Origin of the sequence: Bacillus mesophilum (assembly GCF_008923265.1) — a bacterium.
GTDB lineage: Bacteria > Bacillota > Bacilli > Bacillales > Cytobacillaceae > Cytobacillus > Cytobacillus mesophilum.
This window is the reverse complement of record NZ_WBOT01000002.1, coordinates 632,479-747,821: the sequence shown is the minus strand read 5'-3', so window position 1 is coordinate 747,821 and position 115,343 is coordinate 632,479. Positions and strand designations below refer to the sequence as shown.

Annotated in this window: 107 protein-coding genes, 1 tRNA gene and 4 other annotated features (2 of these 112 only partly in view); of the genes, 96 read left to right on the top strand and 12 right to left on the bottom strand. The window is 40.1% G+C overall.

The features are described from left to right. From F7732_RS08655 to F7732_RS08625, 7 genes are all read left to right on the top strand, one after another. Positions 1–459 carry the 3' portion of a recombinase family protein gene (locus F7732_RS08655; RefSeq protein WP_102230759.1) on the top strand. The gene continues 123 nt to the left of window position 1, outside the view, so only the last 459 of its 582 coding nucleotides appear in the window; its start codon lies off the left edge, out of view; it ends in the stop codon at positions 457–459. A 651-nt stretch (positions 460–1,110) separates the two neighbouring features. After that, positions 1,111–1,653 (top strand): helix-turn-helix domain-containing protein, encoded by a 543-nt coding sequence (locus F7732_RS08650; protein ID WP_102230760.1) that lies wholly within the window; start codon positions 1,111–1,113, stop codon positions 1,651–1,653. 23 nt (positions 1,654–1,676) lie between these two features. Continuing rightward, the gene (locus tag F7732_RS08645) at positions 1,677–2,318 is read left to right on the top strand and encodes a hypothetical protein (protein ID WP_151573468.1); all 642 of its coding nucleotides are present in this window, start codon (positions 1,677–1,679) and stop codon (positions 2,316–2,318) included. 16 nt (positions 2,319–2,334) lie between these two features. Continuing rightward, entirely contained in the window at positions 2,335–2,667 is a 333-nt protein-coding gene (locus tag F7732_RS08640) for a hypothetical protein (protein WP_142385618.1), read from the top strand. 31 nt (positions 2,668–2,698) lie between these two features. Continuing rightward, on the top strand, positions 2,699–3,028 hold the full coding sequence (locus F7732_RS08635; protein ID WP_102230838.1) for a hypothetical protein: 330 nt from the start codon (positions 2,699–2,701) through the stop codon (positions 3,026–3,028). A gap of 197 nt (positions 3,029–3,225) precedes the next feature. Continuing rightward, entirely contained in the window at positions 3,226–3,642 is a 417-nt protein-coding gene (locus F7732_RS08630; protein ID WP_151573467.1) for a hypothetical protein, read from the top strand. A gap of 411 nt (positions 3,643–4,053) precedes the next feature. Next, positions 4,054–4,126: transfer RNA gene (locus tag F7732_RS08625), tRNA-Arg, on the top strand. Positions 4,127–4,252: 126 nt separating this feature from the next. Here the strand turns inward: F7732_RS08625 and F7732_RS08620 are convergent. Beyond that, the gene (locus tag F7732_RS08620) at positions 4,253–5,074 is read right to left on the bottom strand and encodes an STAS domain-containing protein (protein WP_420837675.1); all 822 of its coding nucleotides are present in this window, start codon (positions 5,072–5,074) and stop codon (positions 4,253–4,255) included. Between the two features lie 467 nt (positions 5,075–5,541). On the opposite strand from F7732_RS08620, the gene F7732_RS08615 reads away from it, so the two are divergent. Further along, positions 5,542–6,114 carry a nucleotidyltransferase family protein gene (locus F7732_RS08615; RefSeq protein WP_066443110.1) on the top strand — a complete coding sequence of 191 codons (573 nt, stop codon included), beginning with the start codon at positions 5,542–5,544 and terminating at the stop codon, positions 6,112–6,114. After that, the gene (locus tag F7732_RS08610) at positions 6,095–7,315 is read left to right on the top strand and encodes a hypothetical protein (protein ID WP_161598850.1); all 1,221 of its coding nucleotides are present in this window, start codon (positions 6,095–6,097) and stop codon (positions 7,313–7,315) included. Before F7732_RS08615 ends, F7732_RS08610 begins: the two co-directional genes overlap by 20 nt. A 230-nt stretch (positions 7,316–7,545) precedes the next feature. Here F7732_RS08610 and F7732_RS08605 read toward each other — a convergent pair whose 3' ends face one another. Beyond that, on the bottom strand, positions 7,546–8,301 hold the full coding sequence (locus F7732_RS08605) for a hypothetical protein (RefSeq protein WP_151573465.1): 756 nt from the start codon (positions 8,299–8,301) through the stop codon (positions 7,546–7,548). Between the two features lie 375 nt (positions 8,302–8,676). Then, positions 8,677–8,909, top strand: a binding site (T-box leader). A 66-nt stretch (positions 8,910–8,975) separates the two neighbouring features. Here F7732_RS08605 and ilvB point away from each other — a divergent pair. The 17 genes from ilvB (at position 8,976) to F7732_RS08520 (ending at position 29,694) form a co-directional block, all read left to right on the top strand. Then, complete coding sequence (ilvB, locus tag F7732_RS08600; protein ID WP_151573464.1) at positions 8,976–10,697, top strand: acetolactate synthase large subunit; 1,722 nt, start codon at positions 8,976–8,978, stop codon at positions 10,695–10,697. Then, entirely contained in the window at positions 10,694–11,209 is a 516-nt protein-coding gene (ilvN, locus tag F7732_RS08595) for an acetolactate synthase small subunit (protein ID WP_151573463.1), read from the top strand. The genes ilvB and ilvN overlap by 4 nt, the downstream gene beginning before the upstream one ends. Positions 11,210–11,271: 62 nt before the next feature. After that, a complete protein-coding gene (gene ilvC, locus F7732_RS08590) occupies positions 11,272–12,297 on the top strand; it encodes a ketol-acid reductoisomerase (protein WP_151573462.1) in 1,026 nt (341 codons plus the stop codon). After that, entirely contained in the window at positions 12,284–13,822 is a 1,539-nt protein-coding gene (locus F7732_RS08585) for a 2-isopropylmalate synthase (protein ID WP_151573461.1), read from the top strand. The genes ilvC and F7732_RS08585 overlap by 14 nt, the downstream gene beginning before the upstream one ends. Before the next feature lie 201 nt (positions 13,823–14,023). Continuing rightward, a complete protein-coding gene (leuB, locus tag F7732_RS08580) occupies positions 14,024–15,136 on the top strand; it encodes a 3-isopropylmalate dehydrogenase (RefSeq protein ID WP_151573460.1) in 1,113 nt (370 codons plus the stop codon). 58 nt (positions 15,137–15,194) lie between these two features. Next, a complete protein-coding gene (gene leuC, locus F7732_RS08575) occupies positions 15,195–16,610 on the top strand; it encodes a 3-isopropylmalate dehydratase large subunit (protein ID WP_151573459.1) in 1,416 nt (471 codons plus the stop codon). 11 nt (positions 16,611–16,621) lie between these two features. Then, positions 16,622–17,203 (top strand): 3-isopropylmalate dehydratase small subunit, encoded by a 582-nt coding sequence (gene leuD / locus F7732_RS08570; RefSeq protein ID WP_151573458.1) that lies wholly within the window; start codon positions 16,622–16,624, stop codon positions 17,201–17,203. Between the two features lie 96 nt (positions 17,204–17,299). Then, on the top strand, positions 17,300–18,310 hold the full coding sequence (locus tag F7732_RS08565) for a tetratricopeptide repeat protein (RefSeq protein ID WP_151573457.1): 1,011 nt from the start codon (positions 17,300–17,302) through the stop codon (positions 18,308–18,310). Between the two features lie 180 nt (positions 18,311–18,490). After that, positions 18,491–19,777, top strand: coding sequence for a trigger factor (gene tig, locus F7732_RS08560; protein ID WP_151573456.1), 1,287 nt, complete (start codon positions 18,491–18,493; stop codon positions 19,775–19,777). Between the two features lie 775 nt (positions 19,778–20,552). After that, positions 20,553–21,818 carry an ATP-dependent protease ATP-binding subunit ClpX gene (gene clpX, locus F7732_RS08555; RefSeq protein WP_066443121.1) on the top strand — a complete coding sequence of 422 codons (1,266 nt, stop codon included), beginning with the start codon at positions 20,553–20,555 and terminating at the stop codon, positions 21,816–21,818. A gap of 185 nt (positions 21,819–22,003) precedes the next feature. Then, the gene (gene lonB / locus F7732_RS08550; RefSeq protein WP_151573455.1) at positions 22,004–23,671 is read left to right on the top strand and encodes an ATP-dependent protease LonB; all 1,668 of its coding nucleotides are present in this window, start codon (positions 22,004–22,006) and stop codon (positions 23,669–23,671) included. Between the two features lie 259 nt (positions 23,672–23,930). Continuing rightward, positions 23,931–26,258 (top strand): endopeptidase La, encoded by a 2,328-nt coding sequence (gene lon / locus F7732_RS08545; RefSeq protein ID WP_151573454.1) that lies wholly within the window; start codon positions 23,931–23,933, stop codon positions 26,256–26,258. Next, on the top strand, positions 26,255–26,845 hold the full coding sequence (gene yihA / locus F7732_RS08540; protein ID WP_066443124.1) for a ribosome biogenesis GTP-binding protein YihA/YsxC: 591 nt from the start codon (positions 26,255–26,257) through the stop codon (positions 26,843–26,845). Before lon ends, yihA begins: the two co-directional genes overlap by 4 nt. Positions 26,846–26,962: 117 nt before the next feature. Beyond that, a complete protein-coding gene (locus tag F7732_RS08535; RefSeq protein WP_151573453.1) occupies positions 26,963–27,253 on the top strand; it encodes a hypothetical protein in 291 nt (96 codons plus the stop codon). A gap of 198 nt (positions 27,254–27,451) precedes the next feature. Then, on the top strand, positions 27,452–28,234 hold the full coding sequence (locus F7732_RS08530; RefSeq protein ID WP_151573452.1) for a transporter substrate-binding domain-containing protein: 783 nt from the start codon (positions 27,452–27,454) through the stop codon (positions 28,232–28,234). A gap of 61 nt (positions 28,235–28,295) precedes the next feature. After that, positions 28,296–28,943 carry an amino acid ABC transporter permease gene (locus tag F7732_RS08525; protein ID WP_151573451.1) on the top strand — a complete coding sequence of 216 codons (648 nt, stop codon included), beginning with the start codon at positions 28,296–28,298 and terminating at the stop codon, positions 28,941–28,943. A gap of 13 nt (positions 28,944–28,956) precedes the next feature. Next, positions 28,957–29,694 carry an amino acid ABC transporter ATP-binding protein gene (locus tag F7732_RS08520; RefSeq protein ID WP_151573450.1) on the top strand — a complete coding sequence of 246 codons (738 nt, stop codon included), beginning with the start codon at positions 28,957–28,959 and terminating at the stop codon, positions 29,692–29,694. 110 nt (positions 29,695–29,804) lie between these two features. Here F7732_RS08520 and F7732_RS08515 read toward each other — a convergent pair whose 3' ends face one another. Beyond that, entirely contained in the window at positions 29,805–30,287 is a 483-nt protein-coding gene (locus tag F7732_RS08515) for a LiaI-LiaF-like domain-containing protein (protein WP_151573449.1), read from the bottom strand. Positions 30,288–30,593: 306 nt separating this feature from the next. Here F7732_RS08515 and hemA point away from each other — a divergent pair, with 306 nt between their 5' ends. The 8 genes from hemA (at position 30,594) to ysxE (ending at position 40,132) form a co-directional block, all read left to right on the top strand. Further along, positions 30,594–31,940, top strand: a complete 1,347-nt coding sequence (gene hemA / locus F7732_RS08510; RefSeq protein ID WP_151573448.1) for a glutamyl-tRNA reductase — start codon at positions 30,594–30,596, stop codon at positions 31,938–31,940. A 12-nt stretch (positions 31,941–31,952) separates the two neighbouring features. Next, positions 31,953–32,786, top strand: coding sequence for a cytochrome C assembly family protein (locus F7732_RS08505; protein ID WP_151573447.1), 834 nt, complete (start codon positions 31,953–31,955; stop codon positions 32,784–32,786). Between the two features lie 35 nt (positions 32,787–32,821). Further along, positions 32,822–33,754 carry a hydroxymethylbilane synthase gene (hemC, locus tag F7732_RS08500; protein ID WP_151573446.1) on the top strand — a complete coding sequence of 311 codons (933 nt, stop codon included), beginning with the start codon at positions 32,822–32,824 and terminating at the stop codon, positions 33,752–33,754. Further along, a complete protein-coding gene (locus F7732_RS08495; RefSeq protein ID WP_151573445.1) occupies positions 33,754–34,536 on the top strand; it encodes a uroporphyrinogen-III synthase in 783 nt (260 codons plus the stop codon). The genes hemC and F7732_RS08495 overlap by 1 nt, the downstream gene beginning before the upstream one ends. 18 nt (positions 34,537–34,554) lie before the next feature. Further along, positions 34,555–35,535 carry a porphobilinogen synthase gene (gene hemB / locus F7732_RS08490; protein ID WP_151573444.1) on the top strand — a complete coding sequence of 327 codons (981 nt, stop codon included), beginning with the start codon at positions 34,555–34,557 and terminating at the stop codon, positions 35,533–35,535. Positions 35,536–35,578: 43 nt separating this feature from the next. Further along, positions 35,579–36,865, top strand: a complete 1,287-nt coding sequence (gene hemL, locus F7732_RS08485) for a glutamate-1-semialdehyde 2,1-aminomutase (RefSeq protein WP_151573443.1) — start codon at positions 35,579–35,581, stop codon at positions 36,863–36,865. A gap of 895 nt (positions 36,866–37,760) precedes the next feature. Beyond that, positions 37,761–38,945 (top strand): stage VI sporulation protein D, encoded by a 1,185-nt coding sequence (spoVID, locus tag F7732_RS08480; RefSeq protein WP_151573442.1) that lies wholly within the window; start codon positions 37,761–37,763, stop codon positions 38,943–38,945. Between the two features lie 119 nt (positions 38,946–39,064). Continuing rightward, complete coding sequence (gene ysxE / locus F7732_RS08475) at positions 39,065–40,132, top strand: spore coat protein YsxE (RefSeq protein WP_151573692.1); 1,068 nt, start codon at positions 39,065–39,067, stop codon at positions 40,130–40,132. A gap of 15 nt (positions 40,133–40,147) precedes the next feature. Here ysxE and F7732_RS08470 read toward each other — a convergent pair whose 3' ends face one another. Continuing rightward, complete coding sequence (locus F7732_RS08470; protein ID WP_151573441.1) at positions 40,148–40,339, bottom strand: hypothetical protein; 192 nt, start codon at positions 40,337–40,339, stop codon at positions 40,148–40,150. 178 nt (positions 40,340–40,517) lie between these two features. After that, positions 40,518–40,756 (top strand) — a binding site (T-box leader). A gap of 63 nt (positions 40,757–40,819) precedes the next feature. On the opposite strand from F7732_RS08470, the gene F7732_RS08465 reads away from it, so the two are divergent. The 4 genes from F7732_RS08465 (at position 40,820) to F7732_RS08450 (ending at position 49,727) form a co-directional block, all read left to right on the top strand. Continuing rightward, positions 40,820–43,468: a valine--tRNA ligase gene (locus tag F7732_RS08465; RefSeq protein WP_151573440.1), complete on the top strand. Its 2,649-nt coding sequence runs from the start codon at positions 40,820–40,822 to the stop codon at positions 43,466–43,468. Positions 43,469–43,549: 81 nt separating this feature from the next. Next, complete coding sequence (locus tag F7732_RS08460; protein ID WP_151573439.1) at positions 43,550–44,881, top strand: bifunctional folylpolyglutamate synthase/dihydrofolate synthase; 1,332 nt, start codon at positions 43,550–43,552, stop codon at positions 44,879–44,881. A gap of 57 nt (positions 44,882–44,938) precedes the next feature. Further along, the gene (locus F7732_RS08455) at positions 44,939–46,657 is read left to right on the top strand and encodes a sensor domain-containing diguanylate cyclase (RefSeq protein WP_338024082.1); all 1,719 of its coding nucleotides are present in this window, start codon (positions 44,939–44,941) and stop codon (positions 46,655–46,657) included. A 169-nt stretch (positions 46,658–46,826) separates the two neighbouring features. Continuing rightward, positions 46,827–49,727, top strand: coding sequence for a VWA domain-containing protein (locus tag F7732_RS08450; protein ID WP_240056569.1), 2,901 nt, complete (start codon positions 46,827–46,829; stop codon positions 49,725–49,727). Positions 49,728–49,857: 130 nt separating this feature from the next. Here F7732_RS08450 and F7732_RS08445 read toward each other — a convergent pair whose 3' ends face one another. Genes F7732_RS08445 through F7732_RS08435 form a run of 3 tightly spaced genes read right to left on the bottom strand, consistent with a single transcriptional unit; the run spans position 49,858 to position 52,956 of the window. Next, positions 49,858–51,876 carry a hypothetical protein gene (locus F7732_RS08445; protein ID WP_151573437.1) on the bottom strand — a complete coding sequence of 673 codons (2,019 nt, stop codon included), beginning with the start codon at positions 51,874–51,876 and terminating at the stop codon, positions 49,858–49,860. An 11-nt stretch (positions 51,877–51,887) separates the two neighbouring features. Continuing rightward, a complete protein-coding gene (locus tag F7732_RS08440) occupies positions 51,888–52,448 on the bottom strand; it encodes a PilW family protein (protein WP_151573436.1) in 561 nt (186 codons plus the stop codon). After that, on the bottom strand, positions 52,432–52,956 hold the full coding sequence (locus tag F7732_RS08435; RefSeq protein WP_151573435.1) for a type IV pilus modification PilV family protein: 525 nt from the start codon (positions 52,954–52,956) through the stop codon (positions 52,432–52,434). Before F7732_RS08435 ends, F7732_RS08440 begins: the two co-directional genes overlap by 17 nt. Before the next feature lie 151 nt (positions 52,957–53,107). Between F7732_RS08435 and F7732_RS08430 the strand changes: the two genes are divergently transcribed. The 30 genes from F7732_RS08430 (at position 53,108) to pheA (ending at position 80,308) form a co-directional block, all read left to right on the top strand. Beyond that, positions 53,108–54,508 carry a hypothetical protein gene (locus tag F7732_RS08430; RefSeq protein WP_151573434.1) on the top strand — a complete coding sequence of 467 codons (1,401 nt, stop codon included), beginning with the start codon at positions 53,108–53,110 and terminating at the stop codon, positions 54,506–54,508. A 329-nt stretch (positions 54,509–54,837) separates the two neighbouring features. Continuing rightward, complete coding sequence (locus F7732_RS08420) at positions 54,838–55,596, top strand: PRC-barrel domain-containing protein (RefSeq protein WP_151573432.1); 759 nt, start codon at positions 54,838–54,840, stop codon at positions 55,594–55,596. 26 nt (positions 55,597–55,622) lie between these two features. Beyond that, positions 55,623–56,999, top strand: coding sequence for a G5 domain-containing protein (locus F7732_RS08415; protein ID WP_161598849.1), 1,377 nt, complete (start codon positions 55,623–55,625; stop codon positions 56,997–56,999). Positions 57,000–57,021: 22 nt separating this feature from the next. After that, on the top strand, positions 57,022–58,686 hold the full coding sequence (locus tag F7732_RS08410; protein WP_151573430.1) for a GspE/PulE family protein: 1,665 nt from the start codon (positions 57,022–57,024) through the stop codon (positions 58,684–58,686). A gap of 12 nt (positions 58,687–58,698) precedes the next feature. After that, a complete protein-coding gene (locus F7732_RS08405) occupies positions 58,699–59,739 on the top strand; it encodes a type IV pilus twitching motility protein PilT (protein WP_151573429.1) in 1,041 nt (346 codons plus the stop codon). Position 59,740: 1 nt separating this feature from the next. Further along, positions 59,741–60,946 (top strand): type II secretion system F family protein, encoded by a 1,206-nt coding sequence (locus F7732_RS08400; RefSeq protein ID WP_151573428.1) that lies wholly within the window; start codon positions 59,741–59,743, stop codon positions 60,944–60,946. Positions 60,947–61,060: 114 nt separating this feature from the next. Then, complete coding sequence (locus tag F7732_RS08395; RefSeq protein WP_151573427.1) at positions 61,061–61,474, top strand: prepilin-type N-terminal cleavage/methylation domain-containing protein; 414 nt, start codon at positions 61,061–61,063, stop codon at positions 61,472–61,474. Positions 61,475–61,478: 4 nt separating this feature from the next. Continuing rightward, on the top strand, positions 61,479–62,222 hold the full coding sequence (locus F7732_RS08390) for a prepilin peptidase (protein WP_151573426.1): 744 nt from the start codon (positions 61,479–61,481) through the stop codon (positions 62,220–62,222). Between the two features lie 12 nt (positions 62,223–62,234). Then, on the top strand, positions 62,235–63,227 hold the full coding sequence (pilM, locus tag F7732_RS08385) for a type IV pilus biogenesis protein PilM (protein ID WP_151573425.1): 993 nt from the start codon (positions 62,235–62,237) through the stop codon (positions 63,225–63,227). A gap of 3 nt (positions 63,228–63,230) precedes the next feature. After that, entirely contained in the window at positions 63,231–63,869 is a 639-nt protein-coding gene (locus tag F7732_RS08380; RefSeq protein WP_151573424.1) for a fimbrial assembly protein, read from the top strand. After that, positions 63,866–64,663 carry a pilus assembly protein PilO gene (locus tag F7732_RS08375; protein ID WP_240056568.1) on the top strand — a complete coding sequence of 266 codons (798 nt, stop codon included), beginning with the start codon at positions 63,866–63,868 and terminating at the stop codon, positions 64,661–64,663. Before F7732_RS08380 ends, F7732_RS08375 begins: the two co-directional genes overlap by 4 nt. A gap of 106 nt (positions 64,664–64,769) precedes the next feature. Then, positions 64,770–65,222, top strand: a complete 453-nt coding sequence (locus F7732_RS08370; protein ID WP_151573423.1) for a type II secretion system protein — start codon at positions 64,770–64,772, stop codon at positions 65,220–65,222. 121 nt (positions 65,223–65,343) lie between these two features. Then, entirely contained in the window at positions 65,344–66,402 is a 1,059-nt protein-coding gene (locus tag F7732_RS08365; protein ID WP_151573422.1) for a hypothetical protein, read from the top strand. Between the two features lie 201 nt (positions 66,403–66,603). Continuing rightward, the gene (locus tag F7732_RS08360; protein ID WP_151573421.1) at positions 66,604–67,176 is read left to right on the top strand and encodes a Maf family protein; all 573 of its coding nucleotides are present in this window, start codon (positions 66,604–66,606) and stop codon (positions 67,174–67,176) included. Positions 67,177–67,219: 43 nt separating this feature from the next. Continuing rightward, a complete protein-coding gene (radC, locus tag F7732_RS08355) occupies positions 67,220–67,909 on the top strand; it encodes a RadC family protein (RefSeq protein WP_151573420.1) in 690 nt (229 codons plus the stop codon). A 145-nt stretch (positions 67,910–68,054) separates the two neighbouring features. Further along, on the top strand, positions 68,055–69,077 hold the full coding sequence (locus F7732_RS08350) for a rod shape-determining protein (RefSeq protein WP_066443160.1): 1,023 nt from the start codon (positions 68,055–68,057) through the stop codon (positions 69,075–69,077). 92 nt (positions 69,078–69,169) lie between these two features. Further along, positions 69,170–70,069: a rod shape-determining protein MreC gene (gene mreC, locus F7732_RS08345; protein ID WP_151573419.1), complete on the top strand. Its 900-nt coding sequence runs from the start codon at positions 69,170–69,172 to the stop codon at positions 70,067–70,069. Then, positions 70,066–70,581: a rod shape-determining protein MreD gene (gene mreD, locus F7732_RS08340; RefSeq protein WP_151573418.1), complete on the top strand. Its 516-nt coding sequence runs from the start codon at positions 70,066–70,068 to the stop codon at positions 70,579–70,581. The genes mreC and mreD overlap by 4 nt, the downstream gene beginning before the upstream one ends. 279 nt (positions 70,582–70,860) lie before the next feature. Then, the gene (gene minC / locus F7732_RS08335; protein ID WP_151573417.1) at positions 70,861–71,538 is read left to right on the top strand and encodes a septum site-determining protein MinC; all 678 of its coding nucleotides are present in this window, start codon (positions 70,861–70,863) and stop codon (positions 71,536–71,538) included. Position 71,539: 1 nt separating this feature from the next. After that, positions 71,540–72,343 carry a septum site-determining protein MinD gene (minD, locus tag F7732_RS08330; RefSeq protein WP_151573416.1) on the top strand — a complete coding sequence of 268 codons (804 nt, stop codon included), beginning with the start codon at positions 71,540–71,542 and terminating at the stop codon, positions 72,341–72,343. Positions 72,344–72,484: 141 nt separating this feature from the next. Further along, the gene (locus F7732_RS08325; RefSeq protein WP_151573415.1) at positions 72,485–73,267 is read left to right on the top strand and encodes a M23 family metallopeptidase; all 783 of its coding nucleotides are present in this window, start codon (positions 72,485–72,487) and stop codon (positions 73,265–73,267) included. Further along, positions 73,260–74,126, top strand: a complete 867-nt coding sequence (locus tag F7732_RS08320) for a M50 family metallopeptidase (RefSeq protein ID WP_151573414.1) — start codon at positions 73,260–73,262, stop codon at positions 74,124–74,126. The genes F7732_RS08325 and F7732_RS08320 overlap by 8 nt, the downstream gene beginning before the upstream one ends. 23 nt (positions 74,127–74,149) lie before the next feature. Continuing rightward, positions 74,150–75,616, top strand: coding sequence for an Rne/Rng family ribonuclease (locus F7732_RS08315; protein ID WP_151573413.1), 1,467 nt, complete (start codon positions 74,150–74,152; stop codon positions 75,614–75,616). Between the two features lie 49 nt (positions 75,617–75,665). Beyond that, positions 75,666–75,746 (top strand) — a sequence feature (ribosomal protein L21 leader region). A 12-nt stretch (positions 75,747–75,758) separates the two neighbouring features. Then, positions 75,759–76,067 (top strand): 50S ribosomal protein L21, encoded by a 309-nt coding sequence (gene rplU / locus F7732_RS08310; protein ID WP_066443168.1) that lies wholly within the window; start codon positions 75,759–75,761, stop codon positions 76,065–76,067. Between the two features lie 12 nt (positions 76,068–76,079). Continuing rightward, positions 76,080–76,424 (top strand): ribosomal-processing cysteine protease Prp, encoded by a 345-nt coding sequence (locus F7732_RS08305; RefSeq protein ID WP_151573412.1) that lies wholly within the window; start codon positions 76,080–76,082, stop codon positions 76,422–76,424. Then, a complete protein-coding gene (gene rpmA, locus F7732_RS08300) occupies positions 76,425–76,718 on the top strand; it encodes a 50S ribosomal protein L27 (protein WP_066443170.1) in 294 nt (97 codons plus the stop codon). Between the two features lie 211 nt (positions 76,719–76,929). Further along, entirely contained in the window at positions 76,930–77,490 is a 561-nt protein-coding gene (locus F7732_RS08295) for a sporulation initiation phosphotransferase B (RefSeq protein WP_151573411.1), read from the top strand. Positions 77,491–77,593: 103 nt separating this feature from the next. Then, positions 77,594–78,886: a GTPase ObgE gene (gene obgE / locus F7732_RS08290; protein ID WP_151573410.1), complete on the top strand. Its 1,293-nt coding sequence runs from the start codon at positions 77,594–77,596 to the stop codon at positions 78,884–78,886. Between the two features lie 28 nt (positions 78,887–78,914). Next, a complete protein-coding gene (locus F7732_RS08285) occupies positions 78,915–79,370 on the top strand; it encodes an ACT domain-containing protein (RefSeq protein ID WP_066443173.1) in 456 nt (151 codons plus the stop codon). Positions 79,371–79,444: 74 nt separating this feature from the next. Continuing rightward, positions 79,445–80,308, top strand: coding sequence for a prephenate dehydratase (gene pheA / locus F7732_RS08280; protein ID WP_151573409.1), 864 nt, complete (start codon positions 79,445–79,447; stop codon positions 80,306–80,308). Between the two features lie 287 nt (positions 80,309–80,595). Here the strand turns inward: pheA and F7732_RS08275 are convergent, their stop codons facing one another. Then, complete coding sequence (locus F7732_RS08275; RefSeq protein ID WP_151573408.1) at positions 80,596–81,132, bottom strand: transcription repressor NadR; 537 nt, start codon at positions 81,130–81,132, stop codon at positions 80,596–80,598. Positions 81,133–81,467: 335 nt separating this feature from the next. Between F7732_RS08275 and safA the strand changes: the two genes are divergently transcribed. From safA to F7732_RS08250, 5 genes are all read left to right on the top strand, one after another. Then, positions 81,468–82,961: a SafA/ExsA family spore coat assembly protein gene (gene safA / locus F7732_RS08270; RefSeq protein ID WP_240056567.1), complete on the top strand. Its 1,494-nt coding sequence runs from the start codon at positions 81,468–81,470 to the stop codon at positions 82,959–82,961. Next, the gene (locus F7732_RS08265) at positions 82,921–83,928 is read left to right on the top strand and encodes a phosphotransferase (RefSeq protein WP_240056566.1); all 1,008 of its coding nucleotides are present in this window, start codon (positions 82,921–82,923) and stop codon (positions 83,926–83,928) included. The genes safA and F7732_RS08265 overlap by 41 nt, the downstream gene beginning before the upstream one ends. Before the next feature lie 97 nt (positions 83,929–84,025). Continuing rightward, positions 84,026–84,682, top strand: a complete 657-nt coding sequence (locus F7732_RS08260) for a YhcN/YlaJ family sporulation lipoprotein (protein WP_151573406.1) — start codon at positions 84,026–84,028, stop codon at positions 84,680–84,682. 156 nt (positions 84,683–84,838) lie between these two features. Continuing rightward, positions 84,839–85,357 carry an intercompartmental signaling factor BofC gene (locus F7732_RS08255; protein WP_151573405.1) on the top strand — a complete coding sequence of 173 codons (519 nt, stop codon included), beginning with the start codon at positions 84,839–84,841 and terminating at the stop codon, positions 85,355–85,357. Positions 85,358–85,496: 139 nt separating this feature from the next. Beyond that, positions 85,497–86,051: a tyrosine-type recombinase/integrase gene (locus F7732_RS08250; RefSeq protein ID WP_151573404.1), complete on the top strand. Its 555-nt coding sequence runs from the start codon at positions 85,497–85,499 to the stop codon at positions 86,049–86,051. A gap of 61 nt (positions 86,052–86,112) precedes the next feature. On the opposite strand, the gene F7732_RS08245 is transcribed toward F7732_RS08250, so the two are convergent. Then, positions 86,113–86,799, bottom strand: a complete 687-nt coding sequence (locus F7732_RS08245; RefSeq protein ID WP_151573403.1) for a universal stress protein — start codon at positions 86,797–86,799, stop codon at positions 86,113–86,115. A gap of 260 nt (positions 86,800–87,059) precedes the next feature. Between F7732_RS08245 and F7732_RS08240 the strand changes: the two genes are divergently transcribed. The 12 genes from F7732_RS08240 to yajC all read left to right on the top strand — a co-directional run bounded on the left by F7732_RS08240 (position 87,060) and on the right by yajC (position 97,172). Beyond that, positions 87,060–89,483, top strand: a complete 2,424-nt coding sequence (locus F7732_RS08240; RefSeq protein ID WP_151573402.1) for a Na+/H+ antiporter subunit A — start codon at positions 87,060–87,062, stop codon at positions 89,481–89,483. Continuing rightward, positions 89,467–89,892: a Na(+)/H(+) antiporter subunit B gene (locus F7732_RS08235; RefSeq protein ID WP_066443181.1), complete on the top strand. Its 426-nt coding sequence runs from the start codon at positions 89,467–89,469 to the stop codon at positions 89,890–89,892. The genes F7732_RS08240 and F7732_RS08235 overlap by 17 nt, the downstream gene beginning before the upstream one ends. A gap of 1 nt (position 89,893) precedes the next feature. Then, complete coding sequence (locus F7732_RS08230) at positions 89,894–90,232, top strand: Na(+)/H(+) antiporter subunit C (protein WP_066443182.1); 339 nt, start codon at positions 89,894–89,896, stop codon at positions 90,230–90,232. After that, positions 90,225–91,703, top strand: a complete 1,479-nt coding sequence (locus tag F7732_RS08225; RefSeq protein ID WP_151573401.1) for a Na+/H+ antiporter subunit D — start codon at positions 90,225–90,227, stop codon at positions 91,701–91,703. Before F7732_RS08230 ends, F7732_RS08225 begins: the two co-directional genes overlap by 8 nt. Positions 91,704–91,734: 31 nt before the next feature. Continuing rightward, a complete protein-coding gene (locus F7732_RS08220; RefSeq protein ID WP_066443184.1) occupies positions 91,735–92,214 on the top strand; it encodes a Na+/H+ antiporter subunit E in 480 nt (159 codons plus the stop codon). Next, the gene (locus F7732_RS08215) at positions 92,211–92,495 is read left to right on the top strand and encodes a Na(+)/H(+) antiporter subunit F1 (protein WP_066443185.1); all 285 of its coding nucleotides are present in this window, start codon (positions 92,211–92,213) and stop codon (positions 92,493–92,495) included. The genes F7732_RS08220 and F7732_RS08215 overlap by 4 nt, the downstream gene beginning before the upstream one ends. Then, positions 92,479–92,838, top strand: coding sequence for a monovalent cation/H(+) antiporter subunit G (mnhG, locus tag F7732_RS08210; RefSeq protein ID WP_306806938.1), 360 nt, complete (start codon positions 92,479–92,481; stop codon positions 92,836–92,838). Before F7732_RS08215 ends, mnhG begins: the two co-directional genes overlap by 17 nt. Before the next feature lie 105 nt (positions 92,839–92,943). Further along, on the top strand, positions 92,944–93,555 hold the full coding sequence (gene ruvA / locus F7732_RS08205) for a Holliday junction branch migration protein RuvA (protein WP_066443187.1): 612 nt from the start codon (positions 92,944–92,946) through the stop codon (positions 93,553–93,555). Positions 93,556–93,630: 75 nt separating this feature from the next. Beyond that, entirely contained in the window at positions 93,631–94,599 is a 969-nt protein-coding gene (ruvB, locus tag F7732_RS08200; protein WP_420837681.1) for a Holliday junction branch migration DNA helicase RuvB, read from the top strand. Positions 94,600–94,632: 33 nt separating this feature from the next. Further along, on the top strand, positions 94,633–95,661 hold the full coding sequence (queA, locus tag F7732_RS08195; protein ID WP_066443189.1) for a tRNA preQ1(34) S-adenosylmethionine ribosyltransferase-isomerase QueA: 1,029 nt from the start codon (positions 94,633–94,635) through the stop codon (positions 95,659–95,661). 62 nt (positions 95,662–95,723) lie between these two features. After that, on the top strand, positions 95,724–96,863 hold the full coding sequence (gene tgt, locus F7732_RS08190; RefSeq protein ID WP_066443190.1) for a tRNA guanosine(34) transglycosylase Tgt: 1,140 nt from the start codon (positions 95,724–95,726) through the stop codon (positions 96,861–96,863). A 24-nt stretch (positions 96,864–96,887) separates the two neighbouring features. Continuing rightward, positions 96,888–97,172, top strand: coding sequence for a preprotein translocase subunit YajC (gene yajC, locus F7732_RS08185; protein ID WP_066443191.1), 285 nt, complete (start codon positions 96,888–96,890; stop codon positions 97,170–97,172). A gap of 37 nt (positions 97,173–97,209) precedes the next feature. Here yajC and F7732_RS08180 read toward each other — a convergent pair whose 3' ends face one another. Continuing rightward, positions 97,210–97,602: a TIGR04086 family membrane protein gene (locus tag F7732_RS08180; RefSeq protein WP_066443192.1), complete on the bottom strand. Its 393-nt coding sequence runs from the start codon at positions 97,600–97,602 to the stop codon at positions 97,210–97,212. A 227-nt stretch (positions 97,603–97,829) separates the two neighbouring features. On the opposite strand from F7732_RS08180, the gene F7732_RS08175 reads away from it, so the two are divergent. Beyond that, a complete protein-coding gene (locus F7732_RS08175) occupies positions 97,830–98,480 on the top strand; it encodes a DUF421 domain-containing protein (RefSeq protein ID WP_066443193.1) in 651 nt (216 codons plus the stop codon). Between the two features lie 417 nt (positions 98,481–98,897). On the opposite strand, the gene spoVB is transcribed toward F7732_RS08175, so the two are convergent. Further along, a complete protein-coding gene (gene spoVB / locus F7732_RS08170) occupies positions 98,898–100,457 on the bottom strand; it encodes a stage V sporulation protein B (protein WP_151573399.1) in 1,560 nt (519 codons plus the stop codon). Positions 100,458–100,641: 184 nt separating this feature from the next. On the opposite strand from spoVB, the gene F7732_RS08165 reads away from it, so the two are divergent. From F7732_RS08165 to dtd, 7 genes are all read left to right on the top strand, one after another. Continuing rightward, complete coding sequence (locus F7732_RS08165) at positions 100,642–100,935, top strand: post-transcriptional regulator (protein ID WP_151573398.1); 294 nt, start codon at positions 100,642–100,644, stop codon at positions 100,933–100,935. 245 nt (positions 100,936–101,180) lie between these two features. Continuing rightward, entirely contained in the window at positions 101,181–103,442 is a 2,262-nt protein-coding gene (gene secDF / locus F7732_RS08160) for a protein translocase subunit SecDF (protein WP_151573397.1), read from the top strand. A gap of 148 nt (positions 103,443–103,590) precedes the next feature. Beyond that, on the top strand, positions 103,591–103,914 hold the full coding sequence (locus F7732_RS08155) for a LapA family protein (protein WP_151573396.1): 324 nt from the start codon (positions 103,591–103,593) through the stop codon (positions 103,912–103,914). An 80-nt stretch (positions 103,915–103,994) separates the two neighbouring features. Then, positions 103,995–106,388, top strand: coding sequence for a single-stranded-DNA-specific exonuclease RecJ (gene recJ / locus F7732_RS08150; protein WP_151573395.1), 2,394 nt, complete (start codon positions 103,995–103,997; stop codon positions 106,386–106,388). Then, on the top strand, positions 106,357–106,869 hold the full coding sequence (locus F7732_RS08145; protein WP_080844720.1) for an adenine phosphoribosyltransferase: 513 nt from the start codon (positions 106,357–106,359) through the stop codon (positions 106,867–106,869). Before recJ ends, F7732_RS08145 begins: the two co-directional genes overlap by 32 nt. A 395-nt stretch (positions 106,870–107,264) precedes the next feature. Further along, on the top strand, positions 107,265–109,460 hold the full coding sequence (locus tag F7732_RS08140) for a RelA/SpoT family protein (RefSeq protein ID WP_151573394.1): 2,196 nt from the start codon (positions 107,265–107,267) through the stop codon (positions 109,458–109,460). 17 nt (positions 109,461–109,477) lie between these two features. Next, positions 109,478–109,918: a D-aminoacyl-tRNA deacylase gene (gene dtd, locus F7732_RS08135; protein WP_151573393.1), complete on the top strand. Its 441-nt coding sequence runs from the start codon at positions 109,478–109,480 to the stop codon at positions 109,916–109,918. Between the two features lie 33 nt (positions 109,919–109,951). Here dtd and F7732_RS08130 read toward each other — a convergent pair whose 3' ends face one another. Continuing rightward, positions 109,952–111,697, bottom strand: coding sequence for an N-acetylmuramoyl-L-alanine amidase family protein (locus F7732_RS08130; RefSeq protein WP_161598848.1), 1,746 nt, complete (start codon positions 111,695–111,697; stop codon positions 109,952–109,954). 263 nt (positions 111,698–111,960) lie between these two features. Here F7732_RS08130 and F7732_RS22835 point away from each other — a divergent pair, with 263 nt between their 5' ends. The 3 genes from F7732_RS22835 to aspS all read left to right on the top strand — a co-directional run. Continuing rightward, positions 111,961–112,137, top strand: a complete 177-nt coding sequence (locus F7732_RS22835; RefSeq protein WP_192913005.1) for a hypothetical protein — start codon at positions 111,961–111,963, stop codon at positions 112,135–112,137. Between the two features lie 81 nt (positions 112,138–112,218). Next, positions 112,219–112,455: a binding site (T-box leader), on the top strand. An 89-nt stretch (positions 112,456–112,544) separates the two neighbouring features. Beyond that, complete coding sequence (gene hisS / locus F7732_RS08125) at positions 112,545–113,819, top strand: histidine--tRNA ligase (protein ID WP_151573391.1); 1,275 nt, start codon at positions 112,545–112,547, stop codon at positions 113,817–113,819. A gap of 11 nt (positions 113,820–113,830) precedes the next feature. Then, a protein-coding gene (aspS, locus tag F7732_RS08120; RefSeq protein ID WP_151573390.1) for an aspartate--tRNA ligase crosses the window boundary here: on the top strand, positions 113,831–115,343 show its 5' portion. The gene runs 263 nt beyond the window's last position; the window shows 1,513 of its 1,776 coding nt (coding positions 1–1,513); it begins with the start codon at positions 113,831–113,833; its stop codon lies beyond the right edge, outside the window.

Genomic DNA, 115,343 nt, shown 5'->3' with positions numbered 1-115,343 from the left:
ACTAAAAGGGATGGCTTACAATCTCTCCTGAGTACTCTAGATGTTGGAGATACCCTTGTAATAACAAAGTTAGATAGGATAGCTAGGAATGTTAAGGAAGGCATACAGCTTATAGATGAATTAGTAGAAAAGGGAATAAAGCTCCATGTACTAAATATGGGATTGTTTGATGGTACAGCTACCTCAAAGCTCCTTAGGAATATACTGCTCTCTGTAGCTGAGTGGGAGAGAGAAATGATACTTGAGAGACAAAGGGAAGGCATTGCAGTAGCTAAGACTCAAGGTAAGTACAAGGGTAAGCCCAAGAAATACACAGATAAAAATCCTGCTCTAGTTCATGCTTTAGAGCTGTTTTCAAACAGAGCAACAAATGGTAAGACTGTAAAAGAAATATGTGAGATAACTAAAATTAGTAGAGCATCTCTGTACAATATAGCAAAAGAGAAGGGGATTATTTAAGGGCATCCATTGTGATTGCTCTTTTTTTGTTTCAATCTTTAAGTGGTTCTTTCTCATGATCTGTGGAAAATACAAACTTTAAATATTTTTATGAATTGAGATACTCTGCATTTCTTGGATGTTACATGGTTAGAAACATTGATATAACAACATTCCTACTTTATAGAAAATCCAAGACCAGCTTATCCACTCCTGTAACATGCCTTATTCAATATTTCATTTTCTTCTCTAGGCATAACATTCCTCTAACATCCTCTTATCTATTTACTCCATACATAAATGAAAAGGGATTCCCAAATTTATTACAATCTGTCACAGTTCTGCATTTATTTCTAATGATAATTTTGTGAGCAGGTTGCTTAGTAAGAAATTATATAGCCTGTCACAGCAAAATTTAATCATCTAAATAAAGGTTGGAGGGAAGGGAATACCTTTTGTCACAGTTTCCATTTCTCATCTAACTATAGTTATGGGCAGTCAATCAATTCTAACTGTCTAACATTTTAAGGGGGAATGTCTACTTAACACTAAAGAACTGAAAGGCATGAAAGTAAAGAAAGATTATTAAGGTTGTAAAGGATGGATAGTACAACTATTCAATACAACTTTGTATCAATATGAGTAACAACAATATTACTAGGAGGTAAGTAAATGAATGTAGTGAATGAAAAAAACTCAAAACATATTCCCAGAGATACCATTCAACAAGGAAAGGCTCTGCTGAGTGAAAGGCTTTCTACTACTGATATAGAACAAGAGCCATTTGTTCATCTGTCAGTAAAAGAATCTTACAATTTTGCTACTGATGAAATAGATAAAAAAGTTTATCTATCATTAGACAAAGATTTTGTTGCTCAAGGGGGACTGTCCAAACTTCATCCATCAGCATTAAAAGTATTGCTTGTTATTGCATCTCATACTGATAAAGATGGTTATGCTTGGATTTCACAGGAGAGCATTGGAAATCTAGTAGGACTTTCAAGACAGCAAGTAGGTGTTGTAATTCATAAGTTTTTGTTAAGCAATGTTTATCTAAATAAAAAGCTCTTGGAGGCTATTAAGCTAAGGAAAAAAGATGGTCAGGAATTTTATCTTTATCATCCAATCAATTGCTATCTGGATTATGAGGTGTACTCAGGAGATGATGAGCTTACTAGGGATTATCAGGAATTAGATGCAATTGAAATTGACTAATAAATTATTTGGAGGATTTTAAAATGAAAACAGAGATTAATAAACAAATTGTAAAAAATAATATGGCTGCTAAACTTTATGAGCTAAAAACTTCAAGACAGGTAATAGAGGCTTATTTAGAGAAGACTGAGGAGCAGGAGAATAAGGACAATGAATATATAAAATCATTAATAGATAGATTGACTGAGGCTGAGGAGGCAAAAGCAACTGCTACTGATAAAGAAACTGTCAAAAAAGCAATCATCACAATTACAGAGCTGACTCAAGAGATTACATTAGAGGATGCATCTGCTGTAGCAATGGCTAATAAGTCTAATCAGGAACTGAGTAACCTAGTAGAAACTTTCTTTGATAAGTATGTTCAGGCTAGGCAGATATTTAATAACTTAAAATATGTTTTCATTGCTGAGACAAGCCCTAAATCAATAGAGGCAGACATAGCAGAGTTAAAAGAAATTATGATGAGTATCAATGGTTCTTTTGCAATGGTAAAGAGTATCATGACTGATAGGAAATTAGTTTCTACAGCAGATAGGTTCTTTAATGCTCCATCAGGAAAGAGAGTTCATCTAAGTCAGATGGGATTAGAAATTAACAAGTTAGAGCATTTAAGGCAAGACATAATGCCTCTTTTAAGAGAATTGAAAAATGAGGGGTTACTCTAATGGGGGAGAAAGTCAAATGAGTATTCATTATTTGTTTAATACTTGGAGAGTCTCAGAAAATCAAGCTTCTGTATTTAGTCAGAAGTCTTATAACCTCCTGAGAATTAATACAGAAAGCAAGGGTTACACAGGAGAAATACTAGGAGCTATTTTGTTTCTCCATTATGTCAAAGGACTCACAGCTTCTGAAATTAGAAAAACTCCAATAGGCTATACTATCCCTTCTGTCCATATAAAGAGCATATTAAAAGGATCATTTAATCCAAAGGCATATAATTTGTTTATGGATTTGCTTGAGACTGAACCTGAGATGTTAGATAATCTTTTTAATACAAATATAAAGTGGTAAACAGATGTTTGGGATGGAGGACTTGTAATTGATGAAATTAAAAGAGACTGTTGACAGTATTTTAGTTAGAATTGGGATTAAACACAAAAATGTTGGATGGACTACTTTTGCTCCTTTGAAAATCCAACCTGAGTATACAAACATTGATTTAGAAAAAGGGCAAGTCACAGGAGTAGTAAAATATAATAACAAGATATATTTGACTGTTATAGTTGATGTTCCTAATAATAAATCTATGGTAAGAGGAAGTCTTAGAGGCATTGGAAAATTAACAAAACCTTTTAAAAAGAAAAACTATATAGAAATCATTAAAGATCAGGCAGAATTTTTTATAGAAAATAAAATACCAAATCCAAAATAATGTTAAGAAAACATTAATGAATACTGTTCCTGCTAAGTTAAAAGCAATAGGAATGTTTTTATATTAATAACCTTACATTCAAGCTCATTTCTGTTTATTTTTAAAAAGTTGCTACAACTTAAGAAGAATTAATTACAGGGCAAAAGAAGTTTAATAATTATTTTGGTTAAACCTGATACTATACTGAGGTGATAATCATGAAAAAACTTCTAATACCCTTAATCTTATTTCTTTTTATATTTCCAACAGTATCCTTAGGGGACATACTGGGTTCAGAATGCCCTAAAACTGAAAATCTTGTGATGACTACTGATAAAGATAAAGATGAACTTGTAAAAGCCTTGAATGAAATTATTCCTAAAGTATATGGTGAAGGTTCTGAACATAAAGAATGGAAAATTGAAATTATTGAACCTATGCCAAGTCTTACAGGTTTTGAGGAGAATTATTACAAAATGGCAATACACTTTTGTGGGAAAGAAGTAGCAGATCACTCATGGTTTGTTAGGTTAAGGTTTCCAAGACTACTTCCTGCTCAAAGTGCATCATTAGGGGAGCTTTATATTGTAAAAGATAAAAACAATAAATGGTTTGCATGGTTTCAATATCATTAATAAAATAATGAAACAGGAGAGGCAACTTAATACCTCTCCTTTTATATTCCTAAAATTTAAATGTATTAATAATCTGATATGCCTTTTAACCATGTTTGTATTTTAGTATGTGCCTTATCTTTGTTAAGGAAAAGGAGTAAGCATACTTTTTTTACTTTGACTATACCTGCTGTATGTCTAGTTAACAGGTTGGAACTGTTTCTCCAATAAGCTATAAATTTGCAACTTGAATTAGAGGATAAACCTTGATATTTAGTCAGGAATTGAGTTATTCTGTTGATATAAGGTAATAGAACTTTGTTAGGGATTTGTACTAATCCCTACTATAATACATTGTAGACAGACAGTGAAAATTTAATCTGTGTTAACCTTTGATATGCCTGTTGTTTGGCTGATAAGGGACAGTATTCCTCCCAGTAGCTCAGCAGGATAGAGCAACGGCCTTCTAAGCCGTCGGTCGGGAGTTCGAATCTCTCCTGGGACGTCATAGAAACTTGCTTATATGCAGGTTAGTAAGAAAAACACTCTAATTGTTGTAAATCAACATAAGAGTGTTTTTTTGTTATCTAAACTGCATAACAAAAGACCGCCTCTCAGCGGTCCAGATTAATTAAATATATTCCCTCAGTGTATCCTGAAGCGTACCTCTTGTATCTGCATCTTTATCAAAGCGGATTCCCGCATGGACCATTCGTCTTACAAGGTCTGGACGTAAACCAGTCAGTACTGCTTTGCATCCCATCATAGAAATGCCTGCTAATATCTTCTCAAATTGATCTATAACATCCATTTCCATCAAAGCAACGCCTGAAAGATCCAAGATCAGAGTCTGGATGCGCGAGTTTGCTATTTCATTTAGAACCTTTTCCTCAATGATCCGTACTCTATAGGAATCAATTGTTCCAATGAGAGGAAGAACAGAAACATGTTCTCTTACAGGAATGATCGGAACTGAAAGATGTTCGACCATATTTCTTTGTTTTTGCAGCATTTCATCTTTGTAGGATGAATAGTTAAGGAAAAAGGTATTGAGGAACTGGTCGATTCGATCGTTTATAAGCTTTTCTAATTCATAGAAATCATCTCGATCTATTGTCATCTGTTTAATAGCGTCCAGTTTGTTTATAGATAGCCATAAGGTCCGTCTTATTGCCTGTACCCATTCTAATTTTAACGAAAGGGTCAAAGAGTGAGATGCCCAAGCGATGCCTTCCTGTTTTGCAAAGGCTGTTAATTCCTTATCTCTTTGTTCAAGGACACAAGTGATGAGCTTCCTTGCATTTTTTAATAAATCGATATTTCCGGTATTTAAGATGTCTTTTATTTTCGTAGACACGTTTACAGCTTCAGATAAAAGCTGCTCCTCAAACTTATTACCATTTCCTTGTATAAATAATTGTACTTCTTTACTGATGTTGGACATTAATTCCACCGAAAGCTCTCCCCCAGTTCTTGTGCATAGAATAATAAAAAATTTAGGAACCTAAATTAGATGAAGTTTTTTGCTAATGTTAGTGTCTTTATAAAAGGATCCAGCCAATGCACTCCATTATGAAGGTAAAATTACTACTGCTTTACTATAAGATTGTTATTAGTTCTTTTCCATTTAATATCATATGTAATTTGCCGGAAGTCCCTGGTTCAGATCCTTAGACAAAGATATAACATTATCTTTTACCCATATTATAAAAGTTAAAACATATTAATAACAATATTACTGTGAAAATGTTAGAAACCTATTCCCTCGCTTTCCAAACTAGCATTTACAATTTGATTATACCAAATATTTGAATTATTAGACAATTATTCACATTCTTTGTTTACTGATTAAACAGGAGCTTGATCAACATAGATAGAATAAGTATAAAGTTGATATTTAGTTGAAAGGGGACACATATCATGAAAACAGAAGAAGACATTCTTGAACTGATCCGGGAAGATCACTGGATGATGAATCTCCTAAAAGCTGTTCAATCCTTACAGTTGCCAGATTGGTGGATTTGTGCTGGATTTGTGCGCTCAAAAATATGGGATACCTTACATACCTACCAAGAGAGAACACCGCTGCCTGATATTGATGTAATCTACTATAATCCATCTAATATAGATGAATCCGAAGAAAAAGAATTGGAGAGAAAGCTAAACCAGCTTGTTGCGGGAATACCTTGGTCTGTTAAGAACCAGGCCAGAATGCATGTGTTAAATGATATGCCGCCCTATACATCATCCACAGATGGCATCTCCAAGTTTCCTGAAACGGTAACAGCTTTAGGCGTTAAGTTAGATGAGAAAGACAATCTAGTATTAACTGCACCTTGGGGGATTGAAGATGTCTTGAACTTAAAAGTAAGGCCAACTCCCTATTATTTGGAGGGGGAAGAGAGGGTGGCCATTTATAATAACCGAATGAGTAAGAAGAAATGGAATTCTATCTGGGAGAAGGTAGAGGTTTGTGCAATTGAATATAAATAAGTCTAATGTTTTTGAAAGAATAGCAGAAAACGCAAATTTATATTGGCCCGAATTTCAATTGGTCGCAGTGGCTTTGTATGATCAGAATGGAGCGTATTTATACAACCATCCCAAATATTTATCTGCAGATAAGCCTTATTGTTTTTTAATATGGAATGAGAAATTTAATGGGGCTAATACATTAATCTTATACGAAGGTTATCCTACTGCAATAGTAAACCTAAATTACTATAAGGAAATGAACAGTGTTTATTCGATTATGGTACACGAGCTATTTCATGGGTTTCAATATCTTAAAGAAGAAAGCCGCTTTCCGGATGAGTTAGCAGGGATGAATTATCCATTGCACAAGGAAAATATTGAATTGCGCAATAGAGAAAGGAGATATCTATATCAAGCAGGTATCTCAACAAGCAGAGAAGAAAAGATCGATAATATGAAGAGATTTGTTGAATTAAGGGAAAGCAGGCGTAAATTTATAGATCATTTTCTAGATTACGAGCTTTTCGTTGAGACAATAGAAGGACCAGCTTTTTATGTTGAATTTCAAGCTAATCTCCATATTAGTAATCATTCATACAGTAAATTATTAGAAACATTCAGCAAAGGATTATTGGAAAATAAGGAATCCTCTCAATTTCTCAGAAGAAGCTGCTATAGTTCTGGATTTGTCATTTGCTGTCTGCTGAATGAGTTTTTTTCTGGTTGGAAAGATAAGTTCTTTACTGGCAATTCGACACTATATGATATTTTAAAGCAAGAAGTTAAGCATGAATTTAAAGAGATTGACCATATCAATATCAGCAGCGAAACTCTTGCTATTATTGAAAATGTTAACAGAGACCGACTAGACATGTTCACACAATTTGAACATAAAGAAGGATATCATTTATACCTGTTTGGCGATATGGAAAGAGAAACATTTGACCCTATGAACACTGTTGTCGGGAAACAGAGGGAACTGCATCAGAACTTTATAAACGTTCTCTTAAACGGAACGGAATATTTAATAAAACAGCCTGTCATTGCATATTATAATTCTTTAAATAAACTTAATAAGCTTAATAAGCTTAATAAGCTTCATATTGTGCTGCCGGATAAACCAGTTAATAGGAATGGGAAAGTTACTATAATTGGTATTGGTGATATAAGAGGCAAATTATCTGAAGAAGATGGATCCTACTATTTTAGGGCAGAATGAGAGTAATTTTGAATGTTCTTGTAGGGAGGTGAAATTAAACGGCTAGTAAGAATTTAATTCATAAGGATACAGTGACTGAAGGTTGCGCGTTAGCTAAGTGCCCGTCGTACCTCAAAAAGGAGCCTGAAGGGAACAAACGCGCCTCCTAAGTGCCCGCCCGCCCCAAAAAGCAGCCTCACACGAATCAACACACCTATATAATAGTCCCTTCACCCTCAAATCTGATTCTTTTACATCTTTTCATACATCTTTAACACATCAGCTAATATTTCACGGTTATATCCCGTCCTCTCAAATATCCTCTCCACCCAATCTTCTATGCGCACTAATGTTGGATCAGGAAACAAACCGTCATTTGTGCTTAAGAAACTCTCCCAATTATAAAACTCCCAATGAGCGATTTCAGAATCATAAGGTACTCTGCATTCTACTAGCGGTTTTGAGCTAATCGTATTCTGGGAAAGTTCAGCAGCTTGTAAAAAGAAATCCATACCCACGGGTTTCGGGTCAAAGACTTGTTTAGACGTTTTTCCATTTGGGCGATGATAGAGGATTTGAAATGTATCATTGGCAGAGTGAACCTGCACTTGTGCGCCAGGAAAGAAACCAGACAGTCTTTCATTTGTAAAATCCTCGTACTCCGAATCTATTAAAATCGGAGTAATCCATTGATCGCCTAAATCACAGTAGTATCTCTTTCCTTCCTCGCACACTGCGATGACAGCTGCATGAGCATCTTCTGTCATGAGCTGATCGCCGATCGGATAGGCTTGTATACCATCTTTTTTAAATTCATCTAAAAGCCAGATTGCAAGATCAAAACAATTCCCTGACATCCCATATTGCTCTCTATGCTCTTTCATAAGAGAAAGTGCTCTTTGTTTTTTGCTGCTTGCACTGTTATAAACCCAAATCTTTGTTAAAGTCTCCATAGGAAAGTCGTTAAATTTTTCCCATGTTGCTAGTATGCTTTGTGCTGCTTTCATACGCTCACCTTCCCTCTTGAAATAACATATCTATATCTAACTAAAGACTACCACCTTGTCATTAGAAATAAAATATATTTTTGGTAATTATTGAGAAAAAGCTATAGCGTTCTGTTCGAAAATATAAAATTTTTTCAAAAAATTTTGTCCAACAAGAATGGGAAGCTAACAACAATGAAAGCGCATCCAATTAAATTGACTAATCAAAATTATCAAATAATTTAAAAAATGCTATTGACGATGCTGGTAAATGCGGGTAAGATAGTCCTCAATAAAACAAATTACACAAATAACACAAACACAGCAAGACGTTTTCACTTTGAAAAACTGTCATTTTTTTAACCTAAAAATTTAACGGTTTAAAGTGTTGAATCGATAAAATCAATGATGAGGACAAGTAATTTTATGAACAGGATTTTACAGAGAGCCGGGGATGCTGAAATCCGGCAATCCAGCATAAAATGAACTCACCTCTGAGTGCGGGTCTGAACCTTTTAGTAAGACCTGCCGGGTAGCTGCACCCGTTATCAAACAAAATGAGAGCACGTTTTTATACGTGAATCAGGGTGGTACCGTGGAACAGGTTTTCAAGCCTTTTCATCCCTTGTTTTCCAGAAATCTGGATTAAGGGATGAGAAGGCTTTTTATTTTTTAAAAGAGGAGGATTTTCATTCATGTTGCAGGGAGCTGCGTTACCCGAGGTTAAAGCGGAGAATACACAGTCAATAACAGGTTCTGATTTGTTATTAGATGCCTTGGAAAAAGAGGGAGTTGAAGTCATTTTTGGCTATCCTGGAGGAGCAGTGCTCCCCATCTATGACAAGATTTATTCGTCAAAGATTCTGCATGTTTTACCGAGGCATGAGCAAGGAGGCATTCATGCAGCAGAAGGCTATGCAAGAATATCCGGCAAACCAGGTGTTGTTATTGCCACTTCTGGACCAGGTGCAACCAATATTGTGACTGGGCTTGCGGATGCCATGATGGATTCACTGCCGCTAGTTGTATTCACCGGCCAGGTTGCTACAGGAGTTATTGGTACAGATGCCTTTCAGGAAGCAGATGTGTTGGGTATTACCACACCCATTACCAAGTATAACTACCAAGTCCGTAAAGCAGAGGATATACCTAAGATTGTAAAGGAAGCCTTTTACATTGCTTCCAGCGGCAGACCTGGTCCGGTTTTAATTGACATACCAAAAGATATCGCAGCTGCTCCAGCCGAAATGCAGGAAGAGGCAGAGATCCATCTTCCGGGTTATCAGCCAACTAAACATCCGAATTATTTGCAGATCAGAAAGCTGATTGAAGCAGTCAGCAAAGCAAAAAAGCCAGTTATATTAGCAGGGGCTGGCGTTCTTCACGCAAAAGCGATGCACGCATTAAAAGCCTACGCAGAGCAGCAGAAGCTTCCGGTTATTCATACTTTGCTTGGCTTAGGCGGATTTCCGGCAGAACATCCTCTATTTATCGGCATGGCAGGCATGCATGGCTGTTATACGGCCAATATGGCACTATCACAATGCGATTTGCTCATTAATATCGGTGCGCGCTTTGATGATCGGCTTACCGGGAATCTGAAGCATTTTGCTCCACATGCATCGGTCGCTCATATTGATATTGATCCTGCTGAGATTGGTAAAAATGTTGAAACGCTTATTCCGATCGTTGCTGATGCAAAAGAAGCACTGCAGGAACTTGTGAATGGAGAAGGCAAACCTCCAGTCCATGATGAATGGATGAAACAGCTGGAGGAGTGGCAAGAAGACTTTCCATACCATTATGACAAAACGTCACTTGAGGTGAAGCCGCAAAAGGCAATGGAGCTTATACACTCTTTTACAAACGGAGAGGCGATTGTTGTTACCGATGTAGGGCAGCATCAAATGTGGGCAGCGCAATATTATCGATTTAACGAAGCGAATCGCTGGGTCACATCTGGAGGATTAGGAACAATGGGCTTTGGTTTGCCAGCAAGCATTGGGGCACAGCTCGCTGATCCAAAGCGGAATGTAATTGCGGTTCTAGGAGATGGCGGCTTTCAGATGTGTACGCAGGAATTAGCCGTTATTCGTGAGATGAACCTGCCAATTAAAATCGTTGTCTTGAATAACCAGGCTCTTGGAATGGTGCGCCAATGGCAGGAAATCTTTTATGATTCGCGTTTTTCTCATAGTAAGTTTTCCTCACAGCCATCATTTGTAAAACTGGCAGAAGCTTATGACATTAAAGGCGTTTTAATTGATACAAAGGAACAAGCGGAAAATGAATTAAAACACCTATTAACATGTAATGAACCAGTATTAATCGATTTGCGGATTGATCCAAATGAAAATGTATTTCCGATGATCGCTCCGGGTAAGGGGCTGCATGAAATGGAAGGTGTTAAACCGTGAGAAGAATCATCTGCCTGACCGTAATGAACCGGCCAGGGGTGCTTAATCGAGTGACCAACTTATTTTCTAAACGAAATTATAATATTGAAAGCATTTCGGTCGGCCACTCTGAACTTGAAGGCATGTCCAGAATCACATGTGTTATCCATGTCGAGGATGAAAAAGCGAGCGAACAGATTACTAAACAGCTAAATAAGCAAATTGATGTGATCAAGGTAACGGATATTACGGACCAGTCTATTGTCGCAAGAGAATTAGCCTTAATAAAAGTGCAGTCAACTCCGCAGACAAGAAATGAACTTTATTCGTTAATAGAACCTTTTAGAGCATCAGTTATTGATGTAAGTAAAGAAAGCATGGTCATTCAAATTACCGGCGAATCTGAAAAAATTGAAGCTTTTATAGAACTAATCAGTCCTTATGGAATTAAAGAGCTTGCAAGAACGGGCACAACCGCTTTCTCTCGAGGGACGCAAAGAAGTGCACCGCAGAAACAGGTATCGATTTTATAAAAATTTTTATGCACTTTCCAAATAATTAAAAACAATAAAACAATAGAAGAGGAGAATGAAAAATGGCGAAAATGTACTATAACGGAGATGCAAATGCAGCATACTTAAACGGGAAAAAGGTTGCAGTAATTGGTTACGGATCACAAGGGCATGCACATTCTTTAAACATGCGTGACAGCGGTGTAGAAGTTGTGATTGGACTGCGAAAAGGAAACTCCTGGAACAAAGCAGAAGCAGATGGATTTGCTGTCTATCCTGTAAGCGAAGCAGTAGCACAAGCTGATGTAGTCATGATCCTGTTGCCTGATGAGCAGCAGACGAGAGTCTATAAAGAAGAAATTGAGCCAAATTTAACAAACCAGGCTTTAATGTTTGCACATGGCTTTAACATTCATTTCAATCAAATTGTTCCACCTGAGGAATGTGATGTGCTATTAGTAGCTCCTAAAGGACCTGGTCATCTTGTGCGCAGAACATACGAAGAAGGCGCAGGGGTGCCAGCTCTATTCGCGATTTATCAGGATGTAACAGGCGAAGCGAGAGAGCTTGCGTTAGCATATGCCAGAGCCATTGGATCTTTGAGAGCGGGAGGATTAGAAACAACCTTTAAAGAAGAAACAGAAACAGACTTATTTGGAGAACAGGCAGTTCTATGCGGAGGACTAACTTCTTTAGTAAAAGCAGGATTTGAAACATTGACAGAGGCAGGATATCAGCCCGAACTAGCTTATTTTGAATGTTTGCATGAGCTGAAGCTGATTGTTGATTTAATGTATGAAGGCGGATTAGAGGGGATGCGCTATTCAATCTCAGACACAGCACAATGGGGTGATTTTGTCAGCGGACCGCGAGTAGTGGATGCAAGGGTAAAAGAAGAAATGAAAAGCATCTTAACGGATATCCAGCAAGGTAAATTTGCAAAAGGCTGGATTCTTGAAAATCAGGCAAATCGCCCAGTGTTTAACGCAATCAATGGAAGCGAAAAACAGCATCAAATTGAAATTGTCGGCAAGGAGTTAAGAAAAATGATGCCATTCGTGCAAAAAAATAAACAAAAGAAAGAAGTGGCTGTCAGTGCGAACCATTAAAATATTCGATACAACTTTGAGAGATGGAGAACAGTCAGCTGGTGTAAACTTGAATTTCTCAGAAAAGCTCGAAATTGCCAAACAGCTTGAAAGATTAAATGTGGATATTATTGAAGCTGGTTTTCCGGCAGCTTCCAAAGGCGACTTTGCTTCTGTTGAGCAAATCGCCAAAACCATCCGCAGTGCTTCTGTAACAGGTTTGGCAAGAGCCGTTAAATCGGATATTGATGCAGCATGGGAATCATTAAAAGAGGGTGCAGAACCGCGTCTTCATACATTCCTGGCAACTTCTCCTATTCATAGAGAATACAAATTGAAAAAATCAAAAGAAGAAGTCATTGCAACAGCTGTCGAAGCAGTACAATATGCCTCCAAAATGTTCCCGATCATTCAATGGTCTGCAGAGGATGCTTCCAGAACAGAGCTTCCTTTTTTAGCAGAAATTATTGAAAAGGTGATTAGGGCGGGAGCGAACATTATAAACATTCCAGATACAGTAGGCTATGGAACTCCAGCTGAGTATGGACGTATCTTTTCTTACTTAAGAGAACATGTTCCTTCTATTGATAAAGTACATCTTTCTGCACATTGCCACGACGATTTAGGGATGGCAATTGCGAATTCCCTTGCCGCTGTTGAAAACGGAGCAACGCAGGTGGAAGGTACGATCAACGGCATTGGTGAACGTGCTGGCAATGCAGCATTAGAGGAATTTGCGGTTGCTCTTCATATTAGAAAGGATTTTTATGGAGCGAGCACTGCAATGAATCTGCAGGAAATTAGCCGCACGAGCAGTCTCGTCAGCAAGCTTACAGGAATGACGGTTCCAGCCAATAAAGCAGTTGTCGGTAAAAATGCATTTGCCCATGAATCAGGCATTCATCAGGATGGCGTGCTTAAAAACAAGTCGACCTATGAAATCATTTCACCAGAACTTGTTGGCTTCCATTCAAATGCGATGGTGCTAGGAAAGCATTCCGGCAAACATGCGTTTAAGAATCGTCTTTCTGAGCTTGGTTTAACTGTACCTGATGAAGAAATTCCAGCTCTTTTCACCATCTTTAAGGATTTGGCAGACCGGAAAAAGGAAATGACCGATGAAGATCTGGCCGCTATCGTTCTTGAAGAAAAGCTCTCTAAAGATCAGCGCTTCTATGAGCTGATGCAAATACAGGTTCAATACGGAACAAATCAAATTCCAACAGCGACTGTCACGTTATCCGGCAAACAAAATGAAATGCTGCAGGAAGCCGCAACAGGTGCCGGCTCGATTGAGGCACTTTATAATACGCTCGAAAAATGTATTACAGGCGAAGTTCATTTACTTGATTATCGTATTCAGTCTGTTGGTGCAGGCAGAGATGCGTTAGCACAAGTATATGTGAGTCTTCAATATGAAGGGCAAGAGTCAAGCGGCAGAGGCTTAGCACAAGATGTTCTTGAAGCTTCGGCCAAAGCCTACTTAAATGCTGTTAATCGTGTCATTTATTTAAAAGAAAGCAAAACAGCTGTACTAAATGTATAAAATTCGCTTTCTAAGTGATTTTTTCTGAAGGATTATGGGGCTCCTGCGGGAGGAGTGGTAAGGTGCGGCCTGCAGGAGCTATGGCGACGAGGATGTCCACCATCGGTTCTCATTAAAACGAGCACCATGAATTGTAAATCACATCGCTATTTTATTTTTCGCATAAAATAGCCAAATTGAACAAAATCGGAGGGGTTAGTGATGGAAAAACGGATCGTTGTTCTTCCGGGAGACGGAATTGGAAAAGAAGTGACAAAAGGAGCTGTTGAAGTTCTTCAGGCAGTTGGTGAACGCTTTGGACACCAGTTTCATTTCACATATGGAAGCATTGGCGGAGAAGCCATTGATACATATGGCACGCCTTTACCGGATGAAACCATACAGCATTGTAAAGACAGCGATGCGGTCTTATTAGGTGCTGTTGGCGGTCCCAAATGGGATACCCAGCCTCCACACCTTCGGCCAGAGCGCGGTTTGCTGAAAATAAGAAAAGAACTGAACCTTTATGCAAATCTAAGACCAACGAGCTATTATGATAGTCTTGCAGAGAATTCTCCATTAAAAAAGGAATATATCGAAAATGTAGATTTGCTTTTTGTTCGAGAGCTGACAGGCGGGCTGTATTTTGGCAAACCAAGTGAACGCGTGGAAAAAGACGGAAAAGAAGCAGTTGTTGATACATTATACTATCAAAAGTCTGAAATGCAGCGTGTCATTAAGCTTGCTTTTGAGCTTGCGGAGAAGCGCGATCAAAAAGTAACGTCAGTAGATAAAGCAAATGTCTTAGAATCAAGCAGAATGTGGAGAGAAGTAGCTAATGAGATTTCTGAGCAGTTTCCGAATGTAGAACTGGAGCATATGCTGGTCGATAACGCAGCGATGCAATTAGTCACAAATCCAAAGAGATTTGATGTTATTGTAACGGAAAATATGTTTGGCGATATTTTAAGTGATGAAGCTTCCGTTCTGACAGGATCATTGGGAATGTCGGCTTCTGCCAGTCTTTCAGAGGATGGTCCTTCTTTATATGAACCGATTCATGGCTCTGCTCCTGATATTGCAGGTCAAAATATTGCCAATCCGCTTGCAGCCATTTTATCAGCAGCGATGATGCTGCGTTTATCTTTTGGAATGCAGGAGGAAGCAAAGGCGGTTGAAACGGCAGTCAACCAAGTGCTTGATGCAGGCTATCGAACGAAAGATATCGGCAGATCTGTCAATAACTATGTATCTACTAGCGAAATGATTAATGAAGTTAAAGCGATGATTTTAGATCATGAAGCGATTATGCATATTATGGAGGCTTACTCTTAATTATAGCCAATGCAGTTGTCAAAAAAATGAAGCACTCGTTTCGATAGGGGGGAACACAATGGGTAAGTCAATTATTGAAAAGATATGGGATAAACATGTTGTATATGAAGAAGAGGGCAAGCCGGATTTATTATATATTGATTTACACCTTGTGCATGAGGTTACTTCACCGCAGGCCTTTTCAGGGCTAAGAATGAAAGGGAGAAAGGTGCGCAGACCGGATAAAACCTTTGCTACCATGGACCATAACGTTCCAACAGACAATCGTTCCGAAATTCAAGATAAAGTAGCGCTGAATCAGATGACGACATTAGAAAAAAACTGTCATGAATTTGGGATTCCGTTAGCAGGCATAGATAGTCCAGATCAGGGGATCGTTCACGTCATTGGTCCGGAGCTTGGACTGACATTGCCAGGCAAAACGATTGTCTGCGGAGACAGCCACACTTCAACACATGGTGCTTTTGGTTCTATTGCTTTTGGTATTGGAACGAGTGAGGTTGAGCATGTACTGGCCACTCAAACCATATGGCGCGCTAAACCGAAAACACTGAAAATTGACATCAGCGGAACTCCTAATAAAGGAGTAACGGCGAAGGACATTATTTTATATATCCTTTCAAAGCATGGCTTTGATTTTGGAACAGGCTATATTATTGAATATTGTGGTGAGGCAATAAGATCCATGTCGATGGATGAAAGAATGACCATTTGTAATATGTCTATTGAAGGCGGGGCCAGGGCTGGCTTAGTGAGTCCTGACGAGACGACTTTCTCCTATATAACAGGCAGAAAGTTTGCTCCCAAAGGCGAGGAATTGGCGAAGGCAGTTGCAGAATGGAGAGAGCTTGCTTCAGATGATGATGCGGTCTATGACAAGACGATTGAAATCCATGCAGAGGAAATTGCTCCAATGGTCAGCTGGGGGACGAATCCTGCAATGACTTCAAGAGTGCATGAAAGAATTCCGTATCTTTCAGACTGCAAAAACGAGATTGAAAGAAAATCTCTGCAAAATGCCCTTTCTTATATGGGATTAACAGAGGGACAAAGAATAGATGATATTCACATACAGCATGTGTTTATCGGTTCTTGTACAAATTCCCGCCTCGAGGATTTAAGGCAGGCAGCTGAAATTGTGAAAGGCAAACAGGTGCATAGCAATGTTAGAGCATTGGTGGTTCCGGGCTCACAGCAGGTGAAGAAGCAAGCAGAAGAGGAAGGCTTGCACCGTATTTTTACGGAGGCAGGCTTCGAGTGGAGAGAATCTGGCTGCAGTATGTGTTTAAGCATGAATAACGACATTGTTCCTGCAGGCGAGCATTGTGCATCAACATCGAACCGGAATTTTGAAGGCAGACAAGGAACAGGTGCAAGAACACATCTTGTCAGCCCAATCATGGCTGCTGCGGCTGCTATTTATGGGAAAATTACCGATGTATCAGCGATGATGCCGGAAGAAGCATTTAAATAGGGGGGAAAAGGATGAGTGCATTCACAAAAATAACAGAAAAGGCGGCAGCTTTTGATCGCGCAAATGTCGACACAGATCAAATCATACCAAAGCAATTTCTTAAAAGAATTGAAAAAACAGGCTTTGGCCGCTTTTTGTTTTATGATTGGAGATATTCACCCGATGGTGAGCCAAACCCTCATTTTGAATTAAATAGACCTGAGAACGCAGGTGCAAAAATATTAATTGCCAATGAAAATTTTGGCTGCGGCTCATCGAGAGAGCACGCGCCATGGGCATTATTAGACTATGGTTTTAAGGCGATCATTGCTCCTTCATTCGCAGATATTTTTTATCAGAACTGCTTAAAAAACGGTTTGCTTCCAGTTACACTGGACGCTGAAAAAGTCGCACAGCTGCTGCAAAAAGCAGAACATGAAAACTATGAACTTACCGTTGATTTAGAAAACGAAAGCATTTCCGACATCACCGGGTTCAAAGCACATTTTTCAATTGATCCTTATTGGAAAAAAATGCTCGTAAATGGCTGGGATGAGATTGAAATTACCATGCAATTAGATGAATACATTACTGTATATGAAAAGGCGCAGTAAATAGAAGGTCCATTACTACGAGGTGATGGATCTTTTTGTTTTTTTATTCTCACCATGCTAAACTAACTGCAAACCAATCATAAGGACGGTATAGATATGAAAAAACGGGAACAGAAAGATTCAGGTGAAAATATTATTCTCTTTCCCGGTCTTGAGAAGCGGCTTATTGAAAAAGGACTGGAGGCAGTCAGACTAAAAGATTTCAAAAATGCGGTACTTTATTTAGAAGACGCCCTCAGCTTGGATCCTGATAATAGTGAAATCCATATTGGTCTGGTCCTTGCCTATTTTGAGTCAGGTAACTTGCACAAATCTAAAAAATTGGCTGAAAAAATGCTGCAGGAAGACATAGGAAATTATATTGATATAATGGAGTTATACTTAATGATTCTCGTTCAGCTGGGGCAGTATGCTGAGATTATTACAGCGATTGAAGGCCTCTTGGAAGAGAAAGAAGTGCCAAAGGATAAATACGAGCATTTTAGCACCATGCTGGCTTTTAGCAGAAAGCATGTCCATTTAGCTCCGATCGAGATAGAAGAACAAGAAGATATCAAGGAACATGAACACATCAACTTTTTTGCTGTGCATGATCAAAATGAGCAAATTCACATAGCCGCTAAATTGGCTCAATCCAACATAAGGAATCAGCTTGAAGGAATTGAAGAGTATTTGAGAGATCAGGACGGCCAGTATTTTTTTAAAACCATCCTGTTAAATGTCTTAGCAGAACATGGCTTTGAGCGTTCTGTGCTGGTTAATAAGGGCGGAAGGAAGAAGCAGGTAATACCAGCCGACATGCATAACTGGGATGATCAAAAGCAATACAACGAGATTATAGGGGTTCTGGAGGCCAGCATTTCTCAGGAAGATCCTATTTTATATGATAATACAAAAGAAATCATAAAGCGCCACTATTTTCTTCTCTATCCTTTTGAGGTTGAATCTATCTCCTCAAATGCGCTGGCGGCTGCTTATCATAGACTAGTCACTAACTACTTTGGATTAGAGATTTCATCAGAAGAATTAGAAGCTTTATATGAAGTGGAAGAGAGAGAGATTCAGGCTGCAAGTGAGCACATCTCTGCACTAGAAGAAATTTCTTAGTGCAAAAATTAGGCTCAATCTTGAAAGCTATGCTCCGTGTGTTATAATATAATGGTTGTATTACGCAGATAAGTAATTTTTAACAGTTACTAGTGAATGAATAGTGGCTTGAAAACAAGACGTATTCATACCATTTCGTGAAAAATGAAATGATCATAGATTTTGGAGGGAACTAATTGTATGTCAGCTAAATTTGAAAAGCTTGAAGGGAACCGTGGGGTTCTTACAATTGAAGTAGATGCAGAGAAAGTAAACGAAGGTTTAGACGCTGCATTTAAGAAAGTCGTTAAACAAATCAATGTACCAGGCTTCCGTAAAGGGAAAATGCCTCGTGGTATGTTTGAAAAGCGATTTGGCGTAGAATCTCTTTATCAAGATGCTGTAGATTATCTATTACCGGATGCATATGCAAATGCAATCGACGAAACTGGAATTGAGCCAGTGGATCGTCCGGAAATCGATGTTGAGCAAATTGAAAAAGGCAAAAACTTAATCTTCAAAGCAACTGTTACAGTTAAGCCAGAAGTAAAATTAGGCGAATACAAAGGAATCGAAGTAGAAAAATTCGAAACTGAAGTGACAGAAGAAGATGTAACAGCTGAACTTACTGCTATGCAGGAAAAACAAGCTGAGCTTGTTGTAAAAGAAGAAGGCAAAGCTGAAAACGGCGATACAGTTGTTATGGACTTCGAAGGCTTCGTTGATGGAGAAGCATTTGAAGGCGGCAAAGCTGAAAACTATTCATTAGAATTAGGTTCAGGCCAATTTATTCCAGGATTTGAAGAGCAATTGGCTGGTGCAGCTTCTGGAGAGTCTAAAGATGTTGAAGTTACTTTCCCTGAAGAATACCATGCAGCTGAACTTGCTGGAAAAAAAGCTACTTTTAAAGTAACTGTTCACGAAATTAAAGGAAAAGAACTTCCTGCTCTAGATGATGAGTTTGCAAAAGATGCAGATGAAGAAGTTGAATCTTTAGATGCACTTAAAGAAAAAATCAAAACTCGTTTAGAAGACAGCAAAAAGCATGAAGCTGAGCACCATGTACGTGACACTGTTGTTGAAAAAGCAGCTGAAAACGCTGAAATCGATGTTCCTTCTGCAATGGTTGACACTGAAGTTGACCGCATGCTTCAAGAATTCGAACAGCGTCTGCAAATGCAAGGCATGAATCTTGAGCTTTACTTCCAGTTCTCTGGTCAAGACGAAAGTGCATTGCGTGAGCAAATGAGCGAAGAAGCTGCAAAACGTGTACGTGTAAACTTAACAGTTGAAGCGATCGCTAAAGCTGAAAACATTGAAGTAACAGAAGAAGAGATTTCTGCTGAGCTTGATAAAATGGCTGAAATGTACAACATGGGCGTAGACGCTATTACACAAGCACTTGGCGGTAACCTTGATGCATTAAAATCTGATCTTCAAATGAAAAAAGCAATCGATTTACTTGTAGAAAACAGCAAAACTGTATAATATAATAGATAAAAATAAGGCGCGATTATGATCGTGCCTTGTTTTGTACTTCAAAGAAATTTACATAACTCTTGTATCTCCTTGCTCTGTGAAAAGACAAAAATGATAACGTATTACATAGAAACCATGTATCTTTGCAAAAGATACACTTATGGAAATCAGACACTATGGATATCCTTAAGAAAGTACATATTTTTTTCGTTTACCGAAAAAGACCCGATTTGACTTACATGATGATAAAGCCAATGCCGATTTTTCTATGACTAAAGCAAGCATTTAACAGCATAAGGTATGCAAAGCCTCTGGCTGTGCGCCTGTCAATCGGCAAGTTTTGTCAATAGCAATCGCTTTATGGCGATCGCTTGTTTTTTCATAACCAGCGAATCATATTTACTGAATGAAGTACATATTCTATTTTCAACCATAAGCGTTATCATTTCCTGTCTGCTCTAAATATGTGTTACAATGCAGTACATACTTGTTTTGGGAAAAATTTAAAGTTACGTTTAAATGCCTAATATGAGAGGGAAAAGTAAGTAACATAAATATTTATGTGCTTATTTTAGATTACTCTTTTTTAGCAGCCGGAAAATTAGTTGGAGTAAGCAACGATGCTGAAATGGTATATATTCTTTGACCATCTAAAGTAAGCAGCATTGCAGTGAGCCTATTCCATACATATATCTACTCTATTTTCGGGTCAGTCAACGGAACGTTCAGTGAAATAGGATTCGCGGTTATATATCTTTTCAGTTTTTTTTGAGGGGTGAAGGAATTGTTTAAATTTAATGATGAAAAAGGACAGCTAAAATGCTCCTTCTGTGGAAAAACACAGGACCAGGTCCGAAAGCTTGTTGCGGGACCAGGTGTTTATATTTGTGACGAGTGTATTGAACTTTGCACGGAAATCGTTGAAGAGGAGTTAGGAACAGAAGAAGAAGTAGAGTTTAAAGATGTTCCAAAGCCTTCTGAGATTCGTGAGATTTTAAATGAATATGTTATTGGGCAGGACCAAGCTAAGAAGTCTCTTGCTGTAGCCGTTTACAATCACTATAAGCGCATCAATTCAAACAGCAAGATTGATGAAGTAGAGCTTGCAAAGAGTAATATTGCAATGATCGGACCGACTGGTAGCGGAAAAACATTGCTTGCACAAACTCTTGCGCGTATTTTGAATGTACCCTTTGCTATTGCAGACGCAACTTCTTTAACGGAGGCAGGTTATGTTGGTGAGGATGTTGAAAACATTCTGCTTAAATTAATTCAATCTGCTGATTATGATGTTGAAAAAGCTGAAAAAGGCATCATTTATATTGATGAGATTGATAAAGTGGCACGTAAATCTGAAAATCCGTCGATTACTCGCGATGTTTCAGGTGAAGGTGTTCAGCAGGCTTTACTGAAAATTCTTGAAGGTACTGTGGCAAGTGTTCCTCCACAAGGTGGAAGAAAGCATCCACACCAGGAATTTATTCAAATCGATACAACAAATATCTTATTCATTTGCGGCGGTGCATTTGATGGCATTGAGCAAATCATTAAACGCCGCTTAGGTCAAAAGGTAATTGGATTCGGTTCTGATAACAAGCAAAACGAGCTAGAGCAAAAAGAACTTCTTTCTAAGGTTCTTCCAGAAGACCTGTTGAAATTTGGACTTATTCCAGAGTTCATCGGCCGTCTGCCGGTTATTGCGAGCTTAACGCAGCTTGATGAAGAAGCACTAATTGAAATCTTAACGAAACCAAAAAATGCTCTTGTAAAACAATATCAAAAAATGCTTGAACTTGATGATGTTGAGCTTGATTTCGAAGATGAAGCTCTGATCGAAATTGCGAAAAAGGCAATCGAACGGAAAACTGGTGCACGTGGTCTTCGTTCCATCATTGAGGGCATTATGCTTGATGTCATGTTTGAACTTCCATCCCGTGATGATATTAAAAAATGCATCATTACGAAAGATACTGTTCTGGACACTGGAGCACCAAAGCTTGTTCTTGAAGATGGAACAATTGTTGAAGAAGAGCGCAAAACTTCTGCATAAGGATATAAATGCAACATTGCTAAGAAAAGTCGACTTCGGTCGGCTTTTCTTTTTTTATAGAACAAATGAATTAATAAGGAACGTATACAAGTCCTTTCAACGGATTTTTCTTTTTCTGTTTATTCCAACCATGTCGGGGAGATACTAGCAGTTAACAGCTAGATTAAAATTCAGGAGGGAACGACATGAGCTGGACGGGGATTGCCTTATTTATTCAATTGTTTTTTGGGATTGTCATCGGGTTGTATTTTTGGAACTTGTTAAAGAGTCAGCGCACTCAAAAAGTATCCATTGATCGTGAATCTAAAAAAGAAATGGATCAGTTAAAGAAAATGAGGTCCATTTCGCTGACTGAGCCTTTAGCAGAAAAAGTGCGGCCTGCTTCATTTGCTGATATTGTTGGCCAGGAGGATGGGATCAAGGCTTTAAAAGCGGCATTATGCGGACCAAACCCTCAGCATGTTATTATCTATGGACCGCCTGGTGTCGGGAAAACAGCAGCTGCAAGGTTGGTCTTAGAGGAAGCAAAGAAGAATAACAAATCACCATTTAAAGCTTCATCCATTTTTATAGAGCTTGATGCAACAACAGCAAGATTTGATGAGCGTGGGATTGCGGATCCATTAATTGGATCTGTCCATGATCCGATTTACCAGGGAGCCGGTGCAATGGGGCAGGCTGGAATACCTCAGCCAAAGCAAGGTGCTGTTACAAATGCTCATGGCGGCGTTCTATTTATTGATGAAATTGGAGAGCTTCATTCCATTCAAATGAATAAGCTCTTGAAGGTCTTGGAAGATCGAAAAGTATTTTTAGAAAGCGCCTATTATAATGAAGAAAATACTCAAATCCCATCGCATATTCACGATATCTTTAAAAATGGGCTTCCTGCTGATTTCCGTTTAATTGGTGCTACAACAAGGACACCGAGTGAAATCCCGGCTGCAATTCGCTCCCGCTGTATGGAAGTATTTTTCCGTGAGTTATCGGAGGAAGAAATTGAGTCAGTGGCGTTAAAGGCTGCAGAAAAAGTGAAGCTGTCGATTAGTAAAAAAGCATTAAACACACTTGCATCTTACGCCAGAAACGGCAGAGAATCTGTCAATATGATTCAAATTTCAGCCGGTTTAGCAATTACAGAAGAAAGAAATTACATAAGAGACGAAGATATCGAATGGGTTGTTCAATCCAGTCAGCTTACCCCAAGGATGGAACGGAAAATTGGCGAAAAAGCGGCAGTTGGGCTTGTAAATGGGCTGGCTGTGCATGGTCCAAATAGCGGGGCACTGCTCGATATTGAGGTCACTGTGATCCCGGCTCATGATAAGGGCAGCATCAATATTACGGGTATTGTTGATGAAGAAAGCATTGGCGGACAAGGGAAATCAATTAGACGCAAAAGTATGGCGCGCGGTTCAATTGAGAATGTCTTAACCGTTTTAAGATCAATGGGTGTACCTGCAGATGAATACGATATTCATGTGAACTTTCCTGGCGGAGTGCCGATTGACGGGCCTTCAGCAGGAATTGCGATGGCAACGGGGATTTATTCGGCGATTTATAAGCTGCCAGTTGATCATACCATCGCAATGACCGGAGAAATTAGTATCCATGGTTTTGTAAAACCTGTTGGAGGAGTGTATCCAAAGGTAAAGGCTGCAAAGAAAGCGGGTGCTTCTACTGTCATTATCCCGCAGGAAAATCAGCAAAGCATACTAAAGGAAATTGACGGCATAACCATTATTCCTGTCAGCCATTTAAGTGAAGTATTTAAAATTGCGATTCAAAAAGACGGCTACAAAGAACAATTATTAACCATGCCAATCGAATTGTCCAAGAAAGAAAGCATGTAATATCCCAGCTTGCAGTGTAAGAACTGCAAGCTGATTTTTTGTCCAATTGCCTTCTATTTCTCCGAATGGAATAGGAAAGAGATGCTTGAGAAAAAATAAAGATATGAGAGGCATAATGAGCCTGTTTATATTTGATACTAAGGCAAGTACGTGAAGAAAGTGGCTAAACAGTCGACACTGCAGGGCAAATAAGATAGAATTGTACAAAGAAATCAGCAATTATTAGGGTTTTAGATTTGCATTTGGAGGTGCATGAGAAATGACGAAAAAGGAAGAAATCATCGTCCCCCTCCTGCCGCTTAGAGGCTTGCTTGTATATCCAACGATGGTGCTTCATTTAGATGTTGGCCGTGAAAAATCAGTACAAGCGCTTGAAAAAGCAATGGTAGATGACCATTTAATCTTCTTAACTACGCAGAAGGATATGTCTATAGATGACCCTTCAGAAGACGATTTGTATCACATGGGTACACTGACAAAAGTGAAGCAGATGCTGAAGCTTCCCAATGGTACGATCCGAGTGTTAGTTGAAGGTCTCAAAAGAGCAGAAGTAATGGAATTTTATGATGAGGATGAATATTACTCCGTTAATGTTGAAGTTCATGAAGATCCCGAATCGAAGGATGTAGAGGATCAGGCATTAATGAGAACTATGCTTGAATATTTCGAGCAATACATAAAGGTATCGAAAAAGGTATCAGCAGAAACGTATTCATCTGTAACAGATATAGAAGAACCAGGCAGGCTGGCAGATATTATTTCTTCGCATTTGCCATTAAAGCTTAAAGAGAAGCAGGATATTCTTGAAACACTTGATGTGAAAGCAAGAATGAATACAGTGATTGAAATTATTCATAATGAAAAAGAAGTCCTTAATCTCGAAAAGAAAATTGGCCAGCGCGTAAAGAAATCAATGGAAAGAACGCAAAAAGAGTATTATCTGCGCGAGCAAATGAAGGCCATTCAAAAAGAACTGGGCGATAAAGAAGGCAAGACAGGCGAAATAGCAGACCTGACTGACAAAATTGAAAAGGCAGGCATGCCGGAGCATATTCAGGAAACAGCACTAAAAGAGCTGGGAAGATACGAAAAAGTACCTTCAAGCTCTGCTGAAAGTGCAGTAATCCGCAATTATATCGAATGGCTTATTTCTCTTCCGTGGACAAACGCTACAAAAGATGATTTAAACATTCAAAAAGCTGAGCGAGTTTTAAACGAAGATCATTATGGCCTGGAAAAGGTAAAAGAGCGTGTCTTAGAATATTTGGCTGTTCAAAAGCTTACCAACTCATTAAAAGGCCCTATTCTTTGTTTAGCCGGACCTCCAGGAGTTGGTAAAACAAGTCTGGCCAAATCAATTGCAAGCTCGTTAAACCGCAATTTTGTGAGAATCTCACTGGGCGGGGTCCGCGATGAATCTGAAATCCGGGGTCATAGACGTACGTACGTTGGAGCCATGCCGGGACGGATTATTCAAGGGATGAAAAAAGCTGGCACCATCAATCCAGTCTTTTTATTAGATGAGATTGATAAAATGTCCAGTGATTTTCGCGGAGATCCATCATCCGCCATGCTTGAAGTATTAGATCCGGAACAAAACCATAATTTCAGCGATCATTATATTGAAGAAACCTATGATTTATCAAAAGTGATGTTTATTGCTACAGCAAATAATTTAAGCACAATTCCTGGTCCGCTCTTAGACCGTATGGAAATCATTACGATTGCCGGATATACGGAACTGGAAAAAATCCATATTGCCAAGGATCACCTTCTTCCGAAACAGGTGAAGGAGCATGGTCTGTCAAAAGGTCAGCTGCAGATTCGCGAAGATGGCATTCAAACGATTGTCAGATACTATACGCGTGAAGCGGGTGTCCGCAGTTTAGAGCGCCAGCTTGCCACAATCGCCAGAAAAACAGCTAAAATCATTGTTTCTGGTGAAAAGAAAAAAGTTATTATCTCAAGCAAAAATGCCGAAGAATTTCTTGGAAAAGCCAAATTCCGTTATGGACAAGCAGAACTTGAGGATCAAGTAGGGGTTGCCACAGGGCTTGCTTACACAACAGTTGGCGGCGACACTCTGCAAATAGAGGTCTCACTTTCTCCTGGAAAAGGAAAACTTGTTTTAACAGGGAAGCTTGGAGACGTTATGAAGGAATCCGCTCAGGCGGCATTCAGCTATGTTCGCTCAAAAGCGGCTGAGCTTGATATTGATGAAAATTTCCATGAAAAGTATGATATTCATATTCATGTTCCAGAAGGTGCTGTTCCTAAGGATGGACCATCTGCTGGGATTACCATCGCGACTGCACTTGTTTCAGCTCTTACTGGGAGATCGATCCGCAAAGAGGTTGGCATGACGGGTGAGATTACGTTAAGGGGCCGTGTGCTTCCAATTGGCGGTTTGAAGGAGAAGTCGCTTAGTGCACATCGGGCGGGCTTAAGAAAGATCATCCTGCCTAAGGATAATGAAAAGGATATTGATGATATCCCTGAAAGTGTGAGAAATGAACTTGATTTTGTGCTTGTTTCTCATTTAGATGAAGTGCTGAAGCACGCATTGAATGGTGGTTTGCATTTATGAAGGTAGTATCATCAGAAATTGTTATCAGTGCCGTTAAGCCCGATCAATATCCTGAAAGCAATCTGCCTGAATTTGCATTGGCAGGCAGATCCAATGTCGGGAAATCATCATTCATTAATAAAATGCTAAACCGTAAAGCACTTGCCCGCATTTCTTCTAAACCTGGAAAGACACAAACATTGAATTTTTATTTAATCAATGAAATTCTTCACTTTGTGGATGTTCCGGGATACGGATACGCAAAAGTTTCCAAGAAAGAGCGGGAAGCTTGGGGCAAAATGATTGAAACATACTTAACATCAAGGGAGCAGCTCAAAGCTGTAGTTCTGATTGTCGATCTGCGCCATCCGCCTACAAACGATGATGTGATGATGTATGAATTTTTAAAGCATTATAATATCCCATGTGTGATCATTGCCACCAAAGCGGATAAAATTCCGAAATCAAAATGGCAAAAGCATTTAAAGGTTACAAAAGAAACATTAGATTTAGACCCGCAGGATTCTGTTGTTCTGTTTTCATCTGAAACCGGTCAAGGAAAAGATGAAGCATGGTCAATCTTAAAAGGGTATATGAGACAGGGTTAGTTGAAATAAAGGAGTATGGCAAATTATTGCCTGCTCTTTTTTTATTTTCAGCAAACATTTTAATGACATAATTGTTCAATCAGCCCGATAAAATTGAAATAAAAGGAGAGATTGTGTATGTGGAAATCATTCTTTATTGGAATTGGATTGGGTTTGGCTTTTATTATATTAGCTTTTTTAACAGATCATTTTATGCTATTTAGCTATATAACAGGCGGTTTAGCTCTTATTGCTCTACTCATTAGCGGAATAGCGACTAATCGCTGGAATACGCTTAAATCAGGTGCAGATTCAACAGATGCTATAAAAATAGATACCGAACCAGTCAGAAACAGCAAAAGTATGTATCGCCTCGCTCTATTCAGTGCCCCGCTTTTAATCACTACATTATTTCTATACTTTACTTAAGAGAATATGAAGTTGATAAGGATAAGGAAGGAAAGTCACTTATATCCATGCATTTGTATCTGTGAAGTTAACAGAAACTGGCATAGAGTTAATTAAGGTGAATTATCACAAAATATGAATTTTGTGATAATTCTGTTTGATTGTTAAGGTTAAGGGGTAAGAATTTTAAGCGGAACAAAAAAAGGGGGAATAAGGAAAATGCAAATCTTTAAAAAAGGCATCTACGGAATATTGCTTGTTATGATTCTTTCAGCATGTGGTGCAGAAGAGGCTTCTTCTGGGGGAAAAGCATTAGTGGATGAAGGGAAATTTACATATGCATCTTCGGGAGAATTTAATCCGTTTTCTGTAACAGAAGCAGATGGAACCATGACTGGGTTTGACATTGAAGTCGGAGAAGCTGTAGCAGAAGAACTTGGACTGGAACCGGTTCAGAAGAAGACGAAATTTGGCGGAATAGTAGAAGGTGTGAAAGCTGGCCGCTATGACGCTGCAGTGGCAAGCCACACGATCACAGAGGAACGGCTAAAAGCAGTGGACTTTTCGATTCCGTATTATTATTCAGGGCCGCAAATCTTTGTGCGTCCAGATAGTTCAGTTGAAACACTTGAGGATTTAGCTGACCTAGAAGTGGCTGTTGCAAAAGGAACGACATATGCTGAAGAAGTTTTGCCGGTAACCGATAATGTTAAATACTATGATAGTGATGTAGTCGCTTTAGAAGCATTGAGTAAAGGGAAGCATGACGCCGTTGTGACAGACTTTATTACCGGCAAGGAAGCGATCGGATCTGGAATGACGATTGATGGACGAGATTTGCTGGGTGTAGGCGAGCAGGCCATTGCGGTCAGCAAGGATAATCCTGAACTGCTGGAAGAAATAAATGCAGCGCTTGAGAAACTGCACGAAAATGGAACATTGAAGGAAATCAGCGAGAAATATATCGGTGAAGATATTACAGTGAATCCTGAAGATGAATAACCATTTGAGGCGGATGTTCGAGAGCATTCGCCTTTTATAATGTTAAGGGAGGGGAAAGTGAATGGATTGGTTTACAACGTTTATTGATACAGCACCGATCTTTTTAAAAGGGATGCTGCTAACGTTTCAGTTGACAGTTGTCTCGGTTATTATTGCCATTGCAGTCGGGCTGCTGTTTGCATTTTTAAAAATCTCCAAGATGAAGATACTTGAAGTAATTGCTGATGTATATATATTTGTCGTGCGCGGAACTCCGCTTGTTGTCCAAATCTTTATCTTTTATTTTGGTTTGACCTCGCTCAATATTTCAGATTTCTGGGCTGTTGTACTCGGACTGGCCTTTCATAACGGTGCTTATATTGCTGAAATTTTTAGAGGAGCTATTCAATCCATTGACAAAGGGCAAATGGAAGCCGGCAGATCACTTGGGATGACAAGGAGCCTGGCTATGCGGAGAATTATTCTGCCGCAGGCAAGCAGAAGGGCACTTCCTCCACTTGGAAACCAGTTTATTATTGCGTTAAAGGATTCTTCACTTGCATCCTTCATAGGAATGTATGAATTATTTAATGTAGCTACAACACAAGGTTCCATTTCCTATGACTATATGACTTATTTATTAATTGTTGCAGTCTATTACTTAGTGCTTGTCTTGTTTTTCTCTATTATTGTCAGCTTAATTGAAAAAAGAATGTCCATAAGTGATTAAGGAGGTGTCTATGATGACTGAGTCAATTATTGTAGAAGTAAACAAGCTGAATAAATCTTTTGGTGATCTCCATGTGTTAAAGGATATCGATTTGACTGTAAAGGAAAGTGATGTCGTTTGTTTAATTGGAGCAAGCGGATCTGGTAAGAGTACCTTGCTGCGCTGTTTAAACTTTCTTGAAATGAAGGACAGCGGCAGTATAAAAATTGAAAGTGAAGAGATTGATCAGCACTCACATGATTTAAATGCAGTAAGACAAAAGGTTGGCATGGTCTTTCAGCATTTTCATCTTTTTCCGCATAAAACGGTTCTGGAGAATGTGATGGAGGCGCCATTACATGTGAAAAAGCAGCCAAAAGAGCAAGTGAAAAAAGAAGCACAGGAATTATTAAAAAAAGTTGGACTTTCAGATAAAGAAAATGTGTATCCATCGAAGCTCTCGGGCGGTCAAAAACAGCGGGTTGCCATTGCCAGGGCTTTAGCAATGAAACCGGATATCATGCTCTTTGATGAACCGACTTCTGCGTTGGATCCAGAGCTGGTCGGTGAGGTTTTAACGACCATGAAAGAGCTGGCGGAAGAAGGAATGACCATGGTCGTGGTCACACATGAAATGGGTTTTGCCAAGGAAGTTGCAGACTGGGCTGTATATATGCATGACGGACGAATTGTAGAAGTGGGCCATCCGGATGAACTTTTTACAGCTCCAAAGGAAGAAAGAACGAAAAACTTTTTAGATTCTGTGTTATAAAAAGTGTTTAGATAAAAAAGGACGGGGAAAGATAACGTAAACTCCCTGTCCTTTTGCCATATAAAAGTGAAGATTACTCGGTTTATAGCCGATGATCACCACAGGTGAAGTTATTTCTTTTTCATTAGGAGAAACAGCCCGGCAACCATTAATAGCAGCGGCCAAAATCTCCAGGCAGTTGAAACGCTGCTTTGTAAAATACCCAGCCATCCCAGTATAGTGTCATAGAAAAGCAGGAGAACAGCAAGAATTAAAAAAAGGAACCCTTGAAAAAGACCTGCACCCGTCTTTAGATAACGCAGCAAAAAGGCTAAAGCGATGATTAAAATAAAGCTTCCAATATGGTCTGGCCAAATTTCCAATCTATTAACGATATGAAAATGCACCCCAAAACCAGTGAGAATGACCCCTGGGAGAATCGCTTCATAATCTTTTGCTCCATAGCCCTGAATTAAAAAAGCAATGCCGACAATGATTAATAATGTTGGCCAAGAGTATAATGGCTGTAATAAAGAGATATTTAATTGCTGCAGAAAAAAATAGGCTCCAAATCCGAGCAGAATCATCCCTGGAAAGAGACGCTGATTTCGCATATATTTTCACCACTTTCGGTCATGTTTACTTGAATATAAGTGTGATATTTGTTACTGTACATAAGGGAGTATTCGATCTATTTATTAAGTAAGTAAGATGCTGTTAATCTTGCTGGAAGCTATATAATTGGCTTCTTTACCATATTATCAGATTTTGCGCTGTTTGCACGGTAAATCTGTAACACTGCAAACATATATAGATAAACTTAAGTTCATAATCTGTTCACATGTTCGTGACGGATTTATGTCTAGAAGTGATATAATTAGAGTAGCGAACTATGTAATCATTCTGGGGGTGTCAATTTCATGCATATTTTAGTTGTTGGTCTTAACTACAGAACTGCCCCTGTAGAGATACGAGAACGTTTAACATTCAATCCTGCGCAGCTTGGGGAAGCCATGCAGGCTTTGCAACAGAAAAAGAGCATTCTTGAAAACGTTGTTATTTCAACATGTAATCGTACGGAAATATATGCGGTTGTCGACCAGATTCATACTGGCCGTTACTATATAAAAGAGTTTTTATCAGAATGGTTCCAAATTGAGCAAAGTGAATTTTCTCCGTTCTTATTCATATATGAGCAAGAAGGGGCAATGGAACACTTATTTAAAGTATCCTGCGGTCTTAATTCTATGGTTCTTGGCGAAACTCAAATTCTTGGACAAGTGCGTTCAAGCTTTTTGCAGGCACAAGAAGAAAAGACGACAGGTACAATCTTTAATCAGCTATTTAAACAGGCCGTCACATTAGGAAAAAGAGCACATTCTGAAACGGATATCGGAGCTAACGCGGTATCTGTCAGCTATGCAGCTGTTGAGCTGGCTAAGAAAATCTTTGGCACGCTTGAAAACAAGCATGTGTTAATTCTTGGTGCCGGTAAAATGGGTGAGCTTGCGATTCAGAACCTGTATTCAAATGGAGCCAAGAAAGTTACGGTTATTAATAGAACATTTGAAAAAGCGCAGAATCTTGCCAGCCGTTATGATGGACAAGCAAAATCACTGCAGGAGCTGCAATGCGCTCTTGTTGAAGCGGATATACTAATTAGCTCTACCGGTGCTAAAGGATTTGTGGTTACGAAAGAGTTAATGGAAACCGTAGAAAGAATGCGCAAAGGCCAGCCTCTATTTATGGTAGATATCGCTGTGCCGCGTGACCTTGATCCTTCTTTAACAGAGCTTGATAGTGTGTTCTTATATGATATCGATGATTTAGAAGGTATTGTTCAGGCTAACTTGGCTGAACGGGAAAAAGCAGCAGAAACGATTCAGCTTATGATTGAAGCTGAAATTGTTGACTTTAAGCAATGGCTAAACATGCTTGGAGTTGTGCCTGTTATTTCTGCTTTAAGAGAAAAGGCGTTAACGATTCAAGCAGAGACAATGATGAGCATCGAGAGAAAGATGCCGCATTTGAGCGATCGTGATAAAAAAGTATTGAATAAGCATACGAAAAGCATTATTAATCAGCTATTAAAAGATCCGATTCTTCAGGCGAAAGAATTAGCTGGACGCAAGGATGCAGAAGAGGCATTAGACCTTTTTGTGAAGATCTTTAATATAGAAGATATTGTTTCAGCCCATGAAAACGTGAAAACGGAACAGGCTAGTCAAACTCGGACTATAGTTCCGCAGCCTTCCTTACAAGTCTAGTGAGGTCTGGCCATGTTTGACATCTATATGACGAGGCTGCATGAATTTACGGTTATTCTGTATGCTTTATGTGTACTCTTATATTTTATTGATTTTCTTCATAATAACCGGAAGGCGAACCGAGCTGCCTTCTGGTTACTTTCATTTGTATGGGTTTTACAAACGCTTTTCTTAATTCTTTATATGTTCGAAACGGGCAGATTTCCTGTGCTGACGATCTTTGAAGGTTTATACTTTTACGCCTGGGTGCTAATTTCGCTGTCACTTGCCATTAATACGTTGCTGCGTGTGGATTTTACTGTGTTTTTTACAAACATCATCGGCTTTATTTTTATGGCGATTCACACGTTTGCACCCGTACAATTTGAGTCAACCGTACTCGCTGGCAGGTTAATGTCAGAGTTATTGTTGATTCACATTACAGTAGCCATACTATCTTATGGAGCATTTGGCTTATCATTTGTGTTTTCGCTCCTTTATTTAATTCAATATGATCTTTTAAAAAGAAAGAAGTGGAATTCCCGCCTTGTGCGGTTATCTGATTTAGCGAAACTGGAACATATGTCATATGTCCTGGCTGTGATTGGGGTACCGTTATTGATGATTAGCCTTATACTTGGTGTACAATGGGCATATATAAAACTTCCCGATATGTCCTGGCTTGATTCGAAGGTAGTTGGTTCGTTTCTAGTGCTGATCTTATATAGCATTTATTTGTACCTTCGAGTAGGCAAGGGCTTCTATGGTAAGAAACTGGCTTATTGGAATACTGCCGCTTTTCTGGTTGTATTAATTAACTTTTTCTTATTTGGGAAATTATCATCTTTCCATTTTTGGGATCAATAACAGTCTAAGTACTATGTAAACATTAGGAGGCCGTCATGAGAAAAATTATCGTGGGTTCGCGAAGAAGTAAGCTGGCACTTACACAAACAAACTGGGTTATTGCTGAGTTGAAAAAATTGAATCCCAGCTTTGAGTTTGAAGTGAAAGAAATCGTGACAAAGGGAGATAAAATCCTTGATGTTACATTATCCAAAGTTGGTGGAAAAGGATTATTTGTAAAAGAAATTGAACAGGCTATGCTTGATAAAGAGATTGATATGGCCGTACATAGTATGAAAGATATGCCTGCTGTTTTGCCTGAAGGGCTTGTCATTGGCTGTATACCAAAACGGGAAGATCACCGTGACGCCTTAATATCAAAAGGACATATCAAGCTTTCAGATTTAAAACCAGGCTCTGTTATCGGCACAAGCAGCTTACGCCGGGGAGCCCAGCTCCTGGCAAGACGTCCGGATTTAGAAATTAAATGGATTAGAGGAAATATCGATACACGTCTTGCGAAGCTGGAAACGGAAGATTATGATGCCATCATTTTGGCTGCTGCTGGACTTGCACGCATGGGGTGGTCACAGGATGTTGTTACAGAGTTCTTAGACCCTGATCTTTGCCTGCCAGCTGTCGGACAAGGCGCATTATCTATTGAATGTCGCGGAGAAGATGAAGAATTATTATCACTGCTTAAGAAGTTTGCGTGTGAGGAGACAACCAAAACGGTTACGGCAGAAAGAGCGTTTCTCCACAAAATGGAAGGCGGGTGCCAGGTTCCGATTGCAGGCTATGCCACACTTAAAAATGATGGAGAAGTGGAGTTAACAGGACTTGTTTGTTCTCCTGATGGCACGACCATGCTGAAGGAAATGTCTGCTGGCTCTGATGCTGAGGCTGTAGGTTTACAAACAGCATCCTCACTGACTGAAATGGGTGCAAAGGACTTAATTGACGAAGTAAAACGGGAGCTTGGAGAGTAATGTCTGCTTCGTCCTCTCTGCTCGGCAAAAGGGTGCTGATTCCTAGAGGAAAGCAGCATGCTAAACCAGTTGCTGAATTGGTAAGAGATCTAGGGGGAATTCCGGTGGAAATTCCTCTCATCTCTTTTAAGCCGACCATAACACAGAAAGAAGCTGCCAGATTAAACGAAACATTACATACATATGACTGGCTAATTTTTACGAGCAATGTAACGGTGGAAACATTTTTTGCACATGTAGATATAAAAAGTGAGTTGCTTCCGAAAATAGCAGTAATCGGTGAAAAGACGAAGGAAGTACTGGAAGCTAAAGGGCTGAACGTTGACTTTGTGCCATCTCAATATGTTGCGGAAGGCTTTATAGAAGAGTTTTTGCCACAAATTCAAAAGGGTGAGCACATTCTCATTCCAAAAGGAAATTTAGCAAGAGATGCGATCGCCTCTGCTTTACGCCAAAAAGAAGTAATAGTGAAAGAAATCATCGTCTATAAAACCCATATGCCAGAAGATAGCAAAGCGCTATTAAAAGAAAAACTGCTGAACCATCAGCTGGATATTATTCTTTTCACAAGTCCATCCACAGTTGATCATTTTATGGAGGTTGTTCTTGAAAACGATCTGGCAGACCAAATAAAACAATGTATAATCGCCTGTATTGGACCGGTATCAAAAGACAGAGCAGAAACACATGGTTTACACGTTCATGCAATCCCGGATCGATATACGGTGAAAGATATGCTGAACCAAATCATTCTGTACTTAAAAGAAATACAAACAACATAAAACGAGGAGGATTCTATTATGGACCTACAATTCAATCGTCACCGCAGACTTCGTAAGACAGCTAATATGAGAGCGCTTGTAAGAGAAAATAGACTGCATACAGATGATCTTATTTATCCAATCTTTGTTGCAGAAGGTCAGGACATTAAAAAAGAAATTACATCCATGCCTGGCATTTATAACTTATCATTGGACCATCTTCATGCTGAACTTGAAGAAGTGGTATCTTTAGGCATAAAATCGGTTCTGCTATTTGGGATTCCTGAAGAAAAGGATGCTTGCGGAACGCAGGCTTATCACGATCATGGCATTGTACAGGAAGCAACAAGATTAATTAAAGAAAGCTTCCCTGAGCTAATTGTTATTGCGGATACTTGCCTATGTGAATTTACAGACCACGGCCATTGCGGTCTCGTTGAAAATGAAGAAGTTTTAAATGATGAGTCACTTGATTTGCTAGTGCAGACGGCTGTCAGTCAAGCAAAAGCAGGAGCAGATATTATTGCTCCGTCCAATATGATGGATGGCTTTACAGCAGCGATTCGTGCTGGATTGGATGAAGCAGGATTCGAAAATGTACCGATTATGTCCTATGCTGTTAAATATGCTTCAGCCTTTTACGGACCGTTCAGAGAAGCGGCTGACAGCACACCGCAATTCGGTGACCGCAAAGCTTATCAAATGGATCCGGCAAACCGCCTTGAAGCAATTAGAGAAGCAGAGTCTGACTTGGTAGAAGGTGCCGACTTCCTTATTGTGAAGCCAGGGATGCCGTACTTGGATATTGTCCGGGATGTAAAGAACCATATCAATCTTCCGCTTGTCATTTATAATGTGAGCGGAGAATACTCCATGGTCAAAGCAGCCTCTCAAAACGGCTGGATTGACGAAGAGCGAATTGTAATGGAAATGCTGACAGGCATGAAGAGAGCCGGCTGTGATCTAATCATTACGTATCATGCAAAAGATGCTGCAAGATGGCTGAAAAAGCAAAACTAATAATAAAAACAATCTTTAACTAAAAAACGAAAAGAGGGATCGTATGCGTTCTTATACTAAATCCATTCAAGCGTTTGAAGAAGCGAAAAAGCTGTTGCCTGGCGGAGTTAACTCCCCTGTTCGTGCATTTAAATCTGTTAATATGGATCCGATCTTCATGGAACGTGGAAAAGGCTCAAAGATTTATGATATTGACGGCAATGAATATATTGATTATGTCCTTTCTTGGGGACCGCTAATTTTAGGTCACAGCAATGACCGAGTGGTTGAAGCAATCAAAAAAGTGGCTGAAAACGGGACGAGCTTTGGGGCTCCAACAGAAATTGAAAATGAGCTTGCCAAGCTTGTCATCGAGCGTGTGCCATCGATTGAAATCGTGCGGATGGTTTCTTCTGGAACAGAAGCAACAATGAGTGCCCTTCGCCTGGCAAGAGGCTATACTGGCCGCAACATGATTATGAAATTTGAAGGCTGCTACCACGGTCATGGTGATTCCTTGCTTATCAAGGCTGGTTCTGGTGTTGCCACATTAGGACTTCCAGATAGTCCTGGTGTGCCTGAGGGTGTGGCTAAAAATACAATCACAGTTCCTTACAATGACCTTGAGAGCGTGAAGCTGGCATTTAATCAATATGGAGATGATATTGCTGGTGTAATTGTTGAACCAGTTGCCGGCAATATGGGGGTTGTGCCGCCAATGCCAGGATTCCTTGAAGGACTGCGTGAGATCACAGAGCAAAATGGCACACTGCTTATCTTTGATGAAGTGATGACAGGCTTCCGCGTGGATTATCAATGTGCACAAGGCTATTTTAACGTTACTCCTGATATTACATGTTTAGGAAAAGTCATCGGCGGTGGACTGCCAGTTGGTGCATACGGCGGGAAAGCTGAAATTATGGAAAGAATTGCACCGAGCGGACCAATCTATCAGGCAGGTACCTTATCAGGAAATCCACTTGCCATGACGGCAGGGCTTGAAACATTAAGTCAGCTGACACCAGAAACTTATAAAGAATTTGGACGCAAAGCAGACATGCTGCAGTCAGGCTTAAAAGCAGCAGCAGAAAAATACGGAGTTCCGCATACAATTAACCGCGCAGGTTCCATGGTTGGCATCTTTTTCACAAACGAAAAAGTAACAAACTATGATCAAGCAAAAACATCCGATCTGAACCTATTTGCTTCCTACTATCGTGAAATGGCAAATGAAGGGGTCTTCCTTCCGCCTTCACAGTTCGAAGGATTATTCCTTTCAACTGCACACAGCGACGAAGACATTCAAAACACAATTAAAGCAGCAGAAACTGCTTTTTCAAGAATTATGTAATACAACGAAGACAGCACCGGGATAGCCGGTGCTGTTTTTTAAATGGTATTTTTTTGATGTGTTTGGGGTAAAATGGCGGGGATTTGCTTTTGTGATCCGTAAAATAGTAAATAATGTTGTGGGGGAGAAAAGCACCTTTTAAATCTCATTAGAGATGTGGTGGGAAAAGAGGGAATGCACCCTTGTAATCCAGGAATTGGTATATAGTGTCGTGGTAAAGGAGGGAATACACTTGTATAATCCATTAACTGGAATATGATGTCGTGAAAAGGAAGGATATGCGCTTGTATAATCCAGAAACTGGTATATATTGTCGCGAAAAGGGAGGAATCACACCTGTATAATCCAGAAACTGGTATATAGTGTCGCGAAAAGGGAAGAAACGCACCCGTATAATCCAGAAACTGGTATATAGTGTCGTGAAAAGGGAGGAAACGCACTTGTATAATCTAGAAACTGGTATATAGTGTCGCGAAAAGGGAGGAATCACACCTGTATAATCCAGAAACTGGTATATAGTGTCGCGAAAAGGGAGGAAACACACCCGTATAATCCAGAAACTGGTATATAGTGTCGCAAACCTCCAAATTCCAGCAGCAACCGTTAAACCTAAAACCCAAAACAATCACTGCACCCCTCTACTAAAGTGTAAAAGCAGACAATCCAGCAAAAAGTTACCCCAAATAAAAACACAACCGCCGCTAGAATAAGCCCTCCCTTCAAAGCAGAAAACAAACCAGCTGCCTATAACAAGTTCTTAATCTCAAAAACTCCTGCACCGAAAGCACTCTTACTAATCTATCCTGCAATTTTTTACTCATATTTAGTATCGTCTATTCATAAATTGGTAATGACATAGTGATTAGACGTGAAAGATATGAAGGGAGGAGTCGCTTTGACTCAGGGAAATCCATCGTGCTTACGATTTTCTTTAGAAGAATCAGTATGGTTTCAAAGAGGACAGGAAGTACTGCAATTAATATCAATCTCACTTGATCCAAATATTACAATCCAGGAAAGTGAACAATATGTCACCATCCAAGGAGCTTTAGAGCTTACAGGAGAGTATAACCGCGTCGAAGTTGATGAAACAGAGCAGCAAAATGCTGGCTACCAGGCAAAGTTTGTGCAAAGTGTAGAGGAAAGAGATGAAGGTGTTTTCGAATTCACTCATTTTTTTCCGGTTGATATTACGATTCCGAATAATCGAATTCAAAGTATTGAGGACATTGGTGTAGAAGTGGAATCCTTTGATTACGATTTTCCGGAACGCAGCTGTATGAAGCTGAACGCCAACTTAATGATTTCTGGTTTATATGGCGAGCAGCGTGAAGAGACTGAAAATGCTGTTGAGGAATTTGAGGAAGCTTCTGAGGCAGAGGAAGAGCTGGAGCCGCTCTATCGCTCATCCGCTTCAATATTTGAGCCTCCTGCGCAAGAAGAGCAAGAACAAGAACAAGAAAGTGATTTTGTCACTGAACTGCGCATTGAAAAAGCTGAACAGCAAGAACAAGATCAAGAACAACAAGAAGAGTTATTCCGCCCATTTGAAGCAGAGGCAAGAAAACAGCCGGAAGTCCCAGCAGCTGAGGTGAATGAACATGAGGTAACACCTCCAGCATTACAGGAAGCTCAAATCACACCTCAAGCCGCAGAAGAGCCTAAGGAAGCATTCCCTAATATTGCATTTACAGCTCAAAGAAGTGAAACACCTGCTGAAACATACGTGGCAGAAGTGGAAGAGTTTAAGCAAGTACCGCTTGAAGAAAGTCCTGTTCAAGAAGTAAAAGTAACTGAAAATGTATACATGGAAGAGTCATCATCTTCTTCTGAGCAAGAAGTAAAGAAAAAGAAAAAATCGAAAAACAGTATGACATTAACAGAGTTTTTTGCACGAAAAGATGAAAATGAAATGTCTAAGCTGAAGGTATGCATTGTGCAGCACGGAGATACCCTTGAGCTGCTTGCAGAAAGATATGAAGTGTCTTCTCAGCAGCTGCAGAGAGTAAACAACCTTGATATCAATCAAGACGTCTTTGAAGGTCAAGTCCTGTATATTCCTGCTGTTTTAACCCGTTAATGTTGAATCGTGGACCAATGAGCAGGTGTATGTTAACCTGCTCATCTGTTTTTTTTCACAGTGGTTATCTTGTTCTGAGGTTAGAATTGCGCTGAATTGGAGGAAGTGAGTGATTGGCTGTGCAGGAAAAAAATCGATTAAAGCAGGTAGCACCCATTTTAAGACATTATGCTGTAGAAGCAAATTTTGTTGAGGATTTTGGCAGAGTTCAAAAAATTTATAGCAATAAAGGAATTTTTGCTTTAAAAAAAATCAAAACCAATCATGGTGCTGACTTTATCAGACATGTGCATAATTTATATCAAAAAGGCTACAACCGGGTTGTACCAATCTATCCGACGGCAGATGGTCGTTACGCGGTGCTGCATGATCATCATTTATATTATTTAATGCCTTGGCTGGCGAATGAATTAAAAGAGGATCGAACTCAAAGGTATCAGCAGATGTTCAGGGAATTGGCACGGATGCATACCATTTCAGTCAGAGAAGTAAAAATCACCAAAGAGGAAAGAGAAGAACATTATGAGAACACACTGCAGCAATGGGAAAAAGAGAAGGAATTTCTTTCAGGCTTTATAGAGCAATGTGAAAAACGAGCGTATATGTCACCGACAGAGCTGTTGTTTTGCTTATATTATCATGACATAACACAGGCAATAAAATATGCGGAAGATAAGTTGAAAGCATGGTATGAAAAGACGAAAGAAGAAGAAAAAGCAAGAACCGTTCTTATTCACGGAAAGGTTTCGCCAGAACATTTTTTATTTGATGAGCGCGGCTACGGATATTTTCTGAATTTCGAAAATGCAAAGCTCAGCTCTCCATTGCATGACATGCTTCCTTTTCTCTCCAGGTCGTTAAAGACGTATCCTAAACGCTCGGAGGAAGCTGTGGATTGGTTATATACGTATTTAAAATATTTTCCATATAAAGCAGATGAGCTGTTGCTCTTTCAAAGCTATTTCGCCTATCCTGGTCCGGTGATCCGTGCAGCAGAACGTTATTATCAAAAGAAAAATAGCCGTGGCGAGCGTAAAATGCTGCAATATTTACAGGGTCAATTCTGGCTATTAAAAAATACAGAGTATGTGATTATGAGAATTGAAGAAACAGAAAGACAAAAACAAGAGGCTGCTGCTGCGGCCGCAGCACAAGCGCAGGCAGAACAAGAAGGAGCCCAGAATTAATCCATCTTCCGGGCTCTAAATCATTTCAAATTGAAATGCAATGACAGCTGCAATAAGCAGGAAAAGCAATAGCACGTCTAAAATGGAAGGCAGAATCAGCGTTCGAATGCCTTGAAAAATGCAAATCGGAACAATAAATTGTCCGCATACATTGCGAATTGATCTTAGCCAAGGCGGCAGTCCATGCGGATTATATTTTCTTTTCATCATCAGTCCCCCTTCTCCCCATTATATGAACCTCAATTAATGATAGTGCCTAAACTACATGCTTAATTTGCTAAATCCCTTGGAACGTTTCATTCAGTACAGGTATAAAATAAAAAAATAGTGTTACGATATTGACTAGCGTTATTGATTTGAGTAGTATAGAGCATATAAATAATGAATAAAAGCCAGGATAGGGAAGAGTACAGAGTGAAAAGCCTAAAGAGAGACGAACCATTTGCTGCGAGGTTTGTCAGGCGGATACTTTGGAAGGTCGCCCTTGAGCTTCTTTTGCGAACGGCATTATGCTCATTAGTAAAAGACGGGAAAGCCGTTATCAATTTTAAGAGTCAATATCAGGCTGTTTTTTGATATTGAAAAAAAGGTGGTACCGCGAAGCAAACTCCATTCGTCCTTTTATGACGAATGGGGTTTTTTGTTTTTTCTAAGTATTAGGGTCATTTGAAAGGAATGAATATAAAAATGGAAAACAATAATGAACTGACAATGCCGACCAAATACGATCCGGCAACGATTGAGAAAGGTCGCTACGACTGGTGGCTTTCCGGTAAATATTTTGAATCTGGTGCAGATGAAACAAAAACACCTTATACCATTGTGATTCCGCCGCCAAACGTAACGGGAAGACTGCACCTTGGCCATGCATGGGATACAACTCTTCAGGATATTTTAACGCGCATAAAAAGAATGCAGGGCTATGATGTACTGTGGCTGCCTGGAATGGACCATGCCGGTATCGCGACACAGGCAAAGGTTGAAGAAAAGCTCCGCAATGAAGGAAAGAGCCGCTACGATTTAGGGCGTGAAAAGTTTGTGGAAGAAACATGGAAATGGACTAACGAATACAAAGGCCATATCCGTGAGCAGTGGGGCAAGATCGGCCTAGGGCTGGACTATACGAAAGAACGCTTCACACTTGATGAAGGATTATCAAAAGCTGTAAATAAAGTATTTGTTTCTCTTTATGAGAAAGGCTTAATTTACCGCGGTGAATATATCATCAACTGGGATCCTGCAACGAAAACAGCATTATCGGATATCGAAGTTATTTATAAGGATGTTCAAGGTGCTTTCTATCATATGAGATACCCATTAACAGATGGAAGCGGCTATATTGAAGTCGCGACAACTCGTCCGGAAACAATGCTTGGAGATACAGCGGTTGCTGTCCACCCTGAAGATGACCGTTATAAGCATTTAATCGGCAAAACGGTAAAGCTTCCGATCACTGGAAGAGAAATCCCGATTGTCGGTGATGATTATGTAGATATGGAATTTGGTTCTGGTGCAGTTAAAATTACACCAGCACACGATCCAAATGACTTTGAAATTGGCAACCGCCATAATCTTGAGCGTATTCTTGTTATGAACGAAGACGGTACAATGAATGGAAATGCTGGCGAATACAAAGGATTAGACCGTTTCCAATGCAGAAAGCAAATCGTAAAAGACCTGCAGGGAGCCGATGTTCTCTTTAAAATTGAAGAGCATATGCATTCTGTTGGACACTCTGAAAGAAGCGGCGCTGTTGTTGAACCATACCTTTCAACACAATGGTTTGTTAAGATGCAGCCATTAGCTGATGAAGCGATCGCCCTGCAAAGCAAGGAAGATAAGGTTAACTTCATTCCTGCCCGCTTTGAGAATACGTATCTTCGCTGGATGGAAAATATCCGTGATTGGTGTATTTCCCGTCAGTTATGGTGGGGGCACCGCATTCCTGCCTGGTATCACAATGAAACTGGCGAACTCTATGTTGGTGAGAATGCTCCTGCTGACCCAGAGAACTGGACACAGGATAATGATGTATTAGATACATGGTTCAGCTCTGCACTTTGGCCATTTTCAACAATGGGCTGGCCAGATGAAGATTCAGCAGATTTCAAACGCTATTACTCAACAGATGCCCTTGTAACTGGATATGATATTATTTTCTTCTGGGTCTCCCGTATGATTTTCCAAGGTCTTGAGTTTACGGGTAAGCGTCCGTTTAAAGATGTTCTCATTCATGGGCTTGTCCGCGATGAGCAAGGCCGCAAGATGAGTAAGTCGCTTGGGAATGGTGTCGATCCAATGGATGTCATTGATCAATACGGAGCAGATGCACTAAGATACTTCCTTTCAACAGGAAGCTCACCTGGTCAGGACTTGCGTTTCAGCATGGAGAAGGTTGAATCGACATGGAACTTTGCCAATAAAATCTGGAATGCTTCCCGTTTTGCATTGATGAATATGGATGGACTGAAATACGAGGAGATCGATCTATCTGGAGAAAAATCCGTTGCGGATAAATGGATTCTGACCCGTTTAAATGAAACGATTGAAACGGTAACAAGATTATCTGATCGCTATGAGTTCGGTGAAGTAGGACGTATTCTTTACAACTTCATTTGGGATGATTTCTGTGACTGGTATATTGAAATGGCAAAGCTGCCGTTATATGGAGAAGATGAAGCAGCTAAGAAAACGACACGTTCGATTCTGGCATATGTTTTAGACAACACGATGAGACTTCTTCACCCATTTATGCCATTTATCACAGAAGAAATCTGGCAGAACCTTCCGCATGAAGGGGAGTCTATCACAGTAGCTTCTTGGCCAGAGGTTGTAGAAGAGTACAGCGATGAAAAGGCTGCTGCAGAAATGAAGCTTCTCGTTGAAATTATCCGTTCTGTACGAAACAGCAGAGCTGAAGTAAACACACCAATGAGCAAGAAAATCAAGATGCTGATTAAAGCGAAGGACGACGAGATCAAAAGCATCCTAGAAAGCAACCGTGCGTATATCGAACGCTTCTGTAATCCGGAAGAACTAACAATTGGTATTAATGTTGAGACTCCTGACAAAGCAATGACAGCTGTTATTACTGGAGCTGAAATCATACTTCCGCTTGAAGGTCTGATTAATATTGATGAAGAAATCACCCGCCTTCAAAAAGAGTGGGAGAAACTGAACAAAGAAGTAGAGCGTGTTCAGAAGAAACTAAGCAACGAAGGCTTTGTTAAAAAGGCTCCGGAGAAAGTGATTGAAGAGGAAAGAGCAAAGGAGCTTGATTATACGGAAAAGCGTGCTGCTGTTGAAGCGCGTATGAATGAACTGAAAAACGTGTAATCTAGGTTAAATAATGTATGGATCGAAGACGAGTCCCTCTAATGAAGGATTCGTCTTCCATACTGTAAGGAGGTTTTTATTATATTTACTTCATATGAACAAGCACTGGATTGGATCCACGGCAGATTGCGTCTAGGCATTAAACCAGGATTAAAACGGATGGAATGGATGCTTTCGAAGCTGGGAAATCCAGAGAAAAAAATAAAGACCGTACATATTGGAGGAACAAATGGAAAGGGCTCGACACTGACGTATTTACGCTGTATTTTGCAGGAAGCAGAGTATACTGTGGGCAGTTTCACATCTCCATTTTTTGAACAATTTAATGAACGGATTTCATACAATGGCAAACCGATTTCCGATGAAGAGATTTTACTGCTTGTGAACCGGATTTTGCCGCTTGCAGAGGAATTGGAAGAGACAGAACTTGGTGGTCCGACTGAATTTGAGGTCATTACTGTGATGGCCTTTGAATATTTTGGTCATGTTCAGCCTGCAGATATAGCTTTGTTTGAAGTGGGTCTTGGCGGACGGCTTGACTCAACAAATGTCATTGAACCTCTTCTCTCTATCATAACAAGCATTGGTCTGGATCATACAAGCATCCTCGGAGAGACCTATGAAGAAATCGCCTATGAAAAAGCCGGGATTATCAAGAAAAATACCCCGCTCATTACATCTGTAAAAGAAGAAAGTGCGGAAAATGTAATCTTAAAGACAGCATCTTTGCAGAATGCAGAGGTTTATCAGCTTGGAAAGACTCTTGCCATTCAAGAACATTTTTCAACAGCAGCTGGTGAGCAATTTAGTCTTAAGACAGCAAAGAACGAGTATGGACAACTTGACATTACCATGCCGGGAGAGCATCAAGTTGAAAATGCCTCCCTCGCCGTTATGGCAGCTGAATTGTTAAATCTAAAAGGTTTTCTTCTAGAGGAACATCAAATAAAGCAGGGATTAATGAAAGCCTATTGGCCTGGCAGATTTGAAAGAATCAGTGAGCAGCCTTTAATTATAGTAGATGGTGCGCATAACAATGAAGGGATCCAAGCCCTCACAAACGAACTGCAAAAACGATACAATAACTTACAAAAGAGGGTTATATTCGCTGCTCTTTCTGATAAAAAACTAGACAAAATGATCATGCAATTAGACTCAGTTGCAGATACAATGACATTTGTGGACTTTGACTTCCCGAGGGCTGCTAAAGCTTCAGATCTATTGAATATAAGCTCTTCACATCGTAAAAGAGCTGCATCTGATTGGAAAGAAGCGATTCGCTCTGAAATACGTTCGCTGGGGAAAAATGAGATGCTGATTATAACAGGATCGCTATATTTTTTATCAGAAGCAAAACCATATATAATTAAAAGTTTAAATAGTTTGAATATAGATGTGACAAAAACCTTTTAATTTGATAAAATATCCACATTATACAACTTTTTACCTATGAATAAAGGAGGGATGAAGATGAAGGTGAAATATAAAAAAATCATCTGGGCTGCTTGGATCTTGTTGATGCCAGCTTCACTTTGGATTGCCTATCATTTTTATCCTCCTCCTGTTGAAGCAGTGCCGCTGACTGATTTGGCAGCCTTTTTTTTACTTACCTTTCTCGTAGCACTATTGCCTGTCGTCATTAATAATACACCTGTGTTTTTACTGCAATGGGTTTCTATGGCGGTTTTTCTTTTATTTGGTCTTTTTATTGAAATTTTGCTGGCTCAATTCGCGATTTTTGCGCTGCTTGCCAGACTCAATATCAGTAAAAATAAACAACTGTATCGACTGCCTTTAAATTCAAGTATGTTCCTCCTTGTTTCTTTATTTAGCGGTATGCTTTACTATGCAGTTGGCGGCGTTTCCGGCGACCAGCTCACCTATAATACTGAGTCCTTTTTTATTGCTCTCTTATATCCAGTCTTCTATTATATTTTAAACTTATTATTGCTTATTTTTATAGATATCGTTTTAACGGATAAAAAGAAGTTTCTCTTTGGAAAAGATATGATTTGGGACATGCTCTCTTCATTAGCCTCTTTCCCAGTTGGGTATGTTCTATTTATTTTATATAAAGAAATTGGTGTCATTGCCGTTTTATGTGTCGGTATTCCATTTGCCAGCCTTTCGCTGATTATGAGTTTATATTCTTCCAGTGAAAATGTGAATGCGTACTTACAAAAAGTAGCGGAAATAGGCCATCAGCTGGCAGAACGATTAAAAGTCGGAGCTGTGCTCGATTTATTTATGGAGAAGCTGATTCAGATGCTTCCAGCTGATTATGTATATCTAATGGACATTGTGGACGGGAAAGAGCTGCAGATCATCCGAAGCTATGAAAATGGGCAAATAAACGAAGCGGTGATGAAGCCGCTAAAAAAAGGAGAAGGAATAAGCGGTTTTGTGTGGGAACAAAAAAAGGGTGTCTTATTTAAGACAAGAAAAGAATGGCAGCTGCTGATTAAAGGATATGTGCCTGCAAATATCGAAAGCATTGTCTCGGTTCCGGTTGTTCGAAACAGCGAAGTAACCGGTGTACTCTTTTTGGCTTCTACAAGAAAAGCCGTTTTTGACAAATCTTTGCTGATGATTGTTGATATTCTTTGTTCACATCTGGCCATTGCGGTCGAAAATGCCAATCATTACGAGAAAACAAAAGAAAAAAGCGAGCGCTGTGCGCTAACAAAGCTTTATAATTACAGATACCTGGAAAAAAGACTGAATATCGAGTTTGCAAAACTGGCAAGACAGGAGATTTACACACTCTCTTTAATCATTCTCGACCTTGATCATTTTAAATCTATCAATGATAATTATGGACATCAAAGCGGCAATGAGATTTTATGTGAACTGGCAAATCGTCTGACTGCTGCTATCGGTGATTCTGGAATTGTTGCCCGATATGGCGGCGAGGAATTTGTTATTGTTCTTCCCAACTGTCCTAAGCATGAAGCTATTCAATTTGCTGAAACATTAAGGCTCCTGCTGGCGAATAAGCCGTTTCAATTATCACAGCATATTGGAGCAGAACAGATCGACCTCGAAATACAAATCACGGCTTCATTCGGGGTCGCAGCAGCTCCAGAAAATGCTGAAGACCCAATGACACTGATCCGCCATGCAGACAGAGCGCTTTATACGGGGGCAAAAAGAGCGGGAAGAAATAAGGTTGCTGAATATGTTAAATAAAGTTGTTTCGGAAATAGGAGACAGGTTTCTGTCTTCTATTTTTTATTGAAAAAAATTTTATCATTTCGATAGATTTAACTATTTGTTTTATAGGTAAATTGATATAATTGTAGTATAAAAGTTCTGGTTATATTGTGAAAAATTCATAAATTTGAAAGGAGTGAAAAAGATGAAGCAAATGAAGAAAATCCTGTTACCGTTTTTGCTGTTGCCAATGCTATTATCTATACTTTTTTCTCCAACGGGAGCTTCAGCAGCTGCAGATCCTCCATCGGTAAACTTTTCAGCAAAAGCATCTCAGGAGATTATTGTTAAGCCGCAGAATGCTGATGCAATTGGAGGCCTTGATCTTCATCTTGTGCCAAAAGGAATGGCTACAAATCCTGATAGAGATCCAATCGACCTAATCTTCATTTTTGATAAATCAGGTTCGATGAATGAATCGGGTAGAAATCCGAAAAAGTTTCAGGATGCAAAGGATGCCATTGAAGAAGCGGTTGAGTATTTTAAAGAGCATGGACAGCCTGGAGATCGTTTTGGGTTAGTTCCTTTTGATACTGGGGTGGCTACTGATAAAATAGTTTATTTTTCTGTCGATCATTTTATCACTAATTTAAATAAAATTGAGGCGACTGTTGATTCACTATCAGCATCTGGTGGAACAAACTATACCCAATCTTTCGAAACTGCTCTTCAAATGCTTGGAGGCAAGAAAAGCGGAGCTGAGAAGCCAGCAGACAATCAGTATGTTATTTTTATGACAGATGGAGAACCTACATTTTCAAACTTTAAAGAAACAATAACATATCAAAAACAAGTGCAAGTAGGCACTAAAAGAGAATGCTATTGGTTTTTTTGCCAGGATGTTCCAGTCTATGAGACGAAAACAGTAAAAGAAGAAGTCCTTGTCTATCATGAAATTTATACTAACACAAGAACGGGCCAAGATTTTAGTGAGGTTTATTACTATGTAAATGGTAGAAAACAAACGATTAATCAAAATGTGAATGAAACTAAAAAACGAATTAAAGAACACGGTTTAGCTCTAGCACAGTCGTTGTCTGCTAGTAATATTAAACTATATTCAATTGGTTTTGGTAATGATAATGAAGTAGATATGTCTTATTTAAGACAATTGTCTGCTGTGACAGGTGTTACAGCCAGACAAGCATCGCAAGGTAACATTTCTGAAGTGTTCCGTTCGATCTCCGGTGAAATCGATACACCATCTATTAATGGTGAGATTACAGTTGATTTAAGCAAATTTAATGGAAAGGTGAAATTGGCTGAAGGGGCAAATGCTGCGATTAGTAATGGTGTGGCTACTATTAAATTTGATTTGAAGTATCCATTAAATCAAGAGGCACCACAGCCTATAGACTTTTCCCTTCCGTTAAGCTTTACAGAAGCAGGTGACTATATCTTTAATGATATTAAACTTGTATACAGAGATATTACAGGAAAACAACTCGCACCTATTACTCATGCACCAGTAAAAATATCTGTTAAGGATGACGCTGCTCCAAGCATGATTGGAGAGATGAAATTAACAGGTATTACGAATAGTGTTGATAATTTGGTTAAGGTTTCAGGGTCTAAAGAAAGATCAAACGAATTTAAGGTCGATTATAAATTAACACCAAATGGTCTATACAGCAGCCTGGTTACAGGAAGATTAACGGATATCCAAATTATTCAGCCTTTGCCGAATGGTATTTCCATTGTACCAACTCAAGGTGTTAAGGAAATTATTGGTGCAGACGGCAGAAAAGCTGCTCAAATTACGGTCTCGCAGAATATCAGTTATGCGCTGGGGAATTTTCTTCCGGGAAATCTGGCAGCCTCTTTAAATCTGAAAGGGGACTGGGCTCTTAATAATGTCAAGATGCCAACAGCGTATGTTGCGTACAAAGATAGCCGTTTTGGTGAACAGCAGGCCTCCATTGCACCGGCCAACCAGTTTATTAATTTAAGAGTGCGTTTGAACGAAATGGGCGGTAAAGCCTATGATGGATATGCATCTGGGATTATTAACAAAGTTGATTTAAATAATAATAACTCGGTATTAGCTCAAACCGAGTTCCCAAATGATTACGGATTAAAACCTAAGCCTATCAAAGATATGGAATTTGTCGGCGATAAAAATACGGCCATTAAAATAACGTATTCTGATAATGAAGAAGTGATCATCTACTTGACTCCTGATTTTGAAATGACAGGCCAGGATAGCGGAGTTGCCTACAAGGATGGAGACGTTACAAGTGAAAAAGTCAATGTAGATGTAACACAGCTAGTTGCCGGCAAGGGAGTTAAGTATTATTACTCTATTGAGAATCCAAACGGCAATATCGGATGGACAGAATTTGACCCTTCAAAATCTATCGTAATCAATGATATAGGGAAAAATACAATTAGAATAAAAGCGGAAGGCGGATTTGCCTTTAATACGCCTGTAGAAAAGGATATTACTCTTCAAGTTCCAGTTGAATCAATCAATGTAACACCAAATCCACTGGAACTGGAAGTAGATGAAGTTAAATCCTTTAGTGTTAACATTTCTCCGCTAAATGCATCTAATAGAGATCTTGATATTTATATCGAAGATCAGAACATAGCTGAATATAAAGGGGATATGAGAATTATCGGCAAAGCTGAAGGGGAAACCTATTTAGTTGTCAAAACGAAAGATGGCTCTGGTATAACAGTCAGGGTGCCGGTAATTGTTAAAGACGCCTATATTGGATTAAAAGAAATAAAGTTTATCAAGTCTGTCTTCAAAATTGAAGAAGGTGAAGAGATTGCTCTCAAAGATGTGTTAATCTTTAACCCTAATAATGCAACAGACAAAGACATTGAATCTCTGCTGTCTACTCTGCCAGATAAAGTATCTGTTAGAAAAGAAGGATCTGAATGGTATATTATCGGTGAAGAAGTCGGTTATTCTACGGTAACAGCAGAAGCCGAAAAGCAAAGAGATCAATCAAAACCAAAGGCATCTGCTTTATTTGAAGTAGGACCTGAGGGAGCAGACCATGACAGCGGCGGTTCAAATGGAGCAGGACGCTGGTAAAATGAATAGCTAAAACGTGAAAAACGCCCTATACGATGTAGGGCGTTTTTGTTTTGCATACTTTTAATTTACTCGAAAAAAAGAAGGGATGCTTTGTGGCATCCCTTCTTTTACACTTAAACCAACCTTCTTAATCAACAATCAGCTCATCCGAAAATACTTGAAGCTGTTCCACAATCGGAAGTGCTTCAATTCTCTGCAGCAGAACATCCTGATTATAATCGACGATAAAGCGAGAATAGTTGTTTTCTTGCTGGTTGCCCATGGGCAGCTGCGTGATGGAATTAACTCTGCCTCGAATAGCATTAATCGTTAATGCCTCTTTAGCAAAAAGCCCGCCTTCTATATAAAAGAGTGAACCGACTCCATATAATTCAGCATCCTTTTCAGTATAGAAAAATCCTTTTAGCGGCTTTACGGTATTGTTTTCCCTTGGCAAGTAGGGAAGTCCTTCTTCATCAGCAGGTGTATAATTATTAAATTCATTAATCCGAGTTATTAACAAATTGTCATGAACAAGCAGGACAATTTGCTTTTCATTGTTTTGCGCACCAATGATGTTGACATTGGATATGCTTGCTTTTTCTCCTGTATATACGACAGAGTCAAACATGACTTGATCATCTTCTCCGCCTTGGTCATCTTCGTCTCCAATGATCGTCAGGTTCTTATTACTGATTATATTTCTTTGAATATCAATGGTGGTCGAAAAAGGTTTAAGAAAAACATGTTCTCCAGAAACGATGTCACCAGCTACTTTTAGTCCGCTGCTTGCCACAGAAAGCGTATTGTTTTCATAGGACTCTAACTCAACATTTTTGGCTCCGATAATATTGCGGTTTGCACTCAGCGTTCCAGTCATATTTATGATGTGAACATCACCTGTAGCAAGAATGTCTCCATTAAAACTCATATCCTTATAGCTGACTAAGTATAGATCGCCATCAACCACTAGCTGTTCACGGAAAGAAATTGGATAATTGGTACTCATTACGACAAGATCGCCATTCACTTTTAACGGGTCATTAAATTCCATTGCCTGCTCTGCACTTTCAATAATAAAGCTATTATCAAGCGGAGCAGCCGTTTCCCCTACAATGGATAGCGGATTTGGCTGAACCTCCACTTTCTCGATGTATCCATCACTTCCAATAATTTGTCTGCTTGGCTGTGTATTGCTGATTGCAGATGCCAAGCTGTCTGAGAAATCACTGCCATTGCCTGTTCTGGCTGCAGACAGATCGCTATCCGTTAAGATCGAATTGGCCAGTTCATTCATTGACTTTTGAAATTGAATGTTAATAAACTGACTGTCATGCTTTAAATCCGGAATATCCTCTTTGTAAAAGTTCTCTTCTTTTAATAGCGGCAGCAGGTTAGCTGAACTGCTATATAAATCGCCTGTAATGGATGACATCGGTGTATCCTGCGTTTTTTCTGTGCCATCGCGAAGCTCAAACTCTGCTTCTTCTTGAATATGAAGATGATTGGCATATACATTTCCATTGAAGTTCGCAGAGCCATTTAATTTAAAGCCTTCTCCTTCATTATCAGAAAAAGATCCGGCTGCATACTTCAAAAAGCTTGGCAGAGGAGAAAGAATTAATCTTTTCTTAATGGTTCTCGTTACTTTCCCTTCTGTTTCAATTGGGTTTTTTGTTACAAGTACAACATCTAGTACTCTGGTGAAATCGAGATTTTTATCAATGTTAAAAGGAGCATCATAGTTTGTAAGACTGCCTACACATGCGTGACTGTTATCCAGGTACGATGGTGAACCAGTACTGACGTCTATTACATTCATGCACTCGATATAATCTGCAGAGCGATTGGGTTCAAGTATCTGTTCCACAATTGCACTCTCTAAGACATCGTCAAAACGATTCTCGACGTATAAGCGGTGATTGCTGTCCCAGCGTCTGAAATTTTCAAGATTCAATTTCTCTTCGCCTAATAGTTCTGGAAGGGTGCTTGTCATTTCATTCAATAGTTTTAATGCATCATACGTATAGACAACATCACTTTCCCTTGTTTCAGTTCTTTTGGCACCGCCGATGGAGGCGGAGACAACGGCCATTCCTAAAACGGTAAAAACGAGTGAAACAAGTAATACGATAATTAAACTATTTCCTTGTTCATTTTTTATCATTTTGTTCTCCTTTAAAAGCCGAATTGACTGTCAAGCTCCAAATTTCCTTCCGCAAGCCTTTTATGTGATAAATTGAATTGTAACTGTATAATTCCAGTCTCACAGGGACCGCCTTCACAGCCAGTAATGGTTGAATTTGAAAAATCGGATTGAACATCTAAAGCAGCTCCATCAATTTCAAATACTGAAATCGTTTGATCGTTCACTGTTTTATCTGTCAGCTGAATAATCGTTACTTTTTCTTCATCATATACACTTGATTGATCAATGCTGTAAAACGACTGCTGTTCCCCTTCTTCAAGTGCAACAGTGGTATGCTCGCTGTCTACAAGCTCTATGCAGTTGTCTCCGCAGGAACGGACATAATCAAAAGGAGTTGAGTAAAAGGCATTCATAATCATGGTTGCTGTATAGTCAGCATCATCTCGGAGCTGGCCTTCAGCATTTACTTTATTGTACAATTTATAGCCTGACGAAAAGACACCATATATCACCGGCAATACAATCATTAAGATGACCATTACCGCGAGCAGCTCATAGAGTGTTGCTCCTTTTTCATCTAATATCTTCACTTTGAATAGCTCCTTCAACCTCGGTCGATTTTTGAGTATCACCATCATTCCATGTCACTACTGCCTTAAGCGGAACAAAATAGTCTTCGTGATTTTCTTTATATTCACTAGAATAATTAGAAGTAATACGCACATCATATTTGATATTGTTTACTGTTATGGATGAGCAGTCTGCTCGTTGTGTTTCGCCTTTCCAAAACAAATTATATTGTTCACTGCCATCTGGATTCTTACATATATAAATACGTAATTCTTCATTTTGATTAGTAGAATTGGAGGAGGAGAATTTCTCTCTCATTTCTATAAAACTCTGATTTTCGACATACATCAAGGCATTGCGGGCAACATTGACGGCTGCCGTTTTAGTCTCGTTTTTATTGGTATAGGAAAATGCTTGCGTAAAAAAGCTCATGATTCCAATTAAAACGATACTCAAGATGGTTAATGAGGCTAAAACCTCAATAAGAGTAAGGCCTTTAGTACTAGAAAGGATTTTTTTACAATTCATTCGTTTCCCTTCTTTCATTCTTGATGATTATATTATACAATATTTCTTATGATTTACTGTTTTTTTAGGACAATTTACATTGTTTTCTATTATTTTTCGACAATGTTAGCAATATTATGAATCTTTTATCCTATACTAGTGAGGTGAAACGATGATTAGCTTCATTTTAGCTGCAATCTCCCTAATCGTCATTATTCCGCTCGTCATTTACTTGCCGCTCGGTTTAACGAAAAAAGGGAAAGTGGTGATGACTGTTTTATCCTTTTCATTTGCACTGCTTGGCATAGCGGGACAATCGGTGATGGAATTATGGAAGTTATTATTAATACTGCTTCTGCTGGTTGTTATGAGCGGGTATTTAATGATGAAAAGAAGCGAGCAATTTCTTGCAGCAGAAGCAACTGCAGACACTGCTTTTCCACATTACAGTCAGGATGATCATCAAGACTATAAAGAAATGGAAGCTGAAGAGGAGGTATCTCCTAGTGAGGACCATGATTCAGTGATCGAACTGATCGAAACAGATCACGATGAAGAAGATGTACTGGAAGTTTTTGAAGCAGAAATCATACTGCCGGTAGCTGATTCTCAGCAAACAGATGCAGTGGTGTTAGCGGAAACGGAAGCAGAAGAAGTGGACGGACAGCTTGATGAAATTGACTTCGACCAAATTAGATTAACTGAACTTGCACAAGACAAAGAGACGCTTGCCATAGACGAAGAAGATGATTCTAAAGATGCGGAGCTTTCCTATATTGGTGAGCTGGAGTCACTGATGTCTGATGACAATCCTGTATTACAGGCGGAGCAAAAGAACGAGGATGACTTGCTTGTTAAAGCCGAAGAAAATGAGTTTAGCCTTGGTCTGAAATTAGAGGATGATGATTTTATTATCCCTGCTTCAGTCGAAAATGAGACAAGCACTTCAGAGCAAAAGCTTCAATCAGAACCAGAAAGCGAACTTTTCGATGAAAGTTCATACATTATCCCTTCACTAGAGGAAATGCTGGAGAAGGATGAAGTCTCTTCTGAAGAAATTCTGCAGCCGCAAGATGGTGAAGAAGCGATTGTGCTTGAAGAGTTCCAAGAAAGTCTCGATGAAGAAGACGTTGAGGAAGCCGTTAATGAAAGTGATGAGATCATTCCAGAGCTTATGGCCGATGAAGAAGATCCTATTATAGAGGAAGAAGACGAGCCGTGGATTCTAGCAGCAACATCATCTGATTCGGATGAAGAGCAGCAAGAACAGGAAGAAAATATCACTCTTCAAAGAGAAGTGCTGAAAACTCTTCTTGAACAGCTTCAGCTGGCAAAAGAAACGACAGAACCTCAAGTATACGAAAAATGGATCCAGCAGTGCATGCAGCAAAAAATGCCGCAAAAAGAGCACTACATCTTTGCCAGCCTGCTAATCGAACACTATATCTCACAGCAAGAGCACCAAAAACTGATAACCTTACTAAACGAACTGAAAAACCAATATTCCAACATGCCAATCATCTCAGAACAAATCCAATTTTTACTACTTTCTTATTCCAACGAGGAACAGTAATCTATAAGTAATGGGTTGATATGACTGTGTTATATGGCCTGTGATGGATACTATCAGATGATTGATTAGTGAGACGTATAAATTCATATGAATATGTAAAAATGTTGGCTGATTGCAGCGGAGTGGTACGAGACTCCTGCGGGAGAAGTGGAAAGGTTGAGACCCCACAGGTGCGAATGCACCGAGGAGGCTCAACTTCCACCCGCGGAAAGCGAGTGCCTCGAAGCGGAAAGCAGCCTTACGTGAACCCTTAAGAATAAAAATCTTTATACCTTTTCTGTAATTAAAGCAGAAAAGTGATCTCTAAAAGAATAGGTGTGGTGACATAAATGAAAAACAGCTCACAAATTACAGGATTGCCAATTATAAGCATCGCTGACGGACAGCAGATCGGCGCAGTAAAAACACTCGTAATCAACCCTGAAAAAGGAACAATTGACTTCCTGACAATTGAACACGAAGACTGGCAAGTAAGCGTTAAAGCAATTCCATTCAAAAAAGTTGTCGGAATTGGAGAATACGCTATTACTGTCGAAACAGACAATGCCGTCATTGACCTCAACGAAATTCCAATTGCAAACCAGCTCGTAAACAAAAAAATTAAAATCAACCAAACAAAAGTAATGACACGAAAAGGTGCACTGCTTGGTGAAGTCATTGAATTTTACGCTGATGACGAAACTGGTCAAATCCTTGGAATGGATTTGCTTGTAGGTGAAAAACAAGTGACAATGCCTTCAGAATTCGTACTTACGTATGGAAAAGATATTGTTATTGTAAATGAAGATGCAGAACAAGGCTTCCTTGATAACCATGAGCTTCTTGGACAGCAAACACCTGAACTGGATTCCATCCACCATGAGGAAGCTGCGGCTAGTGAAGAACAGCAGCAAAATACGCAGCAGCTTGATGCCTTGAAAAATAAACAGGTGGAACTGCTTGTCGGTAAAAAGGTCAACAAAGATATTATTGGTTTAGATGGACAAGTTTTCATTCCAGCTGGAACCATTCTAACAGAAGACCAAATACACTCTGCGCAAACGGAAGGACCAGCAGTCCTAATTGAATTGGCAGTAAATGTTGAATAGGAATAATGAGCGGAGCGGATCGGAGCATGAAGAAATCAGATAGTGCTAAATTATATATCATCTTGCTTGTTAGCACAGCGTTTATTTTTAGTTTTTCATACTTTGGCACTGCTGTTTATGGAAATGTTACGGGAAGTAAAGGTGTATATACAGAAAAGACGCTGGTAGGCTCGGTAGATGTTACAGGATTATCACCTCAAGAAGCGTATGATCAAATCCTGCAGAACACTAAACTGTGGCAGGAGCAAAACACCCTTTCTTTTAACTATAAAGAAAAAGATGAACAAGTTGATCTTTCTATCTTTTCTTTTGATGTAGACTCTTCTTTGCAGGCGGTTAAGCAAGGCGGCACATATCCGTTGCTTGTAACAGTAAATGAAGATGAGCTGGCACTTAAGCTTTTAGAGATTTCTCCAGAGCTGACATCTGAGGATTTTCAGGAGGAGAAACTAAGAACGGAATTGCTGAATATGGCCTCTCTTTTGCATACGGGCAGCCAGACTATGAAGCTGCAGACATTTTTTGCCCAAGCAGAAGAGGATCAAGTGGTGGCTGAAGCTACTCTAGCAGCTGACGAGGCTTATGAAAGTCTGGAAAAATGGACAAAAGCGGTAAGTCAGATTGAAATTGAGCCGCAATCACAGCTATCCCTATTAAAATACATTGAGGAAAACGGGTTAACATCTTCCTTTAGCAGTGAGACATTAAGCCATATTGCATCTGCCATGTATAAAACAGTGCTGTCAACCAATTTCCTTATTTCTGAGCGCCATATTAGCAGGCTGCTGCCAGATTATGCGGAAGCCGGCTTTGAAGCGAAAGTAGATCCTGCCAAGAATATGGATTTTATTATCAGCAATACAAATGACAGCTCTTTTACACTGGAATTTAAGCTTATTGATAATCAATTCCATGTTTCCTTAAAAGGTTCGCCATTTCTATATGAATACAGCCTTTCTCTAGAAGATCAAGAGGTATTCAAACCAAAGACAATTGTGCAGTATGATGCAAAGCTGAGATTTGGTGAGGAACAGACTGTTGCAGAAGGCACAGATGGAGTCATTATTAAATTATATCGTGAAGTAAAGGAACCATCAGGCGGCATTCTAAGAAAAGAATTCATTTCTGATGACTTTTACCCTCCTGTTCATAAAGTTGTGATTAAGAGTTTAATAGCTAACACAAAGCCTGATCCGGCGGAAAATGATCCAGCAGATAGTATGATTGAAGATGGAACAGATTCTGATGAAAATCCAGCTGCAAATACTAATACAGATGCAGATGATATGAGGGATGAGGGAGCAGGATCAGATTCTGAAACTGGCTCTGAGGAAGAAGCTCAGAATGGTGAAAAGAAGAATGAAAATGAATTATGGGGTCACGAAAAAGAGGCAACAAAATAAAGAGGTTAAAGCAGGGATATAGATGACTCAAGTTCGTAAAAGATTAGGAGACTTGCTCGTTGATGCAGGGTTAATTACGGAAGAACAGCTGCAGCTGACGCTTAAAGAAAAGAGCAGCGGACAAAAGCTTGGAGATGCCCTCCTGCAGCGCGGATATGTGACAGAGCAGCAGCTGATCGAAGTATTGGAATTTCAGCTTGGCATTCCACATGTAAGCTTGTACCGTTATCCATTTGATACGAATCTATTTAGTATTGTTCCAAAAGATATGGCGAAACGCAACTTAATCATTCCAATGAAAAAAGATGGAGATAAGTTATACGTAGCGATGGCCGATCCTATGGACTTTTATACCATTGATGATCTTCGTCTATCAACCGGCTTCCAAATCGAAACAGCGATCGCAACAAAAGATGATATTTTGCGTGCAGTCAATAAATACTACGATATGGATGAAGGGCTTGAGGAGTTATTCGGAACTTCACCTGCACATACAGAGGAAGTAGAACAAGAGAAAATCGTTGACCAGGATTCTCCGATTGTCCGTCTAGTTAACCAAGTATTAACGAATGCCGCTGTTGTAAAGGCGAGTGACGTGCATATTGATCCGCAGGAGACAAAGGTAGTTATACGTTATCGTGTGGATGGCATACTCCGAACAGAGCGAGTGCTGCCTAAGCATATGCAAAGTGTCCTTACAGCAAGAATCAAAATCATGGCGAATCTTGATATTACAGAGCATCGGATTCCTCAGGACGGCAGAATCAAGATGAACTTGGATTTCCACCCGGTTGATTTGCGTGTATCCACATTGCCTACTGTCTATGGTGAAAAAATTGTTATGCGTCTTCTTGACCTTGGAAGTACGCTGAATGACATTCATAAACTGGGCTTTAACAAGGTGAATCTTCAGCGTTTTACCGATATGATTGAAAAACCAACAGGGATTGTTCTAATAACAGGGCCAACAGGTTCCGGTAAATCGTCCACTTTATATGCGGCTTTAAACAAGCTTAATAGCGAAGAAGTGAACATTATAACAGTCGAAGATCCTGTTGAGTACCAGCTTGAAGGCATTAATCAAATTCATGTGAACTCAAATGTGGGAATGACGTTTGCTGCTGGTCTGCGGGCCATCCTTCGTCAAGACCCGAATATTATCATGGTTGGGGAGATTCGTGATAAGGAAACAGCGGAAGTTGCCATTCGTGCTTCCTTAACAGGACATCTCGTGTTAAGCACCCTGCATACAAATGATTCGATTGGCACGATTACGAGATTAGTAGACATGGGTGTTGAGCCTTTCCTTGTCGCCTCTTCATTGAGCGGGGTCGTGGCACAGCGGCTTGTCCGCAGAGTGTGCCGAGACTGTGCAAAAACAATGGAGCCTTCAAAACGGGAGATTGAGATTTTTGCCAAAAGAGGCATGAAAATCGATCAGGTTGTAAAAGGTGCCGGCTGTTCATCCTGTAATATGACTGGCTATAAAGGCCGTGTCGCGATCCATGAAGTTTTAGTTGTAGATGATGTTATGCGCCGTGTGATTATGAATGGTGAATCTCTCTCGAAATTAAGAGAAATTGCCATTAAAAACAAAACGATCTTCCTTGTTGATGATGGATTAATCAAAATCAAGCAAGGAATCACAACAACAGAAGAGGTGCTAAGAGTAGCACTACCTGATTAGGAGTAAAACGATATGGTAAATAAAATTGATTTGCTTCTGAAGGCAGGCTTTGAGCTAAAAGCATCAGATATTCATCTGACGGTTGGTGTACCGCCAATCATGAGGATCAATGGAGATTTAAAACGCTACGGGCAAGATACGCTACTGCCGGCAGATACTGAAAGCATGGCAAGAGCGGTAATCCCGGATCATCTCTGGAATACATTTAAGCAAAATGGCGAGCTGGATTTTTCCTATGGCCTGCATGGCGTTTCCCGTTTTAGGGTCAATGCTTATCATCAGCGTTCTTGTGTGGCACTTGCAGTCCGTGTGGTTCCGACGAAAATACCTTCAATGGATGAACTGGACTTGCCGCTGATCTTAAAAGAAATTGCAGCAAAGCCGCAGGGACTTGTACTGGTTACAGGACCTACAGGCAGCGGGAAATCAACCACGCTTGCGTCAATGATTGATTATATGAATCAGACCATGCGCAAGCATGTCATTACACTGGAAGATCCCATTGAATATTTGCATAAGCATGGAAAATGTATCATAGATCAGCGTGAGGTTGGCTTTGATACGAATAACTTTGCGAATGGTTTAAGAGCGTCACTCAGACAGGATCCAGATGTCATTTTAGTAGGAGAAATGAGAGATCTTGAAACGATCCAAACGGCTATAACCGCAGCAGAAACAGGACACTTAGTGTTTGCAACATTGCATACATCCAGTGCGCCTGCAACCATTAACCGGATCATTGATGTCTTTCCGCCGGCACAGCAGGATCAGATTCGCATTCAGCTTGCTTCTGTGCTAGTTTCCATTGTCTCGCAGCGCTTGTTTCCGCTTGTTAATGGACAAGGCAGAAAAGCGGCAACGGAAATTCTGCTCAATAATGCGGCTGTCGCTAATCTTATTCGCAATGAAAAAATCCATCAGATTGTGAATGTAATGCAAACATCTAGGAGTCAGGGCATGCATACATTGGAGACCAATGTGAAAGAGCTCTATCAGGCTGGTTTAATTTCAAAGGAACTCGCGAACCCTTATTTAGTTGAGAAGGTGGAATAAGATGCCTCGTTATAAATACAGCGGAAGAGACCGAAAAGGAAATAAGTCAGGTGTCATCACCGCTTCTTCAAAACGTGAGGCAGTGGTTCAGCTGAGGGAAAATGGCATTCGTGTCATGGATTTTCAGGAATTGCCTGAAACGGTCCTGACTAAGGATATTACGATCGGCAATCCTGTAAAGCTTGAAGACTTTGTCATCTATCTGCGTCAATTTTCGACTTTGCTTAAGGCTGGCGTGTCTGTTGTCGAATCGACCGCCATTCTTTCCGAACAGACGGAAAGCAAAGCACTGCGAAAAGCCTTAAAGGTTGTTGAACAGGACCTGAGGGAAGGAAATCCGCTTTCTGAGGCAGCGGCGAAGCATAAGAAGATCTTTACAAGTATGTTTATTAATATGATTCGTGCTGGTGAAGTGGGCGGTAATATGGATGATACGCTTGAAAGACTAGCAGTTCATTATGAGAAGCAGCATTTTACAAAGCAAAAAATCGTCTCAGCTCTCGCATATCCTATTGTGGTAGGAATCATTGCTGTTGCGGTTGTCATCTTTTTGCTTGTATCAGTGGTCCCAACCTTTGTTGAAATGTTTGAGGATTTTGGCGGGGAGCTTCCAGCGATCACTCAGTTTGTCTTGAAGTCCAGTGAACTGATGCAGGTATACTGGTGGCTGGTTATACTGCTTTTTATCGCAATCTTCGTAGGAATTATCGTTATTCGCAATAATAAACAATCAAAATATTATTTAGATTATTTTCTATTAAGAATGCCGATTTTCGGAAAGATTTTTCAAAAAGCAGCTTTAGCCCGGATGACGAGAACATTGAGCTCTTTATTTACTTCATCCGTTCCCATTCTGCAGGCAATGACCATTGTCGAAAATATTGTTGAAAATGAAGTCATTGCAAAAGTAATTCGCCAATCGAGAGATTCTTTAGAGCAAGGCCGCTCATTAACAGAGCCAATGCGCAGGCACTGGGTCTTTCCTCCCCTTGTCTCGCAGATGATTGCAATTGGTGAGGAAACCGGTTCTCTTGATGCCATGCTCGCAAAAGTAGCAGACTTCTATGAAAAAGAAGTAGAAAGTGCAACAGATCGCCTGAAATCTCTTATTGAACCAATCATGATTGTCTTCCTGGCAGGCATTGTCGGAACAATAGTTACATCTATCATGGTGCCGATGTTTGAGATCTTTAATCATGTTGGTTAACTATACAAAAGTTTTACAATTTCAAACAATTTCCTACTAGCACAAATCTATGAATCTGTTATAATGAGACTAGTAAAAAAGTAACATAAAATTCACATTTTAAGGAGAATGAACATGTTTCAAAAACTAAGAAACACATTAAAAAATCAAAAAGGTTTAACACTAATCGAGCTTCTTGCTGTTATTGTTATTTTAGGGATTATTGCTGCGATTGCTATACCTAGTATTGGTGGTTTGATTAATAAGACAAAAAATGATGCAAAAGTAGCAGAAGCTGTGCAAATTATTAGCTCAGCTAAAATGTATGTAACTACTAACCCAACAGCAACAACTTTAGATTTTGATGATCTTGAATCTTATCTAGACAACGTTAAAGATGAAACTTTTACTGTAACAGTTTCAAAGGATGCGACTTCTGGAAAGTTTGATTATAAAATCACAAACCATGATGCTGCTCCTATTGTTAAAGACAGTGCTACAGCAACAGAAGTTACTGAGCAAGAATTATTAACATTCTCTGGTAACTAAAAAAATGTTCTTTTTAGTATTCATATACGGCCTCCTCCTCGGCTCCTTCTACAACGTAGTGGGCCTGAGGGTCCCGAACGGAGAGTCAATTGTAAAGCCGCGGTCGCATTGTCCAAAGTGTGGACATGTTCTCACGCCGCTTGAGCTTGTCCCAGTTTTATCTTATGTATTTTTACGAGGAAGATGCAGGTGCTGTAAGGCACCTGTTTCGCTCGTTTATCCGCTAATTGAATTGATGACAGGATTGCTGTTTGTGGCAGCGCCGCTCCTTATGGGGTGGAGTGCGGAATTATTGATTGCCTGGACGCTTATCTCTCTTATCGTCATCATCTGGATCACCGATATTAAATACATGCTGATTCCAGATAAAATCCTGCTTGTATTTGCAATCATCTTAATAGCTGAACGTATTTTTATTCCGCTCACTCCATGGTGGGATTCAATTGCTGGTGCTGCAGTCGGATTTGGTCTGCTGCTTTTTATTGCCGTGATCAGTAAAGGCGGCATGGGCGGCGGCGATATTAAGCTATATGGCGTACTCGGAATAGCACTTGGAGTCAAACTAGTCTTATTATCATTCTTTATCGCAACTTTAATAGGAGCTGTTTTTGGCGTAGTGGGCTTGCTTACTGGCAAACTTAAAAGAGGGAATCCGATTCCTTTTGGTCCTTTTATCGGGATTGGTGCTTTAGCAGCTTATTTTTTTGGCAATGACATTATCACCTGGTATTTGCATTCACTATTATAAGGAGTTTTGAAAATGGCCTTTCGTTTGAAGCTGGGAAAACAATCAAATATTAGCCTGATCATTAAGGATCATGTTATTCGTTTAGCTGAAGTAAAGTCACATGGAGAACTGCACATCCAGCGTTTAGAAGAACGGTTTATTCCTAGTGGATTGATTAAGGAAGGCAGAATTCAGGATAGTGAAACATTAATAGCCATTTTAGAAGAATGTGTGAATGAATGGAAGCTAAAAAACAAGCAAGTAACCTTTTTAGTGCCAGATCCATTCATTGTCATGAGGAAAATAGCAATTCCTGCCGATGTGCATGAAGATGAACTGAAGGGCTATTTATTTATGGAAATTGGTGCAACGATTCATCTTCCGTTTGAGGATCCAATATTTGATTATTATTCTTTGCCTCAGCAGAACAATGAGCGCAAGGAAGTACTGCTTTTTGCCGCACCTGAAGGTGTAGTGGCTGAGTATACAGATATTCTGGAAGAGGTAAAGCTAAAGCCGGCAGCAGCAGACTTATCAGCACTTTCTCTTTATAGACTGTACCATAAGCTCGATATGGCAAATGCGAATGAAAACTTGATGCTCGTTCAATATGATCTTACAACGGTAAATGTCAGTATATTTGAAAATCATATTCCGATCATTATGCGGCATTTAAAGCTGGATATTGATGCATCACAATGGGATACGGTCAGGTCTGAGAACGGCGGCAGAAAGCTTCATTATTCAGGATCTGCAAATGATGTGGGCAGTTCGCTAATGGATAGCTATAAAGAAATCGATCGGGTTCAGGATTATTATCAATTTTCACTGACGCAAGGCAAAAAGAAGATTACGAAGATCGTTGTCGACGGTGATCATCCTTATCTTGACGAGGTTTTTAAAGAAATGAAGAATCGCTATTCTGTACCTGTTTTAACATTGAAAAATGATGTGATAGATTCGGGGCAAGATGCTGAGCTTCCATCATTTTATTTGAATATCGGATTAGCTTTAAAAGAGGTGTAGAAGATGTTAGTCGATATTAATCTGCTTCCGCAAAAAGAGAAAAAAACAAAAGCTTCTTATATCGTTCTTCTAGCTTCTATCTTGATTGTGTTGATTATAGCTGCGATTTTCTTTTTTATCATTCAGGACCGGAAGCAGTCTATTGCGGATACTGAGCAGCAGCTGGCGCAAACAACAGAGCTGCTGGAGGCAAAACGGGCAAAGCTGGAAAACTATCAGTCCTCCAATTCTGTAACAGACTTACAAAATGCAATAACTTGGGCAGATCAGCAGCCTTATAATGTAGTTTATATGCTGCAGGAGCTGACAAAACTTCTGCCTGAACGGGGCTTTATCAGCGAGTTTGAAATGAATGAAGATCATGCAGTCAATCAGCAGGTTCAATTTGATACAAAATCAGAAGCTGCATACTATTTAAGCTTGCTGACATCTGTACAGTGGATAGAGGAAGCTGTGCTTACGGAAGCACAAACTGCTGACTTAACCGACCAGGAAAATGAATCTGCTGTTAGTGATGATATTGTTCCAAGGTATATTGCCAATTACGAGATGAGAATCAATGTGCCTGCTTTAAAAGAGGCGGCTCAAGCAGAAAATGATGAGCAAGATCGTGACCAGGATGAAGGAGGCACTTCACCATGAATGTTCAGCTTTCAAAAAAACAGCTAGGCTTTGTCTTCCTGGGAATTGTTTTAATCGGTATACTCACTTTCGGGCTTTATTACTTATTTATTTTGCCGCTAAACGATCAGATTGACCGTAAGAACACTGAACTTGACATGGCAAGACAGGAACTTGACATTATCGATAATACGTTAACTCAAAATAGTGAGCAGACCGTTTTAAATACGATGGAACTGCAAAAAGAAGTGCCTGTTAAGCGTCTTTTAGATCAGCTTCTTTTAAATGTGGAAAAAGCTGAAATTGTTTCGGATGCAACTATTAATGAAATACAGCTTAATGGAACACAGGAAGATGAAAATATTGATTTGATCAGTGAAGAAGGAACAGTACAATATGATCCAGAAACAGAGGAAGAGCAAGCTGATCCTGAGGAAATTGTAGATGAAGATTCTGAAACAAGTGAAACAGGAGAACCGGAAACTCCATTGCCAAACGGCATTAAAAAAACATCACTAACATTGTTTGGAGAGTCAGATTCCTATTTTGAATTAGAGAAGCTCCTTGAGAATTTATTGTCTATGGAGCGGATTATTAAAATTGAAGAATTGAATTTTACTGGTCTTCAAGAAGTATATTCTGTTCAGCAGGATACGAGCAATGTCACATTTGAAATCACACTTGCTGCCTATTATTATCCAGCACTTGAAGATTTAGAGGCAGAGCTTCCGCCGGTTGACGCACCAGATGGTTCAAATAAAAGCGATCCGCTAAATCGCTTCACAACGGAAGAAGATGAAGATGATACACCTTAAGAGGGATATTTGCTATTATACAATGGTGACAAGCTTTAATAGCGATCTTCCTCTCTCCGTTGACACATTGTAAAAAATACTTCTGTCGAAAAAGAGGGGTCTAGTCATGATCAAAATACACACTAGACTAAATGAAAAGGGACTTACATTAATTGAACTCCTTGCTGTGATTGTTATTTTGGGCATTGTTGCTGCGATTGCCGTTATGTCGATCACAAACGTCATTCAAAAGGCACGCGATCAGGCCTTTGTAGGCAATGCGATTGCTTTGAAAGAAGCTGCTGACTTTTATATTCGCCACGAATTAACAAGCGGAGGCACCGTTCAAGCTTCTGTTTCTTATAAAGCGCTGGAAGAACAGCAGTTTATAGATGAGTTTAAAGATCCCCATAGCGGTGACATGTTAGAGCCATCTGATGATACATATGTTGTCATAACAGGAGAATCAGCCACAGCTGTCTGTTTAAAAGGCAGTGAGAAAAACCTTTGCACTTATAATGGTGCAGAAAATGCCATTCCAATCAGCGAGTTAATCACAGCAAATATATTGCCGAATTAAAGCTAATATAAAAAATTTGACGAAACTCTCCCATAACAAGACGACAAAAGTCTTGTTATTTTTTTTTGCTGTTGTGTTAGGATGTAACCATTCAAAAATCGACAGGATGGGAGGACAAGCAGTGGAACACCAAAAAGGACAAAAGACAATCACCATTAAAATAAATGGAGAAGACCGGCCATTTCAAGTGAAGAAAACAGATCATCCAGAGGAAAAGCTGCAGGAAAAAAAGGAACCAATGGAGACTTTTGCGAGCTTCCAGACGGCAGCTGCTCAAGAGGCAGACTCTGACGACAAATTTGACTGGATTCTTCCTGAGGAAGGGCCTGAAAATGAAGTGAAGGAATTTAACATTGCTTCTGCTCCTGAAAAGAAGAAAAATCTAAAAGGTTTCTCTGTTTTTAACGCAGGGCTGAAAAAGAAAGGAACAAAGAGTTATGTGCCAACGGTCTTTTTTGCTGTGTTTTTCGCCGTATTGCTTGGGACAAGCTTTGGTTTCATCCTATTAAAGCTAGTGATTGCGGAACCTGATGCAACCGCTTCGCCAGCTGCTGGAACACCTTCAGAGGAAACAGGTGAACAGCCAGGAGCGCCAGCTGGTACGATTCAGTTTGAAGCCGGGGCTATAAATACATTTATTGTACAAGGCGGAGTATTTACGACAGAAGAAGGTGTTAAGCAAGAACAGCAAAAGAGCATAGATAAAGGGGTGCCAGCTTCTTATATTCAAGGCGAAGGCAATTATCCGCTTCTGCTTGCTGTATCTGCTGATCTTACAAAAGCAAAGGACGCCGGGACTAAGCTCAAAGAACAAGGATTTCAAGTGTTTGCAAAAGAGCTCACTTTCGGCGGGGCAACCATTGAAGGGCTGACAGAAGATGAAAAAGCGCTGCTTGAACACATTCCAGCTCTATTTAAAAGCTTAACAGCAAGTGCGTCAGCTGTATTTACTGGAGTTGAAATTCCTGCAGATACAGCTGAAAATACAGCCGCAGCAGGCGAAGTCCTTATGGCTATTTCAGATGATCAGATCAAACAGGAAAAGCTGATTCTTCTAAAACAGGAGCTGAGTTCGGCACTTACACAATTTGAAGCATATGTCAGCAAACCTGATGCTTCCTCCTCAGATAAATTGCAAGCTCATCTGCTGGCTTTTTTAGCCGCGTATGATGCTTTATAAATGTTATTAGAGAAAAATTTTCCCGGGAAATTTTTTCGAGTCTGTTCGATTTTATGTGACAGGCTCTTTTTTTATGCCTAAAGGTAGAAATTCATAAAGATTTTCTGCAAAAGCTTTATTAAAAATTGTTTGCTTCTGCAAAGTTTGGTACGATTAGAGTGTATCTCCATTCTGGTACAAAACATAAGGTAAGGTGATTACATGCAAACCCTCATTTTAGCCTCTTCTTCTCCACGTCGGAAAGAACTTCTTGAAATTCTTCAACTACCATTTGAAATCAAAAGCAGTGATGTTGATGAAAATTTTGAACCTGGCACAAAACCTGCCGAGGTTGTCATGGAACTCGCCAAACGTAAAGCAGACGCCGTTTTTCAGGATCATAAAGATTCGTATGTGATCGGTGCGGATACAGTTGTTGTGTTAGGTGATGCCATTTTAGGAAAACCGCACGATGAAGATAATGCTTTTACGATGCTTCGTTCTCTTTCTGGGAAACAGCATTCTGTCTTTACCGGTGTATCCATTGTGTCTCCACAAGGAACAACTACATTTTTTACAGAAACAAAAGTATTATTCTGGGAGTTAGCGGATGATGAAATAAAGGCCTACTTAAAAACCGGCGAACCTTTTGATAAGGCAGGAGCATATGGAATTCAAGGATTTGGTTCCATGCTTGTGAAGGAAATACACGGTGATTATTTTGCAGTTGTAGGCCTTCCTGTTTCACAAACGGTTCGCAAGTTAAAAGAAGCTGGCTTTAACCTCCCGATGTAATGGCACCATTTCCATAACTCCCTCCAGCAAAGGGAGGAATACGATGGACTCGGAATCATTGTTAATAAAAGATTTCCCTGAAAGCGAAAGGCCGAGGGAGCGGTTTATTCAAAAAGGCCCTGAAAGTCTTTCCACGCATGAATTAATCGCTATTTTGCTGAGAACAGGCACAAAAGATGAATCTGTTCTGCAATTATCGAATCGTCTTCTTAAGCATTTTGAAGGCCTCCGCTTATTAAAGGATGCAACGCTGGATGAAATTACATCTATTAAAGGCATAGGCACAGCCAAAGCAATTCAAGTCCTTGCAGCCGTTGAAATTGGCAGGCGTATTTCTAATCTCACTTATGAGGAACGATACAGCATCCGCTCTCCTGAGGATGGAGCAAATTATGTCATGCATGATATGCGCTTTTTATCGCAGGAGCATTTTGTATGCTTATATTTGAATACGAAAAATCAGGTGCTGAGCAAGCAAACCGTTTTTATTGGGAGCTTAAATGCTTCGATTGTCCATCCGCGCGAGGTTTTTAAAGAAGCGTTAAAGCGTTCTGCCGCTTCAGTAATTTGTGTTCATAATCATCCTTCTGGAGATCCATCTCCCAGCAGGGAAGATATTGAAGTAACGAAGCGTTTAGGTGAGTGCGGAAAAATAATTGGCATTGAAGTGCTTGATCATCTTATTATCGGGGAAAATAAATTTGTCAGCTTAAAGGAAAAAGGGTATTTATAGCACTAGGTTTTTATTTGACGTTGGGCTATAATATTGTTTATGATTTTTTAGATGCACAGTAATAAAATGATATAATGAGGGATATGGACTTATATTGTTCACGGGTAGTGGACAGGTTATATGTATCAGAAAGGGAGATACTGTTATGTTTGGAATTGGAACTAAAGATTTAGGAATAGATCTGGGAACTGCTAACACACTTGTATATGTAAAAGGAAAAGGAATTGTTGTAAGGGAGCCATCTGTTGTTGCCCTGCAGACAGATACAAAAGCTATTGTGGCTGTAGGTAATGACGCGAAAAATATGATCGGCCGTACACCGGGAAATATTGTTGCTCTTCGTCCAATGAAGGACGGGGTCATTGCAGATTACGAAACAACGGCTGTTATGATGAAATATTATATTAAACAAGCGAATAAAAATAAAGGTTTGTTCTCTGGCAAGCCATATGTCATGGTATGTGTGCCATCTGGCATTACGGCGGTTGAGGAACGTGCTGTTGTCGATGCAACACGTCAGGCCGGTGCGAGAGACGCCTATACGATTGAAGAACCATTTGCAGCTGCCATTGGTGCCAATCTTCCTGTTTGGGAGCCGACTGGAAGCATGGTTGTGGATATTGGCGGAGGTACAACTGAAGTTGCGATCATCTCATTGGGAGGAATTGTAACAAGCCAATCAATCCGCATTGCTGGTGATGAAATGGATGATGCCATTATTAATTATATCCGCAAAACGTACAACCTGATGATCGGGGATCGTACTGCTGAAATGATTAAAGTGGAAATTGGATCTGCCAGTGACCCAGAGGGTGTCGATAATATTGATATCCGCGGCCGCGATTTGTTAACAGGATTGCCTAAAACAATTGAAATTACGGCAGAAGAAATCTCAAAGGCTTTAAATGATACCGTTGCTGCAATCGTGGATGCAGTAAAAGTAACATTAGAAAAAACACCGCCAGAACTTGCAGCCGACATTATGGATCGCGGAATTGTTCTTACAGGCGGCGGAGCACTGCTGCGGAATTTGGACAAGGTTATTAGTGAAGAAACAAAAATGCCAGTGCTGATTGCTGAAAACCCATTGGATTGTGTAGCCATTGGAACAGGGAAAGCATTGGATCATATTGATCTGTTTAAAACAAAAGCTAAGGATTCTCGTTAATCAAGGAAAATAGAATGGCATCATTCTTTTTCAGGTCTGATGCCTTTTTCCTTATACATGCTAATGCGAAAAAATAAATCGAGGTGTTCAAAATGCCACAGTTTTTTTTGAATAAGCGCCTGATTATTTTGCTTGTCAGCATTATCGTACTTGTGGCGTTAATTGGTTTTTCCTTGCGTGAACGCGAAAAGGTTACGTGGCCGGAGCAATTCCTTAAGGATATGACAGGATTTGTGCAAAATGCTCTATCAGGCCCAACAAATTATATTGCCGGCTTTATTGAAAATGTGCAGGACTTGCAAAATACATACAGTGAAAATCAAGAACTCAAGCCGCGGCTAGACAAGCTTGCTAGTCTTGAAGCTGAAGTGCAGCGATTGAAAAAGGACAATGCAGAACTGCGGGATATTGTCGGAAAAGAAGATGCACTCAGTCAATATGAACCGATCCAGGCGACAGTGATCGGAAGAAACCCTGACCGTTATCGTGAGAATTTGATAATTAATAAAGGGGAAAATGACGGCATTCAGGCAGATATGGCTGTTATAACGGCAAATGGATTAATCGGTAAGGTGAAGAATGCCCAAAGCTTTACTTCAACCGTACAGTTATTAAGCTCTATGGATCCAACGAACCGGATTTCTGCAGCAATCCAGGCGGAGGACAATAAGAAAGTTTTTGGTTTAATTGAAGGCTATGATAAAGATAAAAAGCTGTTAATGATGACGAAGATTCCTTATGATGCCGAAGTGAAGGAAGGTCAAAATGTTATTAGTTCGGGTCTTGGCGGTGTGTTTCCTGAAGGACTGCCAATTGGGAAAGTGCTTGAGGTAGAAAATGCCGAATACGGACTTACGCAAACGGCTTATCTGGAAACCGGCGCAGACTTGTATGATATCAGTCATGTCATGGTTGCTAAAATTACAAGCATGTCAGCTGAAATTCAAGAAGAATTGCAAAGTACGCTAGAAGAAGAGGAGGAAGAGGAGTGAGAAAATATCTTCTTCCATTCTTGTTTCTTTTTCTGTTTGTTTTTGAAAGTATATTTGTGCAATATTTGCCGACTGAAATGTTTGGCAGCGACAGAATCACTGTTCCGCGCTTCTTAATCATCAGTATTCTATTTCTGACTGTGTTCAGCTCACGCAAATATGGAATTATTTATGGAGTAATCTTTGGCTTGCTGTTTGATATTGTGTATACAGGCGTCATAGGCATTTATCTGTTTTCTTTTCCAATTCTCGCTTACTTAATGTCCAAATTAATGCGAATATTGCAGACAAACATCGTGATGGTCAGCTTGGCTTCATTACTCTTGATTGTTCTGCTTGAAATAGGTGTATATGAAATTAACGTAGTGATTAATCAGACCGATCTGTCGTTTGCAGACTTTGCTTCTTTGCGACTTTTGCCGACAGTAGTGCTTAACTCTGCCTTTATCATCATTGCCAGCTATCCATTAAAAAGGCATTTTGAAAAGTTTATGGCAAGTGTATCTGATTAATACAGCAATAGTCAGTTGTCATTGATCTTTCAAATTCCTTAGGCTGTTGAAAAATATTGTCATCAGCCTAAGGAATCATCTATTAGGTGAAAGGATTTTCTGAGCTTTCTGTCGAATATATTTTCAGATAGAGAAAATCTGTGAGCTTTTTACATGAGGTAGTAGATTCATATAAAAACGAAAAAGGAAGAAATAGAATATCATATATTTATATTTCCTGTTTCCTTCCAGTATATGATTTTTATGCGGAGAGCTTTTTCTTGAGGTGAACAACTTGAAATGAAAAAATACCAAAATGTAACGATAAAAGGAACAAAAGAAGGACTAACACTGCATCTTGATGATACATGTTCCTACAGTGACTTGAAAGAAGAGCTCGATCAGAAGCTTTCAGAAAGCAGCAAGTCTCAGAGTGACAAATTAATTTCGGTTATGGTCCAAGTTGGCAATCGTTATTTAACTGCTGACCAGAAAGAAGAATTAAGAGAATTAATCCGTCAGAAGAAAAATCTTGTTGTGGATACAATTAATTCAAATGTAGTAACAAAGCAAGAAGCAGAAGCTGAACGAATTGCACATGAAGTTGTGTCCATCGCGAAAATTGTAAGATCAGGTCAAGTTCTTGAAGTTGCCGGGGACCTGCTGCTCATCGGTGACGTGAATCCTGGCGGAACCGTGAAAGCAGGAGGGAATATATACATATTAGGAGCTTTGAAGGGCATTGCACATGCAGGCTGCAGCGGTAATCGGGAAGCTGTGATCGCCGCTTCGGTTATGAAGCCTTCACAATTAAGAATTGAAGAATGTTTAAATCGTGCACCTGATCATTACCCAGGAGAAGATGGGCGCGAAATGGAATGTGCTTATATAGATGAAAACAATCAAATTACAATTGATAGATTACAAGCTTTAATGAATATTCGACCAAATTTATCGAAATTGCAAGGGGGATTCTAGTGTGGGAGAAGCAATAGTCATTACATCCGGTAAGGGTGGTGTCGGTAAAACGACGACATCAGCAAATGTTGGAACTGCCTTAGCCTTGCAGGGCAAAAAAGTATGTCTAGTTGATACAGATATCGGCCTCCGCAATCTGGATGTAGTAATGGGACTGGAAAACCGCATTATATATGACCTTGTGGACGTCGTCGAAGGCAGATGCAAAATTCACCAGGCGCTTGTAAAAGATAAGCGTTTTGAGGATTTGCTTTATTTGCTTCCAGCAGCACAAACGAGTGATAAAAACGCTGTGTCTCCAGAACAAATGAAAGTGTTAATTGATGAATTAAAACAGGATTATGATTATATCGTCATCGACTGTCCCGCAGGAATTGAACAGGGATACCGAAATGCTGTTGCCGGAGCGGATCATGCAATCGTTGTGACAACACCTGAGGTTAGTGCTGTAAGAGATGCGGACAGAATTATCGGCTTACTGGAAAAAGAAGAAGGAATCAGCGCTCCTAGACTTATTATCAATCGTATTCGCAATCATCTGATGAAAAATGGCGACATGCTGGATGTAGATGAAATTACAACCCATCTTTCCATTGATCTGATTGGCATTGTAGCAGATGATGATGAAGTGATTAAGGCTTCCAATCACGGCGAGCCAATTGCTTTGAATCCGAACAGCAAGGCTTCCATTGCTTACCGGAATATTGCGCGCCGCATTTTGGGTGAATCTGTTCCTCTTCAATCACTTGACGAAGATCAGGCAGGCATGTTTTCGAAAATTAAAAAGTTTTTTGGCGTTAAATAATAAATGTGTGTGCATGCACTGTAAGAAATTAGACCGGGGATTCCCGGTTTTTTTATTTGGAAAGCTTCTCCATCAGTCATACTCTATTTGGACAACTCATAAAATGGTAGAAATAAATACCATGATGGTGGTGGAATAGATATGAGTTCAAGAGCTGATGAAATTCGCAAGAAGATGGCTAAGAAGAAAAGAGAAATGGAAAGAACCCCAAATAGAGGACATAAACCTCCTATGTGGATGGAAGAAGAACAGGAAAACGGCTACGGCTACAGCACAATTCCGGATTATGATCATCCGCCTTTAAAAGATGGTCATCCTCTTTTTAAAAAAGAGGTAATCATCTTTAAGATTCTTTTTTCGGCATGCTTATTTCTGGCTGTGGCCATTCTGTTTCGCAGTGAAACTCCGTCCTTAACATCGGCAAAAACATTTATCGTCTCTACAATGGAAAAGGATTTTCAGTTTGCGGCCGTTGCAGATTGGTATGAAGATCAATTTGGCAAGCCGCTTGCGTTATTGCCAGTCAAGGATGATGAAAACAATGAACAAACACAGCAGAACCTTACTGATTATGCTTTACCAGCGTCTGCTAAGATTGTCGAGGATTTCGATGATAATGGGCAAAGAATGATCCTTGAAACTGAAAAGGGTGCAAGTGTAGAAGCCATGAGTGAAGGCTATGTTTCCTTTGCCGGTTTAAAAGAGGACTTTGGCAATACTGTTGTGATTCAGCATCCAGACCGGAGTGAGTCATGGTATGGCAATCTCGAAAGCATTGATGTAAAGCTTTCACAGTATATAAACAAGGGCACTGCTGTAGGAGCGGCTTCAGCGTCTGAAAATGGTGAGAAAGGTTCCTTTTACCTGGCGATTAAAAAGGGGGATGATTTCATCGACCCTATTCAGGTGATCCCATTTGATTAAAATACTGAGCTTGGTAAAATATCTTTATATACATCCGCTCCTATGGGTTGTAATAGGACTGGCCATTGCTACTGGGCATTTCAGAGAATTGCTGCTTCTGCTTTGCATTATCATTGTTCACGAATTTGGTCATGCTGCGGCTGCGGCTCATTATAATTGGCGTATAAAAAGGATTGCCTTGCTCCCATTTGGCGGTGTTGCTGAAATGGATGAGCATGGCAATCGTCCCTTGCGTGAAGAACTTATTGTCATATTGGCAGGACCGCTCCAGCATGTCTGGTTAATTGGCGGAGCTGCTTTATTACATAGCGTCTCATGGATGTCAGCAGATGTCTTTCAACTGTTTGTCCACTATAACTTAATGATCTTAGTTTTTAATTTGCTTCCTATTTGGCCGCTTGATGGAGGAAAACTCATTTTTTTGTTTTATTCCAGTAAGCTTCCGTTTCCGGCTGCCCATAAAAAAACAATCTACCTGTCAATCAGCAGTCTGGCAGTATTTATGATCTTCTTTTTATTCACCGGGCCTTTTAATTTAAATATATGGATTGTAGCTGCTTTTTTAGCATTTTCACTATATTATGAATGGAAACAAACCAGATATACATTTATGCGCTTTTTGCTTCAGCGTTATTATGGAAAGCATACAGATATACGGATATTAAAGCCGATCGTTGTGGACGAAAAAGACAAATTGATTGATGTGCTTGATCAATTTCAGCGCGGCTGTAAGCATCCGATCGTGATTGAACAGGATGGATCTGAAAAAGGGATGCTTGATGAGAACGAATTGCTTCATGCTTATTTTTCTGAAAAGCTTGTAACTGCTAAAATAGGAGATATTGTTTATCTGTATTAAAGAATAAAGCGAGGAACCCAGAATTGGAAAAGCTAATCATTAACAGCACCACAAGTGAAAAAAGGTATATTTTGCTTAAGGATAATATAGTAGAAAAACTTGTGATTGAACAGCCAAAGCAGCAGGCAGCCGTAGGCAATATTTATTTAGGACTGACTGAAAAGGTTCTTCCGGGCTTAAATGCTGCATTCATAGGCATTGGTCTGGAGAAAAGCGGATTTCTTCATAAGGAGAAGTTAAGTTCCTTTGTGAATGAAGATCAGGAAAAGGCAGTAAAAGAGAACCGTTCAATCTCGTCATATGTTCATCAGGGTGAAAAAATGCTTGTTCAGATCGAGAAGGATGCTGCCGGAACAAAGGGGCCGAGACTAACCGGTATAATCGAACTGTCGGGAGAGCACATGATCTATATGCCGGAAGGGCGTTATGTGGCTATTTCGAAAAAAATAGACCAGCCAACGGACAGACAGCGCCTGAGAAGCTTTGGGATGAGAGAAAAAAATGATCGTGAGGGCCTCATTTTTAGAACATCGTCTTTAGAGCAGCCCGAATCTGCTCTTCTCGAAGAACTTCAAAACCTGCGAGAACAATATAAAGAGATATCTGCACTGGCTGCGTCCAGAAAAAAGCCTGGGCTTGTATTTGAAGAAGACGTTTTTTTACAAAGCTTGATTGAAGAAGTGAAAAAAATGAAATCAGGCGAAATCCTGGCTGATGAACGCTCTGTACAAACGCTGCTTGGCCGCTATACTTCTCTGCCTGTTAGTCATTACCATGATAAAGTAAATATTTTAGCCTCTCATAGTCTTGAAGGCGAAATCGAGAAGGCGATGAAGCGAATCGTCTGGCTAAACCAGGGCAGCTATTTAATATTCGATGAAGCCGAGGCGCTTACGGTTATTGACGTGAATACTGGGAAATTCTCAGGCAAGCAGAATCGGCAGGATACGGTTTATAAAACAAATGAGCTTGCGGCAAGAGAAGCGGCAAGGCAAATCAGGCTTCGTGATCTCGCGGGCATCATTTTAATTGATTTTATCGATATGCAAAATGACAATGATAAAAAATCGATTATAAAGGTTATGGGGGAAGAGCTTGCGAAGGACGAACGGCAAACAAAGCTGATTGGCTTCACTCCATTAGGCATATTGCAGCTGACGAGAAAAAAGACGAAAAACTCTCTGCGGGAATTACTTACTTCCTCATGCAGAGTTTGTCATGGAACAGGACGTGTGCTAAGCGCGGAAAGTATAGCTTTCCGATTAGAAAGGGAGCTATGGGAATATCGGGGCAGTGATTATGACGCTGTGCTGATTAGACTGACACAAGATGTAAAGGATGTTTTTTTGGGAGAACAAGCAGTTCATCAGCAGCGATTAGAAGATACGCTCGGAATGAAATTGTTATTTTCAATTGCTGAAGATATGATCCCTTCATATGAGATTAAACAATTGGGTGCTTATTCTGATCTGAAAAAGAATTTACATTGACATATATCCTGATAATATGATAGTATTTTCATGTTATGTTTGTAGCGCACCTGTGCTACAACCGCACAGACCAGGTGTTAAGAGGTAGCTTTCTGCTTCCCACCTGAAGATGGCGAGTCTTAGTTTATGAGGAGGTGCATTTATGTACGCGATTATTGAAACTGGCGGTAAGCAAGTACGTGTAGAAGAAGGTCAAGCAATCTACATCGAAAAACTTAACGGCGAAGCAGGCGAAACGGTAACTTTTGATAAGGTTCTTTTTGTAGGCGGAGAAAGTGTGAAAGTAGGAAGCCCGGTTGTTGAGGGTGCTACTGTAACGGCTAAAGTTGAAAAACAAGGCCGTGCGAAGAAGATCACTGTATTCAAATACAAAGCGAAAAAGAACTACCGCAAAAAGCAAGGTCATCGTCAGCCTTACACTAAAGTTGTTATTGAAAAGATCAACGCATAAGGCGATTCTGACATGATTGATATTACGATTTATCGTAATCAAACCGGTAAGATTCAATCCTTTGCCATCAGCGGCCATGCTTTTTTTGCCGAAAGAGGTCAGGATATTGTGTGTGCAGGTGTTTCTGCTGTCTCGGTCGGCGCAATTAATGCGGTGCACGAGCTGACAGGTGTGACACCAGATATCACCCATGATCCCGATGGACTGCTTCACTGCACTCTTCCTGATAACCTGTCAGGAAATGTGCTTGATAAAGTTCAGCTTTTGCTCGAAGGAATGGTTGTCTCATTGCAGAGTATTGAAGAGACTTACGGACAGAATATAAGAATTACCTTCAAAAAACAGGAGGTGGAATAAATGCTATTAAAATTAGATCTTCAGTTGTTCGCTTCTAAAAAAGGAGTAGGTTCTACTAAGAACGGCCGTGATTCAATCTCTAAGCGTCTTGGCGCTAAGCGTGCGGACGGTCAATTCGTAACTGGCGGCTCTATCCTTTACCGTCAGCGCGGAACAAAGATTTACCCAGGTGTAAACGTAGGTAAAGGTGGAGATGACACACTTTTCGCGAAAGTGGACGGTGTTGTTAAATTCGAGCGTCTTGGACGTGACCGCAAGCAAGTGAGCGTATATCCACAAGCACAAGAAGCATAAGCGATTAGGAAAACTCTAACCTTTATGGTTAGAGTTTTCGTTTTATATACAGCTTTTCCTTAGTATCGTCCTATAAAGATGATGAAAAAATGAAAAGAGGTACTTTAAAGTCATGTTATTTGCTCAAATTAGATTACGTCCAGTTGCTTTTTTGATATACTTACTAAAAGGATGATTTCGTCACTACTTAGTATAGGAGTATCTGTATCTTATGGATAAAGAATGGGATATGATTGAAGTGCTGCGCCATGCACGTCATGACTGGCTTAACAAACTTCAATTAATCAAAGGAAATCTGGCACTGGATAAAATCGATCGGGCAAAAGAAATTATTGATGAGATTGTGTTGGAATCGCAGCAAGAGGCGAAGCTTTCAAACTTAAAAATTCCTCTATTTGCATCATTGCTCCTCACCTATAATTGGGAAAATCACTTTTTTCAGCTCGAATATGATGTGCTGGAGGTTGATGGAAACAGCTGTATTAAACAGCTGGATGACAAAGCGCTGGCACAATGGACAAGCACATTTTTTGAGTGCCTCAATGCATCGGTAAAACCTTATTATGAAAATCACCTTTCAGTTTCAATAGAGCCCCAAAGCGAAGCAGCGCGATTCTTTTTTGATTTTAGCGGGATCATAGTCGATAAAAGTATGTTAAACGAGTTTTTTACGAGCATACCGAACTTTTTAAGCGTACATCTTCATGAGTTTTCAGATATGGAGCTTGGATTGGAAGTTTTCGTGCCTTTTAGCATGGAAAATAAAAAGTAGTGATTCTCGTCGAATAGCATTTCATCAAACATGCACAAGCTAAGGCTATAAAGAGCTGGCATAATAGAAGCAGATTATCTGCATGACGGGAGGAAGTTAAACAATGTTTGTTGATCAGGTTAAAATATATGTAAAAGGCGGAGACGGAGGCAACGGGATGGTTGCATTCCGCCGTGAAAAGTATGTGCCAAAAGGCGGTCCCGCTGGCGGTGATGGCGGTAAAGGAGCAAATGTCGTTTTTGAAGTAGAAGAAGGCCTGCGCACCTTAATGGATTTCCGCTACCAAAGACACTTTAAAGCAACACGCGGTGAGCATGGGATGTCTAAAAATCAGCATGGGCGCGGTGCAAAAGATATGGTTGTAAAGGTTCCGCCTGGTACGGTGGTATCTGATGCAGAAACAAATGAAGTCATTGCAGACTTAACAGAGCATGGCCAAAGAGCCGTTATTGCCAAAGGCGGCAGAGGCGGCAGAGGTAACTCGCGTTTTGCTACACCTGCAAATCCGGCTCCTGAACTTTCAGAGCACGGAGAACCAGGCCAGGAGCGTGATGTGATCCTTGAGCTGAAGTTATTAGCGGATGTTGGCTTAGTTGGATTCCCAAGTGTAGGGAAATCAACCTTGCTTTCAGTCGTATCATCGGCACGTCCGAAAATTGCTGAGTACCACTTTACTACCATTGCGCCTAACTTAGGAATGATCGAGACAGAGGATGCAAGAAGCTTTGTTATGGCTGACCTTCCAGGTTTAATTGAAGGAGCACATGAAGGAGTCGGTCTTGGACACCAATTTCTTCGTCATATCGAAAGAACAAGAGTTATTGTCCATGTCATTGATATGGCTGCAACAGAAGGCAGAGATCCTTACGAGGACTATGTGACAATCAACAAAGAATTAAAGGAATATAATTTGCGTTTAACAGAAAGACCGCAAATTATTGTAGCGAACAAAATGGACATGCCTGAAGCGGAGGAAAATCTGCAGGTGTTTAAAGAAAAGCTGCAGGATGATTATCCGATTTTCCCAATTTCGGCTGTTACACGCAAAGGTCTTCGTGATTTGCTGTTTGCCGTGGCTGATAAAATTGAGCAAACGCCTGAATTCCCGCTTATTGAGGAGCAGGAAGAGGAAAGTGGCGTTCACCGCGTTCTCTACAAGCATGAAGCACAGCAAACTGAGTTTGTGATCACTCGTGATTCTGCAGGAACGTTTATTTTAGAAGGAGATGCGGTTGTTAAGCTCTTCAAGATGACCGACTTCAGCCGTGAGGAGTCAGTGCGCCGTTTTGCACGTCAGCTGCGCGGAATGGGCATTGATGATGCACTTCGTGAAAAAGGTGCGAAAGACGGAGACACTGTTAAGCTCATGGAATTTGAATTTGATTTTGTTGACTAGCCTTTTCAGAATGTGACGAGGTGTAAAAATGAAACAAGATAAGTCTGATAAAAAATTCTTTTTAATAAGAGAAGATGTCTTGCCTGAAGCGATGAAAAAAACATTAGAGGCAAAGGAAATGATCGAGAGAGGGAAAGCGGAATCTGTATGGGAAGCTGTTCAAAAAGTGGACCTGAGCAGAAGTGCTTTTTATAAGTACCGCGATACCGTTTTTCCTTTTCATACGGTTGTAAAAGAACGGATCATTACTTTGTTTTTCCATCTGGAAGATCGTTCAGGCACATTATCGCATTTGCTGAGTGTTGTGGCCAATTCAGGCTGTAATGTTCTGACCATCCACCAGACAATTCCGCTGTTAGGAAGAGCAAATGTAACTTTATCATTAAATGTGGCTGAGATGGCTACTGAAATTGATGAACTGCTGACAAATTTAAGGAGACTTGAGTTTGTTGATAAAGTGGAGGTACTCAGTTCAGGTGCGTAATATACGCACCTGCCGAGTGCCTGTTTTTTTACAACTTTATATTTATATACATAAGATTCAAAGGAGAGGTTTTCATGAAGATCGGCTTTTTAGGACCACAAGCAACATTTACCGATATTGCGGTGAGAGGTTTGTTTCCAGACGAAACAAGAATCCCTCTTCAAACTATTCCGGACTGCTTTGATGCTTTAAATGAAGGAAAAGTTGATCTGGCTGTGATTCCAATTGAGAATGCATTAGAAGGTTCTGTTAATATAACCCTGGATTACCTAATTCATGAAGCGAAGAAACCCATTATTGGGGAAATCACTGCGCCGATTCGGCAGCATTTAATGGTGCATCCACTTCATCAGGATAAATGGAATGAAACAACGGCTGTCTATAGTCACTCACATGCGATTGCACAATGCCATAAATTTTTACATACAGAATTAAAAGGAATTCCATCAATGAATACAACATCTACCGCAGCAGCTGCTTCTTACATAAAGGATCATCCAGAGCTAAAGATTGCTGCAATTGCAAATGAACTGGCGGCAGAAGTATATGGACTGGCCATCGCCCAATCCGATATACATGATTTTGATTACAATCACACCCGTTTTATTGTTGTTTCAAAAGAGGAACAGGAACTCAATACAGATACTCCCCTTTTTAAAGGTCATAAAACAACGATCATGGTGACTCTGCCATTAGACCGAGCTGGTGCACTTCACCAGGTTTTGTCGGCATTCGCCTGGAGAAATCTGAATTTATCCAAAATTGAATCAAGACCAATGAAAACAGGACTTGGAAACTATTTCTTTATCATTGATGTGGATATGCAGAAAGATGAAGTGTTAATTCCAGGAGTTGCCGCTGAATTGGAGGCGCTTGGATGCAGAGTAAATATATTGGGGAGTTATCCTTATTTTAGTTTAGGAGCTAGTGAGGAATAGAAGTTCCTCGTCTATATAGAAAAAGCTGTCTAGTTGTGACTGGACAGCTTTTTTTAATGGTGTTTAAAAAACAGGAGTAACCTTTTAGGCGATACGGGAAGGAAGGGGGGAAGGGGAACTGCATGTGATGGTGGAAATAGAGTGTGGATTGGAAGCAAAGAAGCGTGAAAGTGCCCGTCACACCAAATAAACACCAGTGAAGCGAGTACAGTACCAATCATCCCCTCACCGCCAACAAAAAACAAAAAAGAGGCAGGAAATATATCCCCCTCTTCATTAACCCATATTTATTCCACCAAAAATCCTGCTTCTCTTAATGCTTCTACCGCTTCATCTAAATTTTTTTCTGAAGGTGCAGAGATGGTATGGATATGGTAACCATCAGTCAGCTGAGATAGAAAGGATGCTTGTGTGGATTTAATTTTTTTAATAAATTGATTGACTTCTTTTCTGCTTGAAACCATGATAGACGCTGTTAAGTCTCCGTACACGGTATGTTCAATTTTGACATCTTTCACAGTCACTCCATAATCAACCAAAAGACAGAGCTCTTCTTCGGCGCGTTCTGGTGTATGGCAGCAGGCGATGATCCTCTCGGCAATGGGAGATGGGACGTTGTTTGCTAAGTACATATAGCCTTGGCTTGTTGCTATAATCGGCTCGCCTCGGGCTTTTAATAAGGTAATATCACCGACAATCACCTGCCTGCTCACATTTGCTTTTGTGGCCAGATCGCCTCCTGTTATAGGCTGACCGGCTTTTTGTAAAAGCTCAAGCAGTAAGGATCGTCTTTCTTCACCTAGTATTTTCTTTGATTCGCTCAAAATAGGTTTCCCCCCAAACGCTCACATATTGTCCCATTTTACCATAATGTTTACCTGAATTTAAATGGAAGTGTATTTGTCCGCTGACAGACAAATTATGTTTTTTCAGATTAAATCATATTTTCATAAAAAAAATCATAAGTTTCTGTGTAGATTGTTAGCAATTTGCCCATTCCTTCATACACTATATGGACTATCGCAGATATTCAGTTATTATTCTGCTTGCCCACAGCTGCAGGAAAACTGAAAAGCCTGATTTGATCAACAATCCGTGTGACTGCACAAATCATCAGCGGAAAACACGGTATGACTTTACACATAGGAGGGAAATCAGAGTGAAAATCCATATCGTACAGAAAGGGGATACCCTTTGGAAAATCGCTAAAAAGTACGGAGTGAATTTTGAAGAGCTTAAAAAGATGAATACACAGCTCAGCAATCCTGATATGATTATGCCCGGCATGAAAATAAAAGTTCCTGCATCAGGTGGCACAATTAAAAAAGAGGCGCCAATTGGTCCAGAAATTCATATGGGTTCCAAAAAGGAAATGCCAAAGGCAGAGCATCCATTTGCAAAAGAAAAGCCAATCACACAGCCTGTAGCTGAAACACCGAAGGAAATGCCTGTTCAGCCGCAGAAACCGGCGCCGCTCAAGCAAGAAAAACCTAAAAAACCATATATGCCAAAAATGCCAAAGCCAATGATGCCGGATATCGATATTAACAATTATTATTTAATGAACCTTGCCAATATACAAACGCAGCAGCCTGCTCCACAGCCAAAACCTATGCCGCAGCCAAAGCCAGTTCAGCAGAAACCTGCTGCACAGCCAAAACCAGTACAGCCAAAACCAGTGGAACAAATAAAGCCTGTTGAACAAGTAAAACCGGTTATGCCAAAGGCAGAACAGCCAATCGCGGCACCAACAAAACCAAAGCTGCCGCCAAAACCATTAAATTTATTTCCACAGGAAAGTCCTGTTGAAATGCATGAAAGCATGAATTTGCCAATAAACCAAGGAGGTTACGAACAGCCTATGAATCCATATCACAACCAAAATCCATTTTACCCGGGAGCACCTGCCGCACAAGCAGGTCATCAAGGAGGATTTCCTCAATCACAAATGCCATATCCGCAAGTTCAGGGAGTACAGTCACCTTATGGAATGATGCCAGGAGTTGAAAGTCCTAACTATGAAGAATCTTCACCGTATATGTCACAGCATCAATTGCCGCTTTCACCATCACATGCACAAATGCCAGCACCGGTAATGGGCGCTGAGGATTATGGTCAGCAGCTTCCGCTTCAGCCGACATATACAGCACCTGCATATCAGCAGCCTTATTATCCATGCCCGCCAACACAGATTTACCCGATTTCACCTGTAATGCCAGGCCCAGGACCAGGCTACTGTCCGCCTCCAATGCATCATGGTTATCCGCAATATGCGCCGATGCCGCAAGTGCAAGGGGTAATGGAGGAGCCAAATTATGCTCAGATGCCATTAATGCCAACGGAGAGTCAAATGCCGTTAAGTCCAGGTCAACACCAAATGCCATTAATGCCGTCACAAAGTCAAATGCCGTTAATGCCTACTGCAGTACAAGGAGCTGAAGCAGACTGCGGATGTGGAGGCGGAGCACCCGCTGGATTTCCACATCAATATCAGCAGCCTTTCGCACCTGCGCCAGCATTCCCAGGAGCTGTACCATATGGCCAGCCTTATGGAGCATTTCCACAAGGACAAATGAACCCATACGGATATGGACCAATGGGCGGACCTGCATTTGGTCGTCCTTTTGACGAAAGCAGTGACTTCGAAGGATAATGGACGAAGAGACGATTTAGATTTAAATCGTCTCTTCACCTATTTAAATGGTCAACTGCCTTTTGTTTTAACAGATCTAAGACCGATCCGTAAAAATGTTTTTAAAATCAGCACAGATGAGAAACAATATATCTTAAAAGAATTTTCGCCGGGAAATCGATTAAGGCTGCAGGAAACCTTTACATCTTCATTAAAGCATGAGGGCTTTGATCAGACCTATCAGTTTGTTGACCTGGCACAAGATGCACCTCTTTATTTTCAAGGGAAATTGTTTGGGCTGCTGGACTATATTCCTTCAGCAGAACAGCCTTTTACGTACAATACATCTAAAAATAGAGAAGATGCATTGTCACTTCTGCATCACTATCATGAAACAACTGCAAAATTATATCCAAGATACAAAACCTTGCTTCCTGCATTCAATCAAATGGCGAAGTGGACAGACCGCTTGACTGTTTTTATGCAAAATAGTACGCTGCTCAAATTGTTTATTCATGGCGATGTACTTGAAGAATTTATTCTGTGGGCAAAATGGTCATTAGCTGGAATGACGGAGACGTTCGAGTGGTTTGAAACACAGTCAAAAGTTGTGCTGCATGGAGATGTAGCTTTTCATAATTTTCTTCGGGGTGAAAATGGGCGTCTATATTTATTGGATTTTGACTTAATCAGCAATGGCCATGCTTATGCTGATTATTTGCAATATGCCAACCGGATCTTGCCATCAATCGGCTGGTCCTTCCATGAATTGCAATCCTTACAAATATTAAAGCCTTATCTTTCGGAAAAAGGCTTTTTGTATGGACTCATATACCCGACAGATATTTTCCGTGAATGGAACCGGCTTATACGCGGAAGAATGTACAATGATCGTGTGAAAATAAAAAATGTGCTTGATATGACTTTTTATCAATTAGAGAAAAGGCGCACATTTATTCATGATATAAAAATGGAAATAGGCTCATAGATCTTCCTGTTTTCTGCAGGCATTAAACCTCTTCGAACCAGCCAAGCTAAACAAGAGCAGACCGCTCAGGCTTGTGATATCCGAGGAGGTTATTATTTTGAATAAAAAACGGGCTCTTATTCCCTTTGCAGCACTTGTCTCTCTTGGTTTAACCGCATGTGGAACAAATGGAGATACTGCTGTTCAGGATCGTAATACTGAAGTGACGCAGCCAATGGGTTATTATTCAAATGAGCACCACGAAGATGAAGACCGCGGAAATGCACGTTTGCTCACAAGTAATGATAATGATGGGCCAATAGTAGAAATGATGGATCACTCACTTGGAGAAGAAAGAGGACATCAGCGTGATGGCACCTATAGCCGTGCTGACCGAAATTATCATAAGCACCTTGGTGATCCAGTGAAAACGCCGCGTTCTTCTTATTATCAATCTTACGATGGCACTGCTGCTGAAAAGATAAGCAAAGCAGCTTCAAATGTTGAGAATGTCAAAGATGCACAAGCGTTATTGCATGAAAATGACATTGTCATTGCAGCACTGCTGGAAAACCAGAACAATGATGATGCTGAGACGAAAAAAAGTATCCAGCAGGCTGTACGCCCCTTAAGTGGTGATCGTTCAATCCATATCGTGACGAATGAAAGTCAGTATCACCGCATCAAGGTCCTTAACAATGACTTAAAAGACGGCGGAATGCGCGAGCAAATTGACTTGGATGTGGAAAATTTATTTAGGGATTTGAATAATTAAGCAAATTATAAAAGCGGAGAGGTGTTTTCTCTCTGCTTTTTTCTATTTAATCTTTATCCAATTAATAGGAATAAGTATGTAATTTTTGGTCAAAATAGTAATAAACATTGATCTTTAAGCGAATAAATTGTCGCATATATACGCGAGGTGACCAAAATGAAAAGCATACATGCATCACTGCTTTCAACATTTATAATGATTATTGGAATTAGTGCGGCCAGCGAGGTATCCGCACAGGCAATGGTTAATGATGAATCTCCGCCTCAGATGAAAGTGATTTTAGAAAGAGTTTACTTGGACGGAGAAATAAGTGAAGAAACAGTGACGGAAACCATTTGGGCTGCCGAAGATTTCTGGGCGAAATACGAAGAGTGGAAGTTAGTCGATATGGATGAAGGGTACGTTGTTTTCAGACAGCAGACGGACGATATTTCCCCGCTGCTGAAGGCAAATGGCTATTTTGGCATTACAGATGAAGGCATTCTCACCATATTTAACGGAAAACCGCAGAGAACGAACATTATTCAGTCCTTCTTCCAAATCGATATTCAGAAACTTGAAAGCAATAAGTGTGAACAATTGAAAAAAGGGATTCCGATTATGACAAAAGATCGCTATATAGATGTACTTGAAACTTTTAAAAGCTATTCAACGGATGAAAAAGTCTTAAATTGATTAATTGACAGACCAAAATCGCTATAAATTTGACCGGTGACAGATGTCCTGGTCTTTTTTTGCGGATTAAACATTTGTAATGTTACATAGTATTTGTTAACATATAATTAAGTAACATTAGAAAACAGGAGGAAATTCTGTGGAGTATGTCGATCCTATTAAGGATATTCGAAGTATTAATGAAATAAAAAAAGAATTAAAGGAACAGTCACAAAGGGATGTGCTTCTTTTTGTTTTTGGAATTAATACTGGAATTAGGATAAGTGACTTGCTTTCATTAAAAGTTGGCGATGTTTCCGATGGCAAGGAGACGAAAGAGTTTTTAGAATTAGAACAATCTCAACAGACGATCTACTTGAACAATTCCGTGCGTGGAGAATTACAGAAATATCTGGCACAGTTTACCTATCAAAGTGAAGAAGATTATTTATTCAAATCAAAAAAGAATGATCTGCCGATTACAAGACAGCAAGCATATAGAATCATTAATACTGCAGCTAAAAAGGTCGGTATCCCCGGCAAGATTGGCACTCATACTCTGCGCAAAACATTTGGATACCATGCTTACCGCAAAGGCATAGCCATCTCGATAATAAAAGGGATCTATCAGCATCATTCTTCTGCAGAGACTTTAAAGTATATTGGAATTGATAAACATGAGGGACAGATGATCAAAGTCGATGTCAATTTGTAGGTGAAATAAGCTTTGGGTGAATATAAAGAAAACCCCCGCATTTTGATGCGGAGGCTGGGAATTAATCTTCATTATCCTCAAGCGTTGTGTTCATATCGACATGTGTCAAATCGGTCACAATATCCTCAGTCACATTTACTTGAAGCATTTCGTTGTTTTTCATAAATTTGAAAATCCCATTGTTAAAGTCAGTACAGCTGTCCTTGAAAAAGATGCCTTCGTATTCAACATTTTTGGTATGTTTAAAAATGACTCGGTATTGCTCACCGTCTTTAACAAGATACGCCCGGACGCCTTTTTCAAATAAACCTTCATTATCTTTCAGATCACGGGAAACAGAGATAATATGAAGGTCTACAAAAGGTATTTCGCGCAGCAAAGAATTAATGATTGATCCTTTTGCAATTTGCTCCCAGCGGCTTTGTGCCGTCTGGCCGAGAATAATCTGTGTGATATGCTGTTCCCTTGCAACTTCTGCAATCACTTTTGAAACAGGCTTTTTTTCATTGTCTCTTAATATAAAGGCATCTGCACCCTGCTGCTCTGCCAGCTGCTGCCACCTCGTAATGTAGTGAGATTTCTCAGCATCCATTTCATCAAATGGTTTAGGGTCAATCGTCAAAATATAAAGTGGGCAATCAAGCATATTTGCCAGCTTGCTGCCGCGCTGTATGAGTCGTTCACCATTCGGGCCATAATAGACACAGACTAAGATGCTTTCGTCCATACGACCTTTAATTTTCTTCATTTAAAGCTCACCTCGTAATAGATGTGAAATAAGTAATCAAAAATCAGTTAAATAAATTGGCTATGTATGACTATAGCTTATGACACACACACAGTCAATGTTAAAAACAAAATTGAAGCAGTCCTTTTTAAAAAGATAAAATAATCATTCAACAGCAGTAAGCCGAGACAGTATGGCAACAGAGTAAGCAAGAGAAAACACATTTTTCTTTTTTCAGGCATGCTTTTTCAAAAAAATTCGTATAAAGGAGGTACACAAATATGGTATGGCTGAGCATTATCATTTTAGTACCATTTATTGCTGCAATTATTGTTCCCTTTCTTCATAAAGTGTTCAATCAAAAAATTCATATAGGCTGGTTCGTATTGTTTATACCGTTCCTGATTTTTATCTATTTATTAACGTATATTCCTTCCATATCAGCAGGTAAAACATTTACCTATCTTGTTCAATGGATCCCCACTTATGACATTAATTTTGAACTTTATATGGATGGATTGTCATTAGTATTTGGTCTCTTAATTACAGGAATTGGATCACTGGTCATTTTTTATTCGATTTTCTATCTCTCAAAGGAGCGGGAAGCTCTCCATAATTTCTATGTGTATCTAATGATGTTTATGGGTGCCATGCTGGGTCTTGTGTTCTCGGATAATATCCTTGTCATCTACGTATTCTGGGAGTTAACGAGTATTTCTTCGTTCTTATTAATTGCCTACTGGTATCAGCGGCAAAGGTCTCGTTATGGTGCACAAAAATCAATGCTGATTACGATTTTTGGCGGTTTAAGCATGCTTGCGGGCTTTATTATGCTTTCCATCATAACGGATACTTATAGCATGCGGGAAATTGCTACACAGATGGATCTAATTCATGGACATGAACTTTTCTTCCCGTTAATGATCCTTATCTTAATTGGGGCTTTTACAAAATCAGCTCAGTTTCCTTTTAGTATTTGGCTTCCCGACGCAATGGAGGCACCAACACCAATTAGTGCTTATTTGCATTCAGCAACGATGGTTAAGGCAGGCATTTATTTAGTTGCCCGTTTTACGCCAGTTTTTGGAGGAACAGCTGAATGGTTTTGGCTTGTGTCAGGAATTGGAATACTAACCTTGTTATACGGCTCTATTAATGCTGTCAGGCAGACAGATTTAAAAGCTCTGCTTGCTTATTCCACCATCAGTCAGCTCGGTTTAATCATGAGCTTGCTCGGGATAGGGTCTGCTATTTTGTATTTTGGCTATAATGACGAATCGTCAGTGTATGCGATCGCATCACTTGCTGCTGTGTTTCACTTAGTCAATCATTCTACCTTTAAAGGATCCTTGTTCATGGTTGTTGGGATCATTGACCATGAAACTGGGACACGAGATATCCGAAAGCTGGGCGGTTTACTGAGTTTTATGCCGATTTCTTTTACACTTGCTGTAATCGGAAGCTTTGCAATGGCGGGCTTGCCGCCGTTTAACGGTTTCTTGAGTAAGGAAATGTTTTTTACGGCTGTTGTAAATACCTCACAGCTGGAGATTTTTAATATGGAAACAATCGGAGTATTATTTCCTGTTATTGCTTGGATCGCAAGTGTTTTCACATTTGTTTATAGTATGATACTTGTCTTTAAAACGTTCGGAGGGAAATATAAGCCCAAAATGCTTGAAAAGCCGGCACATGAAGCACCGCTTGGCATGCTGATTCCTCCTGCAATTTTGGCTTCGCTCGTTGTGATCTTTTTCTTTTTTCCAAATGTCCTTGCCAATTATTTATTAAAGCCGGCACTTGCTTCGTTATTGCCGGAGGAAGTGACCGCGGTTGATATTGAGATGAAAATCAGCGCATGGCATGGCTGGAATACTGAACTATTTATGACAATTGGTGTTGTCGTTATTGGAAGCATTTTATATATACTATTAAAAAAATGGATCGGATTATACAGCGTTTATCCGCAAAGTTTTACACTTAACCGCTTATATGATAGTGGTCTGGCAAAAATGGAAAGCGGAGCAAAAACCATTACGGATCAGTATATGACAGGTTCTCTGCGAGCTTATATGATTTACATCTTCTCGCTTTTGATTTTCGTATGGGGAGGTGCGCTTCTGCTGCCTGGTGCATTTTCTATTGATGTTTCAAATGACGCACCAGTAAGTTTTTATGAAGTTGGCATTATGGGCAGTATGCTTGCTGCGGCGTTAACCGTCTTATTTGCAAAGTCGCGCCTGACTGCCATTATTGCCGTAGGAGCACTTGGTTATTTGGTTGCCATCTTCTTTGTTCTTTTCAGAGCACCAGATTTGGCTTTAACACAGCTTGTTGTAGAGACGGTTACAACCGCTCTGTTTTTACTATGCTTTTACCATTTGCCGAAGTTTAAAAAGGAAAAAGAGAAAAAAGGAATACCATTCAAGCCATTAAACTTAATTATTTCGCTCGGTGTAGGGACTGTCGTTACTTTGTTTGCGATAGCAGCGAACAGCAGCAGAATGTTTGAACCAGTTTCATCGTATTTTGAAGATTCGTATGAGCTTGCAGGGGCAAGAAATATTGTTAATGCCATATTGGTTGATTTCCGAGGTCTTGATACTATGCTTGAAATATTTGTGCTGACCATTGTTGGCCTTGGTGTATATACATTGATCAAATTAAGATTAGCAAGGAGGGAAAAAGATGAAGGAGCCGAATGATGTAATTTTAAGAAGTGTCACAAAGGTGGCAGTCGTCATTATTTTCACCTTCTCCATTAACCTTTTTTTCTCCGGTCATCATCTTCCGGGAGGCGGGTTTATTGGCGGCTTGGGCTTTGCGGCCGCTCTAACGCTGCTATTTCTTAGTTATGATATTGAAACAGTCCGTGAAAATATATCACTCGATTTCAAAAAGGTGGCTGTGGTTGGTGTTCTGATTGCCGTTGGAACAGGCCTTGGTTCCTTTCTATTTGATGCGCCATTTCTATCTCATACGTTTGATTATTTTGATCTGCCAATATTCGGAAAGACAGAGCTTGCAACGGCAGTTTTGTTTGATGTGGGAGTTGCAATGGCTGTTATTGGCACGGCGGTTACGGTCATCATGACGATAAGTGAGGATCGATAATATGGAAACATTGATGTCAATTTTAATTGGATTATTCTTTGCCATTGGAACGTATTTAATTTTAACGAAAACTCTGCTGCGAATTATTTTAGGGACTTCTATTATAAGTCATGGTGTTCATCTTCTCATTTTAACAATGGGGGGAGTAAAAGCTGGCGGTCCGCCGCTTTTAGGCTTTGAAGAGATCACATTTACAGATCCTATACCGCAGGCATTGATTTTAACTGCGATCGTTATTAATTTTGCTACAACGGCTTTGTTTTTAGTATTAAGTTACCGTGCCTATAAGGTTATAGGAACAGACAACACAGAGAAAATGAGGGGGAATGAGGATGAATAATCTGCTGATTTTGCCCGTCGTCATCCCTTTGGTTATGGGACTTTTGATGGTTTTATTTAGAAAGAATATTACCCTCCAAAAAATAGTAAGTGCAGCGAGCATAACCGCTACTGGAGCTGTGGCAGTGCTGCTTATGATTCAAAATGATCAAGATGGCATTCAAACCCTGCAGATTGGAGGCTGGCAGGCGCCTTTCGGGATCACTTACGCTGCTGATATGTTTTCAAGTCTTTTGCTGACAACTACAAGTATTGTTGCTCTGTCATGTTTGTTATTTGCTTTTAAGACAATTGGGGAAGAAAGGGAGAGCTATTATTTCTATCCTGTTTTCTTATTTCTGATTACCGGGGTAAATGGCTCGTTTTTAACAGGCGATCTCTTTCATTTGTTTGTTTGCTTCGAAGTCATGCTGATTTCGTCCTATGTTCTGCTGTCATTAGGCGGCACTAGAAAGCAGCTGAGAGAATCGGTTAAATATGTGCTGATCAATCTTATTTCATCGTTTCTATTCTTAGTTGGAGTTGCTTATATTTATGCTGTGGTAGGAACGCTAAATCTGGCTGATCTCTCTGTCAAGGTAGCAGAGGCAGGTCAGGGCGGAATGCTGACAGCCATTTCACTCGTATTTCTGATCGTGTTTAGTTTAAAGGCCGGGTTACTGCTGTTTTTCTGGCTTCCTGGGTCCTATAGTGCACCGCCAACTGCCATCGCTGCAGTGTTCGCAGGTTTACTGACAAAGGTGGGCATGTATGCGATTTTCCGCTTGTTTACGCTTGTGTTTTATCATGAACCGCAAATAACCCACCTTCTCATTGGAGTTTTGGGTGCTGTTACTATGGTGCTAGGTGCAATCGGATCAGTTGCCTATGGAGATATTAAGAAAATTTTAACCTATAATGTGATCATCGGTGTCGGTTTTATTATGGCTGGACTTGCCTCCATGTCAATTGCAGGCATGACAGGTTCCGTATTTTATCTGATTCATGACATGATTATTAAAGCGCTCATCTTCCTCATTGGGGGAACGATTATTTCTCTGACAGGCACGAGTAAGCTTGAAGATATGAGCGGTTTGATACGCACTCATCCGTATTTAGGCTGGATGTTTTTCACAGCTGCATTAGCATTGGCAGGTATTCCACCGTTAAGCGGCTTTTTAGGCAAGGTATTTATCACACAAGGCACCTTTGAAGCGGAGTATTATTGGCTTGGAGGCATTGGACTTCTGACAAGTCTGCTCGTTTTATATTCAATTATGAAAATATTTATGAATGCGTTTTGGGGAGAGACCTATCTCAGTGAAGAAATGGAAAAAGGGTCTACAAAGGGTATAATGGTGCCGATTGCTCTTTTAACAGGATTAGCTGTGCTGCTTGGAGTCGGTGCTGAAGGGATTAGTTCGTATGTCAATCTAGCGGCAGAAGGACTGATGAATCCTGAGCTCTATATCAAAGCTGTATTTGGAGAATAAAATAGAAGGCTAAAGGATTGGGGTGAAGCTGATGCCAAAGCAAGTACTGACGAATTTATTTATAGCGATATTATGGAGTTTTCTCCAAAATGATTGGAGTGCCATCACATTCTTATCAGGATATATAGTCGGGATTGTCGTCATATTCATATTGCGGAAATATTTGCGTGATCAGTTTTATCTGATTACCATTTTAAATGTTTTAAAGTTGTTTTTTATTTTCTTGCGCGAACTGCTTTCATCTAGTATTTTAGTGATTCGGCAAGTAACTAGACCAAAAATTAATATTACGCCTGGTATTTTTAAACTGCGCACAGAATTAGAGGGAGATCTGGAAATTACCCTATTGGCTCTATTGCTGAGTTTAACGCCGGGTTCTGTCGTAATAGAAGTTTCAAATGATAATAAAGTGTTTTATATGCATGCAATGGATATCCCGGAATCTAAAAAATCTGTACTCCGGTCAAAGCAGAAGTTTGAAACGGCCATTAAGAAGGTGACGCGCAAATGATTTATACGATTCTATTGATATCAATATTCTTTTTAGTTCTTTCTATAATTGCAGCCGTTTATCGGCTCATAAAAGGGCCTTCGATCCCTGATAAGGTGCAGGCACTTGATGCAATTGGCATCAATCTAATTGCAGTGGTAGCAATCATCTCTGTTATGCTCAGAACGACGGCTTTTTTTGAAGTGATCTTATTGATCGGTATATTATCCTTTATCGGGACGATTGCGTTTGCCAGATATTTAGAAAGAGGTGTTGTCATTGAGCATAAACGTTCTAAGTGAAATAGTTGCTGTCACTCTCATTCTTATTGGCTGTATTATTAGTTTTTTAAGTGCTGTTGGATTAGTTCGTTTGCCAGATGTTTATACACGGTCACACGCAGCTTCTAAAAGCTCCACATTAGGCGTGCTTTGTACACTCCTCGGCACTTTCGTCTTTTTTATCTTTCAAGAAGGATATTTTAGTATAAAACTGCTGCTTGGAATTTTCTTTGTCTTTCTAACTGCACCTGTATCTGCTCACTTAATCTGCCGCTCTGCTTACCGCACAGATGTGGAGCTTGCAGAAGTAAGTGCACGCGACGATTTAAAGGAAGAGTTAAAACGTCTGCAGGAAAAAGGATAGTAACTTGTACACTCTGTTGCTTAGGGGCATGCAGGATATGCCTGTGTCATTAAGCAGCAGAGTATGGTACAATGAAATACAGCATTTTAGAGGAGCGAGAACAGTTTGTACGAATATATTAAAGGCAAAATTGATTATATCGGGCCAGAATATATCGTCGTTGAAAATGGCGGCATTGGCTATCAAATCCTGACACCAAATCCATTCAGCTATTCAAGCAAGGCTGGGCAGGAAGTTAAGGTGCATACATATCATTATGTGCGTGAAGATATCTTTGCTCTTTATGGATTTACTTCACAAGAAGAAAAAACGCTCTTTACAAAGCTGATTAACGTTACTGGAATTGGGCCCAAAGGAGCGCTTGCTATTTTAGCAACAGGACAGCCAGAGCAAGTGGTTTCAGCCATTGAAAATGAAGATGAAGCCTTTTTGGTGAAATTCCCAGGTGTAGGTAAGAAGACAGCCAGACAAATAATCCTTGATTTAAAAGGAAAGCTGCAGGACTTTGTGCCAGATTATTTCCCTAATCTATTTAGTGACCATGAGAGCATCGAGAAAAGCAGTGAGCATGAAGCAGACTTTGAAGAAGCTTTATTGGCGCTCAAGGCTTTAGGATACTCTGATCGAGAATTGAAGAAAATTACACCTGCACTGAAAGCTGAGAAACTGACAACTGACCAATATATAAAAGCTGCACTGCAAAAGCTTTTAAAATAAATACTCTGCTCCTATATTGAGTGAATAAAGAAGGTGATGGAGTTGGAAGACCGCATTATTTCGGGCGAAGCCGATATGCTTGATGTTACTTTTGAGCAAAGTCTGCGCCCTCAGACGATACGGCAATACATCGGCCAGGATAAAGTGAAGGCGAATCTTGAAGTGTTTATCCAGGCAGCAAAGTTAAGGCAGGAAACACTTGATCATGTGTTATTATATGGCCCGCCAGGTCTTGGGAAGACGACCCTTGCGGCGATTATAGCAAATGAAATGGGCGTGAATTTGAGAACGACGGCTGGACCGGCTATTGAACGTCCAGGGGATTTAGCCGCAATTTTAACAGCGCTGGAGCCTGGAGATGTATTGTTTATTGATGAAATCCATCGCCTGCCCCGGTCGATTGAAGAAGTCCTCTATCCGGCAATGGAGGATTTTTGTCTTGACATTGTCATCGGCAAAGGGCCAAGTGCACGTTCTGTACGCCTTGACTTGCCTCCCTTCACACTCGTTGGAGCGACAACAAGAGCAGGCTCTTTATCAGCTCCATTAAGAGATCGCTTCGGTGTGATGTGCAGGCTTGAGTATTATACGGAAGAACAGCTGAAGCAAATAGTCGTGCGAACAGCTGAAGTGCTTGAAACGGGCATTGACGATCATGCTGCAATGGAAATTGCCCGCCGTTCAAGGGGAACTCCGCGTATTGCGAACCGTCTGCTCCGCAGAGTAAGAGACTTTGCTCAGGTCCGGAGCAATGGAACTGTAGATCTGCTGATAACGGATGAAGCATTGGGATTGATGCAAGTTGACCGTTTAGGACTTGATCATATTGACCATAAATTATTAATAGGGCTCATTGAGAAATTTCGCGGAGGTCCAGTTGGCTTAGAAACAATTGCAGCCACAATTGGGGAAGAAGCACACACAATTGAAGATGTTTATGAGCCTTATTTGCTGCAAATTGGTTTCTTGCAGCGGACACCGCGCGGAAGAGTAGCGACAAGATTGGTTTACGAGCATTTCCAATTAGAAATGCCAGAACAATAGGGGAATATATTATTAGCAGGAGACGGTGACAACATGAAGGTAGATTTATTTGATTTTCACTTGCCGGAGGAGCTGATCGCTCAAACTCCGCTTGAAGACCGGACAAGCAGCAGACTGATGGTGCTTGATAAGGAAACAGGTGAAATCAAACACGATATATTTAAGCATATTAAAGAGCATTTTAAAGCGGGAGATGCTCTTGTGTTGAATGATACAAGAGTACTGCCAGCAAGGCTGTTTGGCGAAAAAGAAGGAACTGGTGCAAAGATTGAGGTTCTTCTATTAAAACAGCAAGAGGGTGACAAGTGGGAAACCCTGATAAAGCCGGCGAAACGCGTTAAAGAAGGTACAGTGATTACATTTGGGGATGGTTTGCTGTCGGCAACATGCATTGGTGAAGCTGAGCATGGCGGACGTCTACTTGAATTCAGCTACGAAGGTATTTTTTATGAAGTGCTCGATCGTCTGGGTGAAATGCCCCTTCCTCCATATATAAAAGAACAGCTTGATGATAAGGAACGATATCAGACCGTATTTGCTAAAGAGCGCGGATCGGCTGCTGCACCAACTGCAGGACTTCACTTCACAGAGGAACTGCTGGAAGAAATAAGAGCCATGGGCGTTCATATTGCTTTTATCACATTGCATGTTGGTTTAGGGACATTTAGACCTGTCAGTGTGGAAGATTTAACAGAGCATGATATGCATGCCGAGTATTATCAAATGAGTGAAGGTACTGCTAATTTACTGAATGAAGTGCGCAAACAAGGCGGAAAGATTATCAGTGTCGGAACGACTTCAACTAGAACACTTGAGACCATTGCAAGAGACCATGATGGACAATTTGAGGCTGCGAGCGGCTGGACAGATATATTTATCTTCCCTGGCTTCGAATTTAAAGCGATCGATGGGATGATTACCAATTTCCATCTGCCAAAATCAACACTGATCATGTTAATTAGTGCACTGGCAGGAAGAGAGAACGTCCTGCATGCCTACAACACAGCGGTCGAGGAGCGCTATCGCTTCTTTAGCTTTGGCGACGCAATGCTGATAAAATAAGAAACGTTTAGCACATAGAATGAAGAAATGAAGCAACACGATTCTCGGAAGGAGAAAGAATAGTGACAGCCATTCGTTATGAATTAATTAAAACTTGTAAACAAACTGGAGCCAGACTCGGCCGTGTACATACGCCGCATGGTTCGTTTGAAACACCTGTATTTATGCCTGTTGGGACATTGGCTACAGTAAAAACAATGTCGCCTGAAGATTTAGTTCAGATGGGAGCAGGTATTATTCTGAGCAATACGTATCATTTATGGCTTCGTCCTGGTCATGAGATTATTCAAGAAGCAGGCGGGCTTCATAAATTTATGAACTGGGACCGTGCTATTTTGACAGACTCAGGCGGATTCCAAGTCTTCAGCTTAAGTGAATTCCGTAAAATTGAAGAGGAAGGTGTCCACTTCCGAAATCACTTAAATGGAGACAAGCTATTTTTATCTCCAGAAAAGGCAATGGAAATCCAAAATGCTTTAGGTTCAGATATTATGATGGCCTTTGATGAGTGCCCGCCATTTCCTGCAACACACGAATATATGAAGAAATCTGTTGAGAGAACATCCAGATGGGCAGAACGCTGCTTAACAGCTCATCAGCGTCCAAATGACCAAGGATTGTTTGGCATCGTGCAGGGCGGGGAGTTTGAAGATCTGCGCAAGCAAAGTGCTAAAGATCTTGTATCACTTGACTTCCCGGGTTATGCTGTCGGAGGCTTGTCAGTTGGAGAGCCAAAAGACGTGATGAACCGGGTGCTTGAATTCACAACGCCATGGCTGCCTGACAATAAGCCTAGGTATTTAATGGGAGTAGGCTCACCGGATTCATTAATTGATGGAGCAATCCGCGGAATTGATATGTTCGACTGTGTATTGCCTACCCGTATCGCCAGAAATGGAACGTTAATGACAAGTGAAGGGCGATTAGTTGTTAAAAATGCGAAGTATGCAAAAGATTTTGGACCGCTTGATCCAAACTGTGATTGCTATACATGCAAAAATTATAGCCGTGCCTATATTCGTCACTTAATTCGCTGTGAAGAAACGTTTGGGATAAGGCTTACAACTTATCATAATCTCTATTTTCTGTTAAAATTAATGGAAGGGGTCAGACAGGCAATCAGAGAAGATCGACTGGGGGACTTTAGAGAAGAGTTTTTCGAACAATATGGATTTAACAAACCAAACGCGAAAAACTTTTAATGCTTGAAAGGAGGGGAAAAGAGAATGGAAATCTTAGGAACATTAGCACCATTGCTATTGATGTTTGTATTGTTTTACTTCCTGTTAATTCGTCCGCAGCAGAAGCGCCAAAAAGCGGTTCAGCAAATGCAGACTGATTTGAAAAAGGGAGATAAAGTTGTAACAATTGGTGGTCTTCATGGTTTTGTTGATGCAATCGATGAAGATAAGATTGTCATCAAATGCGGTGACGGCAGCAGACTTACATACGATCGCGCAGCAATTCGCGAAGTAACGGAAGTATCAGCTGGAGATATGCTAGCAAAATAAAAAAGAAGCGGATCCATTTTGGGTCCGCTTTTTGCTATTAAGATGATTTTCCCTTCACATTTACCCCTAAAATACCGCCCATCATACAGATTAGGATGTAACATGTATGATAGATGATTTGTTCCATATCAAAAAGACGATCATGACCTAAATATTGAAAAAGAAAGATAATAAGGGAATAAAGCAGCCCTGTTATCCCACCAAGAAGCCAGCCTTTTTGCTTTCCTTTTCCTCCTGCAATAAAGCCTCCCGCAAATAAAGCTATAAATGATACAGCGGTAATGACATGCTGAAGTGATGCCTCCTGTAAAGAGGTGAACGAAAGTAGCAGCGAAAAAAACAAACTGCTGATTATTGCAACAATAAAAATGGCGATATTTCCAAATAGCACTGCACTGCCCAAGTTTTTTGATTCTTCTATTTTAACCATCTCCCCTCTATTGGCAAGCTTTTTGTGCTTGAATGCCAATGGCCTGTCTCGCACAATCTCTTTGTACAAGCATATTCAGAGCAGCCGAATTTAGAAGCAAAAAATCACTTTTCGCTAACAAAATCTTCTTTTTTCCTTCATCCTTAAAAAAAGAAAAAATAAAACTTATATATTTTTCTTGTTCGTTGACAATAAAAAGAAAGCTGTTTTTAAAGGGGGATCATTCAATGGAAGAGTATATGGTCATTATTTTCAGAACGATCTTCTTGTATGGGTTAATTTCCGTCATCTATCGATTGATGGGAAAGCGGGAAATCGGTGAACTAAGTGTCTTGGATGTAGTCGTTTCAATCATGCTGGCAGAGTTAGCGGTAACGGCACTTGAAGAAACAAATTCATCCCTATTTAAAAACGTGCTTCCTATGCTGATTCTGCTGCTGCTGCAGATTACATTTGCTTACATATCATTGAAAAGCAAGAAGTTTAGAGATGTAGTGGACGGGAAACCAACGATTATTATAAATAATGGGAAAATAGATGAGTACGCCATGAAAAAGCAAAATTATAATTTCGACGATCTGCTCCTTCAACTCCGTGACAAAGACATAGCACTTATATCAGATGTTGAATTGGCAGTACTCGAATCTTCGGGCCATTTATCTGTTTTTACGAAAAAAGATGCTAAAAACGGTGTGACCTGGCCGCTCATTCTCGATGGAGTCATTCAATATGAGCATCTTGAAAGCATCAAAAAAACAGACCAATGGCTGCTGAAGGAATTAGGAGAAAGAGGCTACCACAGCATAGAAGAAATTTCATTTTGCAGCTTTGAGAACGGGCATTTTTATATAGACAGAAAAAATGAAATTGAGAAATGATGTTAGAGCAATGTTAGAAAAGCTTCTGGAGGGGGGCAGCAGGAAATAATAGATACAGGAACTGAAATAACTTACCCTGAACAATTCTGTGAGTGTGAAAAGGAGAGAAACACCCCTCTAAAGTTCAGTATCTGGAAATTGGTGTCGTGAAAAGGAGAGAAACACCCTTCTAAAGTCCAGTATCTGGAAATTGGAGTCGTGAAAAAGGGAGAAACACTTAGCCAAATAAAATAACCCCAAACCATTATCAATGAGCTCCTGTCTAATGGTTTGGGGTTTTCTTTCTTTAAAAAATAGGTCCGTCTACTTCTGCAGGTACTGGGGCAAGGGAGAGAGCTATGTTTAAATTCTCCACCGGCTGAAAACGAAAGTCTGCAGTGCTCCTAAACGAATGTACAAACTCTAAAACATCTTTCACTACTTCGATGCAAAAATGGATAGAAATCCGCCAATCCATGGAACCTGGCGCAGCTCGTGTTTTGTTAGCAATCCGAAGAGCAGCAGCAAAATGAAATAAACCAATACGATAACAGAAATGCAAATGATGATAGAAATCAGCATGGAATAGTCGTGTAAATAAGGATAAGTAAAGTAGCCTGCCCAGCCTGACAGACCCATAATGATAAACGTTTTCATATAATCACGGATATGAAAAGTAAATGAGACCTTTTTCAGGATTGTCGCCATATGAAGCAGGGTGACAAGAACAAAACCTACAAGCATGCCAATGGCCACGCCATTAATTCCGAAGGCTGGCTGACTGGCAAGTGCGAAAATAACAGCGATTTTAACAACAGCCCCAATCAAGCTGTTAATCATGGCAGCGCGGGCATAATCCAAAGCTTGTAATGCTGCCTGGAGTGGACCTTGGAAAAAGTATAATAAGAAAAATGGTGCCATTAATTTAATAAAGCCAGCTCCTGTAGATGAATCGTAAATTATATACATAAGCGGTTCTGCCAAAACATAGAGGATGACCACAGCCAAGCCGCCTGAAATGAATACCAATTTTAGAGCTTGCTGAAGTCTATATTCTATAAGCTTCATATTCTTTTTTGAATAGGCTTCACTAATGGCTGGCACCAATGATGTTGAGAGGGCATGGGTGATAAAAGATGGCAGCATTAATAGAGGCATGGCAAAACCTGTCAGGGCACCATAGCTTTGGGTTGCAGCAATGGTTGCAACTCCTGCTAATGCCAGGCTGTGTGCTACAACAATGGGTTCAAAAAACCAGGCAAGTGAACCGATCATGCGGCTGCCTGTTGTTGGCAATGCGACACTCATGAGCTCTTTAAAGGTTGCTTTCCCCGATTGAATGAATTGAAAGAATTGCTTGCGAACACGAAATTTCTTTTTTAATTTAAAGGCAGTTAATAGATAGGCTAAAGAAACAAGCTCACCCACAACGGAAGCAAGCATGGCTCCTGCTGCTGCATATTCGATTCCATAAGGGAGGAATGCAGTTGTCATTGCGGCAATTAATGTAATACGGACTGCTTGCTCAAGTAACTGGGAGTAGGCAGCAGGCTTCATATTTTGTTTTCCCTGGAAATAGCCGCGAATGACAGAAGAGACTGCTATAATAGGAACAACTGGTGCAATTGCGAGCAATGGCAAATGGGTTCTTGGATCTGTAAAAAGTGTTTCAGATAGATAGGGTGCTAATATAATTAAAGCAGGAGTAATGATAAGAGATAACGAGATGGTTGTCGCCAGAGAAACAACCAGTATTTTTTTTGTTTTTCGTGCGTCGCCCACTGCTTCAGCTTCTGCTACATGTTTGGATATGGCTACAGGAAGACCCAGCTGGGTTATGGTGACAGCAAGGATAAAAGTCGGATATGCCATCATATATAAACCAACACCCTCGGCCCCTATTGATCGGGCAATAACGATGCGATTAATAAATCCCAGTACTCTAGTGACCAAGCCTGCTGCCAGCAGGATCATGGTCCCTTTTAAAAATTTCGACATTCTGCTCCCTGCCTTCTCAAATTACATATAATGCTATACAATTATCTATATGCAAGAGAGTGGACAAAGCATGACAAGCTTTTTTAAACACTGCTAAATGCTGCCCAATAGGAAGGTTTCACTGCTAGGTTTTTAAAGCATATAATCTCGCTATTATGCATGATAAAATGGAGGCGTTTCTATATTGAAAACTAATCACCCTTATGATTCCTTTCGTCAACACGTTAGTCCGGCATTGCAAGTTAAGCTTGATGAAATTCAGTTTTATGGCTATGGCAATGTGAAGGAAGATGAATTCTGGTCTTTTCTCACGAAGAAAAAATGGAAGAAACCAAAAGAAGATGTCAAATTATTTGAAATCATAGAAGATATTATGGCGGTTAAAGCGGGGGAATATATCAATTATTCAACAGTAGAGGCACTTAGAGGAAGTGACTTATCTATTAGTGAGGAAGACATGAAAAGCCTTTTTAAGTAATATAAGTGTGAATATTTCTAAAAAGGAAGTGTTCCAAGTAGTAAATGTTTATATAACGAGTCTTGCAAAAAGGGATCTGCCCCTTTGAGATAGGATCCGCGTTTACTGAGTATTGATGCGCTGCTAATGCTTCTTTTTCGTTACTAGTCAAATTGACAGCTTCCTTTTTCTGTTTCATAATGGGTATATTGGAATCATAGGTTTAATGCCTTTTTTGGGCACTATTTAAGGAGGATTTATACATAATGATCAAACGCAGTAGAATCCTTTCATTCTTCCTGATCGTTATATTGCTTGGAAGCTTGATCGGCGTGACATCGAAAGATATTTTAAACAATATTAAACTCGGTCTTGATCTGCAGGGCGGATTTGAAGTTCTGTATGAAGTAAAAACTGAGGATGGACAAAAAGTGACACAGGATATCCTTAATAGCACTGTTCAGTCACTTGATCGAAGAATTAACGTATTGGGTGTAAACGAGCCAAGTATTCAAATTGAAGGCGATAATCGTATTCGTGTTCAGCTCGCTGGTGTTACGGACCAAAATGAAGCCCGTGAAATTCTTTCAACAGAAGCAAAGCTTTCATTCCGTGATGTAAACGATGAGCTGATGATGGATGGTTCCGACCTTGTTGAAGGCGGAGCAAAACAATCATTTGATGAAAATGGTCAGCCAAACGTTTCGATTGAATTGAAGGATGCTAATAAGTTTAAAGAAGTAACGGAAAAGATCGTGGCAATGGCTCCAAATAATCAGCTTGTCATTTGGCTGGATTATGAAGAAGGCGTGCATAGCTTCCAGGAAGAAGTGACAAAAGAGGATCCTGCGTTCCTTTCTGCACCTAACGTAAGTCAGGTCTTTAACACAAATACTGTTACAATTGAAGGAAACTTTACATTAGATGAAGCTCAGACGCTTGCGAACCTTCTTAGCTCAGGTTCCTTGCCGGTTGAATTAAATGAAGTGTTCTCTACGTCGGTAGGAGCTCAATTCGGTGAGCAAGCCCTTCAGAAAACGGTTGTCGGCGGGATCGTCGGCATTGGAGCGATCTTCCTGTTTATGATTGCTTTTTACCGCTTCCCGGGGATTATCGCTTCCATTACCTTAACCATTTATCTCTTTATCACACTTCTGATTTTTGACTGGCTGAACGCAGTGATGACACTGCCTGGTATTGCCGCCCTTATACTAGGTGTCGGGATGGCTGTTGATGCCAATATTATTACGTATGAAAGAATTAAAGAGGAAATCAAAGTTGGACGTTCGATTAAGTCTGCATTCCAAGTAGGCGGAAAGAACTCGCTGGCTACTATTTTTGATGCCAACCTGACAACATTGCTTGCAGCGGGAGTCCTGTTTGTTTATGGACAAAGCTCGGTTAAAGGTTTTGCAACGACTTTAATTATTAGTATACTAGTCAGCTTTATTACATCTGTATATGGAACCAGATTATTGCTTGGGCTTTGGGTAAACAGTAACTTATTTAATAAGAAGCCAGGATGGTTTGGCGTTAAAAAGAGCGAGATTAAAGATATTGCAGAAAACTATGATACACTCGATTTGCCGTCAAAATTTGATAAATTTGATTTTGTAAAACAGCGTAAAAAGTTTTACATTTTCTCTGCACTGACCGTTATTGCCGGAATTGTAGTGTTAAGTATTTTCCGTTTAAACTTAAGTATTGACTTTTCAAATGGTACAAGAATTGAGCAGCTAAGTGAACAGCAGATTACAACAAGCGAATTTCAAGAACAGCTGGAGTCTTTCCAAATCAATACGGATGACATCGTGATTTCAGGAGAAGATAATAATATCGCTGTTGCCAGAACGACAGATGTACTCAGCCAAGATGAAATTGCTGAAGTAAAGGCGCAATTCAATGAAGTTTATGGTGCTGAGCCAAATATCAGTACTGTTTCTCCCACAGTTGGGAAAGAAATTGCGAGAAACGCACTTATTGCACTGGGGATTGCTTCGATCGGAATTATCCTTTATGTGACAATCCGTTTTGAAATTAAGATGGCAATACCGGCGATTATTGCCCTCCTGCATGATGCTTTCTTTATTATTGTAGTATTTAGTTTGACTAGACTGGAAGCAGACTTAACCTTTATTGCAGCAGTGTTGACGATTATCGGTTATTCAATTAATGATACAATCGTTACCTTTGACCGAATAAGAGAAAACATGGTCAAAAAGCGTAAGATTAAAGAGTTTGCAGAATTAAAGGAAATTGTTAATAAAAGTTTAAGACAAACCTTGGGACGCTCAGTCAACACCATTTTAACGGTTATTTTTGCTGTACTGGGCTTGCTTTTCTTTGGAAGCGAAGCAATCCGCAATTTCAATATTGCCTTGCTTATCGGCCTTATTGCCGGTACGTATTCTTCCATTTTCCTAGCCGCTCAGCTTTGGCTGGATTGGAAAGGCAAAGAGCTGAAGCAAAAGGGTGTATTAATTACATTCAAAGAAAAGAAAAAGGAAACCGACGAGCCTCAGGTTTAATAAGTTATGGTACCTCTGTCTGCTGGATGACAGAGGTATTTTTATGTCTATCTGAAGTATATTAAACGTAGTGAAAGAGTTTTAGCAATCAGCGGAAGCGGGTAAATCAACTAGAAATAGATATGAGTGCAGGAAAGGAGGATATTTAGTGAAAAACCAATGGGCATTATTACTGGGAATTGTATTTGCATTAATTGTCGCTATTTTTGCTGTTATAAATGTTGACCCAGTTACAGTTAATTATTTATTTGGAGAAAGTGAATGGCCGTTAATACTTGTGATTTTAGGCTCTGTTTTAATGGGCGGAATTATAATTGGCTCAGTTGGAATTGTGCGGATCTACAGTCTGCAGAGAGAAATCAAGCATCTGAAGAAAGAAAAAGCTGCTGAACAGCCAAAGGTGACTAAGAGCGACTCTTTACTGACAGAGAAAAAGCCTAAAGAAAGCACACAAAAAAGTACACAAAGCTAAACGAAAACATTTTGGCAATTCTATATGTATTGAAACAAGCTTACCCCTCTTGTATAATGAAAAAGCCGAGGGGTGAGCGCATGTTAAAATCAAAAACACGCTGGGTAGTCCGGCAATCAGATCAAGAAAAAGTCAATACATTAGTGGAAGAACTAAAGGTAACGCCTCTAGTTGCTTCTTTACTTGTTAATCGTGGAGTAGATACCGTTGAAGAAGCACGGTATTTTTTATTTGAAAAAGAACAGGGCTTTCATGATCCTTTTTTACTGAAAGGAATGGATCTGGCAGTTGCCAGAATAAAAGAGGCAATAGCCAATGGCGAACAAATACTTATATTTGGTGACTATGATGCTGATGGAGTTACGAGTACGACCGTAATGATGACCGTACTTCGCGATCTTGGCGCACAAGTAGAATATTATATTCCAAATCGTTTTACCGAAGGATATGGTCCAAATATCCCTGCATTTGAATATGCAGCTGATATTGGTGTTAAGCTCATCATTACAGTAGATACAGGTATTGCTGCTGTAAATGAAGCAAAAGCGGCTAGAGATCTTGGACTTGATTTAATTATTACCGACCACCATGAACCAGGACCTGAACTTCCTGAAGCTTTGGCGATTATTCATCCTAAGCTTGAAGATAGCGTTTATCCTTTTCGTGATCTGGCAGGGGTTGGCGTTGCATTTAAGGTAGCTCATGCTTTATATGGGGATTTGCCTGAGCATCTGCTTGAAATTGCTGCAATTGGAACGATTGCCGATTTGGTCCCGCTTAAAGGAGAAAACCGCACAATTGCTAAAAAAGGGATAAAGAAATTAAGAGCAACCAAGTTTATTGGGCTGCAGGAGCTGCTGAAACGGGGCAGCATTGAAGCAGGCGCCATTAATGAAGAAACAATTGGTTTCTTTATTGCACCGCGATTAAATGCTGCTGGACGGCTTGATAGTGCTGATCCCGCTGTAGCGCTGCTATTAACAGAAGATCGGTTTGAAGCAGAATCGATTGCCGAAGAGATTGATAATATGAATAAAGACCGTCAGAGCATTGTGAATGAAATTGCTCAGAAGGCGATCGAAGAAGTAGAGACGAATTATGGTATTGATGACCATCCAGTTATTGTGGTTGGAAAAGAAGGCTGGAATTCTGGTGTCATTGGAATTGTCGCTTCAAAGCTGGTTGAAAAGTTTTACCGGCCAGCCATCGTGTTAAGCTACGATCCTGTTAAAGGGCTGGCAAAGGGTTCTGCCCGCAGCATTGCTGGTTTTGATTTATTTAAGAATCTCTCAGAATGCAGAGATATTCTGCCTCATTTCGGCGGACATCCCATGGCAGCTGGGATGACATTAAATATCTCAGATGTAAATGAACTCAGAGAACGTCTCAAAGCACTCGCAGAAGATCAGCTGACAGAAGAGGATTTTGTGCCAATTACCACATTGGATAAGCAAGTAGATCTTGCTGATATTGATTTAGCTTCCATCCAAGAGCTGGACATGCTGGCCCCATATGGAATGGACAATCCAAAGCCAAAGGTTGTTATTGAAAGAGCGGGCATAAAGGCGATTAGAAAAATTGGTGCCAATCAAAATCATTTAAAAGTGACTTTCGAACAGGATTCTTCGTATTTGGATGGCATTGGGTTCAGTCTTGGGCATCTTTATGATCAGATTTCACCAGAGGCTTCTATTAATGTGATTGGAGAGCTTTCCATTAATGAATGGAACAATATTAAAAAGCCGCAAATCTTCATTCATGATGTAGCCATTGAAGGATGGCAGCTTTTCGATATTAGAGGAATTAAAAATCCTGCTAAACTGCCTGAAGGTGTTAAGCAGGCTGAGAATCACTGGATTGTATTTAACGAGGAAAACGTGGACTTTATTAAGCAATATGCTAATGGCGGCCAGGTTTCATATGTTCCGGCTTTAGAAGATGCTATAAAGACCAACATGTCTGAAGATCCGATTATTCTCGCGGACCTGCCTCCTTCAAAGGAACTGCTTGCCGGGTTATTACAGGGCAAACAGCCAGGCAGAATATATGCTTTATTTTATAAACAGGATAGTGATTTCTTCAGCACCATGCCGAACCGGGATCATTTTAAATGGTTTTATGCGTTCTTGGCTAAAAAAGGTCCTTTTGACTTGAAAAAGCACGGAAACGATTTAGCCAAACACAAAGGTTGGAGCAGAGATTCAATAGATTTCATCTCAACAGTGTTTTTTGAGTTAGATTTTGTTACAATAAAGAGTGGAGTTATTTCTCTACAAAATACAGCCAATAAACGTGATTTGGCAGATTCACAGACATACCGGCAAAAGCAGGCATCATATGAGCTTGAAAGCGATTTGCTATACTCATCTTATGGCCAGTTAAAGAGCTGGTTTGATGAAGTGATCTCAGGATCTGTGGAATCCGAGGAGGAAATGGGTAAGAATGGACTTGAAACAATACATTACAATCGTTGAAGATTGGCCAAAACCAGGAATTCGTTTTAAAGATATTACAACTTTAATGGATAATGGTGAAGCATATAAATATGCAACTGACCAAATCGTTGAATATGCAAAAAAGCAGAACATTGATCTTGTTGTTGGCCCAGAGGCGCGCGGTTTTATTATCGGCTGCCCTGTAGCTTATTCGTTAGGAGTAGGTTTCGCGCCAGTACGTAAAGAAGGAAAACTTCCAAGAGAAACAGTCAAGGTTGATTATGGTTTAGAATACGGGAAAGACGTTTTAACCATTCACAAGGATGCGATTAAACCAGGTCAGCGCGTATTAATTACAGATGACCTGCTGGCAACAGGAGGTACAATTGAAGCAACAATTAAACTTGTTGAAGAACTTGGCGGAATCGTTGCTGGTATTGCCTTCTTAATTGAATTAACATATCTAGAAGGCAGAAGCAAACTCGAGAAATACGACGTATTAACATTAATGGACTTCTAATAAATCCAAAAAAGAGCGCTATTAACATGGCGCTCTTTTTATACATTGAAGAATTTCGGTTCTTTCCTTTTAATAGTGTTTTATTTTTTAATAAGGATCCATTTTCAAAAAAAATCCATATATTTTATATAATAAATGGATATACTAACAAATTTGCACATCAATTCAGTCAAAGTTCGACATTTTTTTCGTTTTTCCATAAAAATAACAGCCAACCACTTTACATTTGTCCATTTTTTTTCGATAATAATAACAATCATTCTAATTTGTAACATTACCATCACACGAATGATACTTGAATACATTCTTGGTGCTTTCGCCGCTATTGCCGGAAGGCACTGTTTATATAAACGAAAAACGCAGCAGAAATAAAATTATGGGGTAAAGGTGATTCCATGGCGCATGATCAAGTTCTGACCGCCGAACAAGTCATCGACAGGGTAAAGCAATATTTGAATGAAGAGCAGACGTTATTCGTAAAAGAGGCTTATGATTTTGCCAAGTATGCTCATCGTGAACAATATCGCAAATCAGGCGAACCATATATCATTCATCCAATTCAGGTAGCAGGCATTCTTGCTGACTTAGAAATGGATCCTTCTACAGTCGCAGCAGGTTTTTTACATGATGTAGTTGAGGATACAGAAATTACATTGGAAGATATATCGAACGCATTTAATGATGAAGTTGCCATGCTTGTCGATGGTGTAACAAAATTGGGGAAAATTAAATACAAGTCACAGGAAGAGCAGCAGGCCGAAAATCATCGCAAAATGTTTGTCGCGATGGCACAGGATATCCGTGTCATCTTGATCAAGCTTGCTGACCGTCTTCATAATATGAGGACATTAAAGCATCTGCCGGCTGAAAAGCAGCGCCGCATTTCAAATGAAACACTTGAAATCTTTGCACCTCTCGCCCACCGTTTAGGGATCTCAAAGATTAAATGGGAGCTTGAAGATACTGCACTAAGATATTTAAATCCGCAGCAATATTATCGAATTGTGAACCTGATGAAAAAGAAAAGGGCTGAACGGGAAGAGTATCTTGAAGAAGTCATTTCTATTATGCGGGAACGGTTAGATGAGGTGGCAATTAAATCTGAAATGTCAGGCCGGCCGAAACATATATACAGCATTTATCGAAAAATGGCCCTGCAAAACAAGCAGTTTAATGAAATCTATGACTTATTAGCTGTAAGAATTGTTGTGAACAGCATTAAGGACTGCTACGCGGTTTTGGGGATCATTCATACATGCTGGAAACCGATGCCTGGCAGATTTAAAGATTATATTGCCATGCCAAAGCAAAATATGTACCAATCACTTCATACAACGGTGATTGGACCAAAAGGCGATCCATTGGAAGTGCAGATCCGCACAATGGAAATGCACCGCATCGCTGAGTTCGGGATTGCTGCCCACTGGGCGTATAAAGAAGGCAAAAAAGTGGCTGAAAATTCTTCTTTTGAAGAAAAACTTACATGGTTCAGAGAGATTCTCGACTTCCAGGATGATACGGTGAATGCTGAAGAATTTATGGAATCGTTAAAAATGGATTTATTCTCGGACATGGTGTTTGTCTTTACTCCAAAAGGAGATGTAATTGAGCTTCCGTCCGGTTCAGTTCCGATCGATTTCGCCTATCGAATTCACTCCGAGATTGGCAATAAAACAATCGGCAGCAAAGTGAATGGCAAAATGGTGACATTAGACTATACGCTGCAGACCGGAGATATTATCGAGATTCTTACATCTAAGCATTCGTATGGCCCGAGTAAGGATTGGCTGAAGCTGGCGCAATCATCACAGGCTAAAAACAAAATCAGACAATTCTTTAAGAAACAGCGTAAAGATGAAAACTTCGAAAAAGGCAAAGAACTCGTTGAAAAAGAAATCCGCAATATGGAGTTTGATCTAAAAGAAATTTTAACAGCAGAAAATGTTAAAAAAGTCGTTGAAAAGTTCAATTTTGCCAATGAAGAGGATATGTATGCTGCAGTGGGCTACAATGGCATCACGGCTCTGCAGGTCGCCAACCGTCTTACAGAGAAGTGGCGTAAAAAGCGTGATCTAGAACAAAACAACGATATTTCAAATGCTGTTTCAGAATTAAAGTCATTTCCAACAGCAAGAAAACGGGAGTCAGGTGTGCGGGTATCTGGCATTGATAACCTGCTCATCAGGTTATCGCGCTGCTGTAATCCTGTACCTGGCGATGAGATTGTTGGCTTTATCACAAAAGGCAGAGGAGTCTCTGTTCACCGTGCAGATTGCACAAATATCCGAACAGATGACGCACAGGCTCGGCTCATTCCTGTTGAATGGGAAACAGGTCTAAACGACAGGAAAGAATACAATGTTGAAATTGAAATTACCGGCTATGATCGCAGAGGTCTATTGAATGAAGTATTACAGGCGGTAAATGAAACAAAGACAAATATTTCTGCGGTGACCGGCAAATCAGACCGCAATAAGGCAGCAACGATTGATATGTCGATTGCTATCCAAAATGTCAGCCATCTGCAAAAAGTAGTCGATCGAATCAAACAAATACCAGACGTTTATGCTGTTAGACGTATAATGAATTAACCTGGGAGAGTATTGTTATGAAAGTTGTAGTACAGCGAAGCAAGCAGGCTTCGGTTACAGTTGAAGAAGAGGTTGTAGGCAGGATTGAAAAAGGGTTTGTCCTTTTGGTTGGTGTCACACATGAGGATACGGAAGAGGATGCAGCTTTTCTTGCAGATAAAATAGCAAACTTAAGAGTCTTTGATGATCAAGATGGAAAAATGAATTTATCGATCATAGACGCTGGCGGAGAAGTTTTGTCTGTTTCTCAGTTTACTTTATATGGAGATTGCCGAAAAGGACGCAGACCTAACTTTATGAATGCGGCTAAGCCAGATCAGGCAATTGTCCTATATAATACCTTTAATTCTTATTTGCGTGAAAAAGGCTTAAAGGTTGAAACAGGTACCTTTGGTGCCATGATGGATGTAAGCCTGACAAACGACGGTCCTGTAACGCTAATTATTGAAAGCAAATAAAAAAACAGCTCGAGGGAGCTGTTTTTTTATATTTTACTTAAAATACCGCACTAGTCCTTCATACATTCCTGCAGCTGCAGCTTCTTGATATTGCGGGGAGCTGACAGCCATTTCTTCCGCTGGATTGCTTAAGTAGCCTAGTTCAATTAAGATGGCCTTTTGGGTATTTTCTCTGAGCACATAATAATCACCTTGACGATGACCACGGTCTTTTATACGAGTTTTCGCAGCGGTTGCGGCATGAACATCACTTGCAAGCTGTTCCTGAAAGCCATAATAATAATAGGTTGTCATCCCGCGCACACTCCGGTCGTTAATGCTATCATAATGAATGCTGATAAAAGCATCTGCTCCATTCACGGAGGAACTCCTTACCCTTGATTCAAGCGGAATATATGTATCACTGTTTCTTGTAAGGATGACGTTTGCACCAGCAGATTTCAGCTTGGCAGCTAATAGCTCGGCAGTCTGCAGATTCAGCTTTTTCTCTAATGTTCCTCTTGTTCCTGTCGTGCCATTATCTCTTCCGCCATGTCCGGGATCGATCACAATCGTTTTATTCTTCACTGAGTTTCCTGATCCGCGCTTTTCAATCTGTGCTGCTTGCCCATTCATACTCACAATCCAGCCTGCAACAAAACCTGTGCTGCCATCCGTGAGTTTAATCTCAACCCAATCACTTTCTAAGCGTATCGCCTCAAAAACCTGGCCGGCATCGGCTCTCTCGACAACAGCTGAATTGGTTGAAGAGGATGCACGGATATTCGTTCCATCATGTGTAATGGTCACTGTACTGCCGCTTAAAGGTTTCTCTGCAGTCTGTGTGCTGCTGGCATGTTGTCTTTCTAAAAACCAGCCTGCAACCCACCCGAAGGCTCCTCTATCGTATTCAATTTTAACCCAATCATTGCTTTCTTCAAGCATCGTAAATGACTCACCTTTAGTGACTGTCCCAATTCTGTCTCCATTTAAGGTAGGTGTGTTTCTTACCGTTAACGAATCTGCTTTAATAAGTGCTGTATTCCCGGATGTCAGCTCACTCTCGTCTGTGCTGGGTGATGAGAAAGCTGTTTGATCCTCGACATAGTCACTGCTGACCCATGCCGATTGGCCAGAAAATGAAATTTCAACCCAGCCGTTCTTTTCTGATAAAATTTTCACAGTCGAACCTTGCTCCAGCTTGCCGAGAATGTCCCCGCCAGTTGTTGAGTCTGAACGTATATTCACCGAATTCCCTGTAATAGTGCCAGTTTTTTCAGCTGCAGATGGTTCTTCATGATCACTTGAATCCATTTGCAGATAATCATTAAATACCCAGCCTAGACCATAGGGTGTTTCAAGCTGTGTCCATTCTCCGTTTCTTTGTTTAATGCTATAGGTTTCACCTCTATGTACCGTTCCGATTACAGAGTTGTCTGTCCCAGGGCCGCTTCTTACCCGCAGTCCATCTTCAGAGATAGTCGCTTGTCCGCTCATGGAAGTATTAACAGATGATGAATCATCATTTGCTGCAGTCGTAAGCCAGTCAGCGACCCAGCCTTGCTCACCCTTATAGCTTATTTGCTGCCATTCATTTTCTTGTCCAAGCAGCTGATATTCCTCGTTCCGGCTCGCTTTTCCTAAAATAGGGTAGCTTAATCCAGGACCAGATCTTACATTCAATTCATCAACCGCAATTTTTATAGCCGCCCCGCCTGTTTCAGCGCTTACAGCAGGAGTAAAAGCAGCTAAGAGTAAAATAAAGCAAAAAAATACGGTTGAAGCCTTTCTTTTTAACAAAAAAATCCTCCTCTCACAGAAAAAAATGCCAAATGCCAGCCTCACACAGTATAACATTTTCTTCAGGTTGTTTTCAGCATGCTTAAGCAATCTTAGGAAAGATCAATCAGCTTTAGTAATTAGTACCAGCCTATTATACTAATTCGTTATTTAGTTGCCATTTCCTCTAAGAAAATTTTCGTGAAAATAGACAGCAGGACAATAATTTTTAGTTAGCAGGGAATACTAAAGAAATACAAAAAATGTAAAGGATGATTTCTATCATGAGATTTGGCGATAAAGGAATGTCTGTTCAATCAGCTAACAATAAACTATTTGGTGTCGATTTTCATGATTTTATCCAATCAGAGCAGCGATCAAACATGGTGGAGCTTGCTTCTGAGTTTGGCCTGACATTAAAAGATGTGAAAACATTAAAAAAGAAAATGGGGCGCTCGTAATATTCGCTCTTGACATTATGTGCTTTGCTCCTTAATATTAAGTAAATAATATAAGCACAAGGAAAGGCGCTTACGCTTTTCATATAACCGATGATGGAGAAGAGTAGTTAAATCCTAATTGGAAAGAGAGGAAATGCCTTAGGCTGAAAGCATTTCTCCAAACTGATTTAATGAAAGAACACTTCGTAGGCTTCGTTCTGAAATGCCAATCTGGCCTAGTAGGAAATGAACGTACACAGGCGTTAACTGTAAAAGTGGAAGCAGGTAAACTGTCTTCAATTAGGGTGGCACCACGGGAATATAACTCTCGTCCCTTGTATTTGTAATGAATACAAGGGACGGGAGTTTTTTGTGTTCAGACTATTTTTATACATATATAGTAATTAATTGTTTTAGGAGGATTCGTTATGGCAATTCACATACCAAGAGGAACGCAGGATATTTTACCTGGAGAAGTTGAGAAATGGCAGCTTATTGAAGAGAAGGCGAAAGAAATTTGTGATAGATTTCAATATCAGGAAATCAGAACGCCCATTTTTGAACACACAGAGCTATTTTTGCGCGGAGTAGGCGATACAACGGATGTTGTGCAAAAGGAGATGTATACCTTTGAGGACCGCGGTGAGCGCAGCTTAACACTTCGTCCAGAGGGAACAGCTGCTGTAGTGCGGTCTTATGTTGAAAATAAGATGTTTGGCTACGCGAATCAGCCGATCAAACTGTATTATATGGGACCCATGTTCCGCTATGAACGCCCTCAGGCAGGTAGATTCCGCCAATTTGTGCAATTTGGTGTTGAAGCAATCGGCAGTTCCGATCCGGCAATAGATGCAGAAGTGATTGCACTTGCAATGACTTTTTACAAAGAGATGGGCTTGAAAAAATTAAAGCTTGTCATTAACAGCCTGGGCGATAAAGAAAGCAGAGGCGCGCACCGCGATGCATTGATTGCACATTTCAAACCGCGGATCGGAGAATTCTGCAGCGACTGTCAGAACAGATTAGAGAAAAACCCAATGAGGATTCTTGACTGTAAAAAAGATCGTGAGCATGAACTGATGAAGTCAGCTCCATCGATTTTAGATTATTTAAATGAAGATTCAAAAACTTATTTTGAAAAAGTGCAGAGATATTTACAGGATCTTGACATAGAGTTTGTGGTGGATCCAAATCTAGTGCGCGGATTAGACTATTACACACACACAGCATTTGAGATTATGAGTGATGCAGAAGGCTTTGGCGCTATCACAACACTTTGCGGCGGCGGCCGATACAATGGCTTAACAGAAGACATCGGCGGACCGGAAGCCCCTGGTATTGGTTTTGCATTCAGTATTGAAAGACTCATTGCTGCCCTTTCAGCTGAAAAGGTAGAGCTTGATTTAAAGAACAGCATAGATTGTTATCTTGTAGCTTTGGGAGACGAAGCAAAGGATTACACAGTTGGTCTGCTGCAGAAGCTTAGAAATGCTGGATTTTCGGCTGATCGAGATTATTTAGATCGTAAAATTAAAGCGCAATTCAAAGCAGCAGACCGTGTAAATGCGAAATATGTTGCTGTTCTTGGAGAAGATGAGCTCAAAGAGAATAAAATCAATTTAAAATCCATGGATACTGGTGAGCAAACAGAAATCAATCTCGATTCATTTATCGAGAAATTTATAGAACTAAGCGGCAAATAGGAGGAATAGAGATGTTTGGCAGAACTTATGAATGTGGTCATATCAACAGCAGCCATATTGGCGAAACTGTTACATTAAAAGGATGGGTGCAAAAGCGACGCGATCTTGGAGGGCTAATTTTTATCGACCTTCGTGACCGTACGGGGATTGTGCAAATCGTGTTTAACCCGGAAGTTTCTAAAGAAGCTTTGGAGACAGCAGAAAAAATCAGAAATGAGTATGTGCTTGATGTGACAGGAACGGTTGTTGCCCGTCAGGAAGGCACAGTGAATGCTAATTTAAAAACAGGTGAAATTGAAATCTCAGTTGCAACTGTGAACATCATTAATGAAGCGAAAACACCTCCGTTTGTAATTGAAGATCAAACAGATGTGTCTGAGGATGTCCGTCTGAAATACCGTTATTTAGATATGCGCAGACCAGCTATTTTTGAAACATTAAAAATGCGTCATCAAGTTACAAAAACAATGCGGAATTTTCTTGATGAAGAAGGATTCATTGATGTAGAAACACCAATTTTAACGAAAAGCACACCTGAAGGGGCTCGTGACTATTTAGTGCCTAGCCGTGTACATCCAGGCGAATTCTATGCACTGCCGCAATCACCGCAGATTTTCAAGCAGTTATTAATGGTTGGCGGACTTGAAAAATATTATCAAATCGCCCGCTGTTTCCGTGATGAAGACTTGCGTGCAGACCGTCAGCCTGAATTTACACAGCTTGATATTGAAACAAGCTTCATGAGCCAGGATGATATTATTGCGATGATGGAATCAATGATGACAAAAATCATGAAGGACGTTAAAGGCATTCAGATTGAAACGCCGTTTAACCGGATGCCGTACCAAGAGGCGATGGACCGTTTTGGCTCAGATAAGCCGGACACACGCTTTGCAATGGAATTAACAGACGTGTCTGCTATTGTAAAGGAATCTGGTTTTAAAGTATTTGCAGGAGCTGTTTCATCAGGCGGGCAAGTGAAAGCCATTAATGTGAAAAATGGTGCATCAGCTTACTCTCGTAAAGATATCGATGCTCTAACAGAATTCGTTGCCAGATATGGCGCAAAAGGCCTTGCATGGCTGAAAGCGGAAGAAGAAGGCTTAAAAGGGCCAATTGCTAAGTTTGTCAGCCCGGAAGAAGAAAGCGAACTAAACTCGGCACTTTCAGTTGAAACAGGAGATTTGCTGTTATTTGTGGCTGATAAAAAGAATGTGGTTGCAGATGCATTAGGTGCACTTCGATTAAAAATCGGTAAAGAACAGAATCTGATTGATCAAAGCAAATTCAATTTCTTATGGGTAACAGATTGGCCATTGCTTGAGTATGCAGAAGATGAAGGCCGCTATTATGCAGCACACCACCCATTCACAATGCCGGCACGCGAAGACCTGCATTTATTGGACAGCAATCCTGAACAGGTGAAGGCACAAGCATATGACTTAGTCTTAAACGGCTATGAGCTTGGCGGCGGATCACTTCGTATTTTCGAACGTGAAGTGCAAGAAAAAATGTTTGAAGTGC

What these genes read in the sequence shown, in the direction of transcription:
- dtd (WP_151573393.1), top strand. Translation starts at nt 109,478, where the DNA reads ATGAAAGTTGTAGTACAGCGAAGCAAGCAGGCTTCGGTTACAGTTGAA.
- hemB (WP_151573444.1), top strand. Translation starts at nt 34,555, where the DNA reads ATGGACCTACAATTCAATCGTCACCGCAGACTTCGTAAGACAGCTAAT.
- yajC (WP_066443191.1), top strand. Translation starts at nt 96,888, where the DNA reads ATGGAAATCTTAGGAACATTAGCACCATTGCTATTGATGTTTGTATTG.
- F7732_RS08615 (WP_066443110.1), top strand. Translation starts at nt 5,542, where the DNA reads ATGAAAACAGAAGAAGACATTCTTGAACTGATCCGGGAAGATCACTGG.
- F7732_RS08640 (WP_142385618.1), top strand. Translation starts at nt 2,335, where the DNA reads ATGAGTATTCATTATTTGTTTAATACTTGGAGAGTCTCAGAAAATCAA.
- mreC (WP_151573419.1), top strand. Translation starts at nt 69,170, where the DNA reads ATGCCACAGTTTTTTTTGAATAAGCGCCTGATTATTTTGCTTGTCAGC.
- rpmA (WP_066443170.1), top strand. Translation starts at nt 76,425, where the DNA reads ATGCTATTAAAATTAGATCTTCAGTTGTTCGCTTCTAAAAAAGGAGTA.
- lonB (WP_151573455.1), top strand. Translation starts at nt 22,004, where the DNA reads ATGAGCTGGACGGGGATTGCCTTATTTATTCAATTGTTTTTTGGGATT.
- F7732_RS08390 (WP_151573426.1), top strand. Translation starts at nt 61,479, where the DNA reads ATGTTCTTTTTAGTATTCATATACGGCCTCCTCCTCGGCTCCTTCTAC.
- F7732_RS08225 (WP_151573401.1), top strand. Translation starts at nt 90,225, where the DNA reads ATGAATAATCTGCTGATTTTGCCCGTCGTCATCCCTTTGGTTATGGGA.
- F7732_RS08255 (WP_151573405.1), top strand. Translation starts at nt 84,839, where the DNA reads ATGAAAAGCATACATGCATCACTGCTTTCAACATTTATAATGATTATT.
- F7732_RS08455 (WP_338024082.1), top strand. Translation starts at nt 44,939, where the DNA reads ATGAAGGTGAAATATAAAAAAATCATCTGGGCTGCTTGGATCTTGTTG.
- F7732_RS08245 (WP_151573403.1), bottom strand. Translation starts at nt 86,799, where the DNA reads ATGAAGAAAATTAAAGGTCGTATGGACGAAAGCATCTTAGTCTGTGTC.
- F7732_RS08140 (WP_151573394.1), top strand. Translation starts at nt 107,265, where the DNA reads ATGGCGCATGATCAAGTTCTGACCGCCGAACAAGTCATCGACAGGGTA.
- F7732_RS08230 (WP_066443182.1), top strand. Translation starts at nt 89,894, where the DNA reads ATGGAAACATTGATGTCAATTTTAATTGGATTATTCTTTGCCATTGGA.
- F7732_RS08525 (WP_151573451.1), top strand. Translation starts at nt 28,296, where the DNA reads ATGGATTGGTTTACAACGTTTATTGATACAGCACCGATCTTTTTAAAA.
- F7732_RS08235 (WP_066443181.1), top strand. Translation starts at nt 89,467, where the DNA reads ATGAAGGAGCCGAATGATGTAATTTTAAGAAGTGTCACAAAGGTGGCA.
- F7732_RS08360 (WP_151573421.1), top strand. Translation starts at nt 66,604, where the DNA reads ATGCAAACCCTCATTTTAGCCTCTTCTTCTCCACGTCGGAAAGAACTT.
- rplU (WP_066443168.1), top strand. Translation starts at nt 75,759, where the DNA reads ATGTACGCGATTATTGAAACTGGCGGTAAGCAAGTACGTGTAGAAGAA.
- F7732_RS08415 (WP_161598849.1), top strand. Translation starts at nt 55,623, where the DNA reads ATGAAGAAATCAGATAGTGCTAAATTATATATCATCTTGCTTGTTAGC.
- F7732_RS08380 (WP_151573424.1), top strand. Translation starts at nt 63,231, where the DNA reads ATGTTAGTCGATATTAATCTGCTTCCGCAAAAAGAGAAAAAAACAAAA.
- hemC (WP_151573446.1), top strand. Translation starts at nt 32,822, where the DNA reads ATGAGAAAAATTATCGTGGGTTCGCGAAGAAGTAAGCTGGCACTTACA.
- F7732_RS08420 (WP_151573432.1), top strand. Translation starts at nt 54,838, where the DNA reads ATGAAAAACAGCTCACAAATTACAGGATTGCCAATTATAAGCATCGCT.
- ilvC (WP_151573462.1), top strand. Translation starts at nt 11,272, where the DNA reads ATGGCGAAAATGTACTATAACGGAGATGCAAATGCAGCATACTTAAAC.
- queA (WP_066443189.1), top strand. Translation starts at nt 94,633, where the DNA reads ATGAAGGTAGATTTATTTGATTTTCACTTGCCGGAGGAGCTGATCGCT.
- F7732_RS08435 (WP_151573435.1), bottom strand. Translation starts at nt 52,956, where the DNA reads ATGAATTGTAAAAAAATCCTTTCTAGTACTAAAGGCCTTACTCTTATT.
- F7732_RS08145 (WP_080844720.1), top strand. Translation starts at nt 106,357, where the DNA reads ATGGACTTGAAACAATACATTACAATCGTTGAAGATTGGCCAAAACCA.
- F7732_RS08565 (WP_151573457.1), top strand. Translation starts at nt 17,300, where the DNA reads ATGAAAAAACGGGAACAGAAAGATTCAGGTGAAAATATTATTCTCTTT.
- tig (WP_151573456.1), top strand. Translation starts at nt 18,491, where the DNA reads ATGTCAGCTAAATTTGAAAAGCTTGAAGGGAACCGTGGGGTTCTTACA.
- F7732_RS08400 (WP_151573428.1), top strand. Translation starts at nt 59,741, where the DNA reads ATGCCTCGTTATAAATACAGCGGAAGAGACCGAAAAGGAAATAAGTCA.
- minC (WP_151573417.1), top strand. Translation starts at nt 70,861, where the DNA reads ATGAAAAAATACCAAAATGTAACGATAAAAGGAACAAAAGAAGGACTA.
- F7732_RS08305 (WP_151573412.1), top strand. Translation starts at nt 76,080, where the DNA reads ATGATTGATATTACGATTTATCGTAATCAAACCGGTAAGATTCAATCC.
- F7732_RS08350 (WP_066443160.1), top strand. Translation starts at nt 68,055, where the DNA reads ATGTTTGGAATTGGAACTAAAGATTTAGGAATAGATCTGGGAACTGCT.
- F7732_RS08495 (WP_151573445.1), top strand. Translation starts at nt 33,754, where the DNA reads ATGTCTGCTTCGTCCTCTCTGCTCGGCAAAAGGGTGCTGATTCCTAGA.
- F7732_RS08505 (WP_151573447.1), top strand. Translation starts at nt 31,953, where the DNA reads ATGTTTGACATCTATATGACGAGGCTGCATGAATTTACGGTTATTCTG.
- pilM (WP_151573425.1), top strand. Translation starts at nt 62,235, where the DNA reads ATGGCCTTTCGTTTGAAGCTGGGAAAACAATCAAATATTAGCCTGATC.
- F7732_RS08375 (WP_240056568.1), top strand. Translation starts at nt 63,866, where the DNA reads ATGAATGTTCAGCTTTCAAAAAAACAGCTAGGCTTTGTCTTCCTGGGA.
- F7732_RS08370 (WP_151573423.1), top strand. Translation starts at nt 64,770, where the DNA reads ATGATCAAAATACACACTAGACTAAATGAAAAGGGACTTACATTAATT.
- F7732_RS08515 (WP_151573449.1), bottom strand. Translation starts at nt 30,287, where the DNA reads ATGCGAAATCAGCGTCTCTTTCCAGGGATGATTCTGCTCGGATTTGGA.
- F7732_RS08405 (WP_151573429.1), top strand. Translation starts at nt 58,699, where the DNA reads ATGGTAAATAAAATTGATTTGCTTCTGAAGGCAGGCTTTGAGCTAAAA.
- F7732_RS08180 (WP_066443192.1), bottom strand. Translation starts at nt 97,602, where the DNA reads ATGGTTAAAATAGAAGAATCAAAAAACTTGGGCAGTGCAGTGCTATTT.
- radC (WP_151573420.1), top strand. Translation starts at nt 67,220, where the DNA reads ATGGACTCGGAATCATTGTTAATAAAAGATTTCCCTGAAAGCGAAAGG.
- F7732_RS08530 (WP_151573452.1), top strand. Translation starts at nt 27,452, where the DNA reads ATGCAAATCTTTAAAAAAGGCATCTACGGAATATTGCTTGTTATGATT.
- F7732_RS08325 (WP_151573415.1), top strand. Translation starts at nt 72,485, where the DNA reads ATGAGTTCAAGAGCTGATGAAATTCGCAAGAAGATGGCTAAGAAGAAA.
- F7732_RS08535 (WP_151573453.1), top strand. Translation starts at nt 26,963, where the DNA reads ATGTGGAAATCATTCTTTATTGGAATTGGATTGGGTTTGGCTTTTATT.
- F7732_RS08450 (WP_240056569.1), top strand. Translation starts at nt 46,827, where the DNA reads ATGAAGCAAATGAAGAAAATCCTGTTACCGTTTTTGCTGTTGCCAATG.
- pheA (WP_151573409.1), top strand. Translation starts at nt 79,445, where the DNA reads ATGAAGATCGGCTTTTTAGGACCACAAGCAACATTTACCGATATTGCG.
- obgE (WP_151573410.1), top strand. Translation starts at nt 77,594, where the DNA reads ATGTTTGTTGATCAGGTTAAAATATATGTAAAAGGCGGAGACGGAGGC.
- hemL (WP_151573443.1), top strand. Translation starts at nt 35,579, where the DNA reads ATGCGTTCTTATACTAAATCCATTCAAGCGTTTGAAGAAGCGAAAAAG.
- hemA (WP_151573448.1), top strand. Translation starts at nt 30,594, where the DNA reads ATGCATATTTTAGTTGTTGGTCTTAACTACAGAACTGCCCCTGTAGAG.
- F7732_RS08630 (WP_151573467.1), top strand. Translation starts at nt 3,226, where the DNA reads ATGAAAAAACTTCTAATACCCTTAATCTTATTTCTTTTTATATTTCCA.
- F7732_RS08445 (WP_151573437.1), bottom strand. Translation starts at nt 51,876, where the DNA reads ATGATAAAAAATGAACAAGGAAATAGTTTAATTATCGTATTACTTGTT.
- F7732_RS08605 (WP_151573465.1), bottom strand. Translation starts at nt 8,301, where the DNA reads ATGAAAGCAGCACAAAGCATACTAGCAACATGGGAAAAATTTAACGAC.
- recJ (WP_151573395.1), top strand. Translation starts at nt 103,995, where the DNA reads ATGTTAAAATCAAAAACACGCTGGGTAGTCCGGCAATCAGATCAAGAA.
- F7732_RS08285 (WP_066443173.1), top strand. Translation starts at nt 78,915, where the DNA reads ATGAAACAAGATAAGTCTGATAAAAAATTCTTTTTAATAAGAGAAGAT.
- F7732_RS08175 (WP_066443193.1), top strand. Translation starts at nt 97,830, where the DNA reads ATGGAAGAGTATATGGTCATTATTTTCAGAACGATCTTCTTGTATGGG.
- ilvB (WP_151573464.1), top strand. Translation starts at nt 8,976, where the DNA reads ATGTTGCAGGGAGCTGCGTTACCCGAGGTTAAAGCGGAGAATACACAG.
- F7732_RS08470 (WP_151573441.1), bottom strand. Translation starts at nt 40,339, where the DNA reads ATGAAAAGAAAATATAATCCGCATGGACTGCCGCCTTGGCTAAGATCA.
- F7732_RS08645 (WP_151573468.1), top strand. Translation starts at nt 1,677, where the DNA reads ATGAAAACAGAGATTAATAAACAAATTGTAAAAAATAATATGGCTGCT.
- F7732_RS08395 (WP_151573427.1), top strand. Translation starts at nt 61,061, where the DNA reads ATGTTTCAAAAACTAAGAAACACATTAAAAAATCAAAAAGGTTTAACA.
- F7732_RS08410 (WP_151573430.1), top strand. Translation starts at nt 57,022, where the DNA reads ATGACTCAAGTTCGTAAAAGATTAGGAGACTTGCTCGTTGATGCAGGG.
- F7732_RS08215 (WP_066443185.1), top strand. Translation starts at nt 92,211, where the DNA reads ATGATTTATACGATTCTATTGATATCAATATTCTTTTTAGTTCTTTCT.
- ruvB (WP_420837681.1), top strand. Translation starts at nt 93,631, where the DNA reads ATGCTTGATGTTACTTTTGAGCAAAGTCTGCGCCCTCAGACGATACGG.
- F7732_RS08220 (WP_066443184.1), top strand. Translation starts at nt 91,735, where the DNA reads ATGCCAAAGCAAGTACTGACGAATTTATTTATAGCGATATTATGGAGT.
- leuB (WP_151573460.1), top strand. Translation starts at nt 14,024, where the DNA reads ATGGAAAAACGGATCGTTGTTCTTCCGGGAGACGGAATTGGAAAAGAA.
- leuC (WP_151573459.1), top strand. Translation starts at nt 15,195, where the DNA reads ATGGGTAAGTCAATTATTGAAAAGATATGGGATAAACATGTTGTATAT.
- F7732_RS08295 (WP_151573411.1), top strand. Translation starts at nt 76,930, where the DNA reads ATGGATAAAGAATGGGATATGATTGAAGTGCTGCGCCATGCACGTCAT.
- secDF (WP_151573397.1), top strand. Translation starts at nt 101,181, where the DNA reads ATGATCAAACGCAGTAGAATCCTTTCATTCTTCCTGATCGTTATATTG.
- lon (WP_151573454.1), top strand. Translation starts at nt 23,931, where the DNA reads ATGACGAAAAAGGAAGAAATCATCGTCCCCCTCCTGCCGCTTAGAGGC.
- spoVB (WP_151573399.1), bottom strand. Translation starts at nt 100,457, where the DNA reads ATGTCGAAATTTTTAAAAGGGACCATGATCCTGCTGGCAGCAGGCTTG.
- F7732_RS08465 (WP_151573440.1), top strand. Translation starts at nt 40,820, where the DNA reads ATGGAAAACAATAATGAACTGACAATGCCGACCAAATACGATCCGGCA.
- F7732_RS22835 (WP_192913005.1), top strand. Translation starts at nt 111,961, where the DNA reads ATGAGATTTGGCGATAAAGGAATGTCTGTTCAATCAGCTAACAATAAA.
- F7732_RS08430 (WP_151573434.1), top strand. Translation starts at nt 53,108, where the DNA reads ATGATTAGCTTCATTTTAGCTGCAATCTCCCTAATCGTCATTATTCCG.
- F7732_RS08240 (WP_151573402.1), top strand. Translation starts at nt 87,060, where the DNA reads ATGGTATGGCTGAGCATTATCATTTTAGTACCATTTATTGCTGCAATT.
- F7732_RS08520 (WP_151573450.1), top strand. Translation starts at nt 28,957, where the DNA reads ATGACTGAGTCAATTATTGTAGAAGTAAACAAGCTGAATAAATCTTTT.
- F7732_RS08635 (WP_102230838.1), top strand. Translation starts at nt 2,699, where the DNA reads ATGAAATTAAAAGAGACTGTTGACAGTATTTTAGTTAGAATTGGGATT.
- hisS (WP_151573391.1), top strand. Translation starts at nt 112,545, where the DNA reads ATGGCAATTCACATACCAAGAGGAACGCAGGATATTTTACCTGGAGAA.
- yihA (WP_066443124.1), top strand. Translation starts at nt 26,255, where the DNA reads ATGAAGGTAGTATCATCAGAAATTGTTATCAGTGCCGTTAAGCCCGAT.
- leuD (WP_151573458.1), top strand. Translation starts at nt 16,622, where the DNA reads ATGAGTGCATTCACAAAAATAACAGAAAAGGCGGCAGCTTTTGATCGC.
- F7732_RS08650 (WP_102230760.1), top strand. Translation starts at nt 1,111, where the DNA reads ATGAATGTAGTGAATGAAAAAAACTCAAAACATATTCCCAGAGATACC.